Origin of the sequence: Coprococcus sp. OM06-34AC, assembly GCF_003462545.1 — a bacterium.
In the GTDB taxonomy this organism is placed as follows: domain Bacteria; phylum Bacillota; class Clostridia; order Lachnospirales; family Lachnospiraceae; genus Coprococcus; species Coprococcus aceti.
Window position 1 is genome coordinate 461,371 of sequence record NZ_QTZF01000001.1, and the last position, 115,343, is coordinate 576,713.

Consider the following 115,343-nt stretch of genomic DNA (forward strand, 5'->3'; position numbering starts at 1 on the left):
ATGGATGCAAGCGACAGTGCCTCCCCGCACGTCGAGCACGCACCGTACAGTCCAAACACCGGGATCTCCATATCCTTGATTCCAAATGTCGACGCTATGAGCTGTCCCAGCAGATCCCCGGCAAATATATACCTTATATCCTGCTTGACTATTCCCGCCTTCTGTATGGCAAGGGTCACCGCCTGACGCACCATCTCGCTCTCGCCTTCCTCCCAGGAATCCTTGCCAAAGGTTGCATCCTCACTCACTCTGTCAAAATATCTCGCCATGGGGCCGTCTATCTCCTTCGGCCCCGCCACCGCTGCTGCCCCCAGTATATATGGGGGATTGCCAAATTTTATGCTCTGTTTTCCTTTTTTCTCATTCATATCATGCAACTCCCTTATATGGATAAATGTAACTGTTACTATAATTCCCTTATGCACCGCAGATTATAATGGTAGTATTTGTTAACATCAGCACTGGACAAATTCATTTATTTGCTTTAACATTACTAAAGTTGCTTTACAAAGAAAAAGGAATGGAGAATCGCCGTGGAATTTACAAAGGAATACTGGGTAAACTGTTTTAGCAGATGTGTCAGATATGCTACGACTTTTTTCAAATGGATAGTTTTTTCACTGATAATGGGAACGATATGCGGGCTTGTCGGAACAGCCTTTCATATATGCGTAGAGTACGCCACCGGCTTCCGTGAGAACAATCATATGATAATATATTTTCTGCCGCTTGCGGGAATCGTGATCGTATTTATATACAGGATCTGCGGAATAAGACATTCCAAGGGAACCAACCTTGTCATCGGTTCCATAAGAAGCGTGGAGGATGAGATTCCCTCCCGTATGGCACCACTGATCTTTATATCGACGGTCATCACACATCTCTTCGGAGGTTCCTCAGGAAGGGAGGGTGCAGCCCTTCAGATAGGTGGAAGCATCGGTGTGTCCATAGGCAAGCTGTTCAAGCTTGACGACAGCGACAAGCATATACTCACACTTTGCGGCATGAGCGCTGTCTTCTCAGCACTGTTTGGAACCCCAATTACTGCCGCGCTGTTCAGTATGGAGGTCATAAGCATCGGTATCCTCTACTACTGCGCATTTGTGCCTTGTCTGTTCTCGTCAGTCATCGCATACGCAATAACGAAAAAGCTTCACGTTGTACACGACCACTACAATATAGCCGGCATGCCGACATCCGTGGATGTGCCTTTGGTGATCAAGGTCATCGGTCTGGCTATCCTGTGCGCAGTGCTCAGCAGTCTGTTCTGTATATTCATGAACGTTGTGCACAAGCTTTTCCGCAAATATTTCAAGAACCAGTATGTGCGCGTATTCGCAGGAGGCGTGATGCTCGTCCTGCTCAACATAATACTCAACACCACCGACTACAACGGAACCGGTATGAACATCATCGCCCAGGCGCTCAACGGAGAGGCAAAACCAACGGCTTTCCTTCTCAAGGCGCTGTTCACCGCCATAACAATAGGCTGTGGATTCCGAGGCGGTGAGATCGTTCCATCGTTCTTCGTCGGTGCCACATTTGGATGCGTCATGGGTGGACTCATGGGACTCGACCCGGGCTTTGCCGCTGCCCTCGGAATGGTGTGCTTCTTCTGTGGCGTGGTAAACTGTCCTCTTACATCTCTGTTCCTGAGCATAGAGCTGTTCGGAGCGCACGGAATACTTCTGTTCACCATAGGATGTGCCGTCAGCTACATGCTGTCCGGCTATTACAGCCTGTACAACGAGCAGAAGATCATCTACTCCAAGCTCCGCCCTCACTATGTCAATCTCTACACCAACCAGGAGATAAAGACCAAGGAACCGGGATTCCTGGAAGGCCTTATAAGGATCAGGGAGGACGACTCAGACGACATTGAGGAGTAGCCGGCAGGCTACTCTTCCTGAGTATCTTACTCAGACTCAGTCGTCTTCTTATCTGTGTCTGAGCTGTCACTCTTATCTTTGTTCTGATCCTTATCTTTGTCTTTATCCTTGTCCTTTGGAAGCTTTCCTACCTTGTACACCTCGTCACGCTTAGAGTACACGCTTATCGCCTCAGGATTGTCCGATATGACATTTCCATCGCCGTCATACACTCTTCTGTAGGACTGCACTGTAAGGCCCTCTATTCCCACTGTGTCAAGCACCTGCTCATCCTTGCCAAGACTCTTGTCCAGCTCATACTTGGTCTCATATGGCTCTGTCTCAACGGTCTCCGTGTAGAGCTCCACGCTGAACGGCTCCGTGATGGTGCCCCATATCGTACATGATGTGGAATATCCATCGTAGCTTGTGCTTATCTTTATCGGGTAATCCGTGTCATTTGTAAATACAAAGTCACATCCGCCCCACGCTACAGTGGCGTCAAGTCCCGCAGGAACATACGATGAAGGGTATGGATGACAATGTCTCTCATCTATCTCGAGATTCGCATACAGGCACGCCATGTACATGGTGGATGACACCTGACATATTCCACCGCCCATGTCCATGACTGACTGTCCGTCAGCATATGATGGGCCCGGAAGGAAGCCTCTCTCCTCGGTGAGCTCTCCGACTCCGAGGTTATATGAAAATGACTCTCCCGGCATGAGTATGGTTCCATCGCAATACTGCGCTGCCAGCTTGACATTTGTCTTTCTGTTCTCCGAACCCTCAACCTCTGTGCTGTATGAACTCATCTCGTCTCTGAACAGCATCTTCCTGTATTCTTCCGTACTCATATCCGCCGGGGTGTATGTGAGCGGGATGCTCACATCCGTTCCCTTCTTGGCAGATTCAAGGCTCTTCTTTGCCGCCTCCAGATCAAAGTCCACACCGTCCTTGGCCTCAACTACCTCGTAGTTCTTGTCCGGGTCAAGCGTTGGATTCTGCGGCTCACAATGTACCTTTTTGTATACCTCGTCCAGATCCACGTCAGCAGACACGACAGGACATTCCACCACAGTGCCATAGTCTCCTTTTGCTATCTGCTTCTTTATGCGGGTTACCAGCTTGTCTGTGTCTATCCTGTAGCTGCCCTTTCCCTTTGTCACAATGAGGTTCTTGTCCTCTATCCTGTATCCATCCTCTATATCCAGATCAACCTTCATCATATCACTGCTCTCGATGGCGGTCGTTATGATGCCGCTGTCGCCTATATATGGATAAATATCATAGCTGCTTCCAAGTGTCCATGATTCCAGAAGCCCATAGCCTCTTCTCCAGAAGCTGTGTGAGTCATCCTGTATCTTCTGCACAGACTTCTCAGAATCCATATCCAGCGCCGCCGACACATCCAGGGTGTAAGTCTTATCATCCAGCTTCACCTGTATGCCCACACTGCTGTAATCGCGTCTGAACTGGTCATTTATGCTCTTTGCCGCCTCCGCAGTTTTCATTCCGCCAACTTCTAATCCGTTTATGGTGGTCTTTTTGTACAGCTTTCTGTTACCCACACACGCACATATTAGCGCATAAAATATCACCATGAACACCGCCGTGAGTATCCAGCTTATCACTCTGTATCGCTGCTGTCTCTTCCCACGCTGCTCAGATGCACGCCGTCCTGAACGTCCTGAAGCTCTCTGCCTGTTCTGCGCAAGTCTCTTTTCAGTTGTATGTCCGTTTCTTCTTTCGTCTGCCATCTACATTCCCCTCATCCTGTAGAATAGATATTCCTTTGCAAGCTCCGAGTATAGCTGCTGTACAGTCCACTCCCTGTTGCTCCGTGTCACGACCGACTTCAGCCTTACTGCCGGAAGCCCGGTCTTCTTATACCTTTCAAGAAATATATCAAGTTCTTTGCTGCTCACTCCGTCAAATATGAGCATATCCATACTGAGATCTTCCGTCTGTCCGGTCTCATCTCCACAGCCCGATATGTCAGCCGTGTCGCACAGACTTCCGACCTTCATACCATAATGCTTTCTCTGAATGTCAACGCACTCCGCACCTATGGCACTACATATATCCTGTACTGCACTCTTCTGCTCAGGTGCCAGATTGACTGTCATTAGCCTCTTCATGTCAGCATTTCTCCTGTCTTTCTTCTTTTGTCCAAATCTATACCCATTATGTTATTTTTTCAAATATTGTCAACCGCTGTGGGGAAAATATGTTGATTTTTAATTTAATAAACCCCATTTCACCATATTGAGACTATCCAATATATAACACCGAGCAGCCAGCTTGTAAATATACCGTACAGTATAACAGGCCCCGCTATGGTGAACGCCTTCACGCCCTTTCCGAACACTTCACCCTCAGTCTGGAATTCCACTATGGGCGCACACACACCATTTGCAAATCCTGTGATCGGCACAAGTGCTCCGGCACCGCCGTACTTTGCTATCTTCTTGTAGAGATTCAGACTTGTGAGGATAACACTTGCGAGGACGAGTATCAGCGATACATACGCATACGCCTCGTCTTCCTTCACATCGAAGTGTACCAGCAGGTCAAATATCCCCTGCCCTATCGTACAGATCACGCCTCCCACAAGAAACGCCCACAGGCAGTTTCTCGGAACGCTTGATGTGGGTGTCACAAGCTCCACATATTCATTGTAATCACTCTCTGTAGGTTCAAACTTCATAACAAATACCTCCATTTCACACAAAATAATTTTGACTTTATCACATGCCCAGAACGACACTCAGCACCGAGCCCACCAGTTTTCCCGCGGCAAGGCCGTATATGACATAAGGGAGATTTCTTCTCACACTGAATCTTCTGGCCGCGATCGGTATGACATTCAACACCTCCGTAAGCGCCCCCGCCAGGCATCCCACAAATATCCCTCCGAACAGACATATGATGGTATATCCCACCCATGTCACCGGAACCGATATTTTGAATACATATATCAGATTTGCCAGAGCCGCACCATATGCCAGCAGACACTCTATGAGCAGATAATACCTTGCCCCCTTTACCTTCTCAAGGAGCTTGGGGAATATTCCTATCATGGATATAAATGCAAAATACCCGCCCGATATGGCCACACCGCTGGCAAAGCAGGCTATGGCAAGCATAGCGTATCTAATCAGCATCTCTCTCCGCCTTCTTTCTGGAGGCATCCGTTATGACTGTCTGGTTGACCTCCTGTTCATACTGTCTCATCTGAACCTGAAGCGGTGTAGGATCATCAGAGAATTTTTTCTTTGCACCGTGATTGAAAAATACGATTATACCGATGAAGAGCCCCAGGGAATATGCTATTCCCGCCACAGGATAGGCATCCCTGCCCTGCCCCACAAATATGTTGTGCATGACGTCAAGCTGTCCAACCATATTGACATCCGAGTTGTACGACATGATGGAAAAGCCTGCTCCGAAAAATGCGATGAAGCATATCATCAGGAATTTGAAGAACTGCTTTACTTTGTCGCTGGTGTCATATGTCCTGTAATACACAACCACGTCCGTTGCCCCTATGGTCTGTGTCTGGCAGTCCGGGTAGTGCTCCTGTATCACCTGCAGAATGTACATCACCGATATGACCTGCTGCTCCTTGCTTCCGGAAAAGCTCATGAGCTCCAGCTTCTCAACACCGTATTTTATATCGGGATTCGGGCTCAGCACCGTCGCCACATCTTTTATTTTGACTTTTCGCTTCTCCGCCAGACAGCTCTCCGACAGTTTCAAATACAAAAGTTCAGCCATATACATGTCCCCTGTTCTTATATTCTAAGAATAGTCTGTCCATGTATATGGCTGATATTACTCCAATATTTTCCATCTGAGTCTTCCGAGTATCTTTTTCTCAAGCCGGCTCACCTGCACCTGGCTCATGCCAAGGATCTGCCCTGTCTGTCCCTGCGTCTTGTCCTGAAAATACCTCAGCACCACAAGTTTTCTCTCATCCGGCGTGAGCGTGTCCAGAAGCTGCGATACACACAGCCTGTCCACGATGCGGTCTCCATCTTCCGTGCCGCACATCTCCGCGTGAAGATCATCTATGCATGTCACATCCGATGCCGCGTCCATCGCCATCACAAGCTCTTCAGGAGTCGCTCCTATAGCCTCACATATCTCCTCCATTCCCGGCTCAGTCCCTCTGTTTTTTTCGACCTCGTGTCTGTATCTGTCTGCCCTGTAGTATATCGTTTTAAGATTTCTGCTGACCTTCACCATTCCGTCATCCCTGAGAAAGCGTCTAATCTCCCCCTGAATGAGTGGAACCGCATACGTGGACAGTTTTACCTCATAGTCCATATCAAACCTGTCTATGGCCTTTACAAGGCCTATAAGCCCTATCTGTATAAGATCCTCAAGTTCCTGTCCTCTCCCCACATATCTTCTGGCAACGCTAACCACCAGTCCCATATTGTCCGTCACAAGTTTATCTCTGGCATCTCTGTCTCCATCTTTTGCAAGTTCAAGCAAACGATGATTATCCGCCATCAATATATCTCCTGACTTTTTCCTATTATCTTCTTCATATTTACCACGGTTCCCTCACCCACGCGGGATTCTACCTTTAGCTCATCCATGAAAGCCTCCATAAATGAAAATCCCATGCCCGATCTGCTTCCGTCCGTGACAGTGGTGTAAAGCGGCTCCATTGCCCTGTCGACATTCTCTATGCCGCAGCCGTGATCTGTGATCGTTATGTACAGGGTGCGCTCCTCTATGTATGCCTCCAGGATTATGCTTCCCTCCCCGGATCCATATCCGTGTATTATCGAATTCGTGACAGCCTCCGACACCGCCGTCTTGACATCCTCCACCTCACTGAGTGTCGGATTTGTCCTCGTCAGCATAGCCGCCACCACGACTCTCGCCACAGCCTCATTCCGGGCATCACAGCCAAATTCCATGATCAATCTGTTCTTATCCATACCATTCTCCTCGTTATCTATATTTTATCTGTCCAATCCTCAGCCTCATCCCGGACACCGCTGTCCAGCCTTGTCGCGATCCTGTATATACCGGACATGAGCAGTATCCTGTCCATTCTCGCATTTACATTTATCACCCCAACGCTTCCCCCTCTGTCGTGGAGCTGTCTGTACCTTCTCGTTATGAGTCCTATCCCCGAGCTGTCCATGAACGTTGTCCTGCCAAAATCAAATATGGCATGTCTCACCACCTCCTCGGCAAATACTCCGTCTATCCCTGCGGTCATCTTCACCGCCGCATAATCATCCACCTCTCTGGGCATATATACGATTATAGTATCCCCCATTTTCTCGTAGATATTCATCTTCAATCCCCCTGTCACAAAATAAAAGGCACAAAAGAAACGGTTAATCCTTATCCGTCTCTTTTGTGCCTTCTATAAATTATAATCTTTTTATATGTCTTTCGTTACTGTCCGTCAGTTGTATCTGTTCCATCGCCTGTATACGAACTGTCGGTCGTGTCTATTCCGTCACCTGTATACGTATTGTCGATGGTGCCTGTTCCATCATCCGTATACGTGTTGTCGGTCGTATCCGTTCCATCACCTGTATACGAGCTGTCGGTTGTATCCGTTCCGTCACCTGTGTCCGTGCTGTCGGTCGTACCTGTTTCGTCACCTGTGCTTGCGCTGTCGGTTGTATCTGTTCCGTCGCCCGTGTTCGTGCTGGCTGTACTTGCAGAATTTTTCTTTTCAAGTCCCGCCTGTATGGCATCTTCATCCGCATAATCACACGCAACCGTGTAGTATACGGAGTTCGGACAGTTCTCAACAAGCTGGTTAAATACCAGTGTGGCATTGTTATCATCAGAAAGCTTCAGATAACACATCGCCTTGTAGAACAGTGCCACATCGCTGTTAGGTGTATCCTGAAGGACTCTGTTCAGATCATCTATGGCAGCCTCATATGTCATGGCCTCGTACTTATAGATCGCTGACTGTACCCTTGCCTTATTGTCATCCGACAGAACCTGTGAAGCGTAATCGCCATACTTATCTATCTGTGTCTGAAGGTTCTTCGCCTCAGTCTCAGCATTTGTGAGCTTGGTGGTCATGCTGTCCACCTGTGACTGGAGCTCCGATATGGCCACATTCTTATCCGCTATCTCCTGACTGAATGTAACCTTCAGGTCTCTCTCTGAATTGTCAGCCACCTTATCCCTGTGCGGGATGATGAGCGTCCACATAGCCGCAAGTCCCAGAACAACTCCCGCTATGATATAAGCGATGGAATATTTGTAGAAATTGATGTCCTTGTATCTTCCAACCGGAATCGGATCCCCATCAAAATCCACCTCGCTGTTGCCGGCTATGAGCTTCTTCTGGTCATCCACGAACAGAGAATCCACATCGTAGTCCTCCTGCGGATAATCCCTGAAGTTCATGATCTCCTCATCAGTGTGGCCCATCTCATTGAAATATCTGACCGCCACTGGATTTGTCCTGTCTATCTTGATGACACGCTTGAGTGCCTTGCGAGCCTTGTCATATCTTCCCTCGTCGATGAACAGAAGTGCAAGGAGCAGGTATCCCTGTATAAATCTGCTGTTGTCGGAAAGTACCTTTCTGAGCTGTATAAAGGCAAGATCCTTGCTGCCCTGCTTCGCATATACCAGCGCCTGATTATACTTTCTGGTTACATTGTTCACCGCCTCCAGCCTGTGTGGGTTGGATTTTATCTCCTTGATGTATCTCTTGGCGACATTCTTGCCGTCAAAATAATTCACACTCACTACCCAGTGGCTGAGCGCCTGAACTATCTCTCCGGTCTCATAGTACACCAGTCCAAGAAGGTTCCGGGCATCTATATTCATCTTGTCATACTTCAGAGACAGCTTGAGCGCCTCCTCCGCACCTGACATATCCCTGACCCTCGCCTTATCAAGCCCTATGTTGTAATAGTACTTTGACGAGTTGAGAGCCTTGTTCACGTAATCTATCTTCAGTCCGCACCTGGTACAGTAGCCTGTGACGGCTATCGCTCCACCGCAGTGCTTACAATTCAGTACATCTGCCATATCTTAATCTCCCGACCAATCTGTGTTCTTTACTTCTCTGCTTCCTTTGCAACCCTCATCATCTCCTGCATGACATCCATGATGTCCTTGAGATCATTGTTGTATATTGCATCCTCTGCCTGGTCAAGTTCAAGTGCCGGCTTAAACCTCTTTATCTCTTCATCAAAATTGATCATGTCTGTTCCTCCATCTCTTGACACCGCCCACCAGATACAGGGAACCAACGCAGTATATGTTGGTATTCTCTCTGTCTCCTCTGAGCTCCACTGCCATATCCATGGCATCGTCAATCTCATCGCTGACCATGACCGGAGTATCCGTACACGCCGAGAATATCTCCGCCAGCTTTGCGGAATCCGCCTTTCTGCTGCTGTCAACGCTTGTGACTATTATCCTGCCAAACGTAATATTTCCGGCAAGCAAATGTATCATGGAGTCATACTCCTTATCCTTCACCGCCGCAAATACCAGTATCTTGTCATATTCCCCATGAAGCCTGTTCATGGTCTCTATATATGCATTTACAGCCTCCACATTGTGGGCACCATCCACATATATATGGGGAGCTATCTCCTCCATCCTGCCCTCCCAGTAGAACTGCAGGAGTGCATTCCTCACGGTCTTCTCTATATCCTGTTCCGGTACATTCCGCCTCTCCATGAGCATCCTGAATGCTGTCACGGCAAGGCTGACATTCTCCACCTGGTACAGTGATGTCTTCTGTATCTGTAAATTGCAATAACTATAATACCGATTATGCAATGAAAAATCAATGGTTTTGTTCCCCAAATGATTTATTATATAATCTGATTTTTCGACCGGAATTATGTCCGCTCCACGCTCTTTGGCAGTATCTTCTATGACCCGCGCAGCCGCCTCATCCCGCCTGAAATATATCACCGGAACACCCGGCTTGATGATGCCTGCCTTCTCATAAGCTATCTTCTCTATCGTGTCGCCAAGATACTCCATGTGATCCATTCCCACCGACGTGATGATCGTAAGCTCCGGCGTCAGGACATTTGTCGCATCCAGTCTTCCGCCCATTCCTGTCTCGTATACGGCAAAGTCACACTTCTGCTGTCTGAAATACACCGCCGCCATGGCAAACATGACCTCGAAGAACGAAGGGTGCTCCATGAACTGCCCCTTTACGGTCTCAAATGCCGACACAAAATCGTCATCGGATATATTTGTACCATTTATCTGTATTCTCTCGTTTATGGACACGAGATGGGGTGATATGAACAATCCCACTCTGTATCCCCGGGCTGCAAGCATCTGCGCCAGAGCGCGGCATGTGCTGCCCTTGCCGTTGGTTCCCGCCACATGTATCGCAGGAACATCCTTCTCAGGGTTCCCCAAACGGCACAAAAGACTGGAAAGGTTCTCCTTGCCAATCTTCTGTGCAAAAAGCGGAATACCCAATATATAATCCACAGTCTCTCTGTAATCCGCCATTATGATTCTCCTATCTATCCGTCCGTGCGTGCTGCTCAGACCCAATTATCTATTGTCAACTTTCTCAGGGTAGAGGTCGTGGTTTGCCAGACGGTTCCAGGCAACCTCCTCCCACTTTGTTCCCGGTCTGCCGTAATTGCAGTACGGGTCTATGGAGATTCCTCCCCTCGGTGTGAACTTGCCCCACACCTCGATGTACTTTGGATCCATCAGTTTTATGAGGTCCTTCATGATAATGTTCATACAGTCCTCATGGAAGTCTCCGTGATTTCTGAAGCTGAACAGATACAGTTTCAGCGACTTGCTCTCCACCATCTTCTCCCCCGGCACATATGATATATACACAGTTGCGAAATCAGGCTGTCCGGTGATCGGACAGAGGCTTGTGAACTCAGGGCAGTTGAACTTTACAAAGTAGTCGTTGTCCGGATGCTTGTTGTCAAATGTCTGGAGCATCTCAGGTGCATAGTCCATGCTGTACTTTACGTCTTTATTTCCAAGGAGAGTCACACCCTCCATCTCTTCTTTACTTCTTCCCATTATAGTCTCCTATATTACTTTTATGATTCATGCTTATTCTGCTATATGATCACGCTGTATTACTGCTCCTGCAGTGCTTCTGTCACAGACTTGATGAGCAGCTTAACAGCCTCGTCACAGTGCTCCTTCTTAACGATAAGTGGAGGTGCGATCCTTATGATGCTGTCTCTTACCGCTGTTATGAGGAGCTTGTTCTCAAGCGCTCTGTGCTTTACTTCAAATGCGATAGGCTTGTTGAACTCAACGCCTATAAGAAGACCACGTCCTCTGATCTCCTTGACACAAGGAAGTGCCTTGAGTTCCTCCATGAAGTATGCTCCTACTTCCTTTGCATTCTCGTAGAGCTTGTTATCCAGTATCTCATCTATCTCTGCAAGCGCCGCTGCACAACACACAGGGTTGGCTGCGTATGTTGAACCGTGGGCACCAGGTGTAAATGCTGCTGCTATCTTGGTGCTTGTACACATCGCGCCTATAGGCATACCGCCCCCGATGGCCTTTGCCATGGATACCATGTCAGGCTTTACGCCATATGTCATATATGCCATGATGTCTCCGGTTCTTCCCCATCCGGTCTGAACCTCGTCGAACATGAGGAGCATGTTCTTCTCATCACAGAACTCACGAAGTCCTTTAAGGAACTCAGGGTCTGCAGGGTATACACCACCCTCGCCCTGTACAGGCTCTACCATGATTCCTATGGTGTTCTCATCGCATTTGCTCTTGAAGTCCTCAAGGTTGTTATACTCTGCATATGTGAATCCCGGAAGGAGTGGTGCAAATCCCTTGTGGCAGGCCGAATCAGGCTGGCCTGTTGCCGACAGTGCACCGTATGTTCTTCCGTGGAAGCTGTTCTTCGCTGTCACGATCTTATATCTGTCCGGTCCGTAATTGTCCACGCCGTACTTTCTAGCCATCTTGATCATGGCTTCATTTGCCTCTGTTCCTGAGTTCTGGAACACGATCTTCTCCATGCCTATGGTGTCACACACCTTCTTTGCAAGGAGTATCATTGGAAGTGTATATGCATAGTTGGATGCATGTATTACATTTGCAGCCTGGTCAGCTATGGCCTTTGCAACCTTCTTGTTGGCATTTCCCGCGCTGCTTACCGCTATTCCTGCGAAGAAGTCGAGGTATCTGTCGCCGTTCTCAGCGTACACATACATGCCATCGCCCTTCTCCTCTATGAATTCCCATCTTCTGGACTGCTCTGCCAGATATGTATCTACTATCTCTAAAAGTTCTTCTCTTGTATAACCTGATTCACTAACCTTCATCTTTCTCTCCTTTTGCCTTTATCTACTTTATAGGCAATTGCGAAACATGATTACATATGCAGAGGTGCTTTAGCATACCAATCAGGGGTCGTTTCCACTTAACTCAGTCTGCAGCGGTACTAAAGATGCCGCTGACGCGCCATCTAAGTACCGGCGACTTCGTATTCCCCTGATCTGGTACGGCTAAACACCTCTTGCATGTTCAATTCTTGAATTTCGCAATTGCCTATAATCTACTTCACTGAGTATCGCATCTCGCACGCATACATTATATACACAAAGCCCGCCACTGGCAAGCGTTCGTGAAATATAACAGATAAATGCTTTAACCACCGTTAAAAAGGACTGTACCGTGAGGTATACCTCAAAGCACAGCCCTTTTATATTTATGCATTTCTCTGTATTATCTTGCAAACTGGGAATTGTACAGATTCGTGTAGAAGCCGCCCTTTGCAAGCAGTGTCTCGTGATTTCCCTGTTCGATGATGTGCCCGTCCTTCATGACTAGGATGACATCTGACTCCTTGATGGTTGACAGTCTGTGTGCAACCACGAAGCTTGTTCTGCCCTTCATCATCTTAGCAAATGCTCTCTGTATCCTTATCTCAGTTCTTGTATCTATGGATGATGTTGCCTCATCCAGTATGAGCATAGGTGGAAGATCCAGCATTACTCTGGTTATACAGAGGAGCTGCTTCTGTCCCTGTGACAGGTTTCCTCCGTCCTCGGTTATATATGTGTTGTAGCCGTCAGGAAGTCGCTTGATGAAGCTGTGAGCATGAGACTGCTTTGCAGCTTCGATGATCTCCTCGTCTGTGGCATCAGGTCTTCCGTATGCTATGTTGTCCCTTATCGTGCCACTCTTAAGCCAGGTCTCCTGAAGTACCATTCCATAATTGCCGCGGAGGCTCTTTCTTGTGACCTCTCTTATGTCATATCCATCCACGGATATGCTTCCGGCATCCACATCGTAGAATCTCATGAGCAGGTTGATGACTGTACTCTTACCACAGCCTGTAGGTCCCACTATTGCTATTCTCTGTCCGTTCTTCACGTTCAGATTGAGGTTCTTGATGAGCTCCACATCTTTGTTGTATGAGAAGTCAACATTCTTAAGGTCCACCTCACCGTGAACGTCTGTGAGCTCGTGTGCGCCAGCAGGCTCTGCAGCCTCTGAGTCCTCGTCTATAAGCTCAAATACTCTGGCAGCGGATGCCAGCGCGTTCTGAAGCTCTGTGACAACGCCTGATATCTCATTGAACGGCTTTGTATACTGATTTGCATAGCTCAGGAAACTTGTGAGCTGTCCAACTGATATAAAGCCCTTTATAGCTGTTATGGCACCTATGATTCCAACGCCTGTGTACACAAGGCTGTTGACAAATCTTGTACTAGGATTTGTTATCGATGAGAAGAATGTAGCCTGAAGTCCTGCCACATTAAGTCTTCCATTGACCTCCTGAAATCTGTCGCAGGTCTCATCCTCCATGGAGAAGGCTGTGACTACCTTCTGGTTCTCAACCATCTCATTTACAAGGGATGTGAGCTCACCCTTGATCTCAGCCTGCTTCCTGAACATACTGTATGTTCTCTTTGCTATGAATGACGCAACAAAGAGTGATACCGGAGTGATACATACGACCACAATGGCTATGATCCAGTTGATCGACAGCATGAAGCACAGTGTTCCTACTATAGTCATAACTCCTGTGAATAGCTGTGTAAATCCCATCAAAAGTCCGTCTGAGAACTGGTCTACGTCAGCTATGATCCTGCTGACTATGTCTCCGTGTGTATGTGAATCCACATATGAGAGCGGCAGGCTGCCAAGCTTCTCATATGCCTTTGTTCTTACATCATTAACCACCCTGTATGTGATCATGTTGTTGAGCACGTTCATGACCCACTGTGCAACAGCCGTTATAACGACCACAATCACAAGCTTTGCAAGCATTCCTTTAAGTCCTGTAAAATCTACTTTTCCCGGTCCAACGACCCTGTCAACTGCATGTCCCATGATGATAGGTGCATACAGTGTGAGCACGACCGATATGGCTGCACATATGAGAGACAGAACCACGAGGAACCTGTATCTCTTGATATACTTCAGTATTCTGAGTATCGTCTTTTTATTTACTGATTTATTCCCTTTATCTTTACTCATGAGACAGTTCCTCCTCCGAAAGCTGTGACTGACATATCTCCCTGTATATCTCACAGTTAGAAAGCAGCTGTCTGTGGGTTCCTATCCCAGCTATCTGACCATCATCCATGACGATGATCTTATCCGAATTCATGATGGTCGACGCTCTCTGTGACACAAGGAATACAGTCATGCCCTTTGTCTTCTCCCTGATTGCTTTTCTGAGAGCCGCATCAGTTGCAAAATCTAGCGCCGATGCGCTGTCATCCAGTATCAGTATCTCAGGCTTTCTGACGACCGCTCTGGCTATGGTAAGCCTCTGCTTCTGTCCACCCGACAGGTTCTTGCCCCCCTGGGTGATCTTGAAGTATATTCCATTCTCCTTGCCGTCTACAAACTCCTTGGCCTGGGCTATCTCAAGCGCCTCGTCTATCTCTGCTTCAGTCGCATCCTGCTTGCCCCACCTGATATTGTCTGCTATTGTTCCGGCAAACAATACAGCCTTCTGCGGTACCACTCCGACCTTATGCCTGAGCTCGTCCAGGGTGTAGTCCTTTACGTCAACTCCGTCTATGCACACGCTTCCCTGGCTGGCATCGTAAAATCTTGGGATCATGTTTACAAGAGAACTCTTTCCTGAACCCGTACCGCCTATGATTCCCACAGTCTCGCCCGGTGCCACGTCAAATGTTATATCTGACAGGGAATCTGCTCCGGCCCCAGCATATCTGAGATTTGCATCCCTAAAGCTTACCTTTACAGTATTTGCCGGTGATCCCGCTGCCTTGCCTGTTCCGTCTGTTATCGATGGTTGCTGATCCATGACCGCATTTATTCTCTTTGCGCAGGCAACAGCCTTGGTGATCGTCACGATAAGGTTTGCGAGCTTGATGAGCTCGACGAGTATCTGTGACATATAGTTGACAAGTGCGACGACCTTTCCCTGTGTGATGATTCCCGCATCTGTCTGTCCCGCTGCGATCCAGATTATAGCTGCGGTTGAGAGATTGATTATCACATAAGTGACAGGATTCATGAACGCTGATATACGTCCTGCAAGGAGCTGGAACTTCATCAGGTCATCCGTGGACTTGTCAAACTCCTCAAATTCCTTGTCCTGTCTGTTGAAGGCTCTGATAACTCTCGCGCCCTCAAGTCCCTCACGGGTGAGCAGTGTGACTCTGTCCAGTCTGTTCTGCACCTTCTTGAACAGAGGTATGCTGAGTGCCATAACACCGAACACAACAATTGAAAGTGCCGGTATGGTCACCACAAATGTCATGGCCGACTTCACGTCGATGGTGAATGACATGATCATGGCACCGAACACTATGAACGGTGAACGGAGGAACAGTCTGAGCACCATGTTGACTCCTGTCTGTACCTGGTTCGTGTCACTGGTCATTCTCGTGAGCAGTGTGGATGTTCCTATGCTGTCGATCTCTGTGTATGAAAGTGATGTAATATGCCTGAACAGATCATTTCGAAGTGCTGTTCCAAATCCTGTAGCAGCCTTTGCCGAAAAATACTGGGCGGTGATAGAACACACCAGACCGATAATTCCCAAAAGTATCATGACGAGACACATCTTCACAACGTAGCTTATGTCACGCCCTGCTATACCGACATCGATTACATTTGCCATGACGATCGGGATAAGCAATTCAAATGTTGCCTCCAACATCTTAAAAAGCGGGGCAAGTATGGACTCTTTCTTATAGTCCTTAAGATATCTAAGTATTCCCTTCATCTCTTCTCCTAACAATACTCATTCCGTATATAACAGACACAGATACCATCCATGTCGTCATTACTCAAATAGAACTTCCACACCATATATAAGGTGCGGAAGTTCTATTTCAAGCTATGCTGCAATGGCGCTGATTATCTGAGTAATTGTCTGTTACCAATGTTATCATATCCCTTGCAATTATATATCAGTCCTCATCGTCCTCTTCCGGAAGATTTGCATTGTGATATACTGCCTGAACGTCATCGTCCTCCTCAAGCATATCTATAATCCTTGTGAACTTCTTGACAACCTCAGGATCGTCTATATCAACATAGTTCTGAGGTATCATTGTGAGCTCAGCCTCAGCCATCTTTATGCCTTCCTTCTCAAGGCTCTCTCTTACCTGCGAGAAATCCTCAGGTGCTGTGATGATCTCGTAGCTGTCATCCTCGTCTGAGAAATCCTCAGCTCCTGCATCCAGTGCCATCATCATGAGGTCGTCTGCATCTATATCACAGTCTTCCTTTGCAATGATGATCTGTCCCTTGTGATCAAACATATATGATACACAGCCTGTTGTACCTACGTTACCGCCACCCTTTGTGAAGCAGTTACGCACATTGGCTGCTGTTCTGTTCTTATTGTCCGTAAGAGTGTCTACTATGATGGCGGTACCGTTAGGACCGTAGCCTTCATATGTATTCACTACATAGTTTACTGAGTTTGCATCTCCTGCCGCTCTCTCGATACCACGCTTGATAGTATCGTTAGGCATGTTGTTCGCCTTTGCCTTGGCGATTACATCACGAAGCTTGCTGTTGTTCTCAGGATTTGCTCCGCCTTCCTTTACTGCTACCACGATCTCCTTACCAATGATTGTGAAGATCTTACCCTTTGCTGCATCGTTCTTTTCCTTCTTGTGCTTGATGTTCGCAAATTTTGAATGTCCTGACATCGTTAATTCTCCTCTTTCTCTTGATTACTAGTTACGTATATTATCACTATTGCGGTGTTTTTTCAACCTTTGTGATCTTTACCTCATCGATCATGTTGTTATTTACCGACAGGGAAGTGAATCTGTAGTTCTGATACACTATCTCTATCTCCTCATCCGCATATGGAAGTCTCCCCAGCTCATACAGCAGAAATCCGTTCAGCGTCTGGAAGTCCTCGTCCGGGAATTCTATCCCCAGAACGTCACTCAGCTCATCCAGTTCAGCCTTACCACTGACTATGTACATATCGCCACGCTTCTTGATATCCTCGCTGGCGTCATCGTACTCGTCAAGTATGTTGCCGACTATCTCTTCCAGAATATCCTCCATGGTCACAATTCCCTCTGTCTGACCATACTCATCCACAACTATGACCATATGTATCTTTGCTGTCTGCATCCTGCGGAACAATTTTGCTATGTTGTACGTAGGATGTACAAATGTAGCCTCAACCATGATCTCAGCCAGTGATTTCGTCTTATCGCGCAGATATTCCTTCACAAAATCCTTGAAATAGATTATTCCAACTACGTTGTCAAGATCACCGTCATACACCGGATATCTTGAATAGTTATTCTCTATCATTATCTCCATGACTTCGTCCAGATCAGAGTTCTTGTCTATAGCCATGACGTTCAATCTGGCCGTCATCACATCTCTGCTCTCCTTGTCAGTGAACTCAAATATGTTTGTAATAAACTGGGCCTCAGAGTCCTCTATAAGTCCCTGCTCATTTCCCTCGTTCACCATGGATATGATCTCTTCTTCTACCTTTTCCTCTTCTGATTTTTTGTTAAAAATCTTCATATAATTGTCTGTATCACCTCATATATTATTTTATGCCAGTTCAAGACTTATCTTCAGAGCTTCATCAACGCGCCTCAGCACATCAGCGTCAACGTGACACACCTTTTCTTTCAGGCGCTGTTTGTCTATAGTCCTGAGCTGTTCCAACAATATGACGGAATCCTTCGCTATATCACAGCTTGAAGAATCAAGCATGATATGTGTTGGAAGTTTTGGCCTCTTCATCTTGCTGGTTATCGCAGCTATTATGACCGTGGAACTGTGTCTGTTCCCAGCCTCATTCTGAACTACTATAACAGGTCGTATGCCTCCCTGCTCCGATCCAACCACCGGTCTTAGATCCGCGTAATAAATATCCCCACGTCTGATCACCAATTCTGTTCACCCCACAAATACTTTCATTGAATGTGGCTATATACTTATATAGTATGTATTCCACTCTAAAAAAAGTATTGCCCATGACAGTACCGGTTATTCGTTAATCCAGAAGATAGTTTACCTGTCCAAGCTCTCTGCCGTCCCTTATGTATGTTCTCGGAACTCGTCTTGATATGTTACATACCAGCTCGTAATTAAAGCTGTTGGCAGGCGCTGCCACCTCCTCGACAGTTACCTCTCTGTCTCCATCCTGTCCGATGAGAGTTACGTCATCTCTTACTTTTACACCATCAATGTGGCTCACGTCAACCATGAACTGATCCATGCACACCCTTCCGATGATCGGAGCATACTCTCCATGGATGATAACTCGGCCTATATTGGACTGTGCTCTTGGGTATCCATCGGCATATCCTGCCGACACCGTCGCAACCTTTATATCATGATCCGCTATATAGGACCATCCATATCCTATACCTGTTCCGGCTTTTACGTCCTTCACAAATATAACCTTGGACATAAGTCTCATAGCAGGTTTCAAAGCCGCTATATTCTTATCTACTTCATCTGATGGATAAAGTCCGTATGTGACTATTCCCGATCTGACCATATCAAAATCCGAATTGTCCATCTCCATGATACCCGCACTGTTAGATATATGCCTTACAGGTATGTGTATTCCAAGTGCCTCAAGCTGGCTGTTTATCCACCTGAACTTCTCAAGCTGACCATTTGCAGCGGTCTTGTCGAGTTCATCAGCCTTTGCGTAATGGGTAAATATCCCCTCTATCTCTATGCCCGGCATCTGACTGATCTTTTCTATGTTCTTCACGCCATCTTCATCACATGTGAATCCGATTCTTCCCATGCCTGTATCGACCTTGATATGGATCTTTGCCTTTGTATTCATGCTCACCGCCAAATCCGAGAGCTTCTGTGCATCGTCCACCTCATACATGGCAGGTCTAACATCATATCTGATAATCAGTTCGTAATCCGAGGGATCTGTGTAGCCCAGTATCAATATGGGCTTATCTATATTTGCTCTTCTGAGCTCCAAAGCCTCATCGATGAATGCCACTGCAAAGAAATCCACCAGATCATCAAGTGCCTCTGCCACCTCGACAGCGCCGTGTCCATAGGCGTCTGCCTTTATGACCGCCAGCATCTTCTTATCACCGTCTATAAGCCTTTTCATAGCCGTGATATTATCCCTTATATTGTCAAGATTTATCACAGCCTGCACTCTGTTAAAGTTACTGTTGTCCATCATGTTCTGCTCCTTTTATAACCTCCGATATAGCGCTCACTATATCCCTGGCTATCATTGCATTTCTTCCTCTGTGCTCTGCCGCCATATCTCCTGCCAACCCATGTATATATACTCCCAGCTTCGCAGCCTCATACGCACCAAGTCCGGTGCAGACAAGCCCAGCTATTATCCCGGCAAGCACATCCCCTGCCCCCGCAGTTGACATACCGTTATTACCGGATGTGTTTATGTACACATCCCTGCCGTCACTTACGCATGTTCTGGCATCTTTCAGCGCACTTACAACATTATACTCCATCGAAAAGTCTTTGCACACCTCTAATATATTCTTTTTTATATCCGGTATGGCGACGCCTGTAAGTCTTGACATCTCTCCTATATGTGGTGTTACGATCACCGGTCCTCTGTGTCTTCCAAGAATATCGGGCTTTTCGGATATTATGTTCAAGGCATCCGCATCCGCGATCACGGTCTGCACGGCCTCGCACATAATATATTCCACCATGCTCCTTGCCGCATCGCCTTTTCCTATACCAGGACCGATCAGTATGGCATCCGACCACTCCACGGCATCCCTTGCACACTGCTCCGCTTCATCTTTGTTGCTATAGCACATAAGCACTGCCTCAGGAATTCTTACTCCTGCTATCTCCTTGTTGTCGATATGTGTGTATATCTTCACAAGCCCTGTTCCCATCCTGTATGCAGCCTCCGCCGCAAATGTCATGGCACCGGACATGTCTCTGCTTCCAGCTATCACCGCAAGCTTTCCATATGTTCCCTTATTTGATGAATCACTCCGTCCCGGAAGCATGCACAGATCGTCTCTGTTGTAGGAATATGCCACCGGGTGTACTCTGTCCACTTCAGCCTGTGCAAATCCTATGTCTCTCACAACGACCTCTCCGCTTATCTCGCAGCCGGGATAAAATATCAGCCCTCTTTTATTCAGTCCAAATGTGACCGTCATGCCTGCCCTGAATGCACATCCCATGATCTGCCCCGTGCTGGCATCCACACCTGACGGGGTATCTATGGCAACCTTAAAGCCGACAAGTCCGTTCATCGTCTCTATGGTCTCTCTCCATATTCCCGCCACATCACGCTTGAGTCCGACGCCAAATATTCCGTCCACAACCACATCGTAATCATTGTCAATGATGTGATCCGTCACCTGTATGCCGATTTTTTTCGCTATTTCAAGCTGATATGAAAAGCTGTCGCTTACTCTCGATATTCCATTTATATAACAGACATGGACAATATCTCCCTGCTGGTACAGAAGTCTCGCAAGAGCCAGTCCGTCCCCGCCGTTATTGCCGCCTTCAACAACCACAAGGCACTTTAATTTTCTGTCCGCGTTTATAGACTTCAGTCTGGAATTTATCTCCTCCAGCACGGTGATCGCAGCTCTCTCCATAAGCAGGATCCCTGGCACACCCTTTTCCTCTATGGTCAGCCTGTCTATCTCCTGCATCTCTGTTCGGTCTGCAACATAAAACATATTTCTGCCTCCTTATTGAAGAAAACGGATAATTTCTCTCGAAATTACCCGTTTTATACTTACCTATAAAAATCTTCCGATCTCTTCCTTATCTCTTCTTGAGGAAATCAGGAATCTTGATACTCTCTGTCTTTGGTCTTGACACATGTGCCGGCTCAACTGGTGTTGATGTTACAGGTGTCTGCTGTGCTGGTGTCACAGGTGCTGTGTATGCTGGCTTTGCTGCCGGAGCAGTCTCAGTTGTCTGACCGCCGAGGAACGATGGTCTTGTGCTTGTCTGAGTGCTGTGTGTTCCAAGGCTCTGGCCTGCATATGTAGCAGTCTTTGGCTCTGCAGCAGGTGTTGTTGTAACTGCTGGCTTAGGTGTGGTCATTGTTCCCATAGGAGATGCAGTACCTGCATATCTTGCGGTGACATCGCTCTCGCCTGATCTCTCAAGACCTGTAGCAATGATCGTGATGCTTATATCCTCACCCATGTTGTCATTGTCAACTGTACCGAAGATGATGTTGACTCCATCTCCAGCCTGCTCTGTAAGATATGTAACAGCATCATAAGCCTCAACGATACCAATGTTACCTGAGAAGTTTACGATGATATCTGTTGCACCCGAAACGGTTGTCTCAAGAAGTGGTGAATCCATAGCCTCCTTGATGGCGTCAACAGCCTTGTTCTCTCCGCTTGCTGAACCTATACCGATATGAGCGATACCCTTATCTCTCATAACTGTCTGTATATCTGCAAAGTCAAGGTTGATAAGCCCCGGCTTATTGATAAGGTCTGTAACACCCTGAACACCCTGCTGAAGTACCTGATCTGCCTTCTTCAGCGCATCAGGAATACTTGTTCTCTTATCACAGATCTGAAGGAGCTTGTCGTTAGGGATAACAATAAGTGTATCCACATTCTCCTTAAGTCTCTCTATACCTTCGATTGCGTTTCTCATACGAGGCTTGCCCTCAAAACCAAATGGCTTTGTGACAACTCCGACTGTGAGGATACCAAGGTTACGTGCCATCTCTGCAACGACAGGGGCAGCGCCTGTTCCTGTTCCACCACCCATACCACATGTTACGAATACCATGTTGGCGTCCTTGATGATGTCTACGATCTCTTCTCTATTCTCCTCTACAGCGCTGGCACCGATCTCAGGCTTTGCACCAGCACCAAGACCCTTGGTAAGTTTCTCACCTATCTGGATCTTTGTTGTAGCTCTGCTGAGTGAAAGAGCCTGCTTATCTGTATTGATAGCGATAAGTTCCACTCCCTCAACATTCTCATCGATCATTCTGTTAACAGCATTGTTACCTGCACCGCCGACACCAATTACAAGAATCCTTGCCGGTGTTCTCTCGTCATTTGATTTTATCTCAAGCACGGTTGCATCCTCCTTATATACTTATTCTTTATCCATCAATCATTGTCATCTGCTCAAAAGCTGACCGTTTTATCGCATTAGTACCTATATAATACGATTTTTTATATCATTACGCAAGAAATTTTTTATTTATTTTCTTTAAAGATAACGTTCCTCTGCGATTCACTGTAATTCGACATATCAAGAGTTCCCTTTTTACCCTTCACGCTCTCAAGTATGCTCTCAAGATTCATGAATTTCGTCTCCAGGTTTTCACCGTCGCCGATCCTGATCTTTATTCCATCCTTGTGAAGTATGAGATTCTGATCTGTGTCATAAGTAATCTTGTCTATCTGTATTCCGCTCTTGTAAATGAGCTGTGTCATAGTCAGTATCTCCTGGAAGAATCCCGAATCACCGACATCAAGCTTCTTTCCCTGCTCCACGCTGTCACTTGTAAGTCCCTCTATACAAGGAACATCATCAAGCTTTGCATCGGATATCTCGAGCACGATACCATCGCCATCAAAATATGCATACTGATCGTTGTACTTTATGCAGCCCGCCATGGCCTTCTCGTACACCGTGATCTCTACTGAATTCCTGTTCACATATGTGACGTCTATCTTATCTATAAAGGTTACATCCTGGGCAGGATTCAGTCTGCTCTCAAGTATAAACAGCAGCGTATTGCCATAATCCTTACCGCCGGTCACGATATCGACCATCTGTTGGTCAGTGTAGTGATCAGTTCCGGTCACTTTTATGGACTTCAATTTATAACATGTACGTATGTATACAAACGCTATAGCACACAGCACCACCAGAATGAGAAGTATCTTGAGAACTATCTTGAATATCCTTGCCGCCTTCTCACGTCTCGCCTTTCTTCTGGCAAGTTTCTCCGCCTGCAGCTTCTTCTTTCTCTCTATCTCCTCCGGGGTAAGCTTTCTGCGCTCTTTTTTGCGTTTTTTCTTGTTCTTCTTTTTTGCAGCAACCGCCTGATCTTGCTTACGCCTGCGTCTCTCCTCGGATCTGCGGTTTTCTGCATCCTCTCTGCGCATCCGGTCATCCGGTCTGCGACGCTCTCCATCCTGTCTCCTGCGCACCTGCTCATCAGATCTACGACGCTCTCCATCTGGTCTCCTGCGCACCTGCTCATCAGATCTGCGGTGCTCTCCATCTGGTCTCCTGCGCACCTGTTTGTCAGATCTGCGGCGCTCTCCGTCTGGTCTCCTGCGCACCTGTTCGTCAGATCTGCGGCGCTCTCCGTCTGGTCTTCTGCGCACCTGCTCGTCAGATCTGCGACGCTCTCCGTCTGGTCTTCTGCGCGCCTGTTCGCCTGTTCTGCGGTGCTCCCCATCAGGCCTTCTTCGTGTCTGCTCATCCGTCCTGCGGCGCATATCTCCGTCTGCTCTCCGCTGTCCATTGCGGCTGTCTGTCTGCTGTCTTCTCTTATCAACCGGAACCTTCACCCTTCCGTCGAGGCGTTTTCCGGTCATGACATCCACATAGCCGCTTTCACGTCTGGTCTGCGCAACATCAACATTTCTGCTCATTCTATTTTTATTAACATTTCGTCTATTGTTGTTTTCCATTCAAATCTTCCTTTAAAGGATCTGTCATATGTCTGTTTCGTCATACGAAATTCCTCTGGATACGGACATCACTATCCCCATCTCCATCAGAATGAAAATTATCGAACTTCCGCCATAACTGACAAATGGCATCGGCACACCTGTCGGCGGAATGGTATTCGTGACAACACTCACATTTATCAGCAGTTGGACCGCCACATGTGCCATCACTCCCGCTGTGAGCATGCTTCCAAATCTGTCTCTGGCATTCATGGCCGTCACAGCCATCCGCCTAAGTAATATAAGAAAAACGATAAGTATAAATGCCGCTCCGACAATTCCGAGCTCCTCACACACGACTGAGAATATCATATCATTATGTGACTCCGGAATAAACCCCATCTTTTGGACACTTCTCCCAAAGCCCACTCCAAACAGTCCACCGGAACCAACGGCATATAACGACTGAACCGTCTGATAGCCATCTGCGTAATTCTCAGGATCAAGCCATATCTTGACTCTGTTCGCCCTGTAGCCTGCGAACATTATGAAAAGCACACTCCCGACAACACCAAATATACCGATCAGAACAAAATGTCTGACCCTGGGGCTTCCCACAAACAATATTACAAAAAGGATTGCAAAACAGATTATAGCCGTGCTGAGATTCTCCACACCGATCAGGGCTATGGTGATCACGGGCAGGATCATTACCTTTATAAGGCAGCCCGGTCTGCACAGATTTTTGCTCTCCACGGCAGTCCTCGCCGAGGTGTAGATTATGATCGCCGTCTTGGCATATTCTGATGGCTGAAATCCTATAGGTCCAATATATATCCATCTTGCTGACCCATGGCTGGCCGTTCCTATTATCAGCACCACCACCTGAAGAACAAGTGATGACAGCAAAATGACCGCAGACAGCCTGAGCAGTCGCCTGTAGTCATATCTTGACACTATGTACATGGCGAGGATCGCCAGCAACATATAAAGTGCCTGTCTTTTAAAAAAGTACATCTGATCTCCGTACAGGTCGTACGCCCTGTAACTGCTCGTACTGTATATCATGGCAAGCCCAAATATCAGAATCATCCCCAGCGCCAGGAGCATGGTCACATCCACATATCCTCCCGGACACCGTTTTCGTGCATCTCTCACTCTATCTTCTGAAACCTCAGGACCTCCATGCAATCAGATCACTCCTTATAGCTTCTTACATACTCCTTGAACATATCGCCTCTCTGCTCGTAGTTGTCAAACTGTCCCCAGCTTGCACATGCAGGTGAGAGAAGCACCGCATCTCCGTCAACCGCATTCTCATGGCAATATGCTACCGCATCCTGAAGATTCTCCTCAAATATAATTGAGTTAAATCCATGTCTCTTTGCACAGTCAGCTATCTTCTGCGCAGTCTGGCCTATGAGAACAAGCCACTTTACCTTGCCGTCAAACGCCTCTATCCACTCGTCGTACTCAGAACCCTTGTCGTAGCCTCCACCTATGAGGAATGTAGGAGCCACCATGGCCTGTATTCCCTTTATGGCTGCATCAGGGTTTGTTCCCTTTGAATCATTGTAGTATGCAACACCATCGACGGTGTCAACATATTCTATTCTATGAGCAACAGCCTTGAATGATGTTGCAACATCTCTGATAACATCAACAGGGACTCCCATATAATATGATATTCCAACTGCTGCCAGAACATTCTCAACATTGTGAGCTCCCATGAGCTTAAGATCCTTAATGGCAAGTACATTGATCTTCTTATCGCCATCCTCGAGGATGATATCTCCATCCTCTACATATACTCCACCGGCCGGCTTCTCCAGTCTGCTGAAATATACTACATGGCAATGATCCTTTGCCTTCTCTCCCATGGCGCGTGTATGCTCATCATCATAGTTGAGGACTGTCACATCATCCATGGTCTGATTCTTTGTTATTGAAAACTTTACATTTCCATAATTCTCAAATGTATAGTGCCTGTTCAGATGATCCGGAGTCAGGTTGAGTATTGCACTGACATTCGGATGAAAATCTATAACCGTCTCAAGCTGGAAACTGCTTATCTCTGCAACTGTATCTGAATCATCGTCTGTTGTGTCGCACAGCTCTGTGTAAGGTATTCCAATATTTCCCACAACGATGGTCTTGGCATTGTGTGCCTTGACTATATCTCCCACAAGGGCTGTAGTTGTAGTCTTGCCGTTTGTTCCTGTTATGGCTGCTATCTTACCCTTACCATAATGGTATGCCAGCTCTATCTCACTCCAGATAGGTATTCCCGCATTTCTCACCACATCTGTAAATGGCGCATCAACAGGGATTCCCGGACTGATGACCATGAGCTGTGATGATGAGAGGGCATCCTCTCCAAGCTCACCGAGTTCTATCTGAACAAGCTCTGAATCGCCTGTCTTCTCCTTTATCGCCTCTATATCTCTGTCCTTGTTCTCATCGAACAGATAAACCTTTACTCCATGATTTACCAGAAGCTTGGTTGCACTGATTCCACTCTTTCCTGTTCCTGCTACTATCGCTGTATTGATCTCCATATCATTTCACCATGGTGCACCACTGCACCATTTTCTCCTTTCTACATTACAGAGCCAGTAAACCTACCACACAGAGGACTGCAGTCACTATAGAAAATATAGCAACGACCTTTGACTCAGGCCATCCACCGAGCTCAAAATGATGATGTATAGGTGCCATTCTGAACACTCTCTTGCCTGTAAGCTTGAATGAAACAACCTGTATTATAACTGATAATACTTCAATGAAGTATATGAAAGCTATTATAACTATGAATATAGGCATCTTGAGCATATACGCTGTTGATGCAACAAATCCACCGAGCGCCAGAGAACCTGTATCTCCCATGAATACCTTTGCAGGGTACACATTGTACACAAGGAAGCCAAGAAGACATCCAACCGCTGCGCAGGCAACCGGAGCAACACCTGAGCCTGTTCCCACTGCTACAACCGCAAAGAATGTGGCTATGAGAACCGTGACTGATGACGCAAGTCCGTCAAGTCCATCTGTGAAGTTCGCACCATTAACTGTTCCAAGCACGATGAAGAACAACAGTATCACATAGAGTGTGCTGTTGAGCTGAACCGTCTTGCCAAGGAATGGTATTATAAGCTCATTGTTGATATCTGAATACTTCTCTACATAATATGCAAATACTCCCGTAACGACAATCTGTCCGAGCATCTTCTGCCATGCGTGAAGTCCCATTGATCTCTTCATAACAACTTTGATGTAATCATCGATAAATCCGATAAGTCCAAATCCAAGTGTCACAAAAAGCACCGGAAGGACATCCGGATATTTCTTCATATAGATAAGCGTCGTGATCGTAAGTGACAGAAGGATTATAAGTCCACCCATGGTTGGTGTTCCGGCCTTCTTCAAATGTGCCTGTGGGCCGTCATCCCTGACAAACTGACCGAACTTGAGCTTCTTCAGGAACGGTATAACTATAGGGCACAGCACCACGCTGATACAGAATGCTATCACTACCGGTAAAACAATCTTTAAATCTAAATTCATTTTGTACTCCTTACCTGCCCGCACACCGCGGACTATGTATTTCTTAAACTGTTTTCAGACTGAGATAAATTTAATACTCATTTGTGGCTTTGTCAATTCCCAAATAGGGAAGAATATTCAAAAAAATATCTCTCACAACAGGGGCCGCTATGGTTCCTCCATAATATGTGCCCTCGGGCTCATCTATTAGCACGACCGTCAGGACTTGAGGATCATCCGCCGGCGCAAATCCTATAAAAGAAGATATGTATCTGCCTGTTCCTCTGGGAAGTTTCTCGCTCGTGGCGGTCTTTCCGCCTATCCTGCAGCCCTCTATGGCACACTTTGATCCGCCGCCCTCGGCAACGACTGCCTCAAGCATCTCCCGCATCTTCTGTGATGTCCCCTCATCTATAACCTGTCTCTGCTCGTCAAATTCAATGGCTGTAATAGTTTCTTTACTGCTGTCTATTATCCTTTTTCCCAAATGTGGAGTTACCGTATGCCCTCCATTCACAACCGTGCACACTGCAGATATGAACTGTATCGGAGTCACCTGGAATGACTGTCCAAACGACATGGTGGCAAGCTCTACCGGCCCGACATTTTCCTTCTTATGCATGATGGAGTTTGCCTCTCCGGGAAGGTCTATTCCGCTCTGACTGAACAATCCCAGCTTGTGATAATACTCGTACATGCCATCCACACCTGTTCTCTCTCCTATCTCCATAAACGCCGGATTGCAGGAATTCATGAGCGCCTCCTTAAGGCTCTGGCTTCCATGGCCCGTGGTCTTGCTGCACCTTATCCTTCTGTCCTCAACTATCTTATATCCCGGGCAGAAAAAGTTTGAGTTGCTGTCGACCGCTCCTTTCTCGAGTGCTGCCGTCAGTGTTATTATCTTGGCGGTTGATCCCGGCTCATATGTGTCGCTTATCAGATAATTTCTCCACATATTGTTCAGCTCATCCATATTACCGGCTGTAGGCAGCAACATGGATGTCCCGGATGCGCTGTTATTTCTCTCTGCATCTTCCCTTGTGTCTGTCTCTCCACCGTTCTCTGGCTTAACCAGTTTGAACGGTTCGTTCAGATTGTATTCCGGCACATCCACCATGGCATATATCTCGCCATTTTGGGGATTGATCGTTATTGCACACACCCTGTTTGCTTTTTTCTCGATCAGGACTTTCTCTGCAGCCTGTGTCACATATCTCTGTATATTGAGATCCAGTGTTGTCACGAGATCATTTCCGGAAATGGGCTCTGTCCTGGTTTCTGAATATTCCGCAAGCTCTATTCCCCTTGCATCCGTGACCGCATTTATGCTTCCATTTGTCCCTGTGAGCACACTGTCATATGTCACCTCAAGGCCCAGTATTCCCTGATTGTCAGCACCGGTGAAGCCTATAACCTTCGATGCAAGGGTATCATATGGATAGCTGCGCTTGTAATCCTCGTCCACCTTGATCCCCGGAACAGCAGCCGCCTTGATCTTTTTTCCGGTCTCCTTGTCTACATTTGTCGCTATGAGCTCCCTTGAGGATACCTTCTCCACCTTCTTCCTGATGTCTGCCGGATCCTTATCCAGATATCTTGTAAGAAGCTCTGTGACCTCCGCCTCATCCTCTATCTGGCTGTGTATCACGGATATTGAACACACCGCCTTGTTGTCCGCTATGATATTGCCATTTCTGTCGTATATCCTTCCCCTGGGAGCTTTTATGCTTCTCTCCCTCTCATGCAGGGAATCTGCTTTCTCACTATAGTATTCTCCCCTGTAGAGCATTATGTATGCAAGACGGCCAACTATAACTCCCAGCGCTAGGGCCGCCATAACGAACACAAACTTTATCCTCCGCCTGTTATAACTGTATACCTTCAACTCTTGATCCCGGACTTTTTTATTATCATATTAGCCGGATGCCTCATGTATTCGCCTATTCGTGTACAAATCTATCTCTGCATTAAAAAAGCACCGGAGGTGTATCTGCACCTTCGATGCTTTGGTTTACTGTGTAAATTATCATTCGCCGGAATAGTCCTCGTCACCGCTCCACGTATCCGTGTCATCGCCTGTTCCGCTGTCATCCTCCCATGTATCGTCCGCCGTATAACTGTCGTCTGCCGTATCGTCATACGACGTGTCATCCGCCGATGTGTCGTCGGTCGATGTATCATCCGCTGATGTATCTTCCGCTGATGTGTCCTCAGCAGCCGCATCCTCTGTTGCCGCCTCTGTATCTGCAGTCTCTGTATCCGTGTCAAATGCTGATGATAGCGGTTCCTCCGTTCCGTCATAAGCCACATCATCTCCGTTTGTTGAGTATACATTCAGGTATGGAAGGAGATCCTGCATAACCTGATTGAACAGCTTTGCTCCTGCTCCTGATCCTGACTGATCCTCAACATGAGGCTCATCAACTACAACGTAAAGCATGATCTGAGGATTCTCAACAGGGGTGAATCCTATGAATGACAGTACATATTTTCCATTTCCTCGAGGAAGCTTCTCGGCTGTACCTGTCTTACCACCGATGGTGTAGCCCTCTATTCCAGCCGCATATCCTGTACCTTCCTCAACAACCGCCTGGAGGTATGTCTTCATGTAATCCGACACTTCCTTGGATATGGTCTTTCTGACAAGCACCGGATCCATATTCTCAACCACATTTCCGTCTGAATCCAGAAGTCTCTTGACAACATGTGGCACATAATAATTTCCGCCGTTTATTACAGAACAGAATCCCGTTGCCATCTGGATCATGGATGTTGTAACACCCTGTCCAAATGAAGATGTCGCAAGCTCTGTAGGATTAAGATTCTCCACATCGTACTTAATACCTGTCGTCTCACCTTCGAGATCTATTCCTGTCTTGGAACCAATGTTAAATATCACCTGATATTTGTCAAATGTCTCTGGTCCCTCCTTGTCCGCTATCTGCATCAATGCATCATTACATGAAACAGCCAGAGCTCTCTTGACGTCTACCATTCCGTGTCCTGCTCTGTAACTACAGTAAATAGGGCTCTCTCCCTCGACTACGACCTGTGAACCATCACAGAGGAATTCATCTCCGTCTGAGATTACTCCATCCTCCATGGCTCCCGCTATGGTAAATGCCTTGTATGTTGAACCCGGCTCAAACACATCACTTATACAGTAATTCTGCCATACATAGTTGAGTGCCTCATATAACTGGTCTGATGTAAATCCATCTATCGTGCTATGGAACTCTTCATCCGACATCTTTGAGAAATCGTATTCCACTTCCTCAGTCTTTACATTCTTCTGTTCGGTGGTCGCTTCTGTGGATGATTCTGTGGTAGTGCCATCCTCGCTGCTCTCCGTTGTTGCTGTTGTATTTTTCTTTGCACTCTCAACGCTTATCAGGCTGTCCGCATTCTCATCTGCACCCTCGATCTCAACCTCCTGGGTTACGGTGACTGTCATGTTCCTGAGCGCCTGTGTGTTCATCGGGTCATTTGGATCGTAGGTACGTGAGCTTGCCATTCCAAGTATCTCGCCATTGTTTGGATCCATTGCTATGATACCTATCTGCTTAGCACCTGTATTCTGCATATACTCAGTGATGTTGTCCTCTATAATCTTCTGTATGTTCATATCTATGGTGGATACTACTGTCTCACCATTCTGGGCTGCCACAGTCTCCGAGTCAACGCCGCCTAATCCCGACATATATCTGTAAGTCTTGCCATCCACACCGTTTAAGTAGTCATTATAATAGCCCTCAATACCACCCTGTCCAACATTTCCGCTGGCGGTGTATCCGAGCAGGTGACACGCCAGAGATCCATTTGGGTAATTTCTCTTATACACCGTCTCGAATCTCACTCCTATGACATCTGCGCCCTCATCGGTCTTACAGTAATCCTCAAATGCCTTAACCTTTGTATATGGAAGATCCTTGAGGACTACCTCATAATAAGAATCCTCATTTGCAATGTGCTTGTCAAAATCGTCTCCTGACACATCGAAATACTCCAGCACCGCAGCTCTTGTTGCCGCCTTTCCCTTCTCCGTGATCAGAATATTCACAGGCTCAAGTATCAGGCTGTAGGTCTTCTCACTGTTTGCAAGGACATTTCCATTTCTGTCCAGTATCTCGCCTCTCTCATACGGAATATCCGTGGAATTGTAGTCCATCTGCAGAACCACCGCCTCCGAATACTCCTTTCCATTTGCCACGTTGATATACACAACTCTTATGGTGAGTGCCACCAGAACTCCCACCACCAGCAAATATGCGATCTTGGTCTTTCTTCTCATTCCTTTTAAAAATAGCTTTGATCTCTTTGACATTTTATCTTTCCACCTTAAAAATTAAATATCCCTAAGACTACTTGGCCTTAGGGACATCCTTGTACTGTACTACGTAATCATCATTATTCTGTGAATAGTATAATGTTTGTCCCGGCTGTGAGTATACCATGCCGAGCTTAGTAGTTGCAATATTATATATCTCATCCAGATCTGTCATGGAATCAAGTCCTGCGCTGTAGCTTGCATTCTCGTCAAGCTGTGTTGCCACCTGGCTCTTCAGCGTTGCCACTGACTCCTTCTGTGACTTGACATCTGATGTAAGTTTCAGAAGATAACAGCACAGCGCCACCGCAACGATTATCGCAGCAACCATGCCCGCCGTATATCTTATTTGTGCGTTTGTAACTGCCTTTCTCTGTGCCTTTCTGGCTGCAAGCTCTCGTCTCTCTCTGTCAGTCAGATGAGATGATCCCTGTTTCTTTCTTCGCGCCGGCTGTGGAGCTCTCTCAGGTCTAACTGAAGGCTGTGGTCTTCTCGCCGGAGCGGCTGAGCCTCTGACTACAGCTTCGCGGGATCTGTTACGTCCAGCCCGGTCATCATAATTCAGTTGTCTTGCAGAACTACCCTCTGTGTAGTATCTTCTATCTGCCATCTATATCGCCTCTTTCATTTATATCTGTCAAATTGCCTCAAACACTCTGAGCTTTGAGCTCTTTGATCTGGAATTCTCCTCAAGCTCCCTTTCTCCCGGTATGATCGGTTTCCTCGTTATCACCTTGCCGAGAGGCTTTCTTCCGCATGTGCACACCGGAAAGTTCGGTGGACAAATGCATGGATTTTCATTTTTCCTGAATGCTAGCTTCACTATCCGGTCCTCAAGGGAATGAAATGTGATGATACACAATCTTCCTCCCGGATTCAGGCTTGCTATCATGCCGTCTATTGAATCCCTGAGCACATCAAGCTCTCTGTTAAGCTCTATCCTGATCGCCTGAAATGTCTGCTTGGACGGATGTCCCTGTCCATTCCTCGCCTTTGCCGGTATGGAGCCACGGATTATATCATTGAGCTCTTCGGTGGTCTCTATCACCTTGTTCTCACGGTACTTGCAAATGTGGTATGCAATACTCTTTGCATATCTCTCCTCTCCATAATCCTTAAGTATACGGAACAGCTCAGCCTCGGAATAATCATTGACTATATCCTTTGCAGTCTTTGTCTGCCTGTTGTCCATCCTCATATCCAGTGGAGCATCAACCCGATATGTGAATCCTCTATCCGCATTATCGAGTTGATATGAAGACACTCCCAGATCAAGGAGTATCCCGTCCACCTTCTGTATGTTCAGTTCATCCAATATCCTTCTGAAATTCTGGTAATTATCCCTGACTATGGTCACCTTATCTCCATACGGCTCAAGTCTCTTCGACGCTGCAGCTATGGCATCCTCATCCTGGTCGATACCTATAAGCCTGCCGCCCTCACCAAGCCTCTTCACAATCTGCTCTGAGTGTCCGGCTCCCCCTAATGTGCCATCCACGTAGATGCCATCCGGCTTGATATTCAGGTTGTCGATGGTCTCCTCAAGCAAGACCGACTTGTGCGCAAATTCCATAATCAATTACCATTCTCTTCTAAAAACTAAAATCAAGTGCATCAAGCTCATCTGCAAGCTCGTCCATGCTGGCCTGATTATCACTCATGTTCTCAGGGCCATCCCACTCTTCCTTGCTCCAGATCTCCGCTTTCTCACCGTTACCGATGACATACACATCCTTGTCTATATGAGCATATTCTCTCTGCTTCGGAGATAGAAGTATTCTTCCCTGTGCATCCGGCTCACACTTGACCGCTCCGGCAAGGAAACCTCTCTTGAAGGCTCTGGCCGTTCTGTTGGTCATAGGAAGCTTGTTCAGCTTCTCAACGAACTCCTCCCACTCTGTCATTCCATATACATAGAGACAGCAGTCTATTCCTTTGGTTACCATGAATGACTCCCCGAGTTCCGAACGAAGTTTTAATGGCATGATCAGTCTTCCTTTTGCATCAAGCTTATGTTCATATTCACCTGATAAGCATCTGGACATCCCGATCTCCTCCTTTCGTATAACTCCGGTTCAATCACCACTTTCCACCACTTAGTTGCACAATAATGCCACTTGTAACCACTATTCTATACTATAGCCCCCCAAATTGCAACCCTGTTATATGAAAAAAGTGTGTGCAAATACGCAAAAAAGCCTGTAGATCTAACAGTTTTCACTGTCAAACCTACAGGCTTTTTGTGGTGGGGACAAATCCCAGTTTTTTCCCATTTCGTGGGGGATATCTCCACCTTGTGGGTATTTATCTGTATTGTCTCCCTGTTATATTATTTTTATTGCCACTTTTTCTGCGCTGAAATGCTATTTTGTGGCATCTTTGTCATCTTTCTTTTTTTCTCCAGCGTCATCTGATCCACCACTGGTCTCCACTTCTGTACCGGCAGCGTCTGCTTCACCACTGGTCTCCACTTCTGTATCCGCAGGATCACATTCGCCACTAATCTTCACTTCTGTGCCAGCGGCGTCTCCCATCACTGCAGCAGGCCAGCCACGCTTGGCACATCTTACATAATTTATGACAAGCAGTACCACGGCAGTTACAAAGCATACAAGTGCAAGCGCCTGGGATACCTTGATCCCTGTATTGCCGATCATCAGGGAATCACTTCTGAGACCTTCGACGATAAATCTTCCGAGTCCGTATCCTCCCACATATATAAGAGCGAACTCTCCTTTGAATTTCTTGTGCTTTCTATATATAAATAAGAACACAAGCAGCATAAGATTCCATAAGGACTCATACAGGAATGTCGGATGGACCGTTATGCAATCCATGCCGTCTATATTCACCACATTATCCAGCATCTTCTGTGTGATGACACCGGTTCTCTCCAGATAATCAAGATTGCCCTCTGATCTGTAGTAATCAAGCGGAATCGCCATGGCCATCTTACTGTTCGTATATGCGCCAAATGCTTCTCTGTTGAAGAAGTTTCCAAATCTTCCAAGTATCTGTCCGATCAGTATTCCGAATGTGGCTGTATCCGCCATGAGCACAAAGCTTACTTTTCTCACCTTGCAGAAGATTACCGCTGTGATGACTCCTGCGATGATTCCACCGTATATGGCAAGTCCGCCGCCTCTGATATTCAGCATGGCTTTGAGTGTAGCTCCCACATCGCCCTGCACTATATACTGGTCAAGTCTGAACAGGATATAGTAGAGTCTTGCTCCAAGTATGGCCGGGATGATAAGTATAAGTATGAAATCCAGATACATTTCAGGATTCTGTTTTGTTCTCTTTGCCTCGTTGGTGACAAGTACATATGCCAGCAGGAATCCTATCATGATGATGATCCCGTAGAACCTCACCTCAAAGCTTCCTATATTGATATGGTCACCTATATTTCTGAGGGTTATCCCAAGATTCGGAAAGAATATGCTTCTAAAATATTCTGATATCTGAGACATATCGTTACATCCTCCTAGATTCATTTACACGTTGAACTTGAAGAGAATAACATCTCCATCCTCAACCACATATTCCTTGCCTTCCTGTCTCACAAGACCCTTTTCCTTTGCAGCAAGCATGCTTCCGCAGTCCATGAGATCCTTGTAGCTGACAACCTCAGCCTTGATGAAACCTCTCTCAAAATCTGAATGGATCTTGCCGGCTGCCCCGGGTGCCTTTGTACCCTTCTTGATGGTCCATGCCCTTGACTCTGTCTCTCCGGCTGTCAGATAACTGATAAGACCGAGAAGTGAGTAGCTTGCCTTGATAAGCTTGTCAAGGCCTGACTCCTTAACTCCAAGATCCTCGAGGAACATCTTCTTCTCCTCATCGTCAAGCTCTGCCAGCTCCTGCTCTATCTGTGCACATACTACAAATACCTCTGCATCAAAGTCCTTTGCGTATTCCTTTACCTTCTGTACATTCTCATTTGAAGCGCCATCGTCCGCAATGTCTTCCTCGCCTACATTTGCGGCAAATATTACAGGCTTCCATGTGAGAAGGTTATATTCCTCTATCCACGCCTGCTCGTCCTCATCTGCAACCTCTATGGTCTTGGCAAGCTTGCCATCCTCAAGGTGAGCCTTGATCCTCTGCTGGAAGTCAAGCTCCTTCGCAAGCATCTTGTCATTTCTTGCACCTCTGATCGTCTTGGCGATCCTTCTGTCGAGCACCTCTATATCTGAGAAGATCAGTTCCAGATTGATGGTCTCTATATCTCTGATTGGGTCTACGGAACCGTCAACGTGGATGACATTTGTATCCTCAAAGCATCTTACAACGTGAACTATGGCATCAACCTCTCTGATATTTGCAAGGAACTGGTTTCCAAGTCCTTCACCCTTTGATGCACCCTTTACAAGGCCCGCTATATCTACAAATTCTATAACAGCAGGTGTTGTCTTGGCTGAGTTGTACATCTCTGTGAGCTTGTCCAGTCTCTCATCTGGCACTGCAACGATTCCTACATTTGGATCTATTGTACAGAACGGATAGTTAGCTGATTCCGCTCCTGCCTTTGTAAGTGAATTGAAAAGTGTACTTTTTCCCACGTTTGGGAGTCCTACGATACCTAATTTCATTTTTTCTATTTTCCTTTCTTAAAGCCTTGATTTTGCTTGATATTCTGACTTTGCCGATTATATGGTGTACCATTTAGTGTACCATCTGTTTTCAGGGCGCAAAAAGCCCCAATAGCACGGTAATTGTACTACACCCGTGGCTTAATTTCAATGTTTATAATTATTATCGGAATCCCATAACTATTTTTTACCCAGTGCCTCCTTCAAAACTACAACAGCCAGCCGGGGTTCACCCCCGGCTGGCTGCTACATTTTATCAGTTCAGATATTTCTCCATCACTGTGTTCAATTTTTCAAAATCAAGCGGTTTCGCTATGTGTTCATCCATCCCCGTGTTCTTTGCAAGCTGCACATCCTCAGCAAATGCATTTGCGGTCATGGCTATGATAGGAATCTGGCCTCTTCTTCCAGGCAGTGCTCTTATAGCGGCGGTGGCCTCATACCCATTCATGACCGGCATCTGAACATCCATAAACACTATGTCATACCAGTTCTCGGAGGCATTCTCTATCCTCTCCACAGCCTCCCTGCCATTCTCAACGATCTCCACACTGGCTCCCGTCATTCCTATGATCTCCGATGCGATCTCACTGTTCAGATCATTGTCCTCCACAAGAAGGACTCTCCTGTCCGAATAATCAGATCTTTTGATATTCTTCAGGTAATCCCTGGCGGAACCATCCGTTTTCTCATTCACTATGCGAACCAGTGTTGCCGTAAGACGTGAACGGAACAACGGCTTTGCAATAAATGCATCCACACCTGCTGCCCTTGCCTCATCCTCTATCTCACTGTAATCATATGAAGTGAGCACTATGATGGTCACATCCCTGCCAATACGCTCTCTTATACGTCTCGTTGCCTCAATGCCGTCCATCTTTGGCATCTTCCAGTCCATAATGATCGCAAAGTAATCATCATTTCTCTCATGCCTTGCATATGCTCTGGCGACAGCCTCCTCACCCGAGGTTACCCACTCTCCGGCAATTCCTATCTCACCCAGAGTCTGAACCGTACTCTCACAGCATAACTCATCATCATCCACCACCAGCACAGGCAGATCTGCCAGCTCCTTTATCTGGTCGATCTCCCTCTCCTTAAGCCTTAGGAATATGGTGACTGTGATCTTCGTGCCCCTGTTCAGGACACTGTCAACCTGAATATTGCCATTCATCATGTTTACTATATTCTGTGTGATCGCCATTCCAAGACCTGTGCCCTGGATCTTCGTAGTCCTGTTATCATCAGCACGGGTAAATGGCTGGAACATGATCTTCTGGAAATCCTCATCCATGCCAATGCCATCATCCTCTATGCTGAACACATAACATCCAAGCTCCGACTGGCCGTTTGGCCGCTCCTCGATGGAGAATACTATATGTCCTCCATCCGGGGTATATTTGACGGAGTTGCTCATAAGGTTCATAAACACCTGCTGTATCCTCAGTGTGTCGACATATACGTCCTCATGCTCGATGTTTTTTATATTCACCTCAAGGCTGTGATGGTGCTCATCCATCTCTGATTTCGCCATGGAGATGAGATTGTCCACAAGCTCTGAGAGATTAAACTCCTCCTCGGCCAGGGATATTCTCCCGCTCTCTATACGTGCCATATCGAGGACTTCATTGACCAATCCCAACAAATGTCTGCTGGCTCTGGTTGTCTTGCCCAGGCATTCAAGCACCTTATCCGGACGATCTATGTTGGCTCCCGCAATAGCCGTCAGGCCAACTATCGCATTCATAGGTGTTCTTATGTCATGCGACATATTCGTGAGGAATTCGGTCTTCGCTCTGTTCGCCCTCTCCGCGGCCTGATACGCGTCCTTAAGAGCCTTGCGTCCCTTAATTTCCTGCTTCTTCTCCTGAGTTATATCCATGGATGCCCACAGCACTCTGGTAAGTACACCTTTCTTCCACTCGATAGGCACAAATGACGCACTCCTGTAGCATTCCTCTTCCATATTGCAATACTCAAACTTATACACATCCGATGCCTTTGTGAGGTTATTTCTCAGATTCTCAGGCTTCAGCAGATCTGTCAGTGAATCAGCAGGAGGCAGTGTCTTATATCTGCTCTCTACACGCCTTATCAGATCACTATAACGTCCCTCTGGCGGATAATCCGATTTTATATTTATCATGAAATATTCATATGTGTCATTTTCCAGATCGCATATAGCGAAATGATCCACCAGTCTTGTGACACTCTGAAGGAGATGCCCCATAGCTTCATTGTCCGCAGACATCTGCCTGTGTATCTCAGCCTCCCGTTTTGCCGCGGTGATATCCCTCAGGAATATGATCGCATACTGCGATTGCTCACGATCTCCACGGAGAATGACATTCCTCGTCCAGTGCTTCTCTCCATGTATAGTGATGCCACATTCCAGACTCAGCTCCCCGTCACACTCACCAAGCCTTCTGGCTATATATCTTCTGTCGTAGAACCTGGCAACCTCATGCCTGAACTCCTCGCACACGTAATTGTCTATAAATGCCGATATAAGTTCATCCCATGTATCGCTGCTCTCAAAGATGGTCATAAGCGACGGCTCAACCTTCATGGAGTCAAATGTATTCTCCTCAAGATTCACGTAATACTCACACAGATTGGTCTTCGTAAAGGCATTGTGGAAAGCAGCTGCCCTCTTCTGCTGCATCTCCAGATCCTTCTCCACGTTAATATTTATAAATGTACCTGTTATCCTGCGGGCTGTGCCATCTGTACGCCTTATCACCTCTGCCTTTGCACGGAACCACTGATAATCTCCATCCAGCATCCGCAGCCTGTACTCCACATCGTATTTATATGCATTTGTCTTATCAGTGACCACAGCCTTCAGGCTGTCCAATACCCGGTCCTTATCGGCCGGATGAAGCAGTCTTGTCCATGAAGATATGTCATTCGGGAAATCTATGATGTCGTGATATCCCAGCATAGTTCTGAACGCATGGCTCCAATATACTTCCTGCAGATCTCCAGTCTCATCAAAATCAAAGTACCACATACCTGACTTCATTGCGCCATTGATGAGAGTCACATTCTCATGCTCCCAGTCAAGCCTTGCGGACATTATCCATACAGGCGTTCCATCCCTGTCCACGGAATCCTCCTTGAATATCCTGACAGTCACCGGGGTTCCGTCACTTGTCAGCATCTCCCCCTCTCCAAGTCCTCTAATCTGGCGTAAATGATCTGCGTCCAGAAAACTTGTATTCTCTCCATAGAACACAGACCTGAGTGATCCTCCTGTACATCGCTGGAATTCCTCATAGCTGTAACCAAGGTTATACAGCATGAAATCACTGACCGACAGTATCGTCAGTTCGTCATCATAATAGCCGATGATCGTTCCAACGGCATTGTTGTTATTTATCGTTCTCTGTATTGTCCGCGAAGCCTCTTCTCCGATCATGGATGCATTACCCAGGCCCCCAGCCTCACCATACACTCTCTCATCATTCATTCTAACTACACGCTTTCCTCTCTGATAACATGATAAATACATTTCAGTTAACACATCTTAAGCGCTCGGATCACACAAAAAGCGACTGTCAAAGAATACACTCCGACAGTCGCTTTTAATAAATATAATTATACTCCTCTTTATACATACTAGTTCCAACAGGGAAATTATACTGCAACCGGCTGTCATAGTCCGAAACAGTTCTCTGTTTTCAGACCTTAGACCCATATGGCTTTGTGTCACCGCTTTTCAACGGGTTTACTAAATATTTATTTTTCAAATTCTTTTCATATAGATTACAATTTTCTGATTAAAGTATTATAATCATTTGTTTTATTTGTCAAGCATTTATTTAATTATTTTCAGGTCTTTTCCGTTTTCCACTTCTTTGACATAACGATGTAGAATATGACGTTGAGCACGATGCCGACACATGTGGCTATCGGCGCTGCAAGTCCTATATTTGTAAGGCTCGCATCCGGCTGTATACTCATGTAATAGGCAAGAGGCAGTCTAACGACCAATGTCTGGATAAGTCCCTGTATCATGACCCACAGTGACTTCTCATGTCCATTGAAATATCCTATCATGCTGAACAGCACCGCGGTGAGTATAGTCTCAGGTGCAAAGCCCCTCAGGTACTCGAAGCCCCTCTGTATAACAGCCGCGTCAGTGGTAAAGATCGATGTCAATTTGTCACCAAAGAACCACACGCCAATGAATACCACCACGCCTACAGATAGTCCTATGCCCATACCGGTAAGCATCGCTTTTCTCGCTCTGTCCTCTTTTCCAGCTCCAACATTCTGCGATACAAATGAAGCCATGGACTGCATAAGCGAGCTTGGTACCAGCATGGCAAAGCTGACTATCTTGCAGGCAACGCCATATCCTGATGATGCCTCCAGGCCAAGTCTGTTGATAAATGCACACAGCGCCAGAAATGACATCTGCGTGAGAAATTCCTGCATCGCCAGCGGAAGCCCAACTGAGAGCAATCTTCTGCACTGTCTGTTTAATCTGAAATCTTTTCTTGATATCTTAAATGGAAGCTTTTTCTTCTTCAGCAGCACAAGCGCTAGGACAACACTAACCGCCTGGGCAACCACTGTTGCTATGGCTGCACCCGCAGCGTCAAGATGACATCCCGCAACCAGGATAAGGTCACCGATAACATTTACTATACATGCCACAAACACAAATATAAGAGGTGATTTGCTGTCTCCAAAACCTCTGAATATCGCGGTGAGCACATTGTAGGCCATAATGAAAAATATTCCGCCTCCGCATATCCTCACATACGACGATGTAAGAGTGACCGCCTCAGCCGGTGCCTGCATCAACACTGACAAAGGTCTTGCAAACGTCACCATGACAACTGCCAGCACCACCGCAAGTATTGCAAATATGGTCGTGGCACCTCCGAGAAGCTCTCCTATCTGATCCGTGTTCTTCTCGCCTATATATCTGGCAATAAGCACTGTGACACCCATAGCAAGTGCTATTATCACAAATGTAACCAGATTGAGGACCTGGCTGCCTGTAGATACGGCTGAAAGTCCCGCCGTCGAACCGAATCTTCCAACCACCAGCAGATCAACCGCACCATATGCAGCCTGAAGTATCAGTGCTCCAAGAATCGGTCCCATGAATGGGAGCATTTTTCTAATTATACTTCCCTGTGTAAAATCTGTTTTATCCTGTACACTCATCTTATGTCTTGACTCCTTTTGCTCATAACATCATAAATTTTTTCAATGGTCGCTATCATAATATCTGCATCTTCATCTGTGATATCGGTAAGAGACTCCCCCAGTCCTGTGAAATACTCATCAACATATTTGCAAACCAGATCTCTGCCAGCCTGAGTGCTCCTGATATACACAAAACGTCCATCCGCCTCTGAAGCCTTCTTTTCAACAAATCCCAAGCGTTCCATATCCTTTATCGTCTTTGTCACGCCCGGTCTTGGGAGCCCCAGCTCATCACTTATATCACTGACCTTTACCTCAGTCTCAGACCTCTCAAATCTCGTTATCACATCAAGATAATGTATATGAGTCGGTGTGACTCCATTTGGCAGCTTTGGCATCATATCTCTGACTCTCTTAGCTTGATAGCAGGCATCCATCACCTGTTTTATCTTTTCCTTTGTCATAGCATTCCTTCCTGTAAATTTATCAAATATTATTTTATTGTTATTTCTTATAATTACTTTAGGTAATTATCGTCGGTAAGTATATTCATATTTTCTCTTTTTGTCAAGGGATAGGATATATAAACTATTCATATGCCTGCGTAATCCATTAGCCACCATGCATAAAAAATGCTCCACCTGATTCTCTCACAGATGAAGCATTTAATTATTCAATCCTTTTTACTAACTACCTTTACTATCCCTATAACCGATTCGATCAATACCACCGCCACAAATGGTATTCCCGCCAGAGTCATTGAAAACATCATATATTCGATCCCATTCAGCAGATGCTCCCATCCTCCTGTAGCCTGCGGCACTATCCACATTTCATTGTTGACCAATACACTGATTCCAAGTCCAAATATCAGCCCGAAGATCAACCACGCCACACATATTATGGCGACGTCTTTCAGCCTCACTCTCTGATTATCGTATATCCATCTCCTGAATATAATATACAAAACTACACATACAGACGGAACCACAAATACAACGAACAGGTTATTGCTGTCATTATTCATCTCTTCCATGTAATCAGACAGCGTCATAATGCTCCAGCATATAAGCTGTACTACCAGACATATCAATATTTTCTTCTTCATATGCAAACTCCCCACCACATCTACTTTTTACATACTATAATAAAGTTCTTCACATTACAATTTAATTAAAATTATAATATGCTTTCACTCATATCAGATATCTGCCAGCAAGCCCCACGATCACCTGCATCCCGCCGGAAAGCAGCATCACCCACACAGGATTCAGTTTGAATTTTCTAAGCAGAACAACACTCACCGCAAATATCACCACGAGATTCCACTTAGTTCCAGCGATACTTATCATGTCAATCCCAGACCAGACCGCCGTGACAAATATCGAAACACCCGCTGATGCGATCATCGCCACAACCGCAGGTCTTATTCCTCCGAGCAGTTCCTGAAGGATGTCCTGTTTGCGGTATTTCAGATAAAGTCTTACTATGACTGTGACTATGATACATGAAGGAAGTATACATCCGAGCGTGGCAACCACCGCGCCGACATATCCAGCCACCCGGAGTCCCACAAATGTCGCCGAATTGACCGCTATAGGGCCTGGAGTCATCTGGGATATAGTGATCAAATCCGTGAACTCCGACATGGTCATCCACCCATGTATCTTCACTACCTGTCCCTGTATAAGCGGCATGGCGGCATAACCTCCGCCGAAACTGAAGAGTCCTATCTGGAAGAAACTTAGGAACAACTGCAAATAGATCATTATTCCATCCCCCCTTTGTCGGGATGGTTTTCAGGATTTCCGTCAGAAGTATCCTCTGTCTTTTTATGCCCATGCCCTCTTCTTTTCTCCAGCTGTCCTCTGCAAACGCCGACAAGTCCACAGACAATTACTATGAACACGACATTTATCTCCAATATGTAGGATGCAACAAATGCAGCTATCATAAACAATATCCCCAGATCATCCTTCTGCTTTACTATGTCTGCTCCCATATCATATGTCACTGATGCAATGACCGCAGCTACACCGGCCTGCATTCCCTCCAGCATCTCACTGATCACCCAGTTAGTCCTGAACGCGCTGTAACAGTAAGATATGATGGATATGATGACAAATGGCGGTATGATCGTTCCGATTATGGCCACCAGTGCCCCTGCCATGCCGCACAGTTTATAGCCCACCGCTATCGCTCCATTTACTGCGATAGGTCCCGGCGACGATTGGGATATAGCCACAAGATCCAGCATCTCGTCCTGCTCTATCCAATGGTTTTCATCCACAAACTTTTTCTTCATAAGTGAAACGATGACGTATCCACCCCCGAAGGTAAAGACGCTCAGATATAATGTTGTTATGAATATCTTCAGAAGAGTCCTACTCTTTTTTCCTCTTTCCATAATATACCTTTCTCGTGAAAACGTTTTCACGTTCCAGATACAAGTATATTCCTATTCGAGAAATTTTGGAAACATTTTTTATATAAAAGGGGCAGACACCTTAAAGTGCCTGCCCTGATCTGTATACATACATTTTATTTTATCAGTCTGAACTTCTTCGCAAACCTCACAATAAGACCTCCCTTAGGCATATTGAGAAGTTCCTCCTCCGTATATCCTCCGGCTTTGAGTATAGCCACCGCATAGAATATGATCGCCACAAATACTGCAACAAACATCGCGATCACCCAGTTGCCGAGAAGCTTCCTGCAGCCCTCATATACAATGATCGTAACAACACCCATGAAGATAGATGCTATAGTAGGTGCAACGTATATTCGCCTGTTGTCCATCTTGCCGGTCTTGTACTTTGTGAGCGAACGCTGGTTGAATATACATATGAGCAGTGAGTTCACTATCGAACCAAATACCAGTGCATAAAGTGCCCAGTCTGTGCAGTACAGCATAACCACAAGAACCACCACATGTATCACCAGTGCAAGGGTGGCATTGATAACCGGTGCCATCACCTTACCCATGGCCTGAAGCACACTGTTGGTTACAGTTGACTGTGCAAAGAACACTATGGATATGAATCCAAGATACATACATTTGGCTGCCATCGGATCCGCACCTGAGAACAGGAGCTGTATTATAGGCTTAGCCAGGACTCCCATTCCAACCGCACATGGTATGGTGACCAGCATGGACATGCTGAGCGCCTGATTCAGGAGTTTATTGGTTTTCTGCATGTCATTTCTTGCATACGCACCGGATATTCCCGGAATATATGCGATTCCAACTGAAGCTGCTATGGCAAGCGGAAGGTTCGTGAGAACTGTATACTGTCCTGAGTAAATTCCATACAGCTTTGCCATCTCCAGGGAATCCATGCCCTTCATCTTCATGACCACATAGAATACCTTCATGTCTATAGGTGTGAGCACGTTATACACCACTGCTGCCACCACGATAGGTGTGACTGTGGCGATGATTATTCTGAACAGCTTTCCATAGGATTCCGTGTCAGGACTTGTATCGTTCTTCACAGACTCCATGATACCCTTTCTTCTTCTCGCATAAGCGAACAGTATGAATATCAATCCTCCAAGGACTCCGGCACCTGTACCCATGGCACTTCCGGCAGAACCATACTTTGCATGCTCGGTTGTTCCAGCGGCAAATGGCTTTGCAAGCATATACGCAGCGACGATACTGACTACTGCATTTGCAAGCTGCTCTATGATCTGTGATATAGATGTAGGCACCATCGTGTTGTACGCCTGCAGATATCCTCTGAATATTGCAAGAAAGCCCGATATAAATATAGTAGGGGCAAGTATCTTAAGACTTAAGACTGCATTTGGCTGGTCACTTACAAACCATTCGGCTCCAAAGTACGTGATCAGTGCCGCCACAGCACCCGCTATGACTACATATATAAATGTACAGTAGTATATACGTCTGGCACTCTTGTACTGTCCCATAGCTATCTTACCGGCAACAAGCTTCGACACTGCTGTAGGAATACTGTATGTGGCGATCATTATGACCATGGCGTATATTGCATACGCTGAACCATAATATCCATTTCCCTCATCTCCAAGTATCTGATACAGAGGTGATCTGTACAGAAGGCCGATGATCCTCGACACGATTCCGGCTCCCGCCAGGATTCCTGCCTGAAGCGCCAGATTACTTCCCTTTCCTGATAGCTTTCCTTTCTTTGCCGTACCGGTATTTGTACTCATATCTAACTCCTTATTGCCATTTCTAAATCACTGTTGTAAAATTCAATTTGTATCTTTGATATATATCACAAACTATATATATACCAATTTTATGCAGTTAATTCAACCATAATATTTATAAACACGATGCATATTATGACCAAATATACCACAAGGAGGAACTTTAACAATGGAATACTCTTCACTTCCAAAGGATCCTATGGTGCTTCTCAGCTTCATCAACACGAAGCTCAGAGATGACTATCCAAGTCTTGACGAGCTCTGCAGCTCACTATGTGTAAATGCAGATGATATCAAGAGTAAGCTCGCATCCATCGACTATTCATACGATGCAGAAAAGAACAGATTTGTGTAAAAGCAAATCTGTTCTTTTCTCTTTTGTCAGACAGGGACAGCATCTGCTTTCCCCGTGCTGATATTATGTTTTATTTCTCCTGATTCCCGGAAATTTTTTTATCACTCTCCGGTTTTGCCTGACCATTTCCAACTTCTTCAGCGTCATCTTTGCTGTCAGCTTCCTTATCAGGCTCTGCATCACTTCCTACTATATTATTTGCAAGCTTTTCAGCGTCCGCCCTGCTGGCCACGCTCTTCATAACATGCATGAATTTATCAAATATACTGATAGGATCATCATCTGAATCATCGTCATCCTGAGACTGATCATCTGCATGCGCAGTGCCAGACTTCACATATTCATCATCTGGAAGATCTGATGGGTACTGAAGCATATGCTGCTTCTGCTTGAGCTTCCTTTTGTTCTCACGCTCTGCAAGCTTCTGCTCCGGCGTCTTCTTCTTGAACCTTATATCCTCTTCTTCCTCAGTTATATATATCGGCTCTCCCGTCTCCTCATCTATCCTGCGGATCTTCTCATACTCGGATGTCTTGAACGCAAGATTCTTCTCCTGCAGCTTTGCAGTGCATGTCCTGTTGATGTACATGTAACAGCAGGCAAATACAGGAACTCCGAGAAGCATTCCAAAGAATCCGAACAAACCGCCGCCAACTATGACCGCTGTGAGCACCCAGAAGCTTGAAAGTCCTGTGGTATCTCCGATGATCTTCGGTCCGAGGATATTTCCATCAAACTGCTGCAGTACAAGTATAACAATGAGCAGCACAAGACTCTTTATAGGATCTGCAATGAGCACGATGAAGAAACATGGTACAGCTCCTATGATAGGTCCGAAGAACGGTATGACATTTGTCACTCCGACGATAACACTTATCAGAACCGCATATGGCAGATTGAGTATCGTTGAAACTATGAACATGATCATTCCAATGATAATTGAATCAAGTATCTTACCATTAATAAACTGACCAAATATCCTGTTCATCTCTAAAAGTCCGTCAAGGATAGTATTTGCATTCTTCACCTTGAATACCGCATATATGATCTTCTTTCCCCTAGATGCAAGATATTCCTTGTTTGCCATCACATATATCGAAGCGATAATACCGATGAGGAAATTGTATAGGAACTTAAGACCTGAGAACACTCCACTTCCTATATTCACCACGATCTTGTCCACATTTGGCATGATCTTGGTATTCAGCATATCCTGAACCTTGAGATATGCATTGTTCATATACTTGTTGATCTGATCCTCAGGTATATTGAGCTTCTGGAACTTCTCATTTATATTCTCCACCATCGTCTGAAGGTTGGAATAATAGGTATCCATGTTGCCCACAAGCTGCTTGATACTGTCGTAGAGCTGAGGAACCACCAGCCACACTATTCCGGTTATGATTCCAAGGAACACTATGGTAGTTAAAATAACCGACAAAGTTCTCGAAACCTTGAACAATTTTTTCTTATCCGATATGACTCTCTCCTGGAATATCGTATGAAATAATCTGTCGAAAAAAACAAGTATCGGGTTCATGAGAAACGCAATGACTGCGCCCACTATGATCGGTGCAAATGCACTCGATATCTTGTCAAGTATCGCACGAAATCCCGACCATTGCTCCAGTATCTTATTAAAAAGGAGTCCGACAACGATTATTCCTATGACCGCCAGACTTATGTTGAGAATTCTTTTCTTCTTATTATTAACAGCCAACTTCTTCTCTCCCATTCTTTAGCATGTGTTTATTATATTAGTTTTTCCAAACCTGTTCAATACAGCTTACGCAAAATTAACCATACATTTATCAATTAATCTCATAAATTTTATAATTCGTGCATATAATGCACTTTAGGGGATAGTATGTTCAGAAAATTTATGTTGTTTACCCTACTGTTTTTTAGTAAAATGAGAGCTAGCCAAGGGCAAATGCGAAAACTATCGCATAACAGGATTTCCTATACGAGGGAGGTGTTCTATATGAATTGGGAGATTGCAACCTGGCTTATCATATTTGCCGTATGTCTCATTGCTGAGATCATATCGCTTGGACTTACAACCATCTGGGCATGTGGAGGAGCCCTGGTGGCAATGATCATCGCTTTTTTCAGCGGATCGCTGCCACTACAGATCGTTGCATTTCTTGTTGTCACCACTATTCTTTTCTTCACGACAAGACCGATTGCCAAGAAGCATCTTGACAACCAACTGGTAAAGACAAACGTAGAAAGTCTTATCGGCAAACACGTTATCGTATCTGCTGACATAGACAATCTCAAGTCCACCGGTCAGGTCTTGATCAACGGAGTTGAGTGGACAGCAAGATCCAAACATGGCGATACCATTGAAACCGGAACCGAGGTCGTGATCGACGAGATATCCGGAGTCAAAGCAATCGTAGAAAAGGCAGGAAAGCCGGCAATATAAAGCTAAGGGCTTATCAGCTTAAGACACACACATTTTTAATTAAGGAGATTATTATGGACGGAGCAGGAATTTCACTTATTATCATTTTATGTCTGATCGTAATCGTTATTATTTGCAGTACGATCAAGATCGTGCCACAGGCACACGCTTATGTAATTGAGAGACTTGGAACATATCAGGCAACATGGTCTGTTGGACTTCACATGAAGATGCCTGTTATCGATAAGGTAGCCAAGAAGGTTACACTCAAGGAGCAGGTTGTTGACTTCGCTCCACAGCCGGTTATCACAAAGGATAACGTAACAATGAGGATCGACACAGTCGTATTCTTCCAGATCACAGATCCTAAGCTTTTCAGCTACGGAGTTGAGAATCCTATCATGGCCATCGAGAACCTGACAGCTACCACACTTCGTAACATCATCGGTGATCTCGAGCTTGACCAGACACTTACATCAAGAGAGACCATCAACACCAAGATGAGAGCAACACTTGACGAGGCTACTGATCCTTGGGGAATCAAGGTCAACAGAGTAGAGCTCAAGAACATCATCCCTCCTGCAGCTATTCAGGATGCCATGGAGAAGCAGATGAAGGCAGAGCGTGAGAGACGTGAGCAGATCCTCCGTGCTGAAGGTGAGAAGAAGTCAGCCATCCTCATCGCAGAAGGTAACAAGCAGTCAGTCATCCTTGAGGCCGAGGCTGAGAAGGCTTCTCAGATCCTCCGTGCTGAGGCTAAGAAGGAAGCAACTATCAAGGAAGCCGAAGGTCAGGCACAGGCTATCCTCGCTGTACAGCAGGCAAATGCAGATGGTATCAGAGCACTGAATGAGTCAATGCCTACAAATCAGGTCATCACTCTAAAGAGCCTGGAAGCATTTACAAAGGCTGCAGACGGCAAGGCTACCAAGATCATCATCCCATCAGAGATACAGGGAATCGCAGGTCTCACCTCTTCTATCGTAGAGGTTGCCAAGAGCACTGAAGCTGCTGCCATATCAAAGCAGTAACATATCAGACTATTACAAATAAATAAGACAGCTATTAAAAGACGTGCATGAAAGTTCTTTTTGAAGAATCTTTCGTGCACGTCTTTGTAATTACTATTTGTATTTTTCTGTCATCATGATCACTGCGGAAGTTCTATCCACACAGATTTGATATTCTCTCCTGACTCAACATCATTCAACTGATATACGATCTGCACCTTTCCAGTCCTGCCCTTTTCTACCGATACGATCATATAGCTGTTCACCATAGACATTGGAGCCAGCGAGCCCTCGCAGCTTCCACCTTCTATATGTACCCTCCATCCTCAACTGAATATACCTCATCAGTCATTCTTGCTCACATTGTTATACTGGAAGAAGTCTATCCTGTGATCTTTGAAATAGTACTTTGCGTCACGCTCATTTACCTCTCGAAGAACCTTACACGGGTTTCCGACAGCCACTACATTTGATGGTATATCCGTTGCGACCATACTTCCAGCTCCTATGACGGTGTTATCGCCTATCGTAACTCCCGGAAGTATTGTTACACCCGCACCTATCCAGCAGTTCTTTCCTATAGTTATAGGTGCATTGTACTGATAGCCCTGTTTTCTGAGCTCAGGATTTATTGGATGTCCCGCTGTTGCCAGAGTTACATTTGGTCCAAACATGGTGTAGTCACCAACGTAAATATGTGTGTCATCCACCATTGTAAGGTTGAAATTCGCATATATATTGCTGCCCCAGTGAACAAATTTGCCGCCCCAGTTTGCATGGAGTGGTGGCTCTATATAGCAGTTGTCTCCTATCTCCTCAAACATCTCCTTGAGCATCTGCTGACGCTTGACCATCTCTGTTGGTCTGGTCATATTGAAGTCATATAATCTGTCCAGACACTTTATCTGCTCTCTGGCGATATCCTCATCGCCCGGAAGATAAAGCTCACATGTGTGCATCTTTTCCAGCTCTGATTTTCCCATTGTTAATACCTCCTGTATTTTATTTTTGTCTTCATAAACCCGCCATGTTGTAAATCCGTTTCTTTTTGACATCGTGGATTATCACATCATGATCACACTGGCTATATGAAAGCAACAGGCACCACCAAGCCGCACTAAAGCGCCCATGATGATGCCTGTTATATCGTCGTATATACATTATATTCAAATGTACATACATGGCGCACTCGGCACCATATATATCATTTAGTTGTACTTGTAGTAATTGATGAGGCAGCCATCTGTTATGATCTGTCTCTCATCGTCTGTGAGTTCTCCAAGTCTCAGCTCTATCTCAGCAAAATCCTTGTTCACAACATATGCCTTGATAACCTCTGTCTTGTTCTTCACCGCATCCTTGATTCCCGGGATGAATACATAGTCGTCATTGTCAAAGTCGAAATCCTTGTCGATCACAAATGGAAGCATACCCCAGTTGATAAGGTTTGATCTGTATCTCTTTGTAGCGTACTCCTTTGCAATGTTTGCCCATCCACCGAGAACCTTCTGGCATGATGCAGCCTGCTCACGGGCTGAACCGTCACCTGGCTTAACAGCATAAATGGTACTTCCAACACCTGTGTTGCTTCCGCATACGTCCTCAAACTTCTCCTTGATGGCATGCATAACTTCCTTGACCTCTGGGAATGCCTTACCCATGCACTCACCTGCCTCACGAACCTTCTCTACAGCCTGGATAGCCTTCGCTCTTCCAACGTACTCAGGATCCTTTCTTGACAGAGTGAACTCTGCAAGTCCAAGAGGATTTGATCTGTATGATGAAGTCTCTCCTGATGGGATAAGCTCATCTGTTGTTGTTACAGGATCATGTATAACTGATGCCACCTTGAGGAGAAGGTTGTCTGTAAGAGGAACCATCTCAGGCCAGTCCTTGATGTTTGGACCAAACTTGATCTCAACCGAAGGATCAGCCTTTCCAACACCGTTGTAAACTCTTCTGTCGTATATAGCCTTGTCGAAGAAATACTTTGGATGTGTGTACTCTATATCTGCAAGGTCTGTTGCTGATGTCAGATAGCCCTTGTTGGCTGCAGTTGCTGCGATAGAACGCGCATCCATAAGCGCAACAGATGAGATCTGACCATTCTGTATCTTTGAACCCTCTCTGTTAGGGAAGTTTCTTGTTGAATGTCTGATGGAGAATGCATTGTTGGCAGGTGTATCACCGGCACCAAAGCAAGGTCCACAAAATGCTGTCTTAACAATAGAACCTGTCTCGATGAGATCAGCCAGAACACCGTTCTTTGCAAGCTGCATATATATAGGTGTACTTGCAGGATATACTGACAGTGTGAACTCGTCAGCGCCTATGCTCTTGCCTCTGAGGATATCAGCCGCATCGCAGATATTCTCATATCCACCACCGGCACATCCGGCGATGATTCCCTGCTCAACATACAGCTTGCCATCTCTTACCTTATCCTTGAGTGTAAAGTCGACCTTGCCGTCAAGGCTTACAAGTGCACGCTTCTCAACATCATCAAGGATATCCATGAGGTTGGCATTCAGCTCGTCGATGGTGTATGTGTTGCTTGGGTGGAATGGCATAGCTATCATTGGCTTAACTGTTGACAGATCTACATATACGACTCCGTCATAGTAAGCCACATCGCCAGGATTCATCTCCTTGTATGCCTCACTTCTTCCGTGAATGTCATACCAATCCTTTATCTTGTCATCTGTCTTCCATATTGATGACAGACATGTTGTCTCTGTTGTCATAACATCAATACCGATACGGAAATCTGCTGAGAGCTTGTCAACACCAGGACCAACGAACTCCATGACCTTATTCTTGACATATCCGCAGCCAAATGTTGCTCCGATGATGGCAAGTGCCACATCCTGAGGACCAACCCCCTTCTGTACCTCTCCGTCGAGATAGATTGCGATAACGCCCGGCTTTGCAACATCGTATGTCTTACACAGGAGCTGCTTTGCGAGCTCACCGCCGCCCTCTCCAATAGCCATAGTACCAAGAGCACCGTAACGTGTATGTGAGTCTGATCCAAGTATCATGGCGCCACACTCTGCCAGCATCTCTCTTGCAAACTGATGGATGACCGCCTGATGAGGTGGTACATACACGCCGCCATACTTCTTCGCACATGAGAGGCCAAACATATGGTCATCCTCATTGATGGTTCCACCTACGGCACACAGTGAGTTGTGACAGTTTGTAAGTACATATGGTATAGGGAACTCCTTAAGACCTGATGCTCTTGCTGTCTGGATGATTCCTACAAATGTTATATCATGTGAAGTCATCTTATCGAATTTGATCTTAAGATTCTCCATATTGTCAGATGTGTTATGCTTAGCCAATATTCCGTAAGCAAGTGTGTTCTTTGATGCCTCTTCCTTTGATGGAGCACTGCCAAGCTTTGATGCGAGAACCGCACCTGCCTCAGCATTATCCTCAACCAGCTCTGTACCATGTAACAGATAAGCACCGTTGTCAAATAATTTAATCATACTCTTCCTCCTGGTAATAGCTTTTTGTCATTTATGGAATTGCACACAGATGTATACAAAACCCCATGTTTCTCTACATCATACCATATTATTTTCAAATTTTAAATAGTATTATATTACAGCTTAACGCAAAAAATCTGCCATACATGCTCAGGCACATATGGCAGATCCTATGCATCAAATTGAATATACTGTACAGATACCCTTAACCGAAATACCTGTACCTGATACATCCTATCTGACACTATATAATCAATCTCCCCTCAGAGTTAATTATCCTCTGTTACATACACTATACTATTTGTATAATTTTTCCAATAGTTTTGGCAAAAATCGACACAAACGACGCGTATAACAACCTGAACGACATAAATTTTCGTGTACAACACACATATACTTTAATTATACCTATTGTAGAAATTCCCATTTGTATGATAGAATGTTCCTGATATGTTAATAATTTAAGAGTTTTGTTTATCTATCAATTTTTCACAGGAGTGTTTGATTATGAATTTTCTGATTGTTGAGGATGACAATATCCAGCTTACCGGCTTAAAACATATAATTGAAGAAGAGTACGCAGACGCTGTTGTCAACACTGCATCAACTTACAACGATGCCATAACAATAATAGATTCATTTGATATTGATATCTTTTTACTGGACATTGATCTCGGTGGAGGAAAGACCGGATTGGATGTATGTGGTTATCTCCGAAGAATTCCCAAATACAATGACACACCTGTCATCTTCATCACCGACATCACCGTTCCAAACCTTGATGTCATCAACAAGTATCATTGCCAGTATTATTTCTCAAAGCCTTATGACAGAATCGATGTCGTAGGAGGGATCAACTCGGTGCTCACACAGCCTGACGACCAGACATCAAGGATCCGCGTAAAGGATATCCAGGGAATACTTTTCCATATAAGCATGGATGAAATAATTTATGTATGTGCATCCGGCCACCACAAGCACATTTTCACATCCGACGGCGATTTTATCGTCACCAACCCGACCTTCGAGTCAATTTTGCAGGCTGCTGGTGATGTACCTCTGGTCAGATGCCACAAAAGCTATTACTTCAATCCCGACTACATACAGAGCTACGACAGATCCAATTCACTTATAACGCTGAAACTGGCTCAAGAATCCATACCGGTCGGGCGCAAATACAAAACTATTATAGAAACTTACCAGGAGAACAGATAATGGCTGCATATTTTGATTTTCTTTCCAAGATACTGTTTGATACCTTTGTATTTTTAGTATTCTTGATGGCGATATATAATGTAAAATTTTCCCAGATAGCAAAGAGACTTCCACCTTTGCTTCTGCTGACTTTACCAGTCTCTCTGATTGCCACAGTTACAGACTCCATGTTAATATTCACACTGATAACATACATATACTGCTTTGTATTCTACTCTCTGGTATTCCGATATCCGCCGATGAAGATCATAACGGGATACGCAATTACACTTATCATCATGACTATACTGAACCTCATCCAGATGGTTGTCATCATGCAGTTTACGGACAATCCATTCACCAACACTTCAACATATATAACCGAAGCCATGGCTTTCATCATAGCTATACTTTTATACAAATTCGGACATATGGATAAGCTGTACGATGCTCTTATAGTGAAAAATCAGGTATCCAGGAATATAATACTCGCAGTATTTGCCCTCATGGTATCTATGGTTTTATACCAGCGTATATCCCCTAAGGACTTCATGAATATATTTATGACTTTCCTGTTTATAGTCATACTTATCCTCATTTTATACTCGGGAATGTACAAGAACTATATGAGCCTCAGAGAATCCCGGAAGCAACTACAGTCATATGAACAGTATCTTCCTATTATAGAGGATCTGATAGATCAGGTGCGCATGAGACAGCATGACTACAACAATGAGCTTCAGGCCATCAGCATGCTGCCGATCAGTTACACTGATTATGATTCCCTCGCTGCTGCCCTTTCAAATGAGCTGGATACCTCCTGCAATGACCATGTCATCAAGAATTCGTATCTTCTGAGGATCAACATGAAACTGATCGCAGGTTTTCTGTTCAGCAAGATGAACCTTGCGCAGGAGCATAATATCAATCTGGATATAGATGTCAAAAATTCCACACTCACATCCAAGGCAGCGGAATTTGAGCTTCTGGATGTCATGAGCATTCTGGTGGACAATGCATTTGACGCAACTGAAGACGGAGGTATGATAAAAGTCATCATAGACTCTGACGGCAAGACTACCACCGTTGAAACCTTCAATGCCGGATCGCAGCTCACCGCGGAAATGCGCAAGAACTTCTTCGCAAAGGGCTACTCGACCAAGCCTCTGAAGGATGGAGCTTATTCCAGAGGTATCGGACTTTACAAGCTGAAACAGCTCACATCCAAGTACCATGGTGAAATACTGCTGGACAATCAGAAGGTGGATGGGCAGAACTGTATCCACTTTGTCGTCAGCATATAATAAATTTTATGATCCCAAATGCTTTTTTATAGTTTTCAGATAACTTATCCCATCGTTAAATCCAACATTTTTAGGTATTTCTGTTATCCGCGTTAAATTTTTTTGTTTTTCGACTCATTTCCTTAATTTTATTCTTTACTTATTATCTATAAATGGTATAATCAAAAGGATTATTTTTCCTAATAAACGGAACTTAATGAGAAATTTTTGACAGGAGATGTGAAAGTGAAAGATACTATCGAAATCAGATGGCACGGACGTGGTGGTCAGGGTGCCAAGACTGCTGCCCTGCTCCTCGCAGATGTGGCATTCAAAACAGGTAAATATGTTCAGGGATTTCCTGAGTATGGTCCAGAGAGAATGGGTGCACCTATCACTGCTTACAACAGGATCAGCAGTGAACCTATCAGAGTACATTCCAACATTTACGAGCCACAGTATGTGGTTGTAGTTGACGAATCTCTGATCGAACCTGTACATGTGACTGCAGGTCTCGCCGAGGATGGTGCCATCATCATAAATACACCTAAGACTCCGGACGAGGTCCGTCCACTGCTCAAGGGTTACAAGGGTAGGGTATACACACTTGATGCCAAGGAGATCTCCATGAAGACTCTCGGCAAGAATTTCCCTAACTCTCCTATGCTTGCAGCCATCGTTGCTGTCAGCGGAATAATGGAGGAGGGACCTTTCCTCGAAGATATGAGACAGTCATATCAGCACAAATTTGCCAAGAAACCAGAGGTTATCGAGGGCAACATGGAAGCATTAAAGCTCGCCTTCAGGGAGGTAATGAAGTAATGAGAACAGATATAAGCAAGATACATGACAATAGCAAATGGACAGAGCTCACACCTGGAAACCACGTATACGGCGGTGGCACATCCAAGGCATTTAACACAGGTGAGTGGAGGACTTCAACACCTGTCCTAGACGAGAGCAAATGCGTACACTGTCTTCTGTGCGCACCTGTCTGTCCGGATTCATGCATTCCGGTCGTATCAGGCAAGCGTCTCGCATTTGACCTGGAGCACTGCAAGGGCTGCGGTATATGCGCATACCAGTGCAAATTCGGAGCAATCACTATGAAGGAGGGCAAATAAATGGCTATAAGAGAACGTCTTTCAGGAAATGAGGCTGTGGCACATGCTATAAAGCAGATCAATCCGGATGTTATGCCTGCATTCCCTATAACACCTTCAACTGAGATACCTCAGTTTGTTTCAACATTTATCTCCAATGGTGAGATCGATACAGAATTTATCCCGGTAGAGAGTGAGCACAGTGCCATGAGTGCAGCGATCGGCGCAGAGGCTGCCGGCTGCCGTACACTCACAGCCACATCATCATGTGGTATGGCCCTCATGTGGGAGGAGCTCTATGTGGCAGCGTCCAATCGTCTTCCACTTGCCCTCGCACTTGTAAACAGAGCACTCTCCGGCCCTATCAACATCAACTGCGACCACTCTGACAGTATGGGCGCACGTGATACAGGCTGGCTTCAGATATACGCAGAGAACAACCAGGAGGCATATGACAACTTTGTTCAGGCATACAGAATATCCGAGCACAAGGATGTCAGGCTTCCTATCATGATATGTCAGGATGGTTTCATCACAAGCCATGCCGTTGAGAATATCACCCTCATCGAGGATGATCTCGTAAAGAAGTTTGTAGGTGAATACACCCCTGAGCAGTATCTGTTAAATCCTGAGATGCCTATGGCTGTCGGTCCTTACGCCACATCTCCTTACTATATGGAGACTAAGATGGCTCAGAACACTGCCATGAAGAATGCAAAGCAGGTTATTCTTGACGTTGCAAAGGAATTCGAGGAGATGACAGGCCGTCACTACGGATTCTTTGAGGAGTACAGACTTGACGACGCTGACTACGCCATCGTTATGATCGGTTCTGCTGCCGGAACAACAAAGGAAGCTATAGATGAGCTGAGAAACGAAGGCAAGAAGGTCGGACTCTTGAAGATCAGAGTGTTCAGACCATTCCCTGGTGAGGAGATTGCAAAGGCTCTCGCCCACACCAAGGCTGTGGCAATCCTTGACAGATCGGAAGGATTCAGAGCAGGCGGCGGTCCTCTCTCAGCAGAGGTCAAGGAGCACCTGTATGACATTCAGGCAACCACAAAGGCTGTCAGCTACATCTACGGTCTCGGCGGACGTGACTACACTGTGGACAGCGCCAAGGGCGTATTTGCACAGCTTGAAGACATGATAGAGAACGGTGCTGAGATTCCTCAGTATCAGTACATAGGACTTAGACAGTAGGAGGTAAGATGAAATGGCATATAATTTTAAAGAAGTAATGAACAAGCCTGAGCGTCTTGCTCCAGGTCATAGAATGTGTGCAGGCTGCGGTGGTACGATCACTGTCAGAACTGTACTCCGCGCCCTTCACGAGGGCGACAAGGCGGTCATCGGTAACGCCACAGGATGTCTTGAGGTTTCAACCTTCATGTATCCTTACACAACTTACGAGGACAGCTACATACACAACGCATTTGAGAACGCAGGCGCAACCCTCTCAGGTGTTGAGACAGCCTACAACGTTCTGAAGAAAAAAGGCAAGATAGATGACACTTACAAATTCATCACATTCGGCGGTGATGGCGGAACTTATGACATCGGACTTCAGTCACTGTCAGGTGCCATGGAGCGTGGACATGACATGGTATATGTGTGCTACGACAATGGTGCATACATGAACACCGGTATCCAGCGTTCATCAGCTACTCCTATGTATGCTGACACAACAACCACACCAGTAGGCTCACAGTCAAATGGTAAGATGCAGAACAGAAAGGATCTCGCCCAGGTCATGGCTGCACACGACATCCCATATGTTGGACAGTCTACTCTTCTCGGCAACATGCGTGATCTCTACGAGAAGGCTGAGAAGGCTATCTACACACCTGGCGCAGCTTTCCTCAATGTCATGTCACCATGTCCTAGAGGATGGAGATACCCTACAGAGAAGATCATGGACATCTGCAAGCTGGCAGTTGAGACATGTTACTGGCCTCTGTTCGAGGTTATCGAGGGCAAATGGATCCTCTCCTACGCTCCTAAGAATAAGCTTCCTATCGAGGACTTCCTGAGAACGCAGGGCAGATTCAAACACCTGTTCAAGCCTGAAAACGAGCACCTTCTCGTTCAGTATCAGCAAGAGGTTGACCGCCGTTGGGAGGATCTGCTGTATAGATGTTCTAAGAATTAAATTGTATGACGGACAAAAGAAAGCCCACCCGGGGTATATAATCGATCACGTTTGTCTTCCTTCGTTTCAGCTTGTTTCTATCTGCATGCGGCTACGCACGCGATAAGGGCGTTGCGCGCTTCGCCTTAGCAAGAAACGCTGAAACTCAGTCGACTGCACTACCAATCGTTATATATGCCCTGGGCGGGCTTTCTTTTTGTTTTTGTTTGATAATACACATCATGCGCATAGTATACAGATTATGCGTTTGATGACTCATTACAATTTAGACCATCTATAGAATCAGGGAATTGTTTATATTCATATGCTATGATTTGGTTTCTCTTGCAAGTTTGTCAATTTAGGCATAAAATTTTATCTTTTTGCTGAGAAAGTCCCGTTTTGCAATACCGAAACCTAGGTTCATTCTATCTCTTAAATGCTATAGTGACCACGAACCAACCATCTTCTATCTGTATATCTCCGGTAAATCCTGACAAATCTAATACCTTCTTTACTATGGACAGGCCAAGACCATTTCCTGTGTGGCCGGTTCTGGCTGAATTTCCTTTCTTCATCGGCTCCCACAGCTCAGATGGATCACAGCATTTCCTGAGATCTCACATTCTATATCTCTGTTCTCAAGTTCCACTCTGTATCTGTCCACAACCTGTCCAATAAGCTTGTTCAGATCTATATCCTCATTCTTGATATCGGGAGCCTTTTCAAGTCTCATATATGAAAGCATTCCTGTTATCATCTCATTTATATATGAAACATTCTCGAGTATTGAATCCGTATAGTGTCTTGATAACAAACCGATATGACTTTCATATGTCCATTATAACAATTTACTACAAATATGTGCTATAGTGATATACATACATTACATGGAGGTAGAAAACCATTTGAATTGGACCGAAGGACTTATTAACGCAATTGATTATATTGAGACTCACCTTATTGACGGTGAAGTATTGGACCAAAATACAATAGCCAGGCAGGCTTACTCTTCTCCCGACAACTTCAGGAAAGTATTTCATCTAATCACGGGATATACTATAGGGGAATATATCAGAAACCGCCGGCTTTCCCTGGCTGGAGAAGAACTCATTTCATCCAACCGCACGGTGACTGATATTGCACTTGAATACGGATATGACACACCCGAAAGCTTCACGAAGGCTTTCACACGCTTTCATGGAAACTCTCCAACTTATGTTCGAAATAACAAGTCCGGTCTCCATAATTTCACCCGGATTGTATTAAGGGTCACAGCAGATGGGGGATCTATGCTCAACTACAGAATCGTTAAGATCAACAACATGTGTATTGCCGGTTATTCCAGGGTTTTCACAAGCCTCGATACCGCGAAAAATAATGTTCTGATTCCAAAATTTACAAGAGAATGCTGCAGTCACAGCTGGGATAAACTAATGGAAATTAAATCCACTGATGAAAAACCAAATAACTGCTTATTCGGTTACAGATCAAATGATTTTATAAATATTGATAAGTTCAATAATGAAATTTCATGCTTTAATTACACATTTGGACGAATGATCACAAAACAAGAAATTTCCGGATTAAATATATCCGATTATTCGATAACAAGCATTCCTGACGGCGAATGGATCTGTTTTGACTGTTCAGATACTACTCCTGCCGGGCAGCAGTCACTTTGGTATAAAATTTACACAGAATTTCTACCGTTTTCTCATTATAACATAGTGCCTGACATAACCTTAGAGTGTAGCAATGTATCATTAAAAAAGGAACAAAATTACCTTCTCCTGCAAATCCGCCCCGACAAAGTTTAACCATTGCTGACAGGTCATAATGCAACTCCTGTGATATTGTTTTTATAGTATTTCTCACTTATATGATAATTACTAAATACAATCAAAGGAGGCCTTTTATGAAAAAGGAATTAACAATTTTGACCACATTCAGCATAGCTATTATATTAGTTGTCACCGGGTGTCAGCACTCGTCAGCATCTAAGAATGACTCTACTGTCACCCAATCGGTCACCAGCTATTCTTCATCCGAAGATACGTCAATCAAAAAAGCAACAACAAGTGAAACCTCAGTCAAAGAAATCACAACTGAGGAGCTTACTACAGAAGCGCCAACTCCAACAGGTTTACTTCCAGAGGAACGTGCCAGCATAACCATGGGAAAACTCTCTCCCGAGCACATGTATTATAACGAGGTGACAACTCTTGATCCCGCCTGTGCAGACTATATCAACGAATTATCCATTTATGATGCTGAGATAGATGACACTTTTGTTGTCCATATATCTCTTCCACCTGATTATAACGAAGCAAGCTCATATCCAATGGTTGTTATGACCGATGGAGTCTGGAGACTCAGTGATCACCCTGAACTCAGACCTCTTATGACATCTGGCCAGATACAGGACGTTATCCTTGTCAGCATAGGATATCCAAACACTTACAATTATGATGTCATCAGAAAAAGAGATCTCCAGACTAACCCTGATTCATTCCTGCATTTTATTGTAGATAACCTGATTCCTTACCTGGAAGAAATATACTCTGTAAACCCTGAAAATATGACTCTCACAGGACATTCCCTAGGTGGATACTGGGCTTACTACGCTCTGTTCCATAATGACACTATAGGAAAAAATACATTTGCAAATTATTATATTGGCAGTCCTTCCATGTGGGCAAATACTGACGGCAAATTCATGTCTACGTACGAAGAAGAATATTACAATAGAACACAGACTCTAAATGCTAATGTCTATGTAACCGTAGGTGCAGATGAGGATAAAAACTTCATATCTTCTATCGAGGATTTCTACAATGATTTACAAGAGAGAAATTATTCTGGCTTAAACCTAACCTACGAAAAAATAGAAGGCTATGACCATAACACAGTCTTTAAGCCTTCTATCAAAAATACTCTCCTTATGTTCTATAAAAAAGATTCCGAATAACTATCTGTAGAACCACCAGCATCCATATCTAGGCATGACTGCTCCAAGCTCGCGGAGTGTCTTGCCTGATATGAGATCGGTATATATGTCAGCCTGATCCTCAGGCATAGTCCAGATGAGCTGATCCATGTTGCTGAAGTTGAAAAATGCCCTCAGCTCATGTCCTGCATATTCCCTCACTATTCCGAGGACGCTTGCACATCCTGTCTCTATGGTGTAGACATTTGCATTACATGAAAATACATCATGCGATGCTCTTATATCCTCCATGTGGCGCAGCGCGTCAAATATCTTCATGGCTACAGGATCTTTATTTTCAACCTTGTCCCATGGGAAGTTTCCTCTGTGCAGATATCTGCTGTCCGCACATTTGTCCGGATCATTCTTATAAGTATAATCGTTTGTCTGTCCTATCTCATCACCGCTGTACAGAACCGGGATTCCGCTCTGTGCCAGCAGGTATCCATGAAGCATGAGATCACAGGCAATGGCCTGTTCGATCTTGTCTGCATTTGCCTCGTACTGGCCGGCCTCAAGGCCTGACAGGGATGCTGTTGTTCCACACAGACGGGCATCTCCGAGTCTAGGATCATCGTTATAGAGCTCACCTCTGGAATCACTGTTGTATCCCTTTCCTGTGAAATAGTCATTCAGGAACTTCTTGTGTGCCACCTCATCTATGCCGAACTGTGCCAGCCAGTCATAGTCAAGTCCCCAGCCAATATCATCGTGGCATCTGAGGTAATTCAGGAACACATAATCCTTTGGAAGTGCACACACCTGATCCATCTGGCGCTTTAAGAGTCCCACATTCTTCGTGGCTATCGTATTCCACGTGGATGCCATGGTTGTCACGTTGTAGAGCATATGGCACTCTGGCTTGTCAACTGTTCCAAAGTATGGAACTACCTTGGAAGGCTCCATAACGACCTCTCCGAGAAGAAGGACTCCCGGACATACTATCTCACTGATTATCCTCATCATACGGACAAGAGTGTGAACCTGTGGAAGGTTACGGCAGTTTGTGCCTATCTGCTTCCATATATACGGAACAGCGTCGAGTCTGATGACATCTATACCTCGGTTTGCCATATAGAGCATGTTGCCGACCATGTCGTTGAACACCATAGGATTTGCATAGTTCAGATCCCACTGGTATGGGTAAAATGTAGTCATGACCACCTGATTGCAGTCATTTATCCATGTGAAGTTACCAGGCGCCGTAGTTGGGAATACCTCAGGCACAGTCTCCTCATATATGTTAGGAACGAACCAATCATCATAGAAGAAATATCTGGATCTTGCAACAGGATCTCCATTTCTCGCTGCCCTTGCCCACTCATGATCCTCACTTGTATGGTTCATTACGAAATCCAGACAGCAGCTTATACCCTGTCTGTGACACTCTGCAGTGAGGTCCTCCAGATCCTCCATGGTTCCAAGCTCAGGCTTTACCTTTCTGAAATCCGCAACAGCATATCCGCCGTCATCTCTGCCCTTAGGGCTTTCCAGCAGCGGCATAAAATGAAGATAATTCACACCACATGACTTCACATATGGAAGCTTTTCTTTTACACCCTTCAGCGTTCCCGCGAATGCATTTGTGTACATCATCATACCTAACAGATCATTCTGCTTATACCAGTCCGGATTCTTGACACGGCTTCTGTCCAGCTTCTTGAGATCAGCATTTCTCTCCTGATAATAACCATACAGAGAATCGCACAGCCAGTCAAATGCCTCCATATTGTTGTTATAGAGCTCGCAGTAGAGCCACTTGAGCTCGTCATATCTCTCATCAAATCTCTTTGTATATTCTGCAGTCTTTTTCACTGTCTTTGAACCTGCCATTTATCTTCTCCTTTTCTGACTATAGTCAATTAACTTATCATTCTCATTTTATTTACATAATCTGTATCATTACCGTACACAACCTGTTTTAATCTGTTGCCGTATTTTTATCTATTACTGTCTCTCGGCAATGAGCTTCTCAACCTCGGATCTCTCCGGCATAACCTTGAGTGCTCCCTTGCGTGTTGTGATGATCGATGCAGCAGCATTTGCGAATACAAGCATCTCTGTAAGCTTATCAGTGTCAAGATCTTCAAGTCCATTATCAAGTACATAATTCAGCACGCATGCACAGAAAGTGTCCCCGGCGCCTGTGGTCTCTATAGTGTTCTCCTGGATAAACGGCTTTGCCTCAGCGACTACATCCCCGTAGTATGCACGGCTTCCATCTCTTCCCATGGAGAGAAGTATCAAAGGTATATTGTATGTGTCCTGAAGTATCTTTATACCCTCGTCAAAATCCTCTCTTCCTGTGAACCACTGTATCTCATTGTCCGATATCTTGAGCACATCACACTGTCTCATACCCCAGTCGATCTGATCATGGGCCTCGTCCAGCGTCTTCCACAGAGGCTCCCTGAGGTTCGGGTCAAATGTGACGATGCATCCAGCCTCCTTTGCAGCAGCCACAGCCTTCTGTGTTGCAGCACGTGACACTTCATATGTCAGTGAGAGTGATCCGAAATGGAACAGCCTGGCATCCTTTATGATACTCTCATCCACCTCATCTGCGCTTAACATGATATCCGCCCCCGGATTCCTGTAAAATGAAAAGTCTCTGTCTCCGTCCTCGTAGGTATGCACAAACGCAAGTGTTGTATGTACATCCCTATCAAACTTCAGATTGTCAGTATTGATCCCGGCATCAGCCACAACATTGGCAAGTATTTTTCCAAGGAAATCATCCCCTACCTTTCCAACAAATGCAGTCTTCTTGCCAAGCTTCTGCAGCATAGCGAGAACATTGCATGGTGCCCCGCCCGGATTGGCCTCCATCATCATATTGCCCTGACCGCTGAGCCCGTTCTGTGTAAAGTCTATGAGCAGTTCTCCAAGTGCCACAACATCAAATCTCTTCATAGTACATATCCCCCTTATAATCTAAAATAAATACGTGCCTGTTTATTTAACTGTTTATCACCAACAGCAAATGCATGAAACATGTTTCACCATATATGTGTATTCTACATTTTATCATCGCCAGCCGTCAAGATGATTTTTAAATATGTGTTGTTTTTATTATATCAAACATACAATTTTAGCATATGGTGATATCTATAATATTCTTGTATTTATGTAACACGAGGCCTTGTAGATATTTATCTCAGTTCTACGCAATAGCATGCTCCAGTTCGTTGCTCATAAAAAACATCCCCTGATCATCTGTAATCATAACCCGGGGATGTTCTCCTAATTCAACATGTATTCGCTTTAAATATATGGCTGTTTTGACATATACCGCATTGTATTTACAGTTTTGTCACATTTGTCGCCTGTGGACCCTTTTCACCGTCCACAACCTCATACTCTACTGTATCTCCCTCTTCAAGAACCTTGAAGCCCTCCATATTCAGTGCTGAGAAATGTACAAATACATCTGCTCCATCCTCATCACATATAAAGCCGTAGCCTTTCTTTGCATTAAACCATTTTACTTTTCCTGTCTTCATACTGCTTCCTCCTTAAAAACTACCCGGATTCTTACGATCAGGAAGATCGTCACCCGCCTGATGTACAAAAAAGGGGCACAGAACAATATCGTTCTGTGCCCCTTTGCACTTACACCCACATTATATGACCTGTTGTCTCATATTGCAAGTTTATTTTTTTCGTGAATTTATATCTTTCCGGATATCATCAGCAACAGCCGTCACTGACTTTTCTATATCAGCTATATCATCCTTGATCCCTTTTGATATCTCAGATGCTTCTTTCTTCAACTTAGCAGTCTTCTTCTCTGCATCATTCTTCAGCTCTGATGCCTTTTTCTCAGCGTCTTTCTTTATCTCCTCAGCCTTCTTCTGTGCCAATGCAGCCTTTTTCTTTGCAGCGTCCACACGTTTCTTTGCAGCCGCCTTGGCTGCCGCTTCCTTCTTCTCAAGCTCAGGTGACATATCCGTGTAATCGTACTCAAACACAACTGTTGAGAGTGGTGGAACCGTGATGTCTATACTGTAAGGAGTTCTGGCATTCTTCTTGTCCAGTGCCTTGACCGGCTTGCCGTTGAGTCTGCCCTTTCCGCCAAACTGTACATCATCTGAGTTGAGTATCTCCTTGTATGTTGTGTAGCACGGAGCCGGTATACTGTAATTATCTCTCTCAACCGGAGTGAAGTTGCATACGAAAAGCAGCTGCTTCTTCGGAGTTGAGCCTCGTCTTACAAATGAAAGTATGCTCATGTCTGGGTGATCGCAATCTGTCCACTCAAATCCCATTGGATCTGTGTCATTCGCATACATCGCATCATTGGTATTGTAAAGCTTATTGAGCGCTTTGACATACCTCTCCATGCCCTGATTGAGCGGATTGTCTAAGACGAACCAGTCAAGGCTTCTCGCCTCACTCCACTCTCTAGGCTGTGCAAATTCCTGCCCCATAAAGAGCAGCTTCTTGCCCGGATGTCCATACATGAATCCGTACGCAGTTCTGAGATTTGCGAATTTGTCCTCCTCGCTGCCAGGCATCTTTTCTATCATTGAACGCTTGAGATGAACTACCTCGTCATGGGATATGACGAGAACATAGTTCTCAGCATACGCATACGAAAGACTGAAAGTCAGCATGTTCTGGTTGTTCTGTCTGAAATATGGATCCATCTGCATATACTCAAGGAAGTCATTCATCCATCCCATATTCCACTTGAACAGGAAACCAAGTCCGTCCATGGATGCCGGAGCAGTTACACCTGCCCACGCTGTTGACTCCTCTGCTATTAGATATGCCCCCGGATTTCTCTCCTCCATGATGCGGTTTATATTCTGCATAAGTGCTATTGCCTCAAGATTTTCGTTTCCACCATGCTCATTCGGAAGCCACTGTCCATCCTGCTTGCCATAGTCGAGATACAACATGGATGCCACAGCATCCACGCGGAGTCCGTCTATATGGAACTTCTCGACCCAGAACAGAGCATTTGCCGTGAGGAAGTTTGCCACCTCATTGCGGCCATAGTCAAATATATATGTGCCCCAGTCAGGATGCTCTCCTCTTCTTGGATCCGGATGCTCATAGAGAGGCATCCCATCAAAACGTCCAAGTCCGTGCGCATCCCTAGGAAAGTGTGCTGGCACCCAGTCGAGGATAACACTGATTCCCTTGCTGTGCATATAATCAACGAAATACATAAAATCTACTGCATCACCATATCTGCTGGTCGGTGCATAATAATTGGTAACCTGGTAGCCCCATGAGCCGTCAAATGGATACTCTGATATACCCATGAGCTCTACGTGCGTATATCCCATCTCATTGAGATAGTCTGCCACCATAGGAGCGAGCTCCCTGTATGTGTAGAAGCCTGCATCGTCATCCTCAACCTTCTTGTGCCATGAGCCGAGATGCATCTCGTATATGGACATAGGCATGCGCATTCTGTCAGTACGGCTGATCTTGCTTCTATCCTTCATCCATGATGTATCCTTCCACTTATAGCTGCTTATGTCCGCAACCACAGAGGCATTCTCAGGTCTCATCTGACACTGGTTGCCATATGGATCCGCTTTGTACAGTATCTCTCCATATCTTGTCATGATCTGATACTTGTACACAGCACCTGGCTCCACGCCCGGCAGGAACAGTTCGTATATTCCCTCATTTGCCGTGATCTGCATAGGATTTACATTACCATCCCAGAGATTGAAATCACCGACTACACTGACACGTCTTGCATGAGGAGCCCACACTGCAAAGTAGGTTCCACGTACACCGTCTATAGTCATAGGGTGTGCGCCAAGCTTCTCATATATATTGTAATGTCTACCCTCCGCAAAAAGGTATGTGTCAAAATCCGTGATAAGCGATTCAAATGAATATGGATCTGCACTGTTTATAATGGTGCCATCCTCATATGTGGTGACAACATTGTACTTGTTGCCATCGTACTCCTTCTTATCAAAATAAATGGCGAACAGTCCTTCATTTGTCATCTGTTCCATGGTGTGTATCTTCTTACCTGTGCGCGATGTAACCTCTACCCTGATTGCCCCCGGCTTGTACACAACGATTATCTGACCTTCACCATAATCATGGATTCCCAGCAAATGCTTTGGCGCATTGATCTTGCTGGCAATGAGCTCATCATAGAGCACCCAGTTTATCCACTCCTCGATTCTTTTTCTCATAACTACCTCCCATTATGTAACCTTCTATCTGAATTTGTGTGGACGTGATTTCTTATAGCTTATAACCCTGACTATGATAGTAACCACAAGTCCAACAAATATCGTTCCAACATACACCCAAAGAACCTTCGTTCCCGTACCGGCCGGTATTATATCCGGCAGGACATCGTGTCCCGGAAAAAGCTCCGCATAGCTTTCTCCAAACACCATTCTTCTTATGCCATACATGATTCCGCTGCCGGATACCGCCATGGCTATGAAGCTGATTATTCCTATTATAACGCCTGCAGCGCCGCCCCATACAACACACTCATACAGTCTCCTTCTCCTTATGACTACAAAGCATGCCACCAGAAGCACAATGGATATGAACACACCATTGCTTGCCTTGGATTTGATGTCTGCAAGCTGTTCAAGCCTCATCACATTCTCAGTGGACAGATATACGTTGCCAAGCCTGTACTCCTGCTCGCTGTCCCCATCCAGAGCATCCAGCACGATACTGTATTCCACCCACGCATCAAATTCTGATAATTCATCAGTCTGTCCGTTATTCATGACTGAACTTATCGTGCCGCTATTACTCGGCTTGTAGCTCTTCTCCGCAACCCTGCAAACGCTGAACGAACACATTATCGCCGTGGAGATGATCAGCAAGACCAGCGAAAGTGCCATTATCACCTGAAAAAATCTATATTTAAACATCTGTATATTTCTCTGCTTTTCCTGTATTATAATATGTATGGATCATTAAGACCCACTGCATATATGATACCATTTCCCCCTTTTTATGTAAAGGAAAGTAACATGTTGTTTTACTTCATTTTTCTTAGGAAACAACATGAAAATAATCCGCGAAAATGCGCATTTTTTTGTTTTTTAGTCTTGACAACGAATTGCGTTTCATCTATTATATGTGAGTATGTTTACATTGAATTGTCCGTGTCCGGTTTTAATGTAAAACCTTATTATATTTAATTAGATTTTATGGAGGTAAGAATTTTGGCTAATATCAAATCTGCAAAGAAGAGAATCAATGTTATCGAGAAGAAGACACTTAGAAACAAGATGATCAAGTCTAAGGTTAAGACAGTTATCAAGAAGGTTGAGGCTGCTATCGCTGCTGGTGATAAGGCTGCTGCTCAGCAGGCACTTGTTGTTGCTACATCAGAGATCAACAAGGCTGCTTCAAAGGGCATCTACCACAAGAACAACGCTGCTCGTAAGGTATCACGTCTTGCAGTTGCAGTTAACAAGATGGCTTAAGCATCTGGCTGATAACTACATAACTTTGACACAAGGATTTGGATATATTAAACGGCTGCATATATTTGAACCAATCATAGTTATATAAAAAATAACCACTGTTTTCACAGTGGTTATTTTTTTGCCTCAATATCTAATATCATCACCAGTCTCCTACTGCATCTCACACAGCTCCACGATCATGACCTCCATCGCCGCGTTATCCATAACCTGTCCGGTCTTGAGCTTGTAGTCCATGTCCTGACAGTTCTCCACTATGTCTTTAAGCTGTGCCATGCTGTAGCCCCTGCACTGAGCCTTGTAATTCTTCACCGCCCACACCGGGCATCCTGCGATCTTCGCCAGGCTGGCGTCCTGCGCGCCATCTGATAATGCCATCTTTACCAGAAGGAGCTTGTTGAACTGTCTCATGATACATGCGTTTATCATGATCGCCGATTCCTTATTCTCAAGAAGATCGTGATACATACTGCAAGCCTTCTCCTTCTGCTTTGCAATGATGAAGTCTATCATCTGATACACCTTGCTCTCCGCATCCTGACTGCACAGAAGATCCACATCATGCTCGCTGACCTGCTTCGTGTCTCCGGCGTAGCTTATCATCTTGTCAACCTCATTCTTGATACAGTTCATATCCATGTTAGCAGCTTCGATTATCTTGTATATCGCCGTGTCTGTGGTGGCAACACCATCGGCACGGAACAGTGACTTCACCCACGTGACCATCATCTTCTCATCAGGGGTCGCAAAATCCAGAGCCTCTCCATTCTTGTCCACAGCCTTGAACAGCTTATACCTGGTGTCCACATCCATCTCTACAAATATGGCAACTGATGTATCCTCTATCTCCACCAGCTTCTTTGCAAAATCCTCGTTGCTGCTCTTGAACAGACCACTGTTCTCCACAAGGACAACTCTTCTGTCCGCAAAAAATGGCATCTCGTTGCAGAATGCAAGAAGCTCAGATGTATCGATCCCATTTCCGGCAAATTTCATAAAATTCAGATTATCGTCCTTATCAGTCAGAGCCGACAGCAGCTTATCCCTGTACTGGTTCACGAGATACCTCTCCTCCCCATACAGAAGATATATCTTGGCAAACTCCCCCGTCTTTATATGTTGGTTTATGACCGCCATCGCGTTCTTTTTTTCTTTTTTCTTTGTTGCAGCCATTACGTTTCTCCTTCATCAAGCTTATGTCTCACAATATGATTTTCAAAATACAGTACCAGTTTCTACCATAATTATATCTTATGTGGCAAATCTGACCTGTTTTTCTATGTGTTTTGATAACATCAGAGGTTATCTGACCTGTTTTTGTAATCACATATTGATTATTCCTATAATGTCACTTTGGTTTTATAATCACCTACAGATTGTGAGTTTATGTACACTCACTCCAATAAACACAAATCTAATTATAACGGAGGTTCAACATGGAGACAACAGAAAGATATAAGTTAAATAAGGAACTTGCCCAGATGCTTAAGGGCGGAGTTATCATGGACGTTACAACACCTGAGCAGGCTAAGATCGCTGAGGCTGCCGGCGCTTGTGCAGTTATGGCACTTGAGAGAATCCCAGCAGATATCAGAGCTGCCGGTGGTGTATCACGTATGAGCGACCCACAGATGATCAAGGGAATCCAGAACGCTGTATCAATCCCTGTTATGGCTAAGTGCCGTATCGGACATTTTGCAGAGGCTCAGATCCTTCAGGCCATCGAGATTGACTACATCGACGAGAGCGAGGTTCTCTCACCAGCAGATGACGTATACCATATTGACAAGAGACAGTTCAAGGTTCCATTTGTATGTGGTGCCAAGGATCTCGGCGAGGCTCTCAGAAGAATCAACGAGGGTGCTTCAATGATCAGAACTAAGGGCGAGCCTGGTACAGGTGATATCGTTCAGGCCGTAAGACATATGAGAAAGATGAACAGCCAGATCGCTGAGATCGTCAGCATGAGAACAGATGAGCTGTATGAGGCAGCTAAGAAGCTTGAGGTTCCTTACGATCTCGTTCAGTACGTACATGAGAATCACCGTCTCCCAGTTGTAAACTTCGCAGCCGGCGGTGTTGCTACTCCTGCCGACGCAGCTCTCATGATGCAGCTCGGTGCTGAGGGTGTATTCGTAGGTTCAGGTATCTTCAAGTCAGGAGACCCTGCTAAGCGTGCTGCTGCCATCGTTCAGGCAACAACAAACTACAATGACGCTGATCTCGTCGCAAAGCTTTCAGAGGGACTTGGTGAAGCTATGGTTGGTATCAACGAGCAGGAGATCGCAATCCTCATGGCAGAAAGGGGTAAGTAATATGCAGGTTGGTGTATTGGCAGTACAGGGAGCTTTCGCAGAGCATGAGCATGTACTTTCCGAGCTCGGCGTATCATGCTTAGAACTTAGAAATGCCGGAGATCTGAACAAGCCTTATGACGCCCTGATCCTTCCTGGCGGTGAGAGCACAGTCCAAGGAAAGCTTCTCAGAGACAGCGACATGTTCGACACTATAAAGTCTCAGATCGAGGGTGGCATGCCGGTTCTTGCCACATGTGCAGGACTTATTCTTCTGGCACAGCACATCGAAGGTGATGACACTGTACACCTTGGCACTCTCCCTGTCACAGTAAAGAGAAATGCCTACGGAAGACAACTTGGAAGCTTCCACACAGAGGCCGAGCTTAAAGGTATCGGTGAGGTTCCTATGACTTTCATCCGTGCACCTTATGTGGCTGAGGTTTCACCTGAGGTTGATGTCCTTGCAACAGTTGATGACAAGATCGTGGCGGTTAAGTACGGCAACCAGTTTGCCCTCTCCTTCCACCCTGAGCTTGACAGCGACTACAGGATCCACAAGGCATTTGTAGACAGTATCCAGTAATATATTGACTACAGTCTAAAACATATATCAATAAAGAAAAGCCTGTGACATATACAGCAGTTATCTGCCGGTATATGTCACAGGCTTTTTCTAATCTATTTTTCCGGTATGCTCCAGGCTATCAAAGTCCGTCATACTCTCATGCTCAGGAAGCTTTGTGAGCGGTTCTTCCTTCTCCTCTATCTTCTCAAGGATCTCCTTGTATTCATTATCCTTGATGTGGTTGCCGATGATCTCCGCCACATCCGTAACTGTGACAAATGCAGAAGAATCTATGGAATTGATGATGTTCTTCAGCTCACCAATCTCAAATCTCGTGATAACACAGTAGAGCACTGTCTTGTTGCCGCTTATCATTCCCTTGCCCTGCATGATGGTAACTGTTCTTCCAAGCTTCTTGTATATCTTGTCTGCCACCTCTCTGGCATCATCAGTTATGATCATGGCTGCCTTCGCCTGCTCAAGACCGGTCTCAACCATATCAAGCACCTTTGATGTTATAAAGTATGTAAGAAGACTGTACATCGCCCTGTCCAGACCAAAGAGCATTCCCGCAATAGAATATATGATCAGATTCATGCCCAGAACAACTCTTCCAACCGGCCAGTCTTTTTTCTTGTTCAGCATGATGGCCACGGTCTCCGTTCCATCCAAGCACCCGCCGAACTTGATGATGATACCAACTCCAAGTCCAAGTATCACACCGCCGAAGCACACCGCAAGTATGGTCTCTGAGGTTGCATTTTCAAGGGGTTTGAATATCTCCACAAATACTGAGAATACAGCCATGGAATAACCGGACTTCACCATGAACATCTTACCAAGCTGTCTTGAACCTATTATAAGAAACGGAACATTAAGAACGATCGTCAGAATACTCAGGGACACTTCTGTGAGATTATTGATCATGATACCTATACCGATGACTCCTCCGTCAAGTATGGTGTTCGGCACGAGAAATTCTTCGATAGCAAATGCAGCTATAACTGCGCCAAGTGTCAGCATTACAAATTCCAGCAGTAATTTTAGTTTTTTTGTCATACTCATCTTCCTTTCCACATCATAGTCGTTTCTTCCTTCCCCTGTTCTCCTTTCAGAATTCTTATTCTCATAACTCCCTGATCATCTGTATCCGGTTACCGAAATTCCACCATACGTTATCTCTACACATATAGCTCCATAGTCTATGGTACTCATTACATCAGCTCCACAGGCATCCAAACGCTCCAGTGTCTCCCCGTGCGGATGACCATATCGGTTATTCTCCCCCGCCGATATGATCGCAAGATCCGGGGCGACTGCTCTCAGGAACTCCCCACTCGTAGAATATCTGCTGCCGTGATGTCCGACCTTCAACACATCAGCACTCAGATCACCGCCCTCCGAGATAAGCTCCCGTTCTCCATCTTCTCCCAGGTCTCCCGTAAATAAAACACTGTACCCTCGATACTCCAGACGGATAACCGCAGAAAGATCATTTGCATCTTTTATATCAGTTTTTTCGGACGGATGCAAGAAATTTAACCACACCTTAGCTGCATCCTTGCCACAGGACATTTGAAAACCGCCGTCCATATATATGATATTTACGCCTCTTTTCTCTGCCAGCTCAAGCAGTTCACCCATATTTTCAATATCACCATACATCGGAACCACAAGATTATCTATTCTGATACCGGAGTTCGTATCGCTTAGAAGATATTGGATACCGGACACATGATCCTTATCTCCGTGTGTCACAAATGCATAATCTACATGAGCTGCACCATAAAACTTTAGAACAGGCACCATCACGTACTCACCAACCTTATTGCTACTCGACGAGCCCCCATCTATCAATATATTTACTCCCATGCCAGACCTTATAAGTATGCCGTCTCCCTGACCAACATCCATAAATACAACTCTGAACTCCCGGTCAAATGAAGCTGCTTCGTAACACACGCAGCACAAGGTCATGATCACAGCAGCGCACAGACAGACCATCCGCCTCCTCACCCTGGCGCAGTCTGCACTCTTTGCTCTTACAAGCAGGATCAGCACTCCAACCATAGCCATATAAAATACTACGATCATCATAACCGACACATGGCCTGTATTTATACTGTAAAATGGAAGCTTCATCGCCCATTTGCAAAGCTGCCTGTATATTGCAAGTATCAGCTTCACAGGAAACGCTCCTATGCCCACCGCCATCTCATTGCCCTGTAGTATCCCGGGAAAAATAAGCATAGCCGCAATCACGACGATACTCACGAATATTATCACAGAAACCAATGGCACTATGAGCAGATTCAGAAAGATCGAATACAGCGGAAACTGGTAATAATAGAATATAACAAGCGGTCCGGTGGCAAGTGTTATCGCCAGATTCATTACAAGTGTGCTGACTACCTTATTCTTAGCTGGAATAAGCTTTTTCATAAGTGCTCCAGGCACCGCCATCCCCAGCACTGCGGCAAAAGACAACTGAAATCCGGCATCAAGGATGATACCCGGATCAATCATCGCCTGTATGACTGACGCGGTTCCCGCGGATGTAAGCATATCAGGGCTTCGCCCCTTTACCTGACCGATCACAGATATCACCATCATTATCATGGCTCTTACAGTTGAACTCGCCATCCCGGTCATAACTCCGTAAAGTACGATCACAGATATAGCCATTATACCTGATGCCATATATGACCCTGTAAGCCTTCGCAGCACGCCGAATAATGTCATTCCTATTATTGCTATGTGCACACCGGATATCGCCAGAATATGAGCTATTCCATTCATCTGAAACAGCTTCTTCGTATCCCTGTCAATGCCGCTCTTATCCCCCAGTAGCATTGCCTTTATCACCGAGCCATCAGTCTCTCCAAACACACTGTCTGTGATCTCCCCGGACTTTATACGCAGCCTGAACAGAATGTCTCCTATACGGCTGTAGTCCTCTCCACACTCCAGAATGGAGATATCCTTTCCTACTATATATATTCCCTTGTGCGAATAATATTCCCGCGCATCGAATTCGCCCGGATTATCTGCAGAGTCCGGCCTTGACAGACTGCAGCTTAAGGTCAGCTTCATTCCGGTCTTCAGGCTTCCCACGTCTTCCATGTACAGCAATACCTTTGATCTTCCCCGGTATTCCACAGTTTCTTCTGAGTCGCCTCCGCCAAATGTTATCCATTCCGCATACACATATACCCGCCATTCATCGCCGGACTGCCTGATCTCGTACACCTTTCCTTCTATACCGCCCGGCTGCTGCCCATCGAGCTCTTCTGCGAGTCTCTCCTGCTTCGACATAGCACAACCATTCATATAACCGGTCAAAGAGATCATTCCAAATATCATCATACTCAGAACGCATCTGACGATCCTGTTCTTTCTATCTTTATCACCATGAGCTTTGCCACTATAAAAAAACATGGCTGTACCGGCTTTGTCCATGTAAACCGACAATACCGGTGCAGCCAATATGATCAGACCAATTATAAGCACTGAACTGTCAGCCGCCTCTTTATACGCCTCTCCAAGCGCAAAGCATACTGCTATCCAGAATAATGGTCTCTTTATATTCGTATCCTCCTGTTTTGTTCAAACTTCTGTTTATATCTCAAGCTTTGAATAATCAGCAGTAAATTTCCTGCTGAGATCGATGTTGTTCAATCTGTTATTTGTATTATCCACATTTATCTGTACACTCTTGACATCTTCAAGCTCCATGAGGGAATCCACAACAGAATACACAAGTATCTCATCGTCCACACCTGCTGTTCCATCCGCAAAGCTCTCATTAAATGTTATCGTACACACATCGTCAGCATCATCCACAGTGACACTCTTAACCACAGTTTTCTCATTGAGCGGTACAACTGTTCCATCGTAACTCATTCTCAGTCCTGCAACCATCTGTTCCTCCAGTGATTCAGGCGCTGATCTGTCCAGATCTATGGTCTTCTGAACCAGCTTCTGTCCTGTGCTGTCCGGCATATATATGTTGTACTCTTCATGTGGATTCATGAAGTTGTCCATATCTGAAAATGAATCATTTGTGAGCTCCTCACGCACGATACTGTTCTCATTTGCAATGTCAGTGTATTCATACACAACCTTCTTCACCGATTCGATCTGTGTCAGAGTTCTCACAAATGCCGCCTTGCTTAGCACCATCTCATATGTGTCAGTGGCCTCCCAGTCAACGTTGAACATAAGATTGATCGTCGCCTGACCGTCATATGTATATCTCTGGTACGTAACGCCCTGGGGAACCGGAACCTGTTTATCCGTCATTTCCCCACTGTCCATCAATGCGTTCATCACAGTGTCGATAAGATTCTCCGTCGTGACGAGCTGGTCTCGGGTGAAAACCTCCGGGAACAGATCAGTCCACGTTGAGTTTGCGTAGTACAGAGTCAGATTTTCATCTGAATTGTCTGCTGAATTTTTCTTTCTGCCATTCTTGCTGTCGCTTCCACACGCCACAAGAATCACCACTGCAGCCATGACCACGGCAGTGAGCATAATTCTTTTTTTCGTCGTCATATTAATCCCTTACTCGTGAGCCTGTAATGGAACCTTTACCGTAAATGTAGTTCCTTTTCCCGGTTCACTATACACATTTATAGTTCCTTTGTGCATGATAATTATATTCTTCGTGATGGCTAGTCCCAGACCGGTTCCACCAGTGTCTCGACTTCTCGCCTTGTCTACTCTGTAGAATCTCTCAAAAATATGATTTATGCAATCCTCCGGTATTCCTACACCGGAGTCTGCTACCTTGATATAGAAGTTCCTGTGGTCTGAATTGAGCGAAACCTTTATCCAACCGCCATCAACGTTATACTTTATTCCATTCTCTATCAGATTCGAGATCGCAAGAGTAAACTTCACCTTGTCTATCTCTGCCTTTATGTCTCCAAAGCTCTCAAATGAAAGCTGTATACTTCTCTTCTCCGCCAGAGGCTTAAGTCTCTTGAGTATGAGATCCATAAATTCATTCATATCCACAGGCTCTTTATTCAGGCTGTCAGGGCCTTTGTCAGTCTTAACGAGTGTAAGCAGATCACTTATGATCTCTGCCTCCCTGTCTATCTCCTGAACTATATCCTCCATGAATTCTCTGTACATCTCCGCTGGCACATCACTCTGGGTGAGCAGCGACTCTGACAGAACCTTCATGGATGTTATCGGTGTCTTTAACTCATGTGAGACATTTGACACGAATTCCTGACGGGACTCCTCAAGAAGCTGTGCCTTGTTGAATATATCGTTTATATCCTTTGTCAGCTCCTGTGTCTCCCTGAACATACCGTCCACGCTCATCGGTTCAAGGCTGCCGCCTTTCATTCCCTCTATCTCGTTTCTGACATGGTTCACATCCCTGACTGATAACTTAGCCGCAAAATAAGCAGCTATCAATCCAAGTATCAACGATATCGCAAACAGATAAGTTGCATTTCTCTTCATATATATTGACAGGTTCTCGAGAGCATCGGTCTCAAGAGATATCAGTGCCACCGCATCTGTATAGCCCTCACTGTTGATCACTGGAACTATGCGTCTGTACACATTTTCCTCTGTCTCTGATATATACTTCTGCTGCCCCTTCATTACGCTGAACACGTTCTCATCCACCAGATATCTTCCGGTGTCTTTTCCATAGGAGTCCACCACGACCTTGTAATCAGTATCCACTATAACTATACGGGCAGAGAGAGAATAAGCCATGGTCTTTATCTCGTCCACGGCTCTCCCTATATCATCCTCCGCCTTGTGTTCATTCACTATATGGGCAATGTATTCTGCACACTCCTGTGCGTGTCTGTCAAGATTTCTCTCACTCTTCGAATTCACAGTGCCCGCCAGTATCCACAGTGCTGCATAGGCGATCACTGCCACACTCACTGCCACTATAAGCGATATGATCGTTCTCTGCCCCACTCTGATACTGACTCTGGATCTCTCCTGGGCGGTATTCTTCTCTTCAATTTTTTCTGTTTCAACTGTTGCACGTTTCTTTTTTTTCATATCAGCCCTTGAAGAAATATCCTACTCCCCATTTTGTATGAATGTATACCGGCTCACCCGGATTAGCTTCTATCTTCTCACGAAGTCTTCTAACATGCACATCAACTGTTCTCGCATCTCCCGGGTAGGAATCTCCCCAGATCGTATTCAGGAGTTCATTTCTTGAATATACCTTGTTTGGATGCGCCATGAGCAGCTCAAGAAGGTCAAACTCCTTGGCTGTCAGATTAAGCTCCTTACCACCGACAAATACACGTCTGCTGTCAAGCTCAACCTTCATTCCATTGATCTCCATTACATTTGACGGTTTTGCAGGTGCCTGCTTGCGGTTGCTTCTTCTAAGTATAGCCTTGATCCTGGCCTTCACCTCAAGAATATTAAATGGCTTTGTTATATAGTCATCTGCACCATACTCGAGTCCCATGATCTTATCCATGTCCTCACCCTTTGCAGTGAGCATGATAATAGGAACATTGGAAAACTCTCTGACCATCTGGCAAACCTCTATTCCTGTGTATACAGGTATCATTATATCCAGCAGAACTATATCGTAATCATTTGCCTTTATCTTCTCTATAGCTTCACCGCCATCGTAGGCTGTATCCACTTCCATATCGTCCTGTTCCAGGCTGAACTTCAGCCCCTTAACGATCAACTTCTCATCATCCACAACAAGAACTTTCTTCATCTTAACATCCTTTCTACCCCGAGACTCATTTACTCTGTCGATATATATGTCTCCAGTTTCTCATATATACTGTCTCCTATGCCGCTGACATTCTTAAGGTCATCTTTGCAGGCAAATGCTCCATTCTTCCGTCTGTACTCAACAATCTGCGAGGCCTTCGTCTCGCCTATTCCCGGTAACGTCATAAGTTCCGCAGCATCTGCACTGTTGATGTTGACCAGTCTCTGTTCCGACGCATCTGTCCCGGCTTCGCTCTCATCCGGAAGCTGTTCACCTCCGACAGGAAAGTACAGCTTCTGACCATCCTCAAGCACATCTGCAAGATTCACCGCAACGGTATCTGCGTCATCGGAGAATCCTCCCGCCGCCTCAAGGCCATCATTCGCCCTGGCTCCGGATTCAAGCTCATATACCCCTTCATTCTTCACTGCTCCACAAACAAAAACTGTTATGTATTCAACATCTTCCGAAGAGATCGTGTCGCTCTCGTCTGCTCCGGCTTCTTCCGCGCCTTGCTGCGAAGCTTTCTCCGTAACATTCTCTTCTGAGTTACCGGATATCGTCACCTGTTCGGCTCCGCAGCCGGAACACAGTAAGGTCATTGTCAGTACACATAGATATGCTAATATTTTTATTGTTTTCTTCGTCGTGTGACACCTCCTGTGTCAGCACAGAATTACACAGGTTTATTGTATCTAAACACCTCTGAATTTACAACAATATATTTCTATTTTATTTCATTTTTGTTACTTTTTTCACAAAAGAGCCCTTTTATCCCTTATTCATTGATACTTTTTACAATACATAAAAATGTAACATTTTTATAAACTCCCCGATTCAGATCAGACATAAAAAAACAGCATACATGACCGGTAATCTTCCATCCTTACAGATGGCTGTCCACCATGGTCATATATACTGTTTTATAATTTACTATTTTATTATTTGAAGCTTTGTTATATTCTGCCATGCATCCTAGAATAAAGGCTCCTTGAGGATAGCAGTTCCGATACCCTTCTGGGTGAAGAATTCAAGAAGCAGGCAGTGCTGGAGACGGCCATCAAGTATATGCACTCTTGAAACTCCATTTTCCATGGCTGCGATACAGTTGTTAAGCTTTGGAAGCATACCACCGCCGACAACGCCCTTCTCTATGATGTCCTTTGCCTCGTGTATATCCATCTCTGAGATAAGTGTTGACTTGTCTGTTGGATCAATAAATACTCCCTCGATATCTGTGAGGAATACAAGCTTCTCAGCCTCAAGAGCTGTTGCTACTGCACAAGCAGCATCGTCCGCATTGATGTTGTAATCCTCGTAGTTCTCATCCACTCCTATAGGTGCGATAACCGGGATGAAATCATCCTCGATAAGTGATGTAAGGATGGATGTGTCAACATTTGTTATCTCTCCCACATAACCTATATCCTTGCCACCAGGGAACTTCTTCTTGACTGTGAACATTCCGCCGTCCTTGCCGCTGATTCCGACTGCCTTAAGTCCGATCTTCTGCATGAGACTTACAAGACTCTTGTTGACCTTGCCGAGAACCATCTCTGCGATCTCCATCGTCTCTGCATCTGTAACACGGAGACCGTTGATAAATTCTGCCTCCTTGCCGACCTTCTCTACCCATTTGCTGATCTCCTTGCCGCCACCGTGTACGATGACCGGCTTCATGCCGACAAGCTTCAGCATGGCAACGTCCTTGATAACGTTGTACTTGAGATTCTCGTCAAGCATAGCGCTTCCGCCGTACTTTACAACCACTGTCTTGCCCTGGAATTTCTTGATATATGGCATAGCCTCTATCAGTGTCTGTGCCTTCTCAATTACCTGATCTACTGTGTAATCACCTATAACCATTTTTCTGTCCTTCTTTCTTCTATATTTATATATCTTCGGTTTATCTACCTTAGGTTTATCTGTCTTTTGCCTTCAACTTTATCTTCCAGCCTGATCAATGTCAACGATTAACGCATCGTCTCAATTTAGTCTTATTTGATTTATTGACTACAATCTATTTTTAAATTTACGCAATATGTTTTATCTTATAACCTGCTTCCATTTTTATATGGCTTATCTCACTGGATTTTACTTTCTATAATCCGCATTTATCTTGATATAGTCATATGTGAGATCGCAGCCCCACGCTGTGGCCATCTCATCCCCCATATTCATATGCGCCTTGAGCTTTATCTGCTTCTCTGAGAGTATGTGGCTTGCTTCCTTCTCATCGTAATCAGTTGTCACTCCATGCTTTACGATCTCAAGATGTCCTGCCACACTGGCTATCTCTATATCCACCCTGTACGGATCAAACTTCACGCCGCTCTGTCCCATGGCGCACACTATTCTGCCCCAGTTGGCATCAGCTCCGTACATGGCACACTTTACAAGATTGGAGGCCACTATCGCCTTTGCCAGATGTCTTGCAGTATCCTTATCCGGCATGCCCGACACATCCACCTGAAACATCTTGGTAGCACCCTCGCCGTCCGAGGCTATCGCTCTGACAAATGCGCGGTTGATATATCTTATTGCCTCGACAAATGCAGGAAAGTCGTCATCGGTCTCCAGCAGTTCCTCGTTGCCCGCCATGCCATTTGCAAATATCATTACCGTGTCATTTGTAGACATGTCTCCATCCACAGACACCATATTGTATGTATCGACCACATCTGACTTCAGCACCTTGCCTAGCAGCTCTGAGCTGATATTCAGATCTGTCGTGATGAAGCTGAGTACGGTCCCAAGGTTTGGATTGATCATTCCGGATCCCTTGCACATGCCTCCTATGGTGACCTGCTGCCCCTTGATCTCTAAAGTTACGGCTATCTCCTTCTTATAGATATCAGTCGTCTTGATCGCCTCCGCGGCATCCACTCCGGCATCTATAGAATATGAAAGCTCCGGCACCAGCATATCTATACCGCTCTGTATGACATCCATCGGAAGTCTCATTCCTATGACTCCTGTAGAAGCCACCGCAACCGTACTTGGATCTATGCCAAGGCTCTTACCTACATGGGCCGCCATGGCCTCAGCATCGTGGATTCCCTGTTCGCCAGTACAGGTATTTGCCACACCGCTGTTTACAACCAGTGCCTGACACATTCCCACATTCTGGCAAAGCCGCCTGTCGTATATGACCGGTGCTGCCTGAACCATGTTCTGTGTAAATGCTCCCGCTACATGTGCAGGAACATCACTCACCAGAAGTGCCATGTCTTTTTTCAGTTTATTTCTTCTTATTCCAACATGTAGTCCCGCTGCACGAAATCCAGCAGGAGCTGTCACGCCTCCCGGAATTATCTTCATCCTACCACCTTATTTCCAAATTTATGGGAAAACAGGAGCCATGCGGAGACCCTCTGCCTCGTCAAATCCAAACATGATGTTCATGTTCTGAACCGCCTGACCTGCAGCACCCTTTACAAGATTGTCAAGTGCGCCCATGGCGATGACTCTGTTTGTTCTCTCATCTATCTTAAAGTTGACATCCACATAGTTGCTGCCCTCAACCCATCTTGTCTCAGGACATACATCCTTGTCGAGGACTCTGATAAATCTCTCATTTGCATAGTACTTATCGTATGCGGTTCTCACTGTATCGTAATCGACCTTCTCCTTGAGGTTGGCATATGCTGTCACAAGTATTCCTCTGTTCATAGGAACAAGGTGTGGAGTGAAGTTGATAACTATCGGACTGCCATTCGCATATCCAAGCTGCTCCTCTATCTCAGGGGTATGTCTGTGTGTCGTAACTCCATAAGCCTTTATGCTCTCATTGACCTCACAGTAAAGATTTGCGATCTTCGCGCCTCTTCCTGCACCTGATGTTCCGGACTTGGCGTCAACGATGATGGAGTTGGCATCAACCAGACCTTCCTTAACCAGTGGGTAGAGTGAAAGGATGGAACATGTTGTGTAGCATCCAGGGTTTGCAAGAAGTCTGCACTTCTTTATATCCTCCCTGTTGATCTCACAAAGACCATACACAGCCTCGTCAATAAACTGTGGGCTCTTATGCTCTATCTTGTACCACTTCTCATAAGTAGCAACATCCTTTATTCTGAAATCTGCACTGAGATCTATGATCTTCACCTTTGACAGAATCTCCTCATTCACCAGTGATCCGCACAGTCCCTGTGGTGTAGCTGTAAATATGACGTCTACTTTTGATGCAAGCTCCTCCATGTTGTCGTCCATACACTTTGCGTCCACGATCTGGAACATATTGCCGTATACCTGATAATATTTCTGATCGATAAAGCTTCTTGAACCGTACCATACGATCTCCGCTTCCTTATGTCCAAGAAGGATTCTTACTATCTCCTGTCCTGCGTATCCTGTCGATCCGATAATTCCTACCTTAATCATAACTGCCTCCATATATATGTAAAAATTTATATTTCCATTCCCACGGATTTGTCTTAAGGCATATCCTGTTTGATTGTATACCCACTTAGTCAGCCTAGTCAACATTCATCTAATCAGACGATATGTTATCCCTCCTACAAAAAACTTTTTATAATTATACATTTTGATTGCATATTATGCAATGGTTTTTTTGAATATTTGCATAATCGTTAAAAATATACGGTTCATCAACGTTTTTGCCGCCATTTAGCTATGTATCCATGTATAAATCACATGCATATTATACGCTGATTAAATGGATATTTTGAAAAATTGCTTGCATAATATACATTTGCGTTGTATAGTTCATGTAGGCGAAAAATGGAATATATTATAAAGTAATTTTTCAAAACACTATATTTATAGGAGGATTTATTAAAATGGCTAAAGAAAAAGTTGTACTGGCTTATTCAGGCGGTCTTGATACCACTGCCATCATCCCATGGTTAAAGGAGACATACGGATACGATGTTATCTGTGCATGTATAGATGTAGGTCAGGAGAGCGAGCTTGAGGGACTTGACGAGAGAGCAAAGTATTCAGGAGCTGAGAAGCTTTACATCATCGATGTTGTAGATGAGCTCTGCGATGAGTACATCATGCCAACAGTTCAGGCTGACGCTGTATATGAGAACAAGTATCTTCTCGGTACTTCATTTGCAAGACCTATCATTGCAAAGAAGCTTGTTGAGGTTGCACGTAAGGAAGGCGCTGTTGCCATCTGCCACGGAGCTACAGGCAAGGGTAACGACCAGCTTCGTTTTGAGCTTTCTATCAAAGCTCTTGCACCGGACATCAAGGTTATCGCTACATGGAGACAGCCTGAGTGGACTATGCAGTCACGTGAGGATGAGATCGCATTCTGTAAGGCACACGGCATCGATCTTCCATTTGATGCAAAGCATTCTTACAGCCGTGACCGTAACATCTGGCACATCAGCCATGAGGGCCTTGAGCTTGAGAATCCTGCAAATGAGCCAAACTACGATGACCTTCTGGTTCTCTCAGTTACACCTGAGAAGGCACCTGATGAGCCTGAGTACATTGACCTTGACTTCGAGAAGGGCTACCCTGTAGCACTCAACGGCAAGAAGATGAAGACTTCTGATATCATCCGTGAGCTGAACAAGCTCGGCGGAAAGCACGGTATCGGTATCATTGATATCGTTGAGAACCGTGTTGTCGGCATGAAGTCACGTGGTGTATACGAGACACCTGGTGGAACTATCCTCACAGAGGCTCATAAGCAGCTTGAGGAGCTCACACTTGACCGTGATACTATGGAGTACAAGAAGCTTGTTGGAACAAAGTTCGCAGCACTTGTATATGAAGGAAAGTGGTTCTGCACTCTCCGCGAGAGCCTTTCAGCATTTGTTGCCAAGACTGAGGAGCGTGTAACTGGTCATGTAAAGATGAAGCTCTACAAGGGTAACATCATCAAGGCTGGTACTACATCAGATTATACTCTGTACTCAGAGAGCCTTGCTTCATTCACAACTGGCGACCTCTACGATCACAAGGATGCTTCAGGTTTCATCAACCTGTTCGGTCTTTCAATGAAGGTTCGTGCTATGATGGATCAGAAGCGTGAGGAGAAGGACAACGCTAACAATAAGTAATTTATTATAGTGTAGACATGAAACATCCCCCATCATACTCGTTATGAATATGATGGAGGATGTTTTTTTCTTGACAAAACAAAAAGACTGAAATAGAATATATCAAAAGAAATGGGTTTTCACCGTACAGTTTTACGACTCAAGCGGGCTGCTCGTTTCTTTTTTTATTGTGGTAATATCATGCAGGTACTTATTACCATCCTCTGAATGTTTTATAAGAAGAATAGCTGTGAATATATTATATCTATCTAAATTGCCCGTTTTATCATCATACACAGGCAGTCCAAACCTTATATCATATCTATACCAACCATATTTAGCATCTTTATTATGCTTTTGCTCTTTATTCTCTTCCCAACGTGGATTTTTGGCTATTTTTATTAGCTCTGGAATTCCCTGTGATGCTGATGCCTTTGCCTTTTTTCTTGCACCTTTTAATGCAATTCTGCTTTTCGAACCTGCATATTCAGACGGAAATTCTTTTCCAATATAAACAACATCATTTGTTTCTGTAATTTCATAACAATCTGATATATAGCCTTTTAAGTATTTTTCTATCTGCTGCCAATCATCTTTTGATAAGCCTTTAAATTTTTTGTCATTAATAATTACTATTTGATTATTATTTTCGTCCGTTATTATACTAACATTCCTGTTTTTTATCATTCAGTAACTCCTTTATTATTTTATATTTGCCAAAAATCATTATGGAAATTAAACTATAGAAATTTCAGATCACTTATTTCTACTAAAAAAGAACTAAAATCTTATTTGAGAACAATGAGTAAAACTCCATCATTGTCAAGAACTCTCTCACTATGTATCTGCATTATATCAATGCTAGCGAAGATGTAAACCCACTTATAACGAATTTACACTTTCTTAATGAATTTATACACATCGTATATCTCGACGATATTTGAATGTATATCTATAAAAAAAGATCCGGAGCCGAAGCTCCAGATCTCCCTAAATACATATCATTTACAATATCGCTGCACCAACGTACATTATTTTAAATTACAGTCTATATATTCCATATATGACTTTTTCCCAACTTCTGATTCATTTTCCACATACCACTCTGCGCATTCTTTCAATCCATCTTCCAATGATATTGTCTCCGGGTATATTTTGTTCTGCTGCTGCACATCGAGATAATATTCATAGCTATAAAAACTGAAATAATTTCTCTGTTCTATATCCTCACTGACATTTACAAACGCAGGGATCTTATCAAAGCAGGCGTAACACATCGTCACCCAGTCTTTTATAGTGACCTGCTCCACATTTCCCACATTCATGATATGAGTCTCCGGCTTTTCCTCTATTACTCTCTCCATCAGGATACAGAGATCCTTCACATGGAAGAACTGCAGCTTCATTCCACCATCTCCGGGCAGATAAAATGGTCTGTCCGCCCTGGCGCAGTCAAATACAAAAGCCTCCCTGTATACATTGTTCATAGGTCCATAAATATATGGTGGCCTGAGTATGTAAGCATCACTCACTCTGTCAAGTAATGCATCCTCCGCAGCAATCTTATCCGTACCATATGACCCCCAGTATCTGTTGAGTGCCCGTTCTGAATCTTCACGGAATGGCTGATCTCCATACTCTGGATACACTGCACTTGAGCTGATCATGATATACTGACCAAATGAACCAAGGCTGTCACATAAGTCTGTGATATCTTCCGCATTATATGCGGTTATGTCCGCCACAACATCAAAATAGATGTCTTTGAGTTTGTCTCCCAGGTCATGCCTGTCCGTTTCTATAAGTTTCACACCTGGAACCTGCGGTCTTGAATTTCTGTTCACCACATACACCTCATAGCCTTTGTCCACAAAATACTGCGCCGCATACCGGCTTACAAATACTGTACCACCCGTTATTAGTATTTTCTTCATGAAGAGCCTCCTTTAAATTGGAATTTTTTATCTACTCACCAAGTTCCAGCACCACGCTCTCATTTCCAGCTAATTTCACTGAACTAAGGTCTGACACACCTGTCTCACCAGAACTTGAATAAAGTACATTTGTAACTGTTATGTCTCCGCACTCAGCAAGTGATACCGTCTGATCGCCCTCTGCAAAGTTGTGCACCACTAGCAGTTTCTGTCCATCCGCCTCACGGAAGTACGCTATCACACTGTCGCTTGTGAGCGCTGCCGCTCTATAGTTTCCTTTCATAAGGGCAGGATTGTCTTTTCTAAGCGCTATAAGTGTCTTGTAATATGAATACATTGAATCCGGATCTTTCATCTGTTGGTCAAGTCCCTTTGTCTCTGCATTCTGATCGTCCTTTTCCCACGACGTATTATATGTACTGTCACCTCCCCAAAGAAAAGGCGTCCTTATCATCTCATCCGGCTTACTGCCGTACATTCCAAGCTCCTCGCCATAATATATATATGGATTGCCTGGAAGTGTCATATATACCGCTGCTATCTGTCTCGCCTTATCCAGACTGTTCACCGACGATGCTATCCTGTCCTGATCGTGATTTGCTCCAAATACTCCATTCAGATAGTTGACATCCACGCCGTCATATTTATTCTGTATATTCTCTATCGCCACGGAAAGAGAATCGCCAAAGCCTGGCACCGCCATGCCTTTCTGTACGCAGTTCAGTATCTTCTGCTGAATTGCAAAATCAAACTTCGTGTCAAATGGCTGGACATAATTTTCCAGCACCTTGTCATCCTGCCATACCTCACCCACCAGGTATACATCAGGATTTATGCTCTCGCAGTAACCGGCAAATTCGTTCCACCAGTTGATGTTTGCCGCTTCAGAATCTTCCTGCTGCTTGAACTCATGCGCCCCATAGATATGAACTGCGGCGTCCATACGGAAACCATCAAGACCAAGCTCCAGCCAGTGACCGGCGGCATCCTTCGCAGCCTGTCTAACATCCGGATTGTTATAGTTCAGATCCGGCATATCCGCGCCGAACACACCATAATAATAGAAGTCTCCTTCCTGGTGCCACACCATATCTCCCCAGCTTGATTTGTCGAGGAGATGATTGCAGTCTTTCTTGTCGGTCTTGTACACCCACCTGTAATAATCTCTGTACTCGCTGTTCTCATCTGACTTTGCCGCCTGAAACCACGGATGATTGATACTGGTGTGATTGATGACCAGATCCATGATGACTTTCATGCCTCTGCTGTGTGCCTCATCAAGTAATCTTTTAAGATCATCCTCTGTTCCGTAATCGGGATTCACCGTCATGTAATCCGTCATCGAATACCCGTGATAAGTATCGGATGCAGTGATCGGCATGAGCCATATCCCATCGATCCCGAGCTCCTTCAGATAGTCAAGTTTCTCCGTGACGCCATTCAGATCGCCTATACCATCGCCGTCTGAATCGGCAAATGATCTGACAAATATCTCGTAATACACACCGCGATTACCCTCTTCGTCGGTCTTCTTACGAGTCTCTGCCGCAAACTCCGCCACGTCATACGAATCACTTGAGTATGTTCCCTCTACATAAGGCTCATCCTTGTCTTCCGTAGCTTTTTTTGACTCCTGTCCATCTTCTTCTGATGCTCCGGCATCTGTCTGATCGTTTGTCTGACCATCCGCCAAAGTCTCTGCTTCTGACGACGCAGCACCGTCCGCTCCGTCATCTGTTTTGCCGCACCCTGTACCGAGTCCAAGTGTAAGGACCAGCATAACCACTGCAAGTCTCTTCTGCAGTCTGAGTAAGTTGTTCTGTTTCAGCACTTTCTTTTTAAGCACTTTCTCGTTCCTCCTATACTCCCTCCAAAAAACATTATAACAGACCATGCCTCATAACTTCCAGTGTATTTTCTAAGCCATAGCCCTGCCGGCGGTCTTGTACCTGTCAACGATCACTCCAACAAGTATGAACAGAACGGCAAAGAGCACCTGAACTCCCATGCTCACAAATATTCCTGCCACCGAACTGCCAGATGTGAAATTGTCGATGGCATCCGTTGCATTTGCGTACCAGTATGCCGGGAGGAAATGTGCTATCGCCATCACTGTGTCACTTAAGAACTCTCTCGGCACAAATATCCCGCAGAGGAATGCCATTCCAAGTGATATGACATTTGCACACATGGAAAGAATCTGTTCACTCTGGGTAAGCTTGCTAACTAGAAATGCCAGCGAGAGTGCTACACAGGCATACACCAGCATATTCAGTATGAACATTCCTCCCCTTGCCGATAAAACCTCATATTTTATCAGTATTTTCGACAGCACTATGAATATCACACACAGCGCACATCCAGTTGACATCATTCCCAGTACAAGTTCTCTGTTGAGTCTGAAGAATCTGTAGGATGAGCACTCTATACGCGCTCTGAGTTTCTTTCTGTTGTACACCTGCAGAACCGGAGCTATACCAACTATCATTATGCAGATCATGACCCAGCCGAGATAATTGTAGAAGTTATATAACATGGAATGTCCTGAGGTCTTTCCGTCTGCCATATCGACTTCCGCCTTCTGCTCAAGTGCCTCCCTCGCTCTCTTATCTGCATCGTTCACATCATCACCGGCTTTCTTGTACAGAGATACCATATTCATATAACTGTCAAGCCTTGTCTCAAACAGCATGGATGCCTGACTTCCGGGGATAGTCGTTATCTCAAGCAGACCATCCGCAGCATCATTTGCCCATGCATCACCAAAACCATCCGGTATCCTGATCACACAAGCCACCGTCCTGTTGTAGAGAGCATCCTGAATACCTCGTTTGTCTATATCAACGCCATCTACAAGCTGCTGCGTATCATTCAGGTAAGCCACCAATTTTCTGCTCATCTCACTGCCATCCTCATCGCTCACCGCATATTTGATCGTTTTATCCTTATAATAGTTCTGTGGATCCTTGTTTCCCAGATTGATGAACACTATCATAACTCCGCACAGGATTCCCACATACATAATCATCTCCCCAATATATTTTCTCAAAACCTTGAAAAAAGATCTAAACACTTGCATATCTGTTCCTCCTTACCATGAGAATCCCTACTGTTATGAGGACCACAGCCTCAATAGCCATTATGACGATATTCTCAGTGAAAACCTGGTGGTCACTGTAAACATTCAGCGCATAGAATGAATCCGATATCAGAGCCGCGGGATTGAGTTTATTTATAATCGGCACGTGCTGCTGTATCTCATACTTTATCCCGTTTATACACAGATCAGAAAGGATGGACATCACCATGGATATTCCGATCACAATACCTATCTTGGTTCCCTCAGCAAGCTTTGATATAGCCCCAACTATGACTCCAATCGCCAGACCGATAAAGCAGCCCACAAACAGAGTAAGCAGGATCTCCCATACTCTGTCGCCAAAATCCACTCCTATGCAGGACATGTATATAAAGCTTATGACCTCGACAACAAAATGTATAAGCAGCAGTGCAGCAAACTCTGCCAGAACAAATGTCATTTTTCTCTGTGGGGACACATTTTTTCTCTTTCCCGTAGCGCTCACATTTGCCTGAAGATTGTTCATCATTCCTATAGACGAAAGTGATGCAAACAGACAGCTCATGGCAAATATGGCATAGAAATAATTGTTATACACGTTCTGGCTGCCCTCGGTGCTGGCCTTCTCTTTATAATATGATCTCTGTTCTGAGAGCTTTTCCACAAGGTTCGACATATCATCCACACCGGAAGTCCCAGACATATACTGTTGGAGTCCGATGCCATCCTTATATATATCCATAAGTGCATGCTCGTACTGCTTGTACTCAGAAAGCACAGTCTCAAGTATGCTCGCATTGACAGAACTCTCCGCAACCGTGAGTTTCACATCATCCGTATATATGATGCCCTCGACTTCTTCCTCAGCCAGTGACTTTTCCGCATCGCTTTCGCTCATCCTTGTAACCGACAAAAGGGCATCATCGCCATCCGACAGCGCATCCAGCATATAGTTAAGTCCATTTGCCGATTCATCCTCAGTGACCACCGCCACCTTGATATTACTAAACATCTCATCCTGTTCATATATGTTGCCAAATGCCATGTACATGAAAGTGGCAAGCAGTATAGGAAATACCAGTGTCCAGAAAATAGACACCTTGGCACGCATCAATATCTTTATCGTATATAGGAAATCCCGTATAAACATATTTCTCTCCTTTTAATCCCGGTTCATCTGAAATATACAAATATTTGTTTCTTCAACAAATCCATAATCCAGCTTACATTCAGATCAGTCTCTAAGTTCCTTGCCTGTGATCTCCAGGAACACATCATTGAGTGTTGGGAGCTCCGTGACTACCCTGCCAAATGATATGTCGTGCTCCTTGAAAAATTCCATAAGCCTCACCAGATTGTGTCTTCCACCAGAATATCTAAGTGTCAGCATGCCTCCGTTATATTCGTCCTCATACACATGTGGCTGACTGTGAAGCTCCGACATCTGCTCGCCTGTAAGTCCAAGCACCTCAACCTTGATGGTCTCGGTATTCTTGATCATCTTCTTGAGCTCATCCTTTGTTCCGACTGCAACAGATTTACCTTTGTCCATGATGACTATCCTGTCGCAGATCTGCTCGACCTCCTCCATATAATGAGAGGTGTACACGATAGTCGCGCCTTCCTCATTCAGACGTTTTATCCCCTCAAGTATTCTGTTGCGGCTCTGTGGATCAACTGCAACTGTCGGTTCATCGAAAAATATAAGCTTTGGCTTATGCGCTATTCCGCAGGCAATATTCAGTCTTCGGAGAAGGCCTCCTGATAGCTTCTTTGGAAGGAATTTCCTGTAATCCGCAATATCCACGAAATCCATTGTCTCCTCAACACATTTGCGTCTCTTCTCTTTGTCCTTTATATAGAGGCCGCAGAAGTAATCAATATTCTCATATACAGTCAGTTCATCGAACACCGCCACATCCTGCATTACAACTCCGATCTCTCTCTTGATATCGTAGCTGTCGGGCTTCATCTCTTTGCCAAATACCTTTATATCGCCCTTGTCAAATGTGAGCAGGGACAGTATACAATTTATAGTTGTCGTTTTGCCGGAGCCGTTTGGTCCAAGGAGTCCAAGTATCTCCCCCGCCTTCACCGTCAAACTGAAATGATCCAGCGCCAGTAGATCTTTATATCGCTTTACCAGATTGGTAACCTCTATTGCATTTTCTGAATTACTCATATATATCCTCCTGTTTTGATATCCTGTTTTTTGACCCTCATTATCTTATGAGTGTCGTTCATAACATGATAGTCTGCACTCATCAGCATGCTACATTCTTTATTACATGCTCTCATTATATACACCCTTGATCTGTTTTCACAGTGAACAACGTCATCTTCACAATGTGACATTTGTCATGTTTCTTTTTCCCTCATATTTATTTATAATAATTATTACACTAGGCTGCACACACTGTCTGGCACGGCTATTCAGACAGCACGATATATACTACAGCATTTTCTACATTATGGAGAATAATTATGAAACACCTCATCAACAAAGGACTCCTGCTGGTCTCAGCATTTGTCATGATATATGCGCATAATACTGCCACGGACACCCGGCTCATCATCGCACTTCTCCTGTCGCTCATTGCCGGTGCGGTCTATCCAGCACTTGCCGGGATCTCCGCAGTGGACAGAGCCACCACGAAGGGCGCCGAGAACCACAGCAGAATATATCCATACATATGCGAGGCACTGGTATGCGCGTATCTTGTATCCGCATTCTGGCTGCACCCAGTCTATATGTTCGTGTCCATAGTCAGCTACGACATGTACAGATACAGACAACGGCTGTCACCAGTCATACTTGTCCTGTTATCCATATACATGTGCGTCAACTATCCTCTGATGTCAGTTCTCCCGCAGATATGCCTCATCGCATTCTCATTTGCTATGAGCGTGTACTGCTGCCGGATAAATCTGCTGAGGGCGGAGCTTCATGCCATGAGGGACAATACTGCAGAACACGACATGCTGGTTGCACAGAATACACGCCAGTTGCTGGAAAATCAGGACAACATGGTGCTCACCGCCACCCTGTCAGAGCGAAACAGGATTGCCCGGGAGATTCATGACAATGTCGGTCATATGCTCACCAGATCCATACTTCAGACCGGTGCCATCAAAGTTATCAACAAAGACGAGCGTCTTGAGAAGCCCCTGGCACAGCTGCAATCTACGCTGGATACCGCCATGGACAGCATGAGAAAAAGTGTCCACGATCTACACGATGAATCCATAGACCTGCGCACCGCTCTAGATGATGTGATCAACAACGTCAGCGACATGGACATCTACATGGATTACGACATGTCAGATAAGCTTCCAAGAGAGATCAAATACTCATTCATCAACATAGTAAAGGAAGCCATTAACAATACGCTGAAGCACAGCAACGGCGACCATATGGATATCCGCGTGCGGGAACACCCGGCATTTTATCAACTGTATATAACAGACAATGGACAGAACATCCGCTCCGGTCTATCCCCGGCACAAGGAAGCGCTTCTGGCGGGATGGGCTTAAATGGTATCCTGGAAAGAGTAAACAAACTTGGAGGCACAATGAAGATATCAACCGACGACGGATTTTCCATATTGATCAATATCATGAAAAGAGATTTTACAGACTGAATTCCAAACAGATATGCAAAATATCCTGATTATAAATAGGAGGGAACCGACAAATGAATGTAGTTATAATAGATGACGACCAACTGGTGGCACTGTCACTTCAGACCATACTCGAAGCCTGCGACGACATACAGGTATCCGCCACAGGAGGCAGTGGAGCTGATGCGATCAGACTGTACGAAGAATATCAACCGGATGTTCTACTCATGGACATCCGCATGGAGAACATAAATGGCCTTGAGGCTTCTGAGAATATCATGGTCTCTCACCCGGATGCCCGCATTCTTCTCCTGACAACATTTTCAGATGACGAATATATAATCAAAGCACTGAGTATCGGGGCAAAGGGATATATACTGAAGCAGAATTTTGAGAGCATCGCACCGGCAGTAAAAGCAGTATACAATGGACAGACTGTATTCGGGGATGAGATAGTTGGAAAGCTCCCTGATCTTATTGGACATATGGACACTACCTCATCAGATGTCCAGCCATCGCCATTTGCCGGAATGGAATACGAACTCAGTTCCAAGGAAATGAATATTATCAGACTTGTTGCAGATGGTCTGAATAACAAAGAAATCGCATCAAGCCTGTATCTGAGCGAGGGTACAGTGAGAAACTATATCAGTTCCATCCTTGACAAGCTGCAGCTGAGAGACCGCACACAGCTGGCGTGCTTCTACTACAAAAAGCTAACCAATTGAGCAGCAGTCAATACAACACTAAAAAAGCAAGCCGCACGCCATCCTTGAATGACATGCGGCTTGCTTTTTCTGTCTTACTGTGTTGTACCTGGGTGAGGGGTACTCATATACACTACTACTGAAGTGAGGCATCCACACTTACATATTCTGTTGAAATATATCCGATCGAGCCATCGTATAACTGAACTCCTATCCAGCTCTCATCCTGTGATACAACGTCGAACATCTCTCCACTGTTCACTGTAGCTATGATATCTGATTCTGATGACTGCTCTGTATGGACATACACACCATCATATATCACTGATGCTGTTACGCCCGGAAGCACCTCTGAAGGGGTCTCTTCTGTTGTTGCTTCCTCTGTTGTCACTGCCTCGGTAGACGCTGAAGTCACAGACTGTATACTACCTGATGCATTGCTGGCAACTCTGGCCGTATCGTTGGCCGATACTGAACTTCCTGCAGGCACCACTGCGTCGATGGCAAGCTGCACACTGCTGTCTGCCATCATCACTGCCTGACTCTTGTTGATAGTCACACTATCATTCGCATATAATTCATCCGCAAGCGGGTCAGCCTTCTCTCCAAAACTTATGACAGCAAATACACAAAGAGCCATTACAACCACAAGTGCTGTCATCAAAATGTTATGTCTTAAATATTTATAACTGAGAACATTCCTTCTCATGTGATCTACAAATCTTCCAAACTTACTGCGTGATCTAGTCATTAATTTTTCCTCTTTTACCCTTAATCCAAGCTATTTTCTATGTAGTATTTCGTAATCTAAATTTTACAAAGTTACCGCATTTGTTACATTTCTGTTAAATATAATACACTACACATGTGCATGTGTCAACTGATTCTGACAAAAAAATACCAATTTCTAGTGGTTTTACACAACTGTTTGTAACGACATGTTGTGTTTTGTAACATTTAACTTTTCTGCTGAAAAAAGCGCATTTTCGTGGTATCATATGACATCATACAGTCAACAAAAGGAGTACATTATGAGACTTGATAAATTTCTAGTTGAAATGGGGATCGGCAGCCGCAGTCAGGTAAAGCAGTATGTGAAAAAAGGCACTGTCACAGTCAATGGTGCCCCAGTTAAATCCTCAGATGTAAAGATAGATGAGAACAACGATACTATAAAATATAATGGCAGGATTCTGAATTATTCCAGATACAGATATTTCCTCCTGAACAAACCTGCGGGGTGTGTAAGCGCCACCAAAGATAACGTGCATCAGACCGTTATCGATCTGCTAAAAGGAGAAAATACAAAAGACCTGTCACCCGTGGGACGGCTGGATATAGACACAGAAGGACTTCTACTTCTGACAAATGACGGAGCACTGACCCACCATCTTCTGTCTCCTGCACACCACATTCCCAAGACATATTACGCAGAGATTGACGGATATGTAACAGATGATACCATAAACCTTTTCGCCACAGGTGTGGATATCGGAGATGAAAAACCTACACTGCCCGCAGATCTGCGCATATTATCTTCCGACAGCACCGCTGCCAGATCGGAGATCGAACTCATAATAACAGAGGGACGTTTTCACCAGGTCAAGCGAATGTTTGAGGCCGTTGGCATGAAAGTTACTTTTCTGCGAAGAATTGCAATGGGTGAGCTGAAGATAGACGAATCGCTTCCAACAGGTGCCTACAGAAGTCTCTCGGAAGAAGAGGTCAGTCTTCTCCTGTTCTCTATTTTTATTTATGTTACTGACTTCTATTCTGTAATATATTTATCAAGGCCATCTGCTATTCCCTTGGCGATCTTGTTCTGATAATCGTCTGTTACAAGAAGTGCCTCCTCAGATGCTGTAGTCATATAGCCAACTTCCACTATGGTTACCGGAACTGTACTCCAGTTTATTCCGCTCATGGTATCCGTCTCCCATATTCCATCGCTCTTAGCTCCTGTGGAAGCCAGAAGTCCTGATAAAACATCCGTGGCAAGACTCTTGCACTGATCATAGATAGCTGAATTATATGGATTAGATGATGTCTGACATACTGTCATCACACCTGTCGCATTACCGTCTGTCGATCCATTTGTATGGATCTTTATAACTGCATCTGCCTTAAGGTTGTTCGCATATTCTGCTCTCGTCGCATTACTTATATCAACATCATTCGATGTTCTGATCATCTTAACTGTATAGCCTCTGGATGTGAGCTCTGCCTCAAGCTTCTGTGCGATCTGAAGATTCAGCTCATATTCCTTTATTCCTGTTGATACACCTGTGTTGCCAACGGTTGCCTTTACTTTTGTCTCTGTAGCAGCAGGGCCTATCGGCTCGGTCTCTTCATTTGCATTCTGCTGATGTCCGGCATCTATAACTATCATCTTGCCCTCACCAACATTGGATGTAGTTCCCTGTTCTGTGGATGCAGCCGATGAATTCTCTGTTGTCGCCTCAGTCGATGCATCAGACTTATCTCCTCCGCCTACGACCTCAAGGAGCTCTGAGAATATATAGTATTCCCCACCATCTATAGATACCTTGCTCCACTCATCGTTATAACCGATTCTGTCCAGCTCAACATCATTTGCAACTTCCTGATATATCTCTCCATCAGTTGATGGGCTCGTTCTGACATTCACATAGTCAAGAGTCTTTACTTTGTCATTACATATTGTAAAGCCATCCTTGTCCTTCTCCGGCTGTGCCTCAGTGGTTGCTTCCGTAGTCGCCACCGTCACTGCCTCTGTGGTCGCCTCTGTCTCCGTCGGATTGGCTGTGGTAGCATCGTCACCTTTGCTTCCGCATCCGGCAAATGCCAGCATAGAGGCAAGTCCAAAGCAGAGCACTGCATATTTTAAATGTTTCTTCTTCATGAGTATCCTCCGTAAGTGATTATTGAAGTTAAAAATACATCATCTTATTGTAACACAATCGTAATAACTGCACAAGTAAATTGCTCAAATACCTGATTTCAACATACTACATTCCAAATACGGCCCCGCACAGCTTCTCAAGCTGGGCATAATCCTCCGCACTTCCCAGCTCCACCGCTGAATGCATAGCCAGTATAGGTATTCCCATGTCCACAGCCCTGACCGGCAGATAAGATGAAGCTATAGGACCAAGAGTCTGTCCTCCTGCCATCCCCGATCTGTTCACCTGTCGCTGTATCTTTATATCATGTTTTCTCGACAGAGCCATGATAACCGCAGATGCCTCACTGTCAGACACATATCTCTGGCTCGCACTTGATTTGAGTGCCACTCCGCGCCCCATTACAATCTGATTTGTCGGATCACTTTTCTCTGAATAATTGGGATGGGTTGCGTGCGCCACATCAAGTGACAGCATAAATGCATCTCTCATAAGGCGTCTTCCTGCTCCATCCTCAATGTCCAATCCTTCCATGATTCGCTTTATTATCTCTGACAGAAGCACTGAATCTGCTCCCTGCTTCGATCTGCTTCCTATCTCCTCATTGTCAAACAATGCTATAACATTTGTATTATTGCCATTTGTCTCTCTGCACATGGTGTCAACAAGCGCTGACACGGAAGTTACATTGTCAAGTCTCGGAGAAGCTATCATATCCTTATCTGCCCCAACTATCTCCATTCCATCCATGTTATACAGATATAGATCATAATCAAGAATATCGTCCTTCAAAAGCCCAAGGTCATCTGCCACATACTGTAATATATCTTTGTCTTTCACCTTCTGACCATCCAGACCATATACAGGTATGAGCTCCTTCTGCACATTCATTTTCTCCCCGGGTGCATCCTTTCTCAGATGCGGTGCAAGGCTTGGCACTATGCACATGGCACGCTCTGAATCATACAGATACGTCTTCGGCCTGAACGGATCCGTGGTCTGCGCCATGACCTTGCCCGCGATTCCAAGCGGTCTGTCAAACCATGTCTCCTTGATAAGTCCGCCGTACGGCTCTACATTCAGTGTCTGGTAGCCGCTTCTGTTCATATCCGGCTGAGTCTTGATCTTGAGCATAGGAAAATCTGTATGTGCAAGGCCGATATTCAGCCTGCCGTACTCAGGCATCTCCCCTGCGGCAAACGCCACCATCATAGATGAGTATGGCTTCACATAATATCTTCCTCCGGCCGTGAGCTCCCAGCACTCCCCAATATCAAGTTCTCTGTAACCATGATCCTGCAGCACAGCTTCACATTCCCTCACAACATGAAACTGCGTAACGCCCGCGTCCAGCAGTCTGCATAATGTATCTATCATAATAAATTATCCTCCTTATAATGGTCGGTCGACAAACGCACACATCAGTATCCTTTCTTATGTGCTTCGTCTGCGTTCTTCACAAAGATTTTAGTACAAATCCTCAGCTTATACAATTCCCTTACTTCTTATTTTAGCTTAATATCCACATCTGATATTCAAGTTTTTTTATCGCAATGTGAATCTTCTCTTGCCCTGTCATTCAAAAGGCTGTATAATCGCCAATAGATACTTTAACGCTTTTATGCGTCAAACTGTTAAAGGAGAACGTAAAATGAATGATTTTTCAATAGGATTTATCGGTCTGGGACTTATCGGAGGATCTATTGCCAAATCCATCCACCGCATTTTCCCTGATTACAGAATAGTCGGCTTTGACAATAATCTATCTACACTCAAGGAAGCTGTCTCCGATGGGACACTGACTGAATATACAGATGATATCCATACCATAGCAGAATGTAACTATATCTTTCTGTGCGCACCGGTCCACTATAATATAGAATACCTGCGCCAGCTAGGGCCATTTCTTACAGACAGCACCATACTGACTGATGTCGGAAGCGTAAAGCTCGACATATACGAAGCAGTCCAGGAGCTTGGGCTTGCCAGGTATTTTGTCGGCGGACACCCTATGGTCGGCTCTGAGAGATCTGGCTATGGGGCGGCCACCGACAGGCTCATAGAGAATGCCTATTACTTCATCACACCTGCAGACGGAGTTCTGCCGGGCAAGACTGAGGAGTTCTCCACATTTATCGGAGATCTGGGCGCAATACCGATCACATACTCACCTGTTGAGCACGACCGTATAACCTCTTACATAAGTCATGTGCCCCACGTCATAGCCGCCTCACTGGTCAACCTTGTCGCAGCGGCAGACAGCCCAGACAATATATTTAAATCACTGGCAGCCGGTGGTTTCAAAGATATAACCAGGATCGCATCCTCCAATCCGGTGGTATGGGAGCACATTCTTCTGGCAAATCCTGACAATATCGTGAACGGTCTTCAGGAATATGTTGAGCTTATAGACAAAATGATTTATCATATTAAGCAGCGCGATGCGGCTGGGATAAATGCTTTTTTTGCATCCGCCAGAGATTACAGGGATTCCATTCCTAACAACAGCAGCGGTGTCATAAGAATGCATCATGAACTGTTCGTAGATATACCTGATGAGGCTGGTGCGCTGGCAAAGGTGACAGCTTTTATCGCAGAGGCAAAGATAAGCCTCAAGAACATCGGAGTCTCCCACAACCGGGAGGATGAGGAAGGGGTTCTCAGACTCTCATTCTACGATGCTGATGCAAGACGGAATGCACAGGATGTGCTGAAGGCCGCAGGCTATAGAATTTATAACCGTTAAGAGCCGGAGAATAAAATATTTTAACCAGACATATTACACTAGATTAAAGGAATACTGAGAATTTATGAAGATCAACAGAGTAAAATCACTTAACGGAGAGATAACAATACCGGGGGACAAATCCATCTCCCACCGTTCCATCATGTTCGGCTCAATCGCAGATGGAATAACCGAGGTACACGGATTTTTAAATGGAGCAGACTGTATATCATCCATGAACTGTTTCAGGCAGATGGGTATAGATATTGATTACGACGGCAGTGTCGTTACTGTACACGGCAAAGGACTGCATGGACTGTCAAAGCCTGAAGGCACACTTGATGTCGGCAACAGCGGAACAACCACCAGACTTATATCAGGTATACTTGCCGCTCAGCCATTTGCAAGCAGGCTTATAGGTGATGCTTCTATATGTAAGCGCCCTATGAAGAGAATCATGACGCCTCTCTCCATAATGGGTGCCGACATCACATCCGAACTCGGAAATGACTGTGCACCGCTCCTTATAAACGGAAAGGAACTCCATGGAATACACTACAACTCACCTGTCGCGTCAGCACAGGTAAAGTCATGTGTACTCCTTGCCGGACTCTATGCAGACGGCGAGACAAGTGTCACCGAGCCATATGTGTCAAGAAACCACACTGAACTCATGCTTGAGTCATTTGGCGGCAATATAAAAGCAGAGGGAACTACGGCTACCGTAAAGCCTGTGGATAATCTTGTTGGACAGAAGATACTTGTACCTGGAGATATATCATCAGCTGCTTACTTCCTTGTTGCAGGACTTATCACTCCGAACTCATGCATCACCATCAAAAATGTTGGCATCAACCCGACCAGAGATGGAATACTGGAAGTCATCAAAGCAATGGGCGGCGATATGGAATACTCCAATGTAGTGAGCGGATGCGGTGAGCCAACCGCTGACATAACAGTCAGGACATCAAGTCTCAAGGGCTGTGTCATTGAGGGTTCCATCATACCAAAGCTCATAGATGAGATCCCTGCCATAGCAGTTCTCGCATGCTTTGCAGACGGTGAGACCATCATCAGGGATGCCCAGGAGCTCAAGGTCAAGGAATCAAACAGAATAGATGTCATGGTAAACGCTCTCTCATCCATGGGCGCAGACATAACTGCAACCGATGACGGAATGATCATACGCGGCGGAAAGCCTCTTCACGGTGCAGTGATTGACAGTCACTTGGACCACAGAATCGCCATGAGCTTTGCCATCGCAGGACTTAACGCTGATGGCGATACAGAGATCACCGGAGCCGAGTGCGTGAACATCTCATATCCGGGATTCTATGATGATCTGGGTGGGCTGGAACGTTAAAGATATATAGATTATTTTTAGCACAAATAAAGGCGACACTACAGTCTGTGATGCTTTGCATCCTACCAGACAGCTGTGTCGCCTTTATTTGTGTTACTTTTTATCCTAATAATTTAATGATATCCTGCTCTGTCCAATATTCATTTTACCACAGTTCATGGACTATTCACAACAGCTTACTCCGTTGCCCTCTTAAACTCATCCGTTCCAGTATCTTCCCAGTTTGTCTTTCCACTGCTTATCACTTCTCCACTGGAAAATACATATGCATAGATATCTTTTATTTCGGCGCTACCATAATCATATGTTCCACCACCGCCTTTTTCAGTACGATACCTTACATACAATCCACACTTCCCATTCTCTGACTTGCCATCATATACAATGTATTCCACGGAATTATCACTTTCCGACAATATACATCTTGATGATGACTCCGAGGCGCCGTAATATACTTCGAATTTTCCAGCTGTGGCATCTGAATATTTCTCAAAGATCGCCTGATACCCGACTGTAATTTCCTTATTTTCTGGCTGATCATTTACATCAGGATCAACAGAGGAATCAGTGGAGCTCTCTGCATTCTCCCTGCTGTCACCCGAAGCTTTTTCCGTTATCGCAGAGTCTTGTTCGCTGTCTTTTTCTATATCCGTATCTTCTCTTCTATATCTGGTCGTGAGACGTCTACTGCTGGTCTGCCCATTAAAACGCATGGTCACAAGCTCGTCACGCTGTTCAGAGCCAGACACTACCACCTCCACACGATCAATATACCATGTCGTCTTTAGATCGCTTTCATCAAATCTTGCACCATCATTTGCCACTTCAAATGACCTATATGCAACCGTCTTCTCCTTGCCATTCAGCACCAGTCTTCCATGGGCAGCTCCAAATGGAAAATCCGGGTCACCAACAGAATAGATCACAAGCTTATAATCACCATCTGGAGACGTTGACACACTTATCTGCTCAGCTTCGTAACGCGTCTTATATCTAACATAACCTAATGGTAGCAACACCACCATTACCAATATGCAGGCTATGATAACAACATACTTTGGTATCTTATTCATGACTATTTCCTGCCTGTCTCCTCATACATTCCTATCTTCTTCATGTTATCCACTATATCTATGTAGTTTCCATCTATCGCATTTATATATACCCTCTGTATCGGCATGTCACATCGGTAATCCTCATTATATTCATTCTGAGAAAATATCCATGTCGGAACAAAATACTTATTTCCCGACTCATCAGCACATGGTACATAGGCAAGTTCCACATCATTAAATTCCACCGTTCCATAATTTGTCGGGTGATCCTTATAATATTTGGCTATACTCTCGCCCGCAGCTTTAATCATCTCATCCCAGCTTAAAAGCTTGACCTCCTCTTTATCAAACGTATCCTCGTCGGCATATACATACACTGTAGATGAGACAACCCCAAACTTATCAACACTTATTACCGCCTTGTCAACTCCACCTTTATAGGTAAGGTTATCGGTATCAATACTATCCACGGTGTCGATATCTGTTGAGTATACCACATCTATCCCATCTATCTTCCGTCCGAACTGGAATCTGTATCCATCAGGCTTTTTTATGACATCTTCACCATAAGTACCGCCTGTCCAGGCTCTCACCGCCTCTTCTGTCCCTGTGCAGGCAAATCCGCTTATCCCCAGATTGTCTAGTAACTTCATTGCAGAACTGAGTCCTTCATCTTCTGTGATTGGGTTCTTCTCATCCCCATCATATATGTCTTCACCGACAACATTGATCTCATACGTACTTTCAGTTCCTGGAACCTCTGATACAAGAGCCTTATCCTCACCCTCAGGTGTCATACCATATGTAAAATAGTAATTGTTATATCCACCTCCATCTTCATTATCCGATGCCGCCATAAATATTCTCTGTACCCCACCGGATTCCGCAACATAATGCTCATTAATCTTATATTCTGTAGCTATTGGTAACTCATCATCAATGCTATTTCTCTCGTCTACCCATCTTTTCATACCTTCCTCTAAAAGCTCTGCATAACCAGGATCATCACTCGCCAAAGCCTTTTCTATGTCCGCCTTATATGAAGCTATCGTGTTATCCAGGATTTCCTTTGACTCAGCAGCATCGCCATCCTGCCACCTTATTTCTGATGTCTCGTCAAAAAGTCTGGATATTATAGTTTTAAGTTCATCATCTGAACATGGTGCATTTACCATGTCAAACCCGACTTTATATACTCTATCAGCATCTGGAACCTCTATATCATCATCCTTCAATGTTATCGATGAGAGTTTTGATTCTCCTATGTCAAAAGTAACATCGCAGTTATCGGGTATATCCAGCTGTCCCTCAAGACCTCCTGCATTACCTGTATCATCACTTCCCCCATTCATTCCATAATCAACTTTTTTATTTCCACACGCAGCAAGACTTAATGCCATAACAGAAATAAGTGCTGCACATATTATTTTTTTCTTGTCCATCGTACACCTCCGTTTTATTTTACAGAAATACCTAACATCTTTACCGGGTAACATTTGACAGATATATGACCGTATGGAATCTTTGATCATCCTCTGAATAATATGTATCAACACTTCCACCATACTTTTCCGCTACCCTTTTCATACTCTTTATTCCAAATCCATGGAATTTTTGATCCGGCTTACCGGACTTTCGTGAATCATATCTGTGCGTACAATCATTTGTCATTGCTATGATCGTTCCACCATCGTTCCCCTGTGAATTCATTCTAAGTTCCACACTGGCACTGCCTATTTCACTCATTGCCTCACTGGCATTGTCCAGCATATTACACAGAAGGACAGTTAAGTCATCTACCTGCATGTAATCCATACGTGCCCTTCTCACATCAAAATCATAATGAATCCCCGCATCAATGAACCTGCTGGCATATCTATTAAGAATAACATTTACCATATGATCATCCGAAAACCTTATAGTCTCTTTCAACTCGTTGGATTCATATATCCTTTCAATATATTCGACTGCCTTATCGTAATCATGATGTTCGAGCAGATCATGTATCCCGCTGATATGCTTTTTTATGTCATGTATCATTATTTTCTGCTCTTCGTCCTGACTGATAATTTTTTTATAATACTCAATGTCATATTTTTCTCTCTGGATCTGCAATGTTTTATCCAGATTCTCCTTGTAGACTCTCTGCAAATATCCGTAGATCACAAATGAAATAATAATTATCACCAGACAGATTATTGAACAATACAACATTATGGATTCCTGCATTTTGCTGATGTCAGAAAAGTAACACATGTAATTGAGCAGACACACAACAACTATCACACACACTGGTATGACAAGAATTACCCAGCCCTGTGCTCCCATATGTACATCAACCCTGTGTCTCATCCCGTATCGGCTGATTGCAAACATCACAAGGAAATACACAAACTTGCTTAATATTGCTAGAAATAATACAGTCAAAACACCACCAGATGGATCCCAGGATTTTTGACTAATTCCAGAAAATACCGCCACAACCACCATCTCTGACAATGTCATAATTACTGACATTGCCACACTGTGAAAAACTGAGCTTAAAGTTTTTTGTCCATATACGAATTTTATTATTATCCAGTTGAATACTGGAAATGAAATAAAATTAAATATCAATATATTTAGTTCAAACAAACCAAATAAAACAACATAACACGCCAACACCAAAACAAATCTCTTTATCACCGTATATCTTGGTTTTACAAACATCCACTCGAAGTATTGAAATGCTATCAACGCTTCTATCAGAAAAACGATTCCATAAATCATAGCCATTGTCATGTCCTTGCCCCCTCCAAATACATCATAAATGCATGCTTAAAATTTTGATAATTGCGTTTCGTTAGATAGGCTGTTACCCCAGTATCCAGATACACCAATGAATGATCAAACCTTACTACATGTTCCATATTCACAATAAAACTTCTGTGTGTTCTAAAAAACCCCCTTGTATTCAATGTCTTCTCCCAGTAATCCATCTTTCTCACAGAGATGTATTTTCCCTCACTGGTGTTCACAAATAGCGTATGTCCCTGTGCCTCCAGGTAAATAATCTCCGGAGCTCTGAGGATTATATTTTCATTCTTTGTCTCAATCAATATCTTAGTATTTGATGTTGTGTATATCTTAAGTCCATCCTGTATATTTCGGTATATACGAGATTTGTCAAGCGGCTTTGAAATATACCTGAACACCCTCAAGCTCATAGCAGCATCAAGATAGCTGTCGTATGCCGTTATTATATATATCAGACACTCCTCATTCTGCGCCAATAGCCGTCTGCCTATATTTATCCCATTCATTCCCGGAATTACTATATCCAAGAATACAAAATCATATTTCACTTCGCTTTTTATCAGATTCTCGCCATTGTCAAACTCATATATATTAGGTTCTTCCAAATGATTGGAAACAAAATATTCCTTTATCCATTCACTCAGCTGTTCAGTTACAAATATATCATCATCGCATACCGCTATATTAAGCTTACTTCTTTGGTCCATATGCTCACCCCATTATTATTATACACTTTGTTATATTACCTCTTCAATGCTGAATGCACGAAACGACATTATAGTGCCGATTTTGGACAAAAAAAGGCTTTCCGGTTACGAATAAACCGAAAAGCCTTTTTGCAAACATATTCAATTACAGATTCCAAGGATGATCCAGAGCACTGCTATCATACATCCGACTAAACATCAAGAGGATACTTTCTAAACGCTTTCTAAACAATCTTATTAATCAAAATGTGACATACTCTTCTGCATCTCCACAATCAAAAGAATACTGTGAAATATCTCCTAATTCTACTGAGGTAACTGGAAATATCGTCACATTATCCAATGTACTTTCAAATTCTTCTGTTGTCAAATAACTCATTTATTTTCAATCCGCTTTCTTGCCTCAAGCATCTTTTTCTTCTTATCAATGGATTCTGATGAAGGAGTTCTTAATACCTGTTTAAAAATTAATTATTATTCTGCGAACAATTGGCCGCATCAATGGCAATCACAAGCATAAGTGCCATGATCTCATCACCCGGATCTGAGATATCAAGTGTGTATGTATCTCCCCAGCTGAGAAGCTGCTTTGCTATATTTGCCACCAGCCTGCTTCCAGCTGTGACACTATAATTCCACGAAAGGAAATCTCCATCACACTGCCATCCACCATACTCAATACTGTACGATGGCTTGAAGAATGTAAATTCCTTCCTGATACTTCCACACGGTCTGCCACCCACACTGATGTCAAATGTAGGCAGGAATGTGAATAATCTCTGACTGATAAGACCTATCTCATTTCCCGCAATGTCATATACGTGAACCTGATGCGTCAGCCGGAACGCCTCCGACTTCACAAAATATTTTTTGTTTCCCCATTCATCATATATATCGTAGGTATCTGTCCAGGCAAATACCCGTTGTTTTATCATAAGTCTCATGAAACCACTCCTTATATCATATGTCGACGTGCATAAGCGCTATGACATGCGCACGCCTACTCAACTTGCGCTCATTATATGACATACCCCGGCACCACCAGCTTCACCACGTAAGACACCACAAATATCCCAAGCCACACATACACATACCACAGCCGGAATCTCACAAGCGGTGCCCTGCCATTCGTGGCAAGCCTGATCGTATTGCCTACCAGATAAATGATACAGATGCACGCCAGATACACAGTCGCCACATGGTAATACAAAGCCGTCAGCAGATGTCCGTGGAGCATGGCGAGTACAGCCCTTGTCGTACCGCATGCAGGACATATCACTCCTGTAAACCGGCGTATCTGGCACCCCTCAAGCCATGAGGTATCCGGCAGGACACGAAGGAGCAGTATATATACCGCCGTGCCAATAAGCAGTGTTATGAGCACTGCTATCTCCGCAATATATAACTGCCCCTCTGTATGTCCTAGAAGTTCAAATAATCTATATATTTTTCCGCTATGTCTTCCTGCGTTCTTATGTTCCATAGAATATCCTTTGTCTCTATTGAATGATTTCCGCCCTCGTATTTATACAGAGGGATGTTCTTAGCCTCACAAAGTCTTGTCAGCTCACCCGTATTCACTAGTGGATCCGCCGTTCCGTGAAAAGCTATGCCATTTGAATTGGCATATTGCATGGTAATCTCAAGTGGTGTGAAATATATATTTCTTACTTTAAGTCCTTTCTCCGCCACATATCTTGCAGATATAGCCGTACCTATACTCTTTGATAGAAATACTATATCCTCAGCATCCGAGAAATCCACATTCTTCAGACAATCTACCGCTTTATTCCAGCCATCATCAAATACCTTCTGTATCTCCTCCGGGAGATGTCCCGAAAGCTTGCCGTATGTCACATCAACAATATCATATCCATGTGCTATCATATATTTTTTACTGTAGTAAAGTAACGGTTTATCAGTGTGATATCCGATTCCCGGGAATACCACGCATATCTTCTTTCCCATTGATAGTCTCCTCTTATGCTACTTTATCAGCATAGCATCGCCAAATGAGAAGAATCTGTACTTCTCCTCAACCGCCACCTTGTACGCCTCAAGTATATGCTCTCTGTCGTAGAGCGCAGAAACAAGCATAAGAAGCGTTGACTCAGGCAGATGGAAATTCGTGATGAGCGCGTCAATAACCTTGAACTTGTATCCCGGATAGATGAAAATATCCGTCCATTTGCTGCCTGCATGAACTGTTCCATCGTCGTCCGACATGGACTCAAGAGTTCTGGTACTTGTCGTTCCTACGGACACAACTCTTCCGCCTGCAGCCTTTGTCTCGTTGATCATATCAGCAGCATCCTGCTCTATGATACAGAACTCTGAATGCATGTGATGATCCAGAATATTCTCCTCCTTAACAGGTCTGAAGGTTCCGAGTCCGACATGGAGTGTCACATGCGCTATCTTGATTCCCTTTGCCTTGATCTGATCAAGCAGCTCTGTTGTAAAGTGAAGTCCTGCTGTCGGCGCTGCTGCTGATCCGTCGTGCTCTGCGTACACAGTCTGATATCTGTTCTTGTCCTCAAGCTTATGTGTGATATATGGTGGGAGCGGCATCTGTCCCAGTTCGTCAAGGATCTCCTCGAATATTCCATCGAACTCAAATCTGATGAGTCTGTTGCCCTCCTCGACTATACCAACAACCTCTCCCACAAGTTTGCCCTTTATAAGTCCTGTCTCAGGGTCAGGTTCATTTGACTCCGAGCCAAATACTATACGAGCACCTACCTTGCACTTTTTGCCCGGCTTTACCAGCGTCTCCCAGGTGCGGTCATCCTTGCGCTTTAACAGTAGTACCTCTATTGATGCTCCCGTATCCTCCTTGACGCCCATGAGTCTCGCCGGAAGGACCCTTGTATCGTTGATGACCAGACAGTCGCCCGGATTCAGGTAGTCTATCACATCATAAAAGTGCTTGTGCTCTATCGTATTGTCTTTCCTGTCCAGAACCATGAGACGGGACTCACTTCTCTTAAGAAGTGGATCCTGCGCTATAAGCTCCTGTGGCAGATCATAGTAAAAATCTGTTAATTTCATCATATCGTAATTCCTCGCATCTTCTAATCTATCATGTTCTGAGAAACACAAAACGTGTTTTCAAATTTATACAGCCGCTTTGCTTCTTGTGTGATCATATTCTCTGATACCTTGTCCGCACAAAAATAACTGTCTGGCATCAGATACAATATATCCGTTGCCAAACAGTTACATATTATACTACTATCACAAATATTTCAAGGACAGCAAACAACGCTTTCCATCTCTATTTTTTTCTGTAAAATAAAATTACCAGCCCCACTCCATTCAATACAATGCCTACAACCAACGCTCCAATTCCAATCCCTCTCCACATACATGCGTTCATCAGATATATTCCACCTATCATAAACATCACACCTATCATGATAGGTATAAATCCTGCCACCCTGAGCTTCGGCGTGTTCTCATCAGGCTTTCTCGTTGCAAGAAAACACGCAAGGGCAATCCCCATGAATACCCACGGAAGCGCCGCCGCAAGAAAATCCAACACCGCATTTCCCGTCATGATACTTGCAAATATGACAACGACAGCCACTATGATAGCCACTATGCCCACAGCGATAAGCCTACTGTTGGACCTTACGATATTTGTGTCCTTCTCTATCTTTTTCATCATATCCTGATCTCCTTTCAACAGTTCATCCAGACTGATATGATAGAGATCACTCATTTTGATCACGCTGGCAATATCTGGCATAGTCTTTCCCGTTTCCCTTAATTAAAGATATTATTGGGTAAAAAAGAAAGGTCAGTCAATTTTGCCGATGAAGCGGTAGTAGATTTCTACTTCCTGCTCACGGCTTCCGTCCTCGCCCTTGACAGCTTCGTGGACGGTTATTTTTTCAATTAGAGTGTTCAGAAGTTCTGCGGTCAGCTCCACAGGGTTGACATACTGTTTCATTAGGGCAATCCACTTTTCAGCATCCGCTGCGGTCTGTACGGCGGCTTCCATCGTTTCGTGAAGCTGTCTTATTTTTGTTTCAAGCTCCTTTTGCTCGTTCTGGTACTTCTCGGACAGCATATTGAAGTTATACTCGGTTATGCGTCCGGCAGACCAGTCCTCATACATTTTAGCAAACAGCCCGTCAACCTCGGCTTTACGCTTCTCTGCCTTTTTCAGCTCCGCAGCCTGCTTTTTCTTCGCAGAGTTTCTTTCCCTGTCGCTGGCATTGAGCAGGCGTTTCAGCAGCTTGTCCTCGTCTTTCTGTGCCAGCATAGACCAGTATTGCAGTCTTGCAAGCACATAGGCATACAGTACATCATAGCGGATATAGTGCATGGAACACTGGCGTAATCCCTGTCCGTTCTTGCTGCAATGGTAGTACCCGTATGGGTTCTTATTCTGCTTGTTTTCCCCATAGGCTAAAGACCATCCGCAGACAGTCTGTGTGTCAGTGCTTCTATAAAACCCGATGAAAATGGAAAACCGCAGAGCGGATTTCTCTTTGCGGCGGGTACACAGGGGATAGCCGCTTTAGCGGCGCAAGGGGGTGTAGCCACCTTGTCGGAGCGAAGCGAACGCAGACCTCGGACTGCTGATTTTATCAGCGGCAGAGGTAAGCTCCGCAGGACGCACGATACATGGTCTTTAGACTATGTATAGAAGTGCGCCCTTAGTTCCTAAGGGATTTTGCCGTTTCCGGCAGTCTTGTCCTTTTTCTTGGAACGCTTGGAAAGATACTTCAGGCAGTCACCACAACCGCCCGGAAGCTCTGTTTACATTCGTGCTGGCATTTCCGGCACAGTTCGTTGTAAGTGATACGGCTGCGGTCATTTAAGAAGAAAGACCATTCCAACCGCCGCTTGTTGCTCATTCTTGCCATAACCGGCTCCTTTCTCCGTTTCTATCTGATGTACGCAGATAGGCTGTTTTGGTGTAGCGTTTCGGTATCATTTTTAAGGTTTTTTCCCTCTGTATGCCCCTTTGGAAAGTGCGGCAGTATTGCAGTCAGGGGATAATACCTCACGCTTATTTGTCGCTTATTTGTCGCTTCTCAGTACGTTTTCGGAGCCTTTTGCCATCCATTCAAAGAAAGCAATTTTGCTGACCTTGATAAGCCTGCCCCTGCGGAACGCCGGAAAGCTGGGTGTGTGTACCAGCTCATAGGCGCTCGCTCTTGAAATTCCCATAATCCGCTGAATGTCCGCCACATCCAGAACCAGCGGTAAATCCTCGTAGCTGTTCAATCTCTTTTTATCGTTCATTCTGTTCCTCCCATAAATCAAATAGGTTAAAATGCTTCCTGTTGCCGTTCTCCCCCCAAAGCCGTTTTCCTGCCCCATTCCTGCGGTGTTTCCCTGCATTAGTGCGCTGGATGCGTCACTTCTCCTGCCGGTCATATCCCTTTTGGACGGTCATTCACTTGTCAAGGTACTGTGTGGTACGAAATTACCAACTGCAATCATCATAGCGGACTATTCTTGACAAAACAATGCTTCTGCGATACCATGAGTGTAATTAATATAACTAAATTATATAATTACCATAAACAAAGGCAGGGGATAGGGATGGAGAATCAGTTTATACGGCATGAGCCATGTTTTGAGAGGATTTTGTTTGTCCTGACGCTGGACAGGAAGAAAATGAAAGAACGGATTTTGATTGGGGAAGAACAGCAGATCCGCTTCCGGCTGAACGGGAGCCAAAACGCAGAGGTGCTTTGTGATATGACACGCCCGCTGGGAACTTTTTTGATAAACTTTGAGCGTGACACGGACAGAGACTGGAACTTATGCGGGCTTTCTCCGTTGCGGCAAGCCCTCCACTCCAACCGATGGAAACAGCCGGAGCTGGAGCAGGCGGCAAGCGAATTTCTCTGGGGAAAATATCTTAGCAATGACCCTCTGGAAATGTATGTGGCGTTCCGTATCTGGAACAGCTATCTGCTTGCCAGAGAACCCCGTGACCGTAACGCTGCCTGTGACCGCTTCATGGATAAAATGAGCAGCCTGACCGGGGTATTCCATAACGAAGACATGAGCTTTGACAGGGAGACAGGAAAACCGAAACATTTTCAAGCTGGCAGCCTTTATTTCAAAGGCGCACCGTCAGAAGATACCCGGCTTGACCTCTGGTTCCCGGACAACCGGCGCACAGAAGAATGTGTGTCTGCCTATGCGTCCCTCTACCCGTTGATTACCTATTATCTGAACAGGCTGAATGACTGGGGGCTTTGCTTCCGGCGGTGCAAGGTCTGTGGAAAATATTTTCTGGCAAAGAGCCAGCGGTATGAGCTGTGCAGCGATAAGTGCCGAAAAGCACAGGCGCTTCAAAACAAGCGGGAATTTGACGAGAGGGCAAGAGAAAATGCCTATGACCTGCTTTATAAAAATGAATGCCAGAACTGGCGCAACAAAATAAACCGGGTAAAAAATACCGCAGGCTTTCCGGCTGACCGTCTGGAAAAAATACAGGCTGCCTTTTCTGACTTTAAGAAAGAAGCCTTACAGAGAAAAAAGGCTGTAAAAACAGGAACAGCCAGCCCGAAAGAATTTACGGACTGGCTGTATCAGCAGAGTAATGTAATTGTGAAGCTGACTGAATACTAAATTTTTTCTCGTTGTGAGGTTTCTGTGACATTTTGCTGATACTATAAAAAGAAAAAGGATGTGATACTATGCGAATACTGGTTGTTGAAGATGACCAGCTTTTGAATAAGACATTAAGCTATAATCTGTCGGCTGTCGGATATTCCGTGGATGGGGCTATGTCAAAGGCTGTTGCCATAAGATTTCTTGAAAAACAGGATTATGATTTAATCGTTTTGGATGTCAATCTGCCGGATGGGAACGGATTTGATATATGCCGCGAGGTAAAAGAACGCCGTCCCGATATCGCCGTGATTTTTCTAACCGCAAATGATATGGAAAGCGATATGCTGAAAGGATTTGAATTGGGTGCAGATGATTATGTAACAAAGCCCTTTCCTATCAGCGTGTTCCAAAAGAAAGTATCTGCTTTACTGAACCGCATTTCAGTACAATCCGGCGGCGATTTCTACGATGACGGGAATTTGTATATCCATTTTTCCGAATTATCAGCGTGTCTCGCAGGACAGCCGATTACCCTTACATCGTTGGAATATCGTTTATTAAAAGTGCTAACAAGAAACTCACAAACTGTCCTAACACGTCAGGTATTGCTTGAAAAGCTGTGGGATGTAGATGAAAATTATGTGGATGAACACGCACTTACCACAACGATCAGCCGCATCCGCAGTAAAATTGAAACGAACCAGCATTCCTACATCAAAACCGTTTATGGTATGGGCTATATGTGGATTGGAGGAGCGCAAAAATGATTTCCAAAAAACTCTCCTTAAATAAAGTCTGCATAATACTGGCAACTACCATTTTACTTTTATCCGTGGTCATGTTTTCAGTTCTATATATCCTGACAAAAGAAATGTCTGTGGTATTTTGCAGCATGGCGTTTTGTCTGCTTTTTCTACTTTGTGTTACTGCTTTTGTGATACTGATACGGCGAAAGCTGACTTTGTTTTCTGAAATACTTTGCTGCACCTTAGACGAAATGATGAATGGAAAAATAGATATATCACAGGTTGCCGAAGAAGAAAACCTATTTTATAAAATCAATCATCGGCTGGTGCGCCTTTATGAGGTTATGCAGGAAAGCAAAAACAGCGTTGCCAGTGAACGAGCTGACTTACAGGAATTGATTTCCGATATTTCTCATCAGGTAAAGACACCAATATCAAACTTAAAAATGATAAATGCCACCTTATTAGAACAAGAAGTGCCACAGGATAAACAGCGGGAATTTCTACTTGCCAGTGGCACACAGCTTGATAAACTGGATTTCTTAATGCAGGCTATGATAAAAACTTCCCGACTTGAAACTGGCGTTATCTCACTTGAAAAGAAACAGCAGCCCATCTATGATACTCTTGCTATGGCGCTGGGCAGTATTTTTATGAACGCTGAAAGAAAGCACATACAAGTTGAAGTAAACTGCCCGGAAACATTGGTTGTTTCCCATGACCGCAAATGGACAGCAGAAGCCTTATTTAACATATTGGATAATGCAGTTAAGTACACGCCGGAGTACGGTTCTATCCGTGTTTGCGTTGAAAGCTGGGAAATGCACCTGAAAGTCAGCATTACCGATACCGGCAAAGGTATTCCCGAAAACCAGCAGGGAGCAATTTTTAGGCGCTTTTATCGGGAAGAAGATGTCCACGATATAGAGGGAATCGGCATTGGGCTGTATCTCGCAAGGGAAATTATTAGCTTGCAGAACGGTTATATACAAGTAACTTCCCAAGTAGGAACAGGCTCAACATTCTCCGTTTTTCTTCCCCATGAATAACCTGTTTTTTGAAATATCACAGGATTGTGACATTTCAGGGCGATTTATTATGTCGGCTGTGACATTTCTGTGAGGTTTGGTCGTTATAATGGATTTATCAAAAAGAAAGGATGGTGTTCTTTATGAGCATTTTGCAAACGACTGAACTAAAAAAATATTATGGCGCAAAACCGAACATTACCAAAGCCTTGGATGGTGTGACCCTCTCCATTGAAAAGGGCGAATTTGTTGCCATCGTAGGGACCTCCGGCAGCGGTAAATCTACACTGCTGAATATGATTGGTGGATTGGATGTGCCGACCTCTGGCAAGGTTATTGTGGATGGACGTGAACTCTCAACATTGAAAGATGAGCAGCTTACCATCTTCCGTAGGAGAAAGATTGGCTTCATCTTCCAGAACTACAATCTGGTTCCGGTGCTGAATGTCTATGAAAACATCGTGCTGCCTGTGGAGCTGGACGGAAACAAGGTGGACAAGACGTTTATGAACGAAGTTGTTCAGATGCTGGGGCTGGAGGATAAGCTGAACAATATGCCCAATAACCTCTCCGGCGGTCAGCAGCAGCGCGTAGCCATTGCCCGCGCCTTGGTGTCAAAGCCCTCTATTGTTTTGGCTGATGAACCCACCGGCAACCTGGACAGCAAGACCAGCGCCGATGTGCTGGGGCTTTTGAAAACCACAAGTCAGAAATTCCACCAAACCATCGTGATGATTACTCATAATAATGAGATTGCCCAGCTTGCCGACCGTATCATTCGAATTGAGGATGGCAAGATCGTGCAATAAAGGGGGCGGGACTATGAATGACATTCTATTTGGCAATAATAACACAAAAACCATCAAGCGGCTATCTAAACAATATTTCAAAAAGAATAAGGTTCGTAATCTGGCAGCGATTCTTGCGATCGTTCTGACAGCATTTTTGTTTACATCCATCACTTCACTGGTATTTAACATGGTATCCTCCATGCAGCTCTCTATGCAGATGCAGAAAGGCAGTAAGGCAGATGGAACCTTTGGGTACATGACCGAGGAACAGTTTGAGCAACTGAAAAACAGTGATTTTGTGGAGCAGGCAGGTCATCGGCGGATGATTGGATATGCAAGCAACGCCCTGGGTCATTCTGTTGAATTAAACTATGCTGATAGCATACAGCAGGAACTTACATTCTGTGTGCCAACGCATGGTTCAGCACCGGAAAAGGCAAATGAAATTGCTACTACCGAACTGGCTTTAAAAGCCCTTGGTGTGGAACCGGAGATTGGAGCAGAAGTTCCTCTGGAA

Annotated in this window: 105 protein-coding genes, 2 pseudogenes and 1 riboswitch (2 of these 108 only partly in view); of the genes and pseudogenes, 26 read left to right on the forward strand and 81 right to left on the reverse strand. The window is 44.8% G+C overall.

Going from position 1 to position 115,343, the window contains the following annotated elements; all coding sequences use genetic code 11:
* On the reverse strand, positions 1–368 hold the start of the coding sequence (gene spoVAD / locus DXB91_RS02020) for a stage V sporulation protein AD (protein ID WP_118016690.1). It extends 658 nt beyond the left edge of the window; only the first 368 of its 1,026 coding nucleotides appear in the window; its start codon is at positions 366–368; its stop codon lies beyond the left edge, outside the window.
* Between the two features lie 165 nt (positions 369–533).
* Between spoVAD and DXB91_RS02025 the strand changes: the two genes are divergently transcribed.
* Positions 534–1,889, forward strand: a complete 1,356-nt coding sequence (locus DXB91_RS02025; RefSeq protein WP_330416289.1) for a chloride channel protein — start codon at positions 534–536, stop codon at positions 1,887–1,889.
* A gap of 26 nt (positions 1,890–1,915) precedes the next feature.
* Here the strand turns inward: DXB91_RS02025 and DXB91_RS02030 are convergent, their stop codons facing one another.
* The 39 genes from DXB91_RS02030 to DXB91_RS02215 all read right to left on the reverse strand — a co-directional run bounded on the left by DXB91_RS02030 (position 1,916) and on the right by DXB91_RS02215 (position 45,784).
* Positions 1,916–3,631, reverse strand: coding sequence for a VanW family protein (locus DXB91_RS02030; RefSeq protein WP_118016691.1), 1,716 nt, complete (start codon positions 3,629–3,631; stop codon positions 1,916–1,918).
* Complete coding sequence (locus tag DXB91_RS02035) at positions 3,632–4,012, reverse strand: DUF3783 domain-containing protein (RefSeq protein WP_118016692.1); 381 nt, start codon at positions 4,010–4,012, stop codon at positions 3,632–3,634. It lies immediately after the preceding gene.
* Positions 4,013–4,131: 119 nt separating this feature from the next.
* Positions 4,132–4,581, reverse strand: a complete 450-nt coding sequence (locus tag DXB91_RS02040; RefSeq protein ID WP_117548724.1) for a SpoVA/SpoVAEb family sporulation membrane protein — start codon at positions 4,579–4,581, stop codon at positions 4,132–4,134.
* 40 nt (positions 4,582–4,621) lie between these two features.
* Positions 4,622–5,038, reverse strand: coding sequence for a stage V sporulation protein AB (locus DXB91_RS02045; RefSeq protein WP_022217224.1), 417 nt, complete (start codon positions 5,036–5,038; stop codon positions 4,622–4,624).
* Positions 5,028–5,651: a stage V sporulation protein AA gene (locus DXB91_RS02050; protein WP_015533150.1), complete on the reverse strand. Its 624-nt coding sequence runs from the start codon at positions 5,649–5,651 to the stop codon at positions 5,028–5,030. Before DXB91_RS02050 ends, DXB91_RS02045 begins: the two co-directional genes overlap by 11 nt.
* 57 nt (positions 5,652–5,708) lie before the next feature.
* Positions 5,709–6,392: a sigma-70 family RNA polymerase sigma factor gene (locus DXB91_RS02055; protein ID WP_055223915.1), complete on the reverse strand. Its 684-nt coding sequence runs from the start codon at positions 6,390–6,392 to the stop codon at positions 5,709–5,711.
* Complete coding sequence (gene spoIIAB / locus DXB91_RS02060) at positions 6,392–6,829, reverse strand: anti-sigma F factor (protein WP_015533153.1); 438 nt, start codon at positions 6,827–6,829, stop codon at positions 6,392–6,394. Before spoIIAB ends, DXB91_RS02055 begins: the two co-directional genes overlap by 1 nt.
* A 17-nt stretch (positions 6,830–6,846) precedes the next feature.
* A complete protein-coding gene (locus DXB91_RS02065) occupies positions 6,847–7,194 on the reverse strand; it encodes an anti-sigma factor antagonist (RefSeq protein WP_015533154.1) in 348 nt (115 codons plus the stop codon).
* A 104-nt stretch (positions 7,195–7,298) separates the two neighbouring features.
* Complete coding sequence (locus tag DXB91_RS02070) at positions 7,299–8,909, reverse strand: tetratricopeptide repeat protein (RefSeq protein WP_118016693.1); 1,611 nt, start codon at positions 8,907–8,909, stop codon at positions 7,299–7,301.
* A 29-nt stretch (positions 8,910–8,938) separates the two neighbouring features.
* Positions 8,939–9,085 (reverse strand): hypothetical protein, encoded by a 147-nt coding sequence (locus DXB91_RS14240; RefSeq protein ID WP_015533156.1) that lies wholly within the window; start codon positions 9,083–9,085, stop codon positions 8,939–8,941.
* Positions 9,072–10,370, reverse strand: coding sequence for a bifunctional folylpolyglutamate synthase/dihydrofolate synthase (locus DXB91_RS02075; protein WP_118016694.1), 1,299 nt, complete (start codon positions 10,368–10,370; stop codon positions 9,072–9,074). The genes DXB91_RS14240 and DXB91_RS02075 overlap by 14 nt, the downstream gene beginning before the upstream one ends.
* 45 nt (positions 10,371–10,415) lie before the next feature.
* Positions 10,416–10,910 (reverse strand): preQ(1) synthase, encoded by a 495-nt coding sequence (gene queF, locus DXB91_RS02080; protein WP_015533158.1) that lies wholly within the window; start codon positions 10,908–10,910, stop codon positions 10,416–10,418.
* 59 nt (positions 10,911–10,969) lie between these two features.
* Complete coding sequence (locus tag DXB91_RS02085; RefSeq protein WP_118016695.1) at positions 10,970–12,190, reverse strand: aspartate aminotransferase family protein; 1,221 nt, start codon at positions 12,188–12,190, stop codon at positions 10,970–10,972.
* A gap of 403 nt (positions 12,191–12,593) precedes the next feature.
* On the reverse strand, positions 12,594–14,354 hold the full coding sequence (locus DXB91_RS02090; RefSeq protein WP_118016696.1) for an ABC transporter ATP-binding protein: 1,761 nt from the start codon (positions 14,352–14,354) through the stop codon (positions 12,594–12,596).
* The gene (locus DXB91_RS02095) at positions 14,347–16,083 is read right to left on the reverse strand and encodes an ABC transporter ATP-binding protein (RefSeq protein WP_117548716.1); all 1,737 of its coding nucleotides are present in this window, start codon (positions 16,081–16,083) and stop codon (positions 14,347–14,349) included. The genes DXB91_RS02090 and DXB91_RS02095 overlap by 8 nt, the downstream gene beginning before the upstream one ends.
* Positions 16,084–16,270: 187 nt before the next feature.
* A complete protein-coding gene (locus tag DXB91_RS02100) occupies positions 16,271–17,020 on the reverse strand; it encodes a YebC/PmpR family DNA-binding transcriptional regulator (RefSeq protein ID WP_015533161.1) in 750 nt (249 codons plus the stop codon).
* A gap of 46 nt (positions 17,021–17,066) precedes the next feature.
* Positions 17,067–17,867, reverse strand: coding sequence for a hemolysin family protein (locus DXB91_RS02105; protein WP_118016697.1), 801 nt, complete (start codon positions 17,865–17,867; stop codon positions 17,067–17,069).
* 30 nt (positions 17,868–17,897) lie between these two features.
* Positions 17,898–18,242, reverse strand: coding sequence for a type II toxin-antitoxin system PemK/MazF family toxin (locus tag DXB91_RS02110; RefSeq protein WP_055144003.1), 345 nt, complete (start codon positions 18,240–18,242; stop codon positions 17,898–17,900).
* A 103-nt stretch (positions 18,243–18,345) separates the two neighbouring features.
* A complete protein-coding gene (gene alr / locus DXB91_RS02115) occupies positions 18,346–19,518 on the reverse strand; it encodes an alanine racemase (RefSeq protein WP_330416291.1) in 1,173 nt (390 codons plus the stop codon).
* Complete coding sequence (locus tag DXB91_RS02120) at positions 19,502–21,022, reverse strand: NAD(P)H-hydrate dehydratase (protein ID WP_118016699.1); 1,521 nt, start codon at positions 21,020–21,022, stop codon at positions 19,502–19,504. Before DXB91_RS02120 ends, alr begins: the two co-directional genes overlap by 17 nt.
* A gap of 88 nt (positions 21,023–21,110) precedes the next feature.
* Positions 21,111–22,400, reverse strand: a complete 1,290-nt coding sequence (ftsZ, locus tag DXB91_RS02125) for a cell division protein FtsZ (RefSeq protein ID WP_022217215.1) — start codon at positions 22,398–22,400, stop codon at positions 21,111–21,113.
* Between the two features lie 125 nt (positions 22,401–22,525).
* Positions 22,526–23,977: a cell division protein FtsQ/DivIB gene (locus DXB91_RS02130; protein ID WP_118016700.1), complete on the reverse strand. Its 1,452-nt coding sequence runs from the start codon at positions 23,975–23,977 to the stop codon at positions 22,526–22,528.
* A gap of 24 nt (positions 23,978–24,001) precedes the next feature.
* The gene (locus DXB91_RS02135) at positions 24,002–25,147 is read right to left on the reverse strand and encodes an FtsW/RodA/SpoVE family cell cycle protein (protein WP_118016701.1); all 1,146 of its coding nucleotides are present in this window, start codon (positions 25,145–25,147) and stop codon (positions 24,002–24,004) included.
* 5 nt (positions 25,148–25,152) lie between these two features.
* Positions 25,153–26,514: a UDP-N-acetylmuramoyl-L-alanine--D-glutamate ligase gene (gene murD, locus DXB91_RS02140; protein WP_118016702.1), complete on the reverse strand. Its 1,362-nt coding sequence runs from the start codon at positions 26,512–26,514 to the stop codon at positions 25,153–25,155.
* A 46-nt stretch (positions 26,515–26,560) separates the two neighbouring features.
* The gene (mraY, locus tag DXB91_RS02145) at positions 26,561–27,520 is read right to left on the reverse strand and encodes a phospho-N-acetylmuramoyl-pentapeptide-transferase (RefSeq protein WP_118016703.1); all 960 of its coding nucleotides are present in this window, start codon (positions 27,518–27,520) and stop codon (positions 26,561–26,563) included.
* 70 nt (positions 27,521–27,590) lie between these two features.
* Positions 27,591–29,336, reverse strand: coding sequence for a peptidoglycan D,D-transpeptidase FtsI family protein (locus tag DXB91_RS02150; protein WP_118016802.1), 1,746 nt, complete (start codon positions 29,334–29,336; stop codon positions 27,591–27,593).
* A gap of 189 nt (positions 29,337–29,525) precedes the next feature.
* Positions 29,526–31,823 (reverse strand): peptidoglycan D,D-transpeptidase FtsI family protein, encoded by a 2,298-nt coding sequence (locus tag DXB91_RS02155; protein WP_118016704.1) that lies wholly within the window; start codon positions 31,821–31,823, stop codon positions 29,526–29,528.
* A gap of 37 nt (positions 31,824–31,860) precedes the next feature.
* On the reverse strand, positions 31,861–32,436 hold the full coding sequence (locus DXB91_RS02160) for a hypothetical protein (protein ID WP_015533169.1): 576 nt from the start codon (positions 32,434–32,436) through the stop codon (positions 31,861–31,863).
* 27 nt (positions 32,437–32,463) lie between these two features.
* A complete protein-coding gene (rsmH, locus tag DXB91_RS02165; protein WP_015533170.1) occupies positions 32,464–33,399 on the reverse strand; it encodes a 16S rRNA (cytosine(1402)-N(4))-methyltransferase RsmH in 936 nt (311 codons plus the stop codon).
* 19 nt (positions 33,400–33,418) lie between these two features.
* Positions 33,419–33,871 carry a division/cell wall cluster transcriptional repressor MraZ gene (gene mraZ / locus DXB91_RS02170; RefSeq protein WP_015533171.1) on the reverse strand — a complete coding sequence of 151 codons (453 nt, stop codon included), beginning with the start codon at positions 33,869–33,871 and terminating at the stop codon, positions 33,419–33,421.
* 318 nt (positions 33,872–34,189) lie between these two features.
* Entirely contained in the window at positions 34,190–35,299 is a 1,110-nt protein-coding gene (gene lgt, locus DXB91_RS02175) for a prolipoprotein diacylglyceryl transferase (RefSeq protein WP_118016705.1), read from the reverse strand.
* 24 nt (positions 35,300–35,323) lie between these two features.
* On the reverse strand, positions 35,324–36,421 hold the full coding sequence (ychF, locus tag DXB91_RS02180; protein ID WP_055223899.1) for a redox-regulated ATPase YchF: 1,098 nt from the start codon (positions 36,419–36,421) through the stop codon (positions 35,324–35,326).
* Positions 36,422–36,677: 256 nt separating this feature from the next.
* Positions 36,678–39,893, reverse strand: a complete 3,216-nt coding sequence (locus DXB91_RS02185; RefSeq protein ID WP_330416292.1) for a response regulator — start codon at positions 39,891–39,893, stop codon at positions 36,678–36,680.
* A gap of 170 nt (positions 39,894–40,063) precedes the next feature.
* A riboswitch (cyclic di-GMP riboswitch) is annotated at positions 40,064–40,166 on the reverse strand.
* Between the two features lie 89 nt (positions 40,167–40,255).
* Entirely contained in the window at positions 40,256–41,605 is a 1,350-nt protein-coding gene (locus DXB91_RS02190) for an MATE family efflux transporter (protein ID WP_118016706.1), read from the reverse strand.
* Complete coding sequence (locus DXB91_RS02195; RefSeq protein WP_118016707.1) at positions 41,602–42,051, reverse strand: MarR family winged helix-turn-helix transcriptional regulator; 450 nt, start codon at positions 42,049–42,051, stop codon at positions 41,602–41,604. The genes DXB91_RS02190 and DXB91_RS02195 overlap by 4 nt, the downstream gene beginning before the upstream one ends.
* Positions 42,052–42,260: 209 nt before the next feature.
* Positions 42,261–42,695 carry a hypothetical protein gene (locus DXB91_RS02200; RefSeq protein ID WP_118016708.1) on the reverse strand — a complete coding sequence of 145 codons (435 nt, stop codon included), beginning with the start codon at positions 42,693–42,695 and terminating at the stop codon, positions 42,261–42,263.
* A gap of 88 nt (positions 42,696–42,783) precedes the next feature.
* A complete protein-coding gene (locus DXB91_RS02205; protein WP_118016709.1) occupies positions 42,784–43,356 on the reverse strand; it encodes a chromate transporter in 573 nt (190 codons plus the stop codon).
* Positions 43,356–43,994, reverse strand: coding sequence for a chromate transporter (locus DXB91_RS02210; protein ID WP_118016710.1), 639 nt, complete (start codon positions 43,992–43,994; stop codon positions 43,356–43,358). Before DXB91_RS02210 ends, DXB91_RS02205 begins: the two co-directional genes overlap by 1 nt.
* 134 nt (positions 43,995–44,128) lie before the next feature.
* Entirely contained in the window at positions 44,129–45,784 is a 1,656-nt protein-coding gene (locus DXB91_RS02215) for a putative polysaccharide biosynthesis protein (RefSeq protein WP_055223825.1), read from the reverse strand.
* A gap of 169 nt (positions 45,785–45,953) precedes the next feature.
* Here DXB91_RS02215 and DXB91_RS02220 point away from each other — a divergent pair, with 169 nt between their 5' ends.
* Positions 45,954–46,139, forward strand: coding sequence for a DUF4250 domain-containing protein (locus DXB91_RS02220; RefSeq protein WP_015533181.1), 186 nt, complete (start codon positions 45,954–45,956; stop codon positions 46,137–46,139).
* Positions 46,140–46,209: 70 nt separating this feature from the next.
* On the opposite strand, the gene DXB91_RS02225 is transcribed toward DXB91_RS02220, so the two are convergent.
* Positions 46,210–47,859, reverse strand: coding sequence for an AI-2E family transporter (locus tag DXB91_RS02225; protein WP_243003491.1), 1,650 nt, complete (start codon positions 47,857–47,859; stop codon positions 46,210–46,212).
* 264 nt (positions 47,860–48,123) lie between these two features.
* Here DXB91_RS02225 and DXB91_RS02230 point away from each other — a divergent pair, with 264 nt between their 5' ends.
* Both DXB91_RS02230 and DXB91_RS02235 read left to right on the forward strand, forming a co-directional pair.
* On the forward strand, positions 48,124–48,570 hold the full coding sequence (locus DXB91_RS02230; RefSeq protein WP_015533182.1) for an NfeD family protein: 447 nt from the start codon (positions 48,124–48,126) through the stop codon (positions 48,568–48,570).
* A gap of 53 nt (positions 48,571–48,623) precedes the next feature.
* Positions 48,624–49,580, forward strand: coding sequence for an SPFH domain-containing protein (locus tag DXB91_RS02235; protein ID WP_022217199.1), 957 nt, complete (start codon positions 48,624–48,626; stop codon positions 49,578–49,580).
* A gap of 323 nt (positions 49,581–49,903) precedes the next feature.
* On the opposite strand, the gene DXB91_RS02240 is transcribed toward DXB91_RS02235, so the two are convergent.
* Together DXB91_RS02240 and DXB91_RS02245 are read right to left on the reverse strand one after the other, a co-directional pair.
* Positions 49,904–50,542 carry a sugar O-acetyltransferase gene (locus DXB91_RS02240; RefSeq protein ID WP_022217198.1) on the reverse strand — a complete coding sequence of 213 codons (639 nt, stop codon included), beginning with the start codon at positions 50,540–50,542 and terminating at the stop codon, positions 49,904–49,906.
* Positions 50,543–50,767: 225 nt separating this feature from the next.
* Positions 50,768–53,056 carry a hydratase gene (locus DXB91_RS02245; RefSeq protein ID WP_022217197.1) on the reverse strand — a complete coding sequence of 763 codons (2,289 nt, stop codon included), beginning with the start codon at positions 53,054–53,056 and terminating at the stop codon, positions 50,768–50,770.
* 507 nt (positions 53,057–53,563) lie between these two features.
* Between DXB91_RS02245 and DXB91_RS02250 the strand changes: the two genes are divergently transcribed.
* The 6 genes from DXB91_RS02250 (at position 53,564) to DXB91_RS02275 (ending at position 58,788) form a co-directional block, all read left to right on the forward strand.
* The gene (locus DXB91_RS02250; RefSeq protein ID WP_022217196.1) at positions 53,564–54,271 is read left to right on the forward strand and encodes a LytR/AlgR family response regulator transcription factor; all 708 of its coding nucleotides are present in this window, start codon (positions 53,564–53,566) and stop codon (positions 54,269–54,271) included.
* Positions 54,271–55,554 (forward strand): sensor histidine kinase, encoded by a 1,284-nt coding sequence (locus tag DXB91_RS02255; RefSeq protein ID WP_243002930.1) that lies wholly within the window; start codon positions 54,271–54,273, stop codon positions 55,552–55,554. The genes DXB91_RS02250 and DXB91_RS02255 overlap by 1 nt, the downstream gene beginning before the upstream one ends.
* Positions 55,555–55,779: 225 nt before the next feature.
* On the forward strand, positions 55,780–56,355 hold the full coding sequence (locus DXB91_RS02260) for a 2-oxoacid:acceptor oxidoreductase family protein (RefSeq protein ID WP_022217194.1): 576 nt from the start codon (positions 55,780–55,782) through the stop codon (positions 56,353–56,355).
* Positions 56,355–56,657: a 4Fe-4S binding protein gene (locus tag DXB91_RS02265; RefSeq protein WP_004848700.1), complete on the forward strand. Its 303-nt coding sequence runs from the start codon at positions 56,355–56,357 to the stop codon at positions 56,655–56,657. The genes DXB91_RS02260 and DXB91_RS02265 overlap by 1 nt, the downstream gene beginning before the upstream one ends.
* Positions 56,658–57,839 (forward strand): pyruvate ferredoxin oxidoreductase, alpha subunit, encoded by a 1,182-nt coding sequence (gene porA, locus DXB91_RS02270; protein ID WP_015533185.1) that lies wholly within the window; start codon positions 56,658–56,660, stop codon positions 57,837–57,839. It abuts the gene before it with no gap.
* Positions 57,840–57,852: 13 nt separating this feature from the next.
* Positions 57,853–58,788, forward strand: coding sequence for a thiamine pyrophosphate-dependent enzyme (locus DXB91_RS02275; RefSeq protein WP_118016711.1), 936 nt, complete (start codon positions 57,853–57,855; stop codon positions 58,786–58,788).
* Positions 58,789–59,195: 407 nt separating this feature from the next.
* Here the strand turns inward: DXB91_RS02275 and DXB91_RS02280 are convergent, their stop codons facing one another.
* Together DXB91_RS02280 and DXB91_RS14075 are read right to left on the reverse strand one after the other, a co-directional pair.
* Positions 59,196–59,345 carry a HAMP domain-containing histidine kinase gene (locus DXB91_RS02280; RefSeq protein WP_117874682.1) on the reverse strand — a complete coding sequence of 50 codons (150 nt, stop codon included), beginning with the start codon at positions 59,343–59,345 and terminating at the stop codon, positions 59,196–59,198.
* Positions 59,342–59,503, reverse strand: coding sequence for a hypothetical protein (locus DXB91_RS14075; protein ID WP_158564571.1), 162 nt, complete (start codon positions 59,501–59,503; stop codon positions 59,342–59,344). Before DXB91_RS14075 ends, DXB91_RS02280 begins: the two co-directional genes overlap by 4 nt.
* Positions 59,504–59,675: 172 nt before the next feature.
* Between DXB91_RS14075 and DXB91_RS02290 the strand changes: the two genes are divergently transcribed.
* Both DXB91_RS02290 and DXB91_RS02295 read left to right on the forward strand, forming a co-directional pair.
* On the forward strand, positions 59,676–60,587 hold the full coding sequence (locus DXB91_RS02290) for an AraC family transcriptional regulator (protein ID WP_158564572.1): 912 nt from the start codon (positions 59,676–59,678) through the stop codon (positions 60,585–60,587).
* 98 nt (positions 60,588–60,685) lie between these two features.
* Positions 60,686–61,738, forward strand: coding sequence for an alpha/beta hydrolase (locus DXB91_RS02295; protein ID WP_117874676.1), 1,053 nt, complete (start codon positions 60,686–60,688; stop codon positions 61,736–61,738).
* Here the strand turns inward: DXB91_RS02295 and DXB91_RS02300 are convergent, their stop codons facing one another.
* The 5 genes from DXB91_RS02300 to DXB91_RS02320 form a co-directional block, all read right to left on the reverse strand.
* Entirely contained in the window at positions 61,739–63,589 is a 1,851-nt protein-coding gene (locus DXB91_RS02300; protein WP_117548645.1) for an alpha-amylase family protein, read from the reverse strand.
* Positions 63,590–63,703: 114 nt separating this feature from the next.
* On the reverse strand, positions 63,704–64,669 hold the full coding sequence (locus DXB91_RS02305; protein ID WP_118016712.1) for a PfkB family carbohydrate kinase: 966 nt from the start codon (positions 64,667–64,669) through the stop codon (positions 63,704–63,706).
* Positions 64,670–65,058: 389 nt separating this feature from the next.
* The gene (locus DXB91_RS02310) at positions 65,059–65,259 is read right to left on the reverse strand and encodes a cold-shock protein (protein WP_117548643.1); all 201 of its coding nucleotides are present in this window, start codon (positions 65,257–65,259) and stop codon (positions 65,059–65,061) included.
* Between the two features lie 150 nt (positions 65,260–65,409).
* Positions 65,410–67,929 (reverse strand): 1,4-alpha-glucan branching protein GlgB, encoded by a 2,520-nt coding sequence (glgB, locus tag DXB91_RS02315; protein ID WP_118016713.1) that lies wholly within the window; start codon positions 67,927–67,929, stop codon positions 65,410–65,412.
* A gap of 24 nt (positions 67,930–67,953) precedes the next feature.
* Complete coding sequence (locus DXB91_RS02320) at positions 67,954–68,634, reverse strand: hypothetical protein (protein ID WP_117548641.1); 681 nt, start codon at positions 68,632–68,634, stop codon at positions 67,954–67,956.
* 297 nt (positions 68,635–68,931) lie between these two features.
* Between DXB91_RS02320 and rpsT the strand changes: the two genes are divergently transcribed.
* Positions 68,932–69,195, forward strand: a complete 264-nt coding sequence (rpsT, locus tag DXB91_RS02325; protein ID WP_022059403.1) for a 30S ribosomal protein S20 — start codon at positions 68,932–68,934, stop codon at positions 69,193–69,195.
* Between the two features lie 153 nt (positions 69,196–69,348).
* Here rpsT and holA read toward each other — a convergent pair whose 3' ends face one another.
* Complete coding sequence (holA, locus tag DXB91_RS02330) at positions 69,349–70,368, reverse strand: DNA polymerase III subunit delta (protein WP_015533192.1); 1,020 nt, start codon at positions 70,366–70,368, stop codon at positions 69,349–69,351.
* 263 nt (positions 70,369–70,631) lie between these two features.
* On the opposite strand from holA, the gene pdxS reads away from it, so the two are divergent.
* Both pdxS and pdxT read left to right on the forward strand, forming a co-directional pair.
* Complete coding sequence (gene pdxS / locus DXB91_RS02335) at positions 70,632–71,510, forward strand: pyridoxal 5'-phosphate synthase lyase subunit PdxS (RefSeq protein ID WP_004848658.1); 879 nt, start codon at positions 70,632–70,634, stop codon at positions 71,508–71,510.
* Position 71,511: 1 nt separating this feature from the next.
* The gene (pdxT, locus tag DXB91_RS02340) at positions 71,512–72,075 is read left to right on the forward strand and encodes a pyridoxal 5'-phosphate synthase glutaminase subunit PdxT (RefSeq protein WP_055143955.1); all 564 of its coding nucleotides are present in this window, start codon (positions 71,512–71,514) and stop codon (positions 72,073–72,075) included.
* A 90-nt stretch (positions 72,076–72,165) separates the two neighbouring features.
* Here the strand turns inward: pdxT and DXB91_RS02345 are convergent, their stop codons facing one another.
* From DXB91_RS02345 to argC, 9 genes are all read right to left on the reverse strand, one after another.
* Positions 72,166–73,116 carry a YitT family protein gene (locus DXB91_RS02345; protein ID WP_117874673.1) on the reverse strand — a complete coding sequence of 317 codons (951 nt, stop codon included), beginning with the start codon at positions 73,114–73,116 and terminating at the stop codon, positions 72,166–72,168.
* Between the two features lie 81 nt (positions 73,117–73,197).
* Positions 73,198–75,567: a DNA internalization-related competence protein ComEC/Rec2 gene (locus tag DXB91_RS02350; protein WP_158564573.1), complete on the reverse strand. Its 2,370-nt coding sequence runs from the start codon at positions 75,565–75,567 to the stop codon at positions 73,198–73,200.
* A gap of 108 nt (positions 75,568–75,675) precedes the next feature.
* Positions 75,676–76,611, reverse strand: a complete 936-nt coding sequence (locus tag DXB91_RS02355; RefSeq protein ID WP_117874671.1) for a GerMN domain-containing protein — start codon at positions 76,609–76,611, stop codon at positions 75,676–75,678.
* Positions 76,612–76,620: 9 nt separating this feature from the next.
* Complete coding sequence (locus tag DXB91_RS02360; protein WP_022217180.1) at positions 76,621–78,096, reverse strand: sensor histidine kinase; 1,476 nt, start codon at positions 78,094–78,096, stop codon at positions 76,621–76,623.
* 1 nt (position 78,097) lies between these two features.
* On the reverse strand, positions 78,098–78,784 hold the full coding sequence (locus DXB91_RS02365) for a response regulator transcription factor (RefSeq protein ID WP_015533197.1): 687 nt from the start codon (positions 78,782–78,784) through the stop codon (positions 78,098–78,100).
* 29 nt (positions 78,785–78,813) lie between these two features.
* Positions 78,814–79,386 (reverse strand): ComEA family DNA-binding protein, encoded by a 573-nt coding sequence (locus tag DXB91_RS02370; protein WP_118016715.1) that lies wholly within the window; start codon positions 79,384–79,386, stop codon positions 78,814–78,816.
* Positions 79,387–79,759: 373 nt separating this feature from the next.
* The gene (gene argB, locus DXB91_RS02375; protein ID WP_015533199.1) at positions 79,760–80,650 is read right to left on the reverse strand and encodes an acetylglutamate kinase; all 891 of its coding nucleotides are present in this window, start codon (positions 80,648–80,650) and stop codon (positions 79,760–79,762) included.
* A gap of 228 nt (positions 80,651–80,878) precedes the next feature.
* On the reverse strand, positions 80,879–82,105 hold the full coding sequence (argJ, locus tag DXB91_RS02380; RefSeq protein WP_055279843.1) for a bifunctional ornithine acetyltransferase/N-acetylglutamate synthase: 1,227 nt from the start codon (positions 82,103–82,105) through the stop codon (positions 80,879–80,881).
* Between the two features lie 21 nt (positions 82,106–82,126).
* Entirely contained in the window at positions 82,127–83,167 is a 1,041-nt protein-coding gene (gene argC, locus DXB91_RS02385; protein WP_022217176.1) for an N-acetyl-gamma-glutamyl-phosphate reductase, read from the reverse strand.
* Between the two features lie 419 nt (positions 83,168–83,586).
* On the opposite strand from argC, the gene DXB91_RS02390 reads away from it, so the two are divergent.
* Entirely contained in the window at positions 83,587–84,825 is a 1,239-nt protein-coding gene (locus DXB91_RS02390) for an argininosuccinate synthase (RefSeq protein WP_004848633.1), read from the forward strand.
* A 132-nt stretch (positions 84,826–84,957) separates the two neighbouring features.
* On the opposite strand, the gene DXB91_RS02395 is transcribed toward DXB91_RS02390, so the two are convergent.
* The 6 genes from DXB91_RS02395 to DXB91_RS02420 all read right to left on the reverse strand — a co-directional run bounded on the left by DXB91_RS02395 (position 84,958) and on the right by DXB91_RS02420 (position 91,999).
* Positions 84,958–85,491, reverse strand: coding sequence for a hypothetical protein (locus DXB91_RS02395; RefSeq protein WP_004848629.1), 534 nt, complete (start codon positions 85,489–85,491; stop codon positions 84,958–84,960).
* A 344-nt stretch (positions 85,492–85,835) separates the two neighbouring features.
* Positions 85,836–86,738 carry an NAD-dependent epimerase/dehydratase family protein gene (locus DXB91_RS02400; RefSeq protein ID WP_118016716.1) on the reverse strand — a complete coding sequence of 301 codons (903 nt, stop codon included), beginning with the start codon at positions 86,736–86,738 and terminating at the stop codon, positions 85,836–85,838.
* Positions 86,739–86,769: 31 nt separating this feature from the next.
* Complete coding sequence (locus tag DXB91_RS02405; protein WP_158564574.1) at positions 86,770–88,584, reverse strand: alpha-amylase family glycosyl hydrolase; 1,815 nt, start codon at positions 88,582–88,584, stop codon at positions 86,770–86,772.
* A gap of 72 nt (positions 88,585–88,656) precedes the next feature.
* Positions 88,657–89,817 carry an ABC transporter permease gene (locus tag DXB91_RS02410; RefSeq protein WP_118016718.1) on the reverse strand — a complete coding sequence of 387 codons (1,161 nt, stop codon included), beginning with the start codon at positions 89,815–89,817 and terminating at the stop codon, positions 88,657–88,659.
* A complete protein-coding gene (locus tag DXB91_RS02415; protein ID WP_118016719.1) occupies positions 89,804–90,967 on the reverse strand; it encodes an ABC transporter permease in 1,164 nt (387 codons plus the stop codon). Before DXB91_RS02415 ends, DXB91_RS02410 begins: the two co-directional genes overlap by 14 nt.
* 84 nt (positions 90,968–91,051) lie before the next feature.
* Complete coding sequence (locus tag DXB91_RS02420; RefSeq protein WP_118016720.1) at positions 91,052–91,999, reverse strand: ABC transporter ATP-binding protein; 948 nt, start codon at positions 91,997–91,999, stop codon at positions 91,052–91,054.
* Positions 92,000–92,301: 302 nt separating this feature from the next.
* Here DXB91_RS02420 and DXB91_RS02425 point away from each other — a divergent pair, with 302 nt between their 5' ends.
* Positions 92,302–93,459 (forward strand): sensor histidine kinase, encoded by a 1,158-nt coding sequence (locus DXB91_RS02425; RefSeq protein ID WP_118016721.1) that lies wholly within the window; start codon positions 92,302–92,304, stop codon positions 93,457–93,459.
* 53 nt (positions 93,460–93,512) lie between these two features.
* The gene (locus DXB91_RS02430; RefSeq protein WP_118016722.1) at positions 93,513–94,166 is read left to right on the forward strand and encodes a response regulator transcription factor; all 654 of its coding nucleotides are present in this window, start codon (positions 93,513–93,515) and stop codon (positions 94,164–94,166) included.
* Between the two features lie 115 nt (positions 94,167–94,281).
* Here DXB91_RS02430 and DXB91_RS02435 read toward each other — a convergent pair whose 3' ends face one another.
* A complete protein-coding gene (locus tag DXB91_RS02435; RefSeq protein WP_015533206.1) occupies positions 94,282–94,896 on the reverse strand; it encodes an SH3 domain-containing protein in 615 nt (204 codons plus the stop codon).
* 280 nt (positions 94,897–95,176) lie between these two features.
* On the opposite strand from DXB91_RS02435, the gene DXB91_RS02440 reads away from it, so the two are divergent.
* Positions 95,177–95,971, forward strand: coding sequence for a pseudouridine synthase (locus tag DXB91_RS02440; RefSeq protein ID WP_118016723.1), 795 nt, complete (start codon positions 95,177–95,179; stop codon positions 95,969–95,971).
* On the opposite strand, the gene DXB91_RS02445 is transcribed toward DXB91_RS02440, so the two are convergent.
* A complete protein-coding gene (locus DXB91_RS02445) occupies positions 95,914–97,026 on the reverse strand; it encodes an N-acetylmuramoyl-L-alanine amidase family protein (RefSeq protein WP_055223783.1) in 1,113 nt (370 codons plus the stop codon). The genes DXB91_RS02440 and DXB91_RS02445 overlap by 58 nt on opposite strands.
* Before the next feature lie 106 nt (positions 97,027–97,132).
* Positions 97,133–98,404, reverse strand: coding sequence for a M18 family aminopeptidase (locus tag DXB91_RS02450; protein ID WP_118016724.1), 1,272 nt, complete (start codon positions 98,402–98,404; stop codon positions 97,133–97,135).
* A 274-nt stretch (positions 98,405–98,678) separates the two neighbouring features.
* On the opposite strand from DXB91_RS02450, the gene DXB91_RS02455 reads away from it, so the two are divergent.
* Positions 98,679–99,773 (forward strand): prephenate dehydrogenase, encoded by a 1,095-nt coding sequence (locus DXB91_RS02455; protein WP_243003492.1) that lies wholly within the window; start codon positions 98,679–98,681, stop codon positions 99,771–99,773.
* Positions 99,774–99,837: 64 nt separating this feature from the next.
* Positions 99,838–101,115, forward strand: coding sequence for a 3-phosphoshikimate 1-carboxyvinyltransferase (gene aroA / locus DXB91_RS02460; protein WP_117874651.1), 1,278 nt, complete (start codon positions 99,838–99,840; stop codon positions 101,113–101,115).
* 176 nt (positions 101,116–101,291) lie between these two features.
* Here the strand turns inward: aroA and DXB91_RS02465 are convergent, their stop codons facing one another.
* The 12 genes and pseudogenes from DXB91_RS02465 to DXB91_RS02520 all read right to left on the reverse strand — a co-directional run bounded on the left by DXB91_RS02465 (position 101,292) and on the right by DXB91_RS02520 (position 110,932).
* The gene (locus tag DXB91_RS02465) at positions 101,292–102,188 is read right to left on the reverse strand and encodes a hypothetical protein (RefSeq protein WP_117874649.1); all 897 of its coding nucleotides are present in this window, start codon (positions 102,186–102,188) and stop codon (positions 101,292–101,294) included.
* A gap of 2 nt (positions 102,189–102,190) precedes the next feature.
* Positions 102,191–103,612 (reverse strand): hypothetical protein, encoded by a 1,422-nt coding sequence (locus tag DXB91_RS02470; RefSeq protein ID WP_117874647.1) that lies wholly within the window; start codon positions 103,610–103,612, stop codon positions 102,191–102,193.
* Positions 103,613–103,652: 40 nt separating this feature from the next.
* The gene (locus DXB91_RS02475; protein WP_158564575.1) at positions 103,653–104,522 is read right to left on the reverse strand and encodes a GHKL domain-containing protein; all 870 of its coding nucleotides are present in this window, start codon (positions 104,520–104,522) and stop codon (positions 103,653–103,655) included.
* Between the two features lie 425 nt (positions 104,523–104,947).
* Positions 104,948–105,673, reverse strand: coding sequence for a LytR/AlgR family response regulator transcription factor (locus DXB91_RS02480; RefSeq protein ID WP_117874645.1), 726 nt, complete (start codon positions 105,671–105,673; stop codon positions 104,948–104,950).
* Between the two features lie 467 nt (positions 105,674–106,140).
* On the reverse strand, positions 106,141–106,632 hold the full coding sequence (locus DXB91_RS02485; protein ID WP_278315667.1) for an LURP-one-related/scramblase family protein: 492 nt from the start codon (positions 106,630–106,632) through the stop codon (positions 106,141–106,143).
* 59 nt (positions 106,633–106,691) lie between these two features.
* On the reverse strand, positions 106,692–107,156 hold the full coding sequence (locus DXB91_RS02490) for a DUF2752 domain-containing protein (RefSeq protein WP_022215824.1): 465 nt from the start codon (positions 107,154–107,156) through the stop codon (positions 106,692–106,694).
* Positions 107,096–107,641 (reverse strand): alpha/beta hydrolase, encoded by a 546-nt coding sequence (locus DXB91_RS02495; RefSeq protein WP_055279827.1) that lies wholly within the window; start codon positions 107,639–107,641, stop codon positions 107,096–107,098. Before DXB91_RS02495 ends, DXB91_RS02490 begins: the two co-directional genes overlap by 61 nt.
* Positions 107,642–107,659: 18 nt before the next feature.
* On the reverse strand, positions 107,660–108,724 hold the full coding sequence (gene queA / locus DXB91_RS02500; protein ID WP_044997699.1) for a tRNA preQ1(34) S-adenosylmethionine ribosyltransferase-isomerase QueA: 1,065 nt from the start codon (positions 108,722–108,724) through the stop codon (positions 107,660–107,662).
* 226 nt (positions 108,725–108,950) lie between these two features.
* Positions 108,951–109,343 carry a hypothetical protein gene (locus DXB91_RS02505; protein WP_055272543.1) on the reverse strand — a complete coding sequence of 131 codons (393 nt, stop codon included), beginning with the start codon at positions 109,341–109,343 and terminating at the stop codon, positions 108,951–108,953.
* Between the two features lie 132 nt (positions 109,344–109,475).
* Positions 109,476–110,105: pseudogene (locus tag DXB91_RS02510) on the reverse strand (DUF4368 domain-containing protein); the annotation flags it as partial.
* A gap of 242 nt (positions 110,106–110,347) precedes the next feature.
* Positions 110,348–110,550 (reverse strand): annotated as a pseudogene (locus tag DXB91_RS14600) (hypothetical protein).
* Positions 110,551–110,707: 157 nt separating this feature from the next.
* Entirely contained in the window at positions 110,708–110,932 is a 225-nt protein-coding gene (locus DXB91_RS02520; protein WP_118016726.1) for a helix-turn-helix domain-containing protein, read from the reverse strand.
* A gap of 303 nt (positions 110,933–111,235) precedes the next feature.
* Here DXB91_RS02520 and DXB91_RS02525 point away from each other — a divergent pair, with 303 nt between their 5' ends.
* The 5 genes from DXB91_RS02525 to DXB91_RS02545 form a co-directional block, all read left to right on the forward strand.
* Positions 111,236–112,276: a DUF6076 domain-containing protein gene (locus DXB91_RS02525; protein WP_118016727.1), complete on the forward strand. Its 1,041-nt coding sequence runs from the start codon at positions 111,236–111,238 to the stop codon at positions 112,274–112,276.
* Between the two features lie 68 nt (positions 112,277–112,344).
* Entirely contained in the window at positions 112,345–113,028 is a 684-nt protein-coding gene (locus tag DXB91_RS02530) for a response regulator transcription factor (protein WP_055279825.1), read from the forward strand.
* Positions 113,025–114,056, forward strand: a complete 1,032-nt coding sequence (locus DXB91_RS02535) for a sensor histidine kinase (RefSeq protein WP_055279824.1) — start codon at positions 113,025–113,027, stop codon at positions 114,054–114,056. Before DXB91_RS02530 ends, DXB91_RS02535 begins: the two co-directional genes overlap by 4 nt.
* A 122-nt stretch (positions 114,057–114,178) precedes the next feature.
* Positions 114,179–114,844, forward strand: a complete 666-nt coding sequence (locus DXB91_RS02540) for an ABC transporter ATP-binding protein (RefSeq protein ID WP_118016728.1) — start codon at positions 114,179–114,181, stop codon at positions 114,842–114,844.
* Between the two features lie 13 nt (positions 114,845–114,857).
* Positions 114,858–115,343: the beginning of an ABC transporter permease gene (locus DXB91_RS02545; protein WP_055273581.1), read on the forward strand. It continues 2,148 nt past the right edge of the window; the window shows 486 of its 2,634 coding nt (coding positions 1–486); the start codon lies at positions 114,858–114,860; its stop codon lies beyond the right edge, outside the window.

What these genes read in the sequence shown, in the direction of transcription:
- lgt (WP_118016705.1), bottom strand. Translation starts at nt 35,299, where the DNA reads ATGTCTCAGATATCAGAATATTTTAGAAGCATATTCTTTCCGAATCTT.
- DXB91_RS02345 (WP_117874673.1), bottom strand. Translation starts at nt 73,116, where the DNA reads ATGACAAAAAAACTAAAATTACTGCTGGAATTTGTAATGCTGACACTT.
- DXB91_RS02200 (WP_118016708.1), bottom strand. Translation starts at nt 42,695, where the DNA reads ATGAAGAAGAAAATATTGATATGTCTGGTAGTACAGCTTATATGCTGG.
- DXB91_RS02365 (WP_015533197.1), bottom strand. Translation starts at nt 78,784, where the DNA reads ATGAAGAAAGTTCTTGTTGTGGATGATGAGAAGTTGATCGTTAAGGGG.
- DXB91_RS02395 (WP_004848629.1), bottom strand. Translation starts at nt 85,491, where the DNA reads ATGATAAAAAACAGGAATGTTAGTATAATAACGGACGAAAATAATAAT.
- DXB91_RS02205 (WP_118016709.1), bottom strand. Translation starts at nt 43,356, where the DNA reads ATGATCTATTTGCAGTTGTTCCTAAGTTTCTTCCAGATAGGACTCTTC.
- glgB (WP_118016713.1), bottom strand. Translation starts at nt 67,929, where the DNA reads ATGAGAAAAAGAATCGAGGAGTGGATAAACTGGGTGCTCTATGATGAG.
- DXB91_RS02210 (WP_118016710.1), bottom strand. Translation starts at nt 43,994, where the DNA reads ATGGAAAGAGGAAAAAAGAGTAGGACTCTTCTGAAGATATTCATAACA.
- DXB91_RS02065 (WP_015533154.1), bottom strand. Translation starts at nt 7,194, where the DNA reads ATGAATATCTACGAGAAAATGGGGGATACTATAATCGTATATATGCCC.
- DXB91_RS02040 (WP_117548724.1), bottom strand. Translation starts at nt 4,581, where the DNA reads ATGAAGTTTGAACCTACAGAGAGTGATTACAATGAATATGTGGAGCTT.
- DXB91_RS14075 (WP_158564571.1), bottom strand. Translation starts at nt 59,503, where the DNA reads ATGAGACTTGAAAAGGCTCCCGATATCAAGAATGAGGATATAGATCTG.
- DXB91_RS02535 (WP_055279824.1), top strand. Translation starts at nt 113,025, where the DNA reads ATGATTTCCAAAAAACTCTCCTTAAATAAAGTCTGCATAATACTGGCA.
- DXB91_RS02240 (WP_022217198.1), bottom strand. Translation starts at nt 50,542, where the DNA reads ATGGGAAAATCAGAGCTGGAAAAGATGCACACATGTGAGCTTTATCTT.
- DXB91_RS02275 (WP_118016711.1), top strand. Translation starts at nt 57,853, where the DNA reads ATGGCATATAATTTTAAAGAAGTAATGAACAAGCCTGAGCGTCTTGCT.
- DXB91_RS02540 (WP_118016728.1), top strand. Translation starts at nt 114,179, where the DNA reads ATGAGCATTTTGCAAACGACTGAACTAAAAAAATATTATGGCGCAAAA.
- DXB91_RS02265 (WP_004848700.1), top strand. Translation starts at nt 56,355, where the DNA reads ATGAGAACAGATATAAGCAAGATACATGACAATAGCAAATGGACAGAG.
- DXB91_RS02410 (WP_118016718.1), bottom strand. Translation starts at nt 89,817, where the DNA reads ATGCAAGTGTTTAGATCTTTTTTCAAGGTTTTGAGAAAATATATTGGG.
- DXB91_RS02525 (WP_118016727.1), top strand. Translation starts at nt 111,236, where the DNA reads ATGGAGAATCAGTTTATACGGCATGAGCCATGTTTTGAGAGGATTTTG.
- DXB91_RS02370 (WP_118016715.1), bottom strand. Translation starts at nt 79,386, where the DNA reads ATGACCTTACTGTGTTCCGGCTGCGGAGCCGAACAGGTGACGATATCC.
- DXB91_RS02400 (WP_118016716.1), bottom strand. Translation starts at nt 86,738, where the DNA reads ATGAAGAAAATACTAATAACGGGTGGTACAGTATTTGTAAGCCGGTAT.
- DXB91_RS02160 (WP_015533169.1), bottom strand. Translation starts at nt 32,436, where the DNA reads ATGGCAGATAGAAGATACTACACAGAGGGTAGTTCTGCAAGACAACTG.
- DXB91_RS02035 (WP_118016692.1), bottom strand. Translation starts at nt 4,012, where the DNA reads ATGAAGAGGCTAATGACAGTCAATCTGGCACCTGAGCAGAAGAGTGCA.
- DXB91_RS02450 (WP_118016724.1), bottom strand. Translation starts at nt 98,404, where the DNA reads ATGATAGATACATTATGCAGACTGCTGGACGCGGGCGTTACGCAGTTT.
- DXB91_RS02070 (WP_118016693.1), bottom strand. Translation starts at nt 8,909, where the DNA reads ATGGCAGATGTACTGAATTGTAAGCACTGCGGTGGAGCGATAGCCGTC.
- DXB91_RS02250 (WP_022217196.1), top strand. Translation starts at nt 53,564, where the DNA reads ATGAATTTTCTGATTGTTGAGGATGACAATATCCAGCTTACCGGCTTA.
- aroA (WP_117874651.1), top strand. Translation starts at nt 99,838, where the DNA reads ATGAAGATCAACAGAGTAAAATCACTTAACGGAGAGATAACAATACCG.
- porA (WP_015533185.1), top strand. Translation starts at nt 56,658, where the DNA reads ATGGCTATAAGAGAACGTCTTTCAGGAAATGAGGCTGTGGCACATGCT.
- DXB91_RS02045 (WP_022217224.1), bottom strand. Translation starts at nt 5,038, where the DNA reads ATGCTGATTAGATACGCTATGCTTGCCATAGCCTGCTTTGCCAGCGGT.
- DXB91_RS02255 (WP_243002930.1), top strand. Translation starts at nt 54,271, where the DNA reads ATGGCTGCATATTTTGATTTTCTTTCCAAGATACTGTTTGATACCTTT.
- DXB91_RS02050 (WP_015533150.1), bottom strand. Translation starts at nt 5,651, where the DNA reads ATGGCTGAACTTTTGTATTTGAAACTGTCGGAGAGCTGTCTGGCGGAG.
- DXB91_RS02435 (WP_015533206.1), bottom strand. Translation starts at nt 94,896, where the DNA reads ATGACTAGATCACGCAGTAAGTTTGGAAGATTTGTAGATCACATGAGA.
- argC (WP_022217176.1), bottom strand. Translation starts at nt 83,167, where the DNA reads ATGATTAAGGTAGGAATTATCGGATCGACAGGATACGCAGGACAGGAG.
- DXB91_RS02320 (WP_117548641.1), bottom strand. Translation starts at nt 68,634, where the DNA reads ATGTTTAAATATAGATTTTTTCAGGTGATAATGGCACTTTCGCTGGTC.
- DXB91_RS02310 (WP_117548643.1), bottom strand. Translation starts at nt 65,259, where the DNA reads ATGAAGACAGGAAAAGTAAAATGGTTTAATGCAAAGAAAGGCTACGGC.
- DXB91_RS02190 (WP_118016706.1), bottom strand. Translation starts at nt 41,605, where the DNA reads ATGAGTGTACAGGATAAAACAGATTTTACACAGGGAAGTATAATTAGA.
- DXB91_RS02355 (WP_117874671.1), bottom strand. Translation starts at nt 76,611, where the DNA reads ATGACGACGAAAAAAAGAATTATGCTCACTGCCGTGGTCATGGCTGCA.
- DXB91_RS02305 (WP_118016712.1), bottom strand. Translation starts at nt 64,669, where the DNA reads ATGAAGAGATTTGATGTTGTGGCACTTGGAGAACTGCTCATAGACTTT.
- DXB91_RS02300 (WP_117548645.1), bottom strand. Translation starts at nt 63,589, where the DNA reads ATGGCAGGTTCAAAGACAGTGAAAAAGACTGCAGAATATACAAAGAGA.
- holA (WP_015533192.1), bottom strand. Translation starts at nt 70,368, where the DNA reads ATGGCTGCAACAAAGAAAAAAGAAAAAAAGAACGCGATGGCGGTCATA.
- DXB91_RS02425 (WP_118016721.1), top strand. Translation starts at nt 92,302, where the DNA reads ATGAAACACCTCATCAACAAAGGACTCCTGCTGGTCTCAGCATTTGTC.
- DXB91_RS02150 (WP_118016802.1), bottom strand. Translation starts at nt 29,336, where the DNA reads ATGGCGGCCCTAGCGCTGGGAGTTATAGTTGGCCGTCTTGCATACATA.
- argB (WP_015533199.1), bottom strand. Translation starts at nt 80,650, where the DNA reads ATGGTTATAGGTGATTACACAGTAGATCAGGTAATTGAGAAGGCACAG.
- spoIIAB (WP_015533153.1), bottom strand. Translation starts at nt 6,829, where the DNA reads ATGGATAAGAACAGATTGATCATGGAATTTGGCTGTGATGCCCGGAAT.
- DXB91_RS02295 (WP_117874676.1), top strand. Translation starts at nt 60,686, where the DNA reads ATGAAAAAGGAATTAACAATTTTGACCACATTCAGCATAGCTATTATA.
- DXB91_RS02155 (WP_118016704.1), bottom strand. Translation starts at nt 31,823, where the DNA reads ATGTCAAAGAGATCAAAGCTATTTTTAAAAGGAATGAGAAGAAAGACC.
- DXB91_RS02075 (WP_118016694.1), bottom strand. Translation starts at nt 10,370, where the DNA reads ATGGCGGATTACAGAGAGACTGTGGATTATATATTGGGTATTCCGCTT.
- alr (WP_330416291.1), bottom strand. Translation starts at nt 19,518, where the DNA reads ATGATGGACAACAGTAACTTTAACAGAGTGCAGGCTGTGATAAATCTT.
- DXB91_RS02440 (WP_118016723.1), top strand. Translation starts at nt 95,177, where the DNA reads ATGAGACTTGATAAATTTCTAGTTGAAATGGGGATCGGCAGCCGCAGT.
- DXB91_RS14240 (WP_015533156.1), bottom strand. Translation starts at nt 9,085, where the DNA reads ATGATCAATTTTGATGAAGAGATAAAGAGGTTTAAGCCGGCACTTGAA.
- mraZ (WP_015533171.1), bottom strand. Translation starts at nt 33,871, where the DNA reads ATGTCCAGATGCTTATCAGGTGAATATGAACATAAGCTTGATGCAAAA.
- argJ (WP_055279843.1), bottom strand. Translation starts at nt 82,105, where the DNA reads ATGAAGATAATTCCGGGAGGCGTGACAGCTCCTGCTGGATTTCGTGCA.
- DXB91_RS02455 (WP_243003492.1), top strand. Translation starts at nt 98,679, where the DNA reads ATGAATGATTTTTCAATAGGATTTATCGGTCTGGGACTTATCGGAGGA.
- DXB91_RS02085 (WP_118016695.1), bottom strand. Translation starts at nt 12,190, where the DNA reads ATGAAGGTTAGTGAATCAGGTTATACAAGAGAAGAACTTTTAGAGATA.
- DXB91_RS02280 (WP_117874682.1), bottom strand. Translation starts at nt 59,345, where the DNA reads ATGAAGAAAGGAAATTCAGCCAGAACCGGCCACACAGGAAATGGTCTT.
- DXB91_RS02490 (WP_022215824.1), bottom strand. Translation starts at nt 107,156, where the DNA reads ATGGAACATAAGAACGCAGGAAGACATAGCGGAAAAATATATAGATTA.
- DXB91_RS02360 (WP_022217180.1), bottom strand. Translation starts at nt 78,096, where the DNA reads ATGAAAAAAAAGAAACGTGCAACAGTTGAAACAGAAAAAATTGAAGAG.
- DXB91_RS02445 (WP_055223783.1), bottom strand. Translation starts at nt 97,026, where the DNA reads ATGAAGAAGAAACATTTAAAATATGCAGTGCTCTGCTTTGGACTTGCC.
- mraY (WP_118016703.1), bottom strand. Translation starts at nt 27,520, where the DNA reads ATGAATTTAGATTTAAAGATTGTTTTACCGGTAGTGATAGCATTCTGT.
- DXB91_RS02415 (WP_118016719.1), bottom strand. Translation starts at nt 90,967, where the DNA reads ATGTTTATACGGGATTTCCTATATACGATAAAGATATTGATGCGTGCC.
- DXB91_RS02195 (WP_118016707.1), bottom strand. Translation starts at nt 42,051, where the DNA reads ATGACAAAGGAAAAGATAAAACAGGTGATGGATGCCTGCTATCAAGCT.
- DXB91_RS02100 (WP_015533161.1), bottom strand. Translation starts at nt 17,020, where the DNA reads ATGTCAGGACATTCAAAATTTGCGAACATCAAGCACAAGAAGGAAAAG.
- DXB91_RS02530 (WP_055279825.1), top strand. Translation starts at nt 112,345, where the DNA reads ATGCGAATACTGGTTGTTGAAGATGACCAGCTTTTGAATAAGACATTA.
- rsmH (WP_015533170.1), bottom strand. Translation starts at nt 33,399, where the DNA reads ATGGAATTTGCGCACAAGTCGGTCTTGCTTGAGGAGACCATCGACAAC.
- DXB91_RS02470 (WP_117874647.1), bottom strand. Translation starts at nt 103,612, where the DNA reads ATGGACAAGAAAAAAATAATATGTGCAGCACTTATTTCTGTTATGGCA.
- DXB91_RS02245 (WP_022217197.1), bottom strand. Translation starts at nt 53,056, where the DNA reads ATGATTAAATTATTTGACAACGGTGCTTATCTGTTACATGGTACAGAG.
- DXB91_RS02120 (WP_118016699.1), bottom strand. Translation starts at nt 21,022, where the DNA reads ATGTTTTATGTTGCAGACCGAACAGAGATGCAGGAGATAGACAGGCTG.
- DXB91_RS02130 (WP_118016700.1), bottom strand. Translation starts at nt 23,977, where the DNA reads ATGGAAAACAACAATAGACGAAATGTTAATAAAAATAGAATGAGCAGA.
- DXB91_RS02220 (WP_015533181.1), top strand. Translation starts at nt 45,954, where the DNA reads ATGGAATACTCTTCACTTCCAAAGGATCCTATGGTGCTTCTCAGCTTC.
- DXB91_RS02390 (WP_004848633.1), top strand. Translation starts at nt 83,587, where the DNA reads ATGGCTAAAGAAAAAGTTGTACTGGCTTATTCAGGCGGTCTTGATACC.
- DXB91_RS02495 (WP_055279827.1), bottom strand. Translation starts at nt 107,641, where the DNA reads ATGGGAAAGAAGATATGCGTGGTATTCCCGGGAATCGGATATCACACT.
- murD (WP_118016702.1), bottom strand. Translation starts at nt 26,514, where the DNA reads ATGGAGATCAATACAGCGATAGTAGCAGGAACAGGAAAGAGTGGAATC.
- DXB91_RS02090 (WP_118016696.1), bottom strand. Translation starts at nt 14,354, where the DNA reads ATGAGTAAAGATAAAGGGAATAAATCAGTAAATAAAAAGACGATACTC.
- DXB91_RS02505 (WP_055272543.1), bottom strand. Translation starts at nt 109,343, where the DNA reads ATGATGAAAAAGATAGAGAAGGACACAAATATCGTAAGGTCCAACAGT.
- DXB91_RS02215 (WP_055223825.1), bottom strand. Translation starts at nt 45,784, where the DNA reads ATGAGTACAAATACCGGTACGGCAAAGAAAGGAAAGCTATCAGGAAAG.
- DXB91_RS02465 (WP_117874649.1), bottom strand. Translation starts at nt 102,188, where the DNA reads ATGAATAAGATACCAAAGTATGTTGTTATCATAGCCTGCATATTGGTA.
- DXB91_RS02105 (WP_118016697.1), bottom strand. Translation starts at nt 17,867, where the DNA reads ATGAAGATTTTTAACAAAAAATCAGAAGAGGAAAAGGTAGAAGAAGAG.
- pdxT (WP_055143955.1), top strand. Translation starts at nt 71,512, where the DNA reads ATGCAGGTTGGTGTATTGGCAGTACAGGGAGCTTTCGCAGAGCATGAG.
- DXB91_RS02420 (WP_118016720.1), bottom strand. Translation starts at nt 91,999, where the DNA reads ATGAGTAATTCAGAAAATGCAATAGAGGTTACCAATCTGGTAAAGCGA.
- DXB91_RS02185 (WP_330416292.1), bottom strand. Translation starts at nt 39,893, where the DNA reads ATGAATGATGAGAGAGTGTATGGTGAGGCTGGGGGCCTGGGTAATGCA.
- DXB91_RS02095 (WP_117548716.1), bottom strand. Translation starts at nt 16,083, where the DNA reads ATGAAGGGAATACTTAGATATCTTAAGGACTATAAGAAAGAGTCCATA.
- DXB91_RS02030 (WP_118016691.1), bottom strand. Translation starts at nt 3,631, where the DNA reads ATGGCAGACGAAAGAAGAAACGGACATACAACTGAAAAGAGACTTGCG.
- ychF (WP_055223899.1), bottom strand. Translation starts at nt 36,421, where the DNA reads ATGAAATTAGGTATCGTAGGACTCCCAAACGTGGGAAAAAGTACACTT.
- DXB91_RS02230 (WP_015533182.1), top strand. Translation starts at nt 48,124, where the DNA reads ATGAATTGGGAGATTGCAACCTGGCTTATCATATTTGCCGTATGTCTC.
- DXB91_RS02055 (WP_055223915.1), bottom strand. Translation starts at nt 6,392, where the DNA reads ATGGCGGATAATCATCGTTTGCTTGAACTTGCAAAAGATGGAGACAGA.
- DXB91_RS02475 (WP_158564575.1), bottom strand. Translation starts at nt 104,522, where the DNA reads ATGAGACACAGGGTTGATGTACATATGGGAGCACAGGGCTGGGTAATT.
- pdxS (WP_004848658.1), top strand. Translation starts at nt 70,632, where the DNA reads ATGGAGACAACAGAAAGATATAAGTTAAATAAGGAACTTGCCCAGATG.
- DXB91_RS02480 (WP_117874645.1), bottom strand. Translation starts at nt 105,673, where the DNA reads ATGGACCAAAGAAGTAAGCTTAATATAGCGGTATGCGATGATGATATA.
- DXB91_RS02430 (WP_118016722.1), top strand. Translation starts at nt 93,513, where the DNA reads ATGAATGTAGTTATAATAGATGACGACCAACTGGTGGCACTGTCACTT.
- DXB91_RS02235 (WP_022217199.1), top strand. Translation starts at nt 48,624, where the DNA reads ATGGACGGAGCAGGAATTTCACTTATTATCATTTTATGTCTGATCGTA.
- queA (WP_044997699.1), bottom strand. Translation starts at nt 108,724, where the DNA reads ATGAAATTAACAGATTTTTACTATGATCTGCCACAGGAGCTTATAGCG.
- DXB91_RS02520 (WP_118016726.1), bottom strand. Translation starts at nt 110,932, where the DNA reads ATGAACGATAAAAAGAGATTGAACAGCTACGAGGATTTACCGCTGGTT.
- queF (WP_015533158.1), bottom strand. Translation starts at nt 10,910, where the DNA reads ATGGGAAGAAGTAAAGAAGAGATGGAGGGTGTGACTCTCCTTGGAAAT.